98 protein-coding genes and 1 pseudogene (1 of these 99 running past the window's edge) are annotated in these 115343 nt (G+C 71.7%); 40 read left to right on the top strand and 59 right to left on the bottom strand.

Annotation, left to right across the window (positions count from 1 at the left end; all coding sequences use genetic code 11):
* Positions 1–274: 274 nt before the first annotated feature.
* Positions 275–1141 (bottom strand): 3-methyl-2-oxobutanoate hydroxymethyltransferase, encoded by an 867-nt coding sequence (gene panB, locus AB0D49_RS15365; protein WP_362756957.1) that lies wholly within the window; start codon positions 1139–1141, stop codon positions 275–277.
* Positions 1142–1333: 192 nt separating this feature from the next.
* Here panB and AB0D49_RS15370 point away from each other — a divergent pair, with 192 nt between their 5' ends.
* The 3 genes from AB0D49_RS15370 to AB0D49_RS15380 all read left to right on the top strand — a co-directional run bounded on the left by AB0D49_RS15370 (position 1334) and on the right by AB0D49_RS15380 (position 4968).
* On the top strand, positions 1334–2923 hold the full coding sequence (locus AB0D49_RS15370) for an MFS transporter (RefSeq protein WP_362756960.1): 1590 nt from the start codon (positions 1334–1336) through the stop codon (positions 2921–2923).
* A 136-nt stretch (positions 2924–3059) separates the two neighbouring features.
* Entirely contained in the window at positions 3060–3695 is a 636-nt protein-coding gene (locus tag AB0D49_RS15375) for a TetR/AcrR family transcriptional regulator (protein ID WP_362756963.1), read from the top strand.
* A 232-nt stretch (positions 3696–3927) separates the two neighbouring features.
* Complete coding sequence (locus AB0D49_RS15380) at positions 3928–4968, top strand: endonuclease/exonuclease/phosphatase family protein (protein WP_362756966.1); 1041 nt, start codon at positions 3928–3930, stop codon at positions 4966–4968.
* Positions 4969–5078: 110 nt separating this feature from the next.
* On the opposite strand, the gene AB0D49_RS15385 is transcribed toward AB0D49_RS15380, so the two are convergent.
* The 3 genes from AB0D49_RS15385 to AB0D49_RS15395 all read right to left on the bottom strand — a co-directional run bounded on the left by AB0D49_RS15385 (position 5079) and on the right by AB0D49_RS15395 (position 8243).
* A complete protein-coding gene (locus AB0D49_RS15385; RefSeq protein ID WP_362756970.1) occupies positions 5079–6833 on the bottom strand; it encodes an NAD+ synthase in 1755 nt (584 codons plus the stop codon).
* Between the two features lie 101 nt (positions 6834–6934).
* Positions 6935–7567: a DUF305 domain-containing protein gene (locus tag AB0D49_RS15390; RefSeq protein ID WP_362756973.1), complete on the bottom strand. Its 633-nt coding sequence runs from the start codon at positions 7565–7567 to the stop codon at positions 6935–6937.
* A 10-nt stretch (positions 7568–7577) separates the two neighbouring features.
* A complete protein-coding gene (locus tag AB0D49_RS15395) occupies positions 7578–8243 on the bottom strand; it encodes a DUF3105 domain-containing protein (protein WP_362756976.1) in 666 nt (221 codons plus the stop codon).
* 308 nt (positions 8244–8551) lie between these two features.
* Between AB0D49_RS15395 and AB0D49_RS15400 the strand changes: the two genes are divergently transcribed.
* Entirely contained in the window at positions 8552–9913 is a 1362-nt protein-coding gene (locus tag AB0D49_RS15400; RefSeq protein ID WP_362756979.1) for a glutamine synthetase family protein, read from the top strand.
* 256 nt (positions 9914–10169) lie between these two features.
* Here the strand turns inward: AB0D49_RS15400 and AB0D49_RS15405 are convergent, their stop codons facing one another.
* Both AB0D49_RS15405 and AB0D49_RS15410 read right to left on the bottom strand, forming a co-directional pair.
* Entirely contained in the window at positions 10170–10622 is a 453-nt protein-coding gene (locus AB0D49_RS15405; RefSeq protein WP_362756982.1) for a VOC family protein, read from the bottom strand.
* A 37-nt stretch (positions 10623–10659) separates the two neighbouring features.
* Positions 10660–11172: a pyridoxamine 5'-phosphate oxidase family protein gene (locus AB0D49_RS15410; RefSeq protein ID WP_362756985.1), complete on the bottom strand. Its 513-nt coding sequence runs from the start codon at positions 11170–11172 to the stop codon at positions 10660–10662.
* 187 nt (positions 11173–11359) lie between these two features.
* Here AB0D49_RS15410 and AB0D49_RS15415 point away from each other — a divergent pair, with 187 nt between their 5' ends.
* Positions 11360–14353: a bifunctional [glutamine synthetase] adenylyltransferase/[glutamine synthetase]-adenylyl-L-tyrosine phosphorylase gene (locus AB0D49_RS15415; RefSeq protein ID WP_362756988.1), complete on the top strand. Its 2994-nt coding sequence runs from the start codon at positions 11360–11362 to the stop codon at positions 14351–14353.
* A 162-nt stretch (positions 14354–14515) separates the two neighbouring features.
* Here AB0D49_RS15415 and AB0D49_RS15420 read toward each other — a convergent pair whose 3' ends face one another.
* Complete coding sequence (locus AB0D49_RS15420) at positions 14516–15388, bottom strand: phosphatase PAP2 family protein (RefSeq protein WP_362756991.1); 873 nt, start codon at positions 15386–15388, stop codon at positions 14516–14518.
* A gap of 166 nt (positions 15389–15554) precedes the next feature.
* Positions 15555–16589, bottom strand: coding sequence for a LacI family DNA-binding transcriptional regulator (locus AB0D49_RS15425; protein ID WP_362756994.1), 1035 nt, complete (start codon positions 16587–16589; stop codon positions 15555–15557).
* 405 nt (positions 16590–16994) lie between these two features.
* On the opposite strand from AB0D49_RS15425, the gene AB0D49_RS15430 reads away from it, so the two are divergent.
* The 5 genes from AB0D49_RS15430 (at position 16995) to AB0D49_RS15450 (ending at position 23628) form a co-directional block, all read left to right on the top strand.
* Positions 16995–18263, top strand: coding sequence for an extracellular solute-binding protein (locus AB0D49_RS15430; RefSeq protein WP_362756997.1), 1269 nt, complete (start codon positions 16995–16997; stop codon positions 18261–18263).
* Between the two features lie 148 nt (positions 18264–18411).
* Positions 18412–19419 (top strand): sugar ABC transporter permease, encoded by a 1008-nt coding sequence (locus tag AB0D49_RS15435; protein WP_362757001.1) that lies wholly within the window; start codon positions 18412–18414, stop codon positions 19417–19419.
* A gap of 13 nt (positions 19420–19432) precedes the next feature.
* The gene (locus tag AB0D49_RS15440) at positions 19433–20350 is read left to right on the top strand and encodes a sugar ABC transporter permease (protein ID WP_362757004.1); all 918 of its coding nucleotides are present in this window, start codon (positions 19433–19435) and stop codon (positions 20348–20350) included.
* 68 nt (positions 20351–20418) lie between these two features.
* Positions 20419–22083, top strand: coding sequence for a glycoside hydrolase family 13 protein (locus AB0D49_RS15445; protein ID WP_362757007.1), 1665 nt, complete (start codon positions 20419–20421; stop codon positions 22081–22083).
* A 171-nt stretch (positions 22084–22254) separates the two neighbouring features.
* On the top strand, positions 22255–23628 hold the full coding sequence (locus AB0D49_RS15450; RefSeq protein WP_362757010.1) for an alpha-amylase family protein: 1374 nt from the start codon (positions 22255–22257) through the stop codon (positions 23626–23628).
* A 54-nt stretch (positions 23629–23682) separates the two neighbouring features.
* Here AB0D49_RS15450 and AB0D49_RS15455 read toward each other — a convergent pair whose 3' ends face one another.
* From AB0D49_RS15455 to AB0D49_RS15470, 4 genes are all read right to left on the bottom strand, one after another.
* Positions 23683–23886, bottom strand: coding sequence for a DUF397 domain-containing protein (locus tag AB0D49_RS15455; RefSeq protein WP_362757013.1), 204 nt, complete (start codon positions 23884–23886; stop codon positions 23683–23685).
* Positions 23887–23899: 13 nt separating this feature from the next.
* On the bottom strand, positions 23900–24103 hold the full coding sequence (locus AB0D49_RS15460) for a DUF397 domain-containing protein (RefSeq protein ID WP_362757015.1): 204 nt from the start codon (positions 24101–24103) through the stop codon (positions 23900–23902).
* Positions 24104–24277: 174 nt separating this feature from the next.
* A complete protein-coding gene (locus AB0D49_RS15465) occupies positions 24278–24481 on the bottom strand; it encodes a DUF397 domain-containing protein (RefSeq protein WP_362757018.1) in 204 nt (67 codons plus the stop codon).
* A 13-nt stretch (positions 24482–24494) separates the two neighbouring features.
* Positions 24495–25361 (bottom strand): helix-turn-helix transcriptional regulator, encoded by an 867-nt coding sequence (locus tag AB0D49_RS15470; RefSeq protein WP_362757021.1) that lies wholly within the window; start codon positions 25359–25361, stop codon positions 24495–24497.
* Between the two features lie 241 nt (positions 25362–25602).
* Here AB0D49_RS15470 and AB0D49_RS15475 point away from each other — a divergent pair, with 241 nt between their 5' ends.
* Both AB0D49_RS15475 and pulA read left to right on the top strand, forming a co-directional pair.
* Entirely contained in the window at positions 25603–26247 is a 645-nt protein-coding gene (locus tag AB0D49_RS15475) for an ATP-binding protein (protein ID WP_362757023.1), read from the top strand.
* Between the two features lie 271 nt (positions 26248–26518).
* The gene (gene pulA / locus AB0D49_RS15480; protein WP_362757026.1) at positions 26519–31918 is read left to right on the top strand and encodes a pullulanase-type alpha-1,6-glucosidase; all 5400 of its coding nucleotides are present in this window, start codon (positions 26519–26521) and stop codon (positions 31916–31918) included.
* 63 nt (positions 31919–31981) lie between these two features.
* Here the strand turns inward: pulA and AB0D49_RS15485 are convergent, their stop codons facing one another.
* The 7 genes from AB0D49_RS15485 to AB0D49_RS15515 all read right to left on the bottom strand — a co-directional run bounded on the left by AB0D49_RS15485 (position 31982) and on the right by AB0D49_RS15515 (position 37770).
* The gene (locus AB0D49_RS15485) at positions 31982–32203 is read right to left on the bottom strand and encodes a hypothetical protein (RefSeq protein WP_362757029.1); all 222 of its coding nucleotides are present in this window, start codon (positions 32201–32203) and stop codon (positions 31982–31984) included.
* 97 nt (positions 32204–32300) lie between these two features.
* Positions 32301–32522, bottom strand: coding sequence for a hypothetical protein (locus AB0D49_RS15490; RefSeq protein WP_362757032.1), 222 nt, complete (start codon positions 32520–32522; stop codon positions 32301–32303).
* A 124-nt stretch (positions 32523–32646) separates the two neighbouring features.
* A complete protein-coding gene (locus AB0D49_RS15495) occupies positions 32647–32832 on the bottom strand; it encodes a hypothetical protein (protein ID WP_362757035.1) in 186 nt (61 codons plus the stop codon).
* 99 nt (positions 32833–32931) lie between these two features.
* A complete protein-coding gene (locus AB0D49_RS15500; RefSeq protein WP_362757038.1) occupies positions 32932–33621 on the bottom strand; it encodes a TetR/AcrR family transcriptional regulator in 690 nt (229 codons plus the stop codon).
* 85 nt (positions 33622–33706) lie between these two features.
* Positions 33707–34753, bottom strand: a complete 1047-nt coding sequence (locus AB0D49_RS15505) for a PDR/VanB family oxidoreductase (RefSeq protein ID WP_362757041.1) — start codon at positions 34751–34753, stop codon at positions 33707–33709.
* Positions 34753–35667 carry a metal-dependent hydrolase gene (locus tag AB0D49_RS15510; protein ID WP_362757044.1) on the bottom strand — a complete coding sequence of 305 codons (915 nt, stop codon included), beginning with the start codon at positions 35665–35667 and terminating at the stop codon, positions 34753–34755. Before AB0D49_RS15510 ends, AB0D49_RS15505 begins: the two co-directional genes overlap by 1 nt.
* A gap of 171 nt (positions 35668–35838) precedes the next feature.
* Positions 35839–37770 (bottom strand): hypothetical protein, encoded by a 1932-nt coding sequence (locus tag AB0D49_RS15515; RefSeq protein WP_362757047.1) that lies wholly within the window; start codon positions 37768–37770, stop codon positions 35839–35841.
* A gap of 115 nt (positions 37771–37885) precedes the next feature.
* Between AB0D49_RS15515 and AB0D49_RS15520 the strand changes: the two genes are divergently transcribed.
* Positions 37886–38287, top strand: coding sequence for a hypothetical protein (locus AB0D49_RS15520; RefSeq protein ID WP_362757050.1), 402 nt, complete (start codon positions 37886–37888; stop codon positions 38285–38287).
* Positions 38288–38379: 92 nt separating this feature from the next.
* On the opposite strand, the gene AB0D49_RS15525 is transcribed toward AB0D49_RS15520, so the two are convergent.
* The 7 genes from AB0D49_RS15525 to AB0D49_RS15555 all read right to left on the bottom strand — a co-directional run bounded on the left by AB0D49_RS15525 (position 38380) and on the right by AB0D49_RS15555 (position 45963).
* The gene (locus tag AB0D49_RS15525; protein WP_362757053.1) at positions 38380–39927 is read right to left on the bottom strand and encodes a DUF1996 domain-containing protein; all 1548 of its coding nucleotides are present in this window, start codon (positions 39925–39927) and stop codon (positions 38380–38382) included.
* A gap of 171 nt (positions 39928–40098) precedes the next feature.
* Positions 40099–40752 carry a response regulator transcription factor gene (locus AB0D49_RS15530; protein ID WP_362757055.1) on the bottom strand — a complete coding sequence of 218 codons (654 nt, stop codon included), beginning with the start codon at positions 40750–40752 and terminating at the stop codon, positions 40099–40101.
* A complete protein-coding gene (locus tag AB0D49_RS15535; RefSeq protein ID WP_362757058.1) occupies positions 40737–42008 on the bottom strand; it encodes a sensor domain-containing protein in 1272 nt (423 codons plus the stop codon). The genes AB0D49_RS15530 and AB0D49_RS15535 overlap by 16 nt, the downstream gene beginning before the upstream one ends.
* Positions 42009–42204: 196 nt before the next feature.
* On the bottom strand, positions 42205–43215 hold the full coding sequence (locus tag AB0D49_RS15540; protein WP_362757061.1) for an NAD-dependent epimerase/dehydratase family protein: 1011 nt from the start codon (positions 43213–43215) through the stop codon (positions 42205–42207).
* 68 nt (positions 43216–43283) lie between these two features.
* Positions 43284–43886, bottom strand: a complete 603-nt coding sequence (locus AB0D49_RS15545) for a winged helix-turn-helix domain-containing protein (RefSeq protein WP_362757064.1) — start codon at positions 43884–43886, stop codon at positions 43284–43286.
* A 448-nt stretch (positions 43887–44334) separates the two neighbouring features.
* Positions 44335–45366, bottom strand: a complete 1032-nt coding sequence (glnII, locus tag AB0D49_RS15550; RefSeq protein ID WP_362757067.1) for a glutamine synthetase — start codon at positions 45364–45366, stop codon at positions 44335–44337.
* A 129-nt stretch (positions 45367–45495) separates the two neighbouring features.
* Positions 45496–45963, bottom strand: a complete 468-nt coding sequence (locus AB0D49_RS15555; RefSeq protein WP_362757070.1) for a MarR family transcriptional regulator — start codon at positions 45961–45963, stop codon at positions 45496–45498.
* A 168-nt stretch (positions 45964–46131) separates the two neighbouring features.
* On the opposite strand from AB0D49_RS15555, the gene AB0D49_RS15560 reads away from it, so the two are divergent.
* Positions 46132–47019, top strand: a complete 888-nt coding sequence (locus AB0D49_RS15560) for an alpha/beta hydrolase (RefSeq protein WP_362757073.1) — start codon at positions 46132–46134, stop codon at positions 47017–47019.
* Positions 47020–47022: 3 nt separating this feature from the next.
* Here the strand turns inward: AB0D49_RS15560 and AB0D49_RS15565 are convergent, their stop codons facing one another.
* Positions 47023–47739 (bottom strand): hypothetical protein, encoded by a 717-nt coding sequence (locus AB0D49_RS15565; RefSeq protein ID WP_362757076.1) that lies wholly within the window; start codon positions 47737–47739, stop codon positions 47023–47025.
* Positions 47740–47905: 166 nt separating this feature from the next.
* A complete protein-coding gene (locus tag AB0D49_RS15570) occupies positions 47906–48268 on the bottom strand; it encodes an arsenate reductase family protein (RefSeq protein ID WP_362757079.1) in 363 nt (120 codons plus the stop codon).
* Positions 48269–48536: 268 nt separating this feature from the next.
* On the opposite strand from AB0D49_RS15570, the gene AB0D49_RS15575 reads away from it, so the two are divergent.
* Positions 48537–48851, top strand: a complete 315-nt coding sequence (locus tag AB0D49_RS15575) for a hypothetical protein (protein WP_362757082.1) — start codon at positions 48537–48539, stop codon at positions 48849–48851.
* Here the strand turns inward: AB0D49_RS15575 and AB0D49_RS15580 are convergent.
* The 5 genes from AB0D49_RS15580 to glnA form a co-directional block, all read right to left on the bottom strand.
* A complete protein-coding gene (locus AB0D49_RS15580; RefSeq protein WP_362757085.1) occupies positions 48832–49662 on the bottom strand; it encodes an alpha/beta fold hydrolase in 831 nt (276 codons plus the stop codon). The genes AB0D49_RS15575 and AB0D49_RS15580 overlap by 20 nt on opposite strands.
* Positions 49663–49736: 74 nt before the next feature.
* Positions 49737–50321 carry a hypothetical protein gene (locus AB0D49_RS15585; RefSeq protein ID WP_362757732.1) on the bottom strand — a complete coding sequence of 195 codons (585 nt, stop codon included), beginning with the start codon at positions 50319–50321 and terminating at the stop codon, positions 49737–49739.
* Positions 50322–50323: 2 nt separating this feature from the next.
* Positions 50324–51247: a zinc metalloprotease HtpX gene (htpX, locus tag AB0D49_RS15590; RefSeq protein WP_362757088.1), complete on the bottom strand. Its 924-nt coding sequence runs from the start codon at positions 51245–51247 to the stop codon at positions 50324–50326.
* Positions 51248–51403: 156 nt separating this feature from the next.
* A complete protein-coding gene (locus AB0D49_RS15595) occupies positions 51404–51697 on the bottom strand; it encodes a hypothetical protein (protein WP_362757734.1) in 294 nt (97 codons plus the stop codon).
* A 154-nt stretch (positions 51698–51851) separates the two neighbouring features.
* The gene (glnA, locus tag AB0D49_RS15600) at positions 51852–53261 is read right to left on the bottom strand and encodes a type I glutamate--ammonia ligase (protein WP_362757091.1); all 1410 of its coding nucleotides are present in this window, start codon (positions 53259–53261) and stop codon (positions 51852–51854) included.
* Between the two features lie 210 nt (positions 53262–53471).
* On the opposite strand from glnA, the gene AB0D49_RS15605 reads away from it, so the two are divergent.
* The 3 genes from AB0D49_RS15605 to AB0D49_RS15615 all read left to right on the top strand — a co-directional run bounded on the left by AB0D49_RS15605 (position 53472) and on the right by AB0D49_RS15615 (position 56412).
* Entirely contained in the window at positions 53472–53942 is a 471-nt protein-coding gene (locus AB0D49_RS15605) for an RDD family protein (RefSeq protein WP_362757093.1), read from the top strand.
* A 590-nt stretch (positions 53943–54532) separates the two neighbouring features.
* The gene (locus AB0D49_RS15610; protein WP_362757096.1) at positions 54533–55708 is read left to right on the top strand and encodes an acyl-CoA dehydrogenase family protein; all 1176 of its coding nucleotides are present in this window, start codon (positions 54533–54535) and stop codon (positions 55706–55708) included.
* Between the two features lie 122 nt (positions 55709–55830).
* The gene (locus AB0D49_RS15615) at positions 55831–56412 is read left to right on the top strand and encodes a flavin reductase family protein (RefSeq protein WP_362757099.1); all 582 of its coding nucleotides are present in this window, start codon (positions 55831–55833) and stop codon (positions 56410–56412) included.
* Positions 56413–56437: 25 nt separating this feature from the next.
* Here AB0D49_RS15615 and AB0D49_RS15620 read toward each other — a convergent pair whose 3' ends face one another.
* The 4 genes from AB0D49_RS15620 to lipB form a co-directional block, all read right to left on the bottom strand.
* Entirely contained in the window at positions 56438–57142 is a 705-nt protein-coding gene (locus AB0D49_RS15620; protein ID WP_362757102.1) for a DUF4191 domain-containing protein, read from the bottom strand.
* A gap of 81 nt (positions 57143–57223) precedes the next feature.
* Positions 57224–57424, bottom strand: coding sequence for a hypothetical protein (locus AB0D49_RS15625; protein ID WP_362757105.1), 201 nt, complete (start codon positions 57422–57424; stop codon positions 57224–57226).
* A gap of 322 nt (positions 57425–57746) precedes the next feature.
* The gene (gene lipA, locus AB0D49_RS15630; RefSeq protein WP_362757108.1) at positions 57747–58712 is read right to left on the bottom strand and encodes a lipoyl synthase; all 966 of its coding nucleotides are present in this window, start codon (positions 58710–58712) and stop codon (positions 57747–57749) included.
* A 217-nt stretch (positions 58713–58929) separates the two neighbouring features.
* Positions 58930–59730, bottom strand: coding sequence for a lipoyl(octanoyl) transferase LipB (gene lipB / locus AB0D49_RS15635; RefSeq protein WP_362757111.1), 801 nt, complete (start codon positions 59728–59730; stop codon positions 58930–58932).
* A 258-nt stretch (positions 59731–59988) separates the two neighbouring features.
* On the opposite strand from lipB, the gene AB0D49_RS15640 reads away from it, so the two are divergent.
* Positions 59989–61518 carry a regulator gene (locus tag AB0D49_RS15640; protein ID WP_362757114.1) on the top strand — a complete coding sequence of 510 codons (1530 nt, stop codon included), beginning with the start codon at positions 59989–59991 and terminating at the stop codon, positions 61516–61518.
* A 439-nt stretch (positions 61519–61957) separates the two neighbouring features.
* Here the strand turns inward: AB0D49_RS15640 and AB0D49_RS15645 are convergent, their stop codons facing one another.
* Both AB0D49_RS15645 and AB0D49_RS15650 read right to left on the bottom strand, forming a co-directional pair.
* On the bottom strand, positions 61958–63319 hold the full coding sequence (locus tag AB0D49_RS15645) for an NAD(P)/FAD-dependent oxidoreductase (protein WP_362757117.1): 1362 nt from the start codon (positions 63317–63319) through the stop codon (positions 61958–61960).
* A 213-nt stretch (positions 63320–63532) separates the two neighbouring features.
* Positions 63533–64456: a TIGR01777 family oxidoreductase gene (locus AB0D49_RS15650; RefSeq protein WP_362757120.1), complete on the bottom strand. Its 924-nt coding sequence runs from the start codon at positions 64454–64456 to the stop codon at positions 63533–63535.
* Between the two features lie 71 nt (positions 64457–64527).
* Here AB0D49_RS15650 and AB0D49_RS15655 point away from each other — a divergent pair, with 71 nt between their 5' ends.
* On the top strand, positions 64528–65016 hold the full coding sequence (locus tag AB0D49_RS15655) for a GNAT family N-acetyltransferase (RefSeq protein ID WP_362757123.1): 489 nt from the start codon (positions 64528–64530) through the stop codon (positions 65014–65016).
* 20 nt (positions 65017–65036) lie between these two features.
* Here AB0D49_RS15655 and AB0D49_RS15660 read toward each other — a convergent pair whose 3' ends face one another.
* On the bottom strand, positions 65037–66221 hold the full coding sequence (locus AB0D49_RS15660) for a MarP family serine protease (protein ID WP_362757126.1): 1185 nt from the start codon (positions 66219–66221) through the stop codon (positions 65037–65039).
* A gap of 409 nt (positions 66222–66630) precedes the next feature.
* Here AB0D49_RS15660 and AB0D49_RS15665 point away from each other — a divergent pair.
* Positions 66631–67362 (top strand): annotated as a pseudogene (locus tag AB0D49_RS15665) (peptidoglycan recognition protein); the annotation flags it as partial.
* 256 nt (positions 67363–67618) lie between these two features.
* Here AB0D49_RS15665 and AB0D49_RS15670 read toward each other — a convergent pair.
* From AB0D49_RS15670 to AB0D49_RS15700, 7 genes are all read right to left on the bottom strand, one after another.
* Positions 67619–68137, bottom strand: a complete 519-nt coding sequence (locus tag AB0D49_RS15670) for a DUF4240 domain-containing protein (RefSeq protein WP_362757736.1) — start codon at positions 68135–68137, stop codon at positions 67619–67621.
* A gap of 103 nt (positions 68138–68240) precedes the next feature.
* Positions 68241–69221, bottom strand: coding sequence for a WYL domain-containing protein (locus tag AB0D49_RS15675; protein ID WP_362757130.1), 981 nt, complete (start codon positions 69219–69221; stop codon positions 68241–68243).
* A 121-nt stretch (positions 69222–69342) separates the two neighbouring features.
* Positions 69343–72048, bottom strand: coding sequence for a pyruvate dehydrogenase (acetyl-transferring), homodimeric type (aceE, locus tag AB0D49_RS15680; protein ID WP_362757133.1), 2706 nt, complete (start codon positions 72046–72048; stop codon positions 69343–69345).
* Between the two features lie 332 nt (positions 72049–72380).
* Positions 72381–73013, bottom strand: coding sequence for a GntR family transcriptional regulator (locus tag AB0D49_RS15685; protein ID WP_362757136.1), 633 nt, complete (start codon positions 73011–73013; stop codon positions 72381–72383).
* A 340-nt stretch (positions 73014–73353) separates the two neighbouring features.
* Positions 73354–75234 (bottom strand): 2-oxoglutarate dehydrogenase, E2 component, dihydrolipoamide succinyltransferase, encoded by a 1881-nt coding sequence (gene sucB / locus AB0D49_RS15690; RefSeq protein WP_362757139.1) that lies wholly within the window; start codon positions 75232–75234, stop codon positions 73354–73356.
* Positions 75235–75292: 58 nt separating this feature from the next.
* Entirely contained in the window at positions 75293–76681 is a 1389-nt protein-coding gene (gene lpdA / locus AB0D49_RS15695; RefSeq protein ID WP_362757142.1) for a dihydrolipoyl dehydrogenase, read from the bottom strand.
* 300 nt (positions 76682–76981) lie between these two features.
* Positions 76982–78544, bottom strand: a complete 1563-nt coding sequence (locus AB0D49_RS15700) for a leucyl aminopeptidase (protein WP_362757145.1) — start codon at positions 78542–78544, stop codon at positions 76982–76984.
* A 462-nt stretch (positions 78545–79006) separates the two neighbouring features.
* Between AB0D49_RS15700 and AB0D49_RS15705 the strand changes: the two genes are divergently transcribed.
* The 4 genes from AB0D49_RS15705 to AB0D49_RS15720 all read left to right on the top strand — a co-directional run bounded on the left by AB0D49_RS15705 (position 79007) and on the right by AB0D49_RS15720 (position 84896).
* The gene (locus AB0D49_RS15705; RefSeq protein WP_362757148.1) at positions 79007–81040 is read left to right on the top strand and encodes a hypothetical protein; all 2034 of its coding nucleotides are present in this window, start codon (positions 79007–79009) and stop codon (positions 81038–81040) included.
* Positions 81041–81211: 171 nt separating this feature from the next.
* On the top strand, positions 81212–82732 hold the full coding sequence (gene pelF / locus AB0D49_RS15710; RefSeq protein ID WP_362757151.1) for a GT4 family glycosyltransferase PelF: 1521 nt from the start codon (positions 81212–81214) through the stop codon (positions 82730–82732).
* Complete coding sequence (locus AB0D49_RS15715; RefSeq protein ID WP_362757154.1) at positions 82729–84249, top strand: hypothetical protein; 1521 nt, start codon at positions 82729–82731, stop codon at positions 84247–84249. Before pelF ends, AB0D49_RS15715 begins: the two co-directional genes overlap by 4 nt.
* A complete protein-coding gene (locus AB0D49_RS15720; RefSeq protein WP_362757157.1) occupies positions 84246–84896 on the top strand; it encodes a spherulation-specific family 4 protein in 651 nt (216 codons plus the stop codon). Before AB0D49_RS15715 ends, AB0D49_RS15720 begins: the two co-directional genes overlap by 4 nt.
* A gap of 12 nt (positions 84897–84908) precedes the next feature.
* On the opposite strand, the gene AB0D49_RS15725 is transcribed toward AB0D49_RS15720, so the two are convergent.
* On the bottom strand, positions 84909–85694 hold the full coding sequence (locus AB0D49_RS15725; protein WP_362757160.1) for an adenosylcobinamide-GDP ribazoletransferase: 786 nt from the start codon (positions 85692–85694) through the stop codon (positions 84909–84911).
* A 135-nt stretch (positions 85695–85829) separates the two neighbouring features.
* Here AB0D49_RS15725 and AB0D49_RS15730 point away from each other — a divergent pair, with 135 nt between their 5' ends.
* A complete protein-coding gene (locus tag AB0D49_RS15730; RefSeq protein WP_362757163.1) occupies positions 85830–86594 on the top strand; it encodes a hypothetical protein in 765 nt (254 codons plus the stop codon).
* Here the strand turns inward: AB0D49_RS15730 and AB0D49_RS15735 are convergent.
* Both AB0D49_RS15735 and cobT read right to left on the bottom strand, forming a co-directional pair.
* Positions 86534–87244 carry a hypothetical protein gene (locus tag AB0D49_RS15735; RefSeq protein WP_362757166.1) on the bottom strand — a complete coding sequence of 237 codons (711 nt, stop codon included), beginning with the start codon at positions 87242–87244 and terminating at the stop codon, positions 86534–86536. The genes AB0D49_RS15730 and AB0D49_RS15735 overlap by 61 nt on opposite strands.
* Positions 87245–87304: 60 nt before the next feature.
* On the bottom strand, positions 87305–88435 hold the full coding sequence (cobT, locus tag AB0D49_RS15740; protein WP_362757170.1) for a nicotinate-nucleotide--dimethylbenzimidazole phosphoribosyltransferase: 1131 nt from the start codon (positions 88433–88435) through the stop codon (positions 87305–87307).
* 161 nt (positions 88436–88596) lie between these two features.
* Here cobT and AB0D49_RS15745 point away from each other — a divergent pair, with 161 nt between their 5' ends.
* Positions 88597–89688 carry a class I SAM-dependent methyltransferase gene (locus AB0D49_RS15745; RefSeq protein ID WP_362757173.1) on the top strand — a complete coding sequence of 364 codons (1092 nt, stop codon included), beginning with the start codon at positions 88597–88599 and terminating at the stop codon, positions 89686–89688.
* A gap of 360 nt (positions 89689–90048) precedes the next feature.
* Here the strand turns inward: AB0D49_RS15745 and AB0D49_RS15750 are convergent, their stop codons facing one another.
* Positions 90049–91263, bottom strand: a complete 1215-nt coding sequence (locus AB0D49_RS15750) for a bifunctional adenosylcobinamide kinase/adenosylcobinamide-phosphate guanylyltransferase (RefSeq protein ID WP_362757177.1) — start codon at positions 91261–91263, stop codon at positions 90049–90051.
* A 197-nt stretch (positions 91264–91460) separates the two neighbouring features.
* Between AB0D49_RS15750 and AB0D49_RS15755 the strand changes: the two genes are divergently transcribed.
* Positions 91461–91676, top strand: coding sequence for a hypothetical protein (locus AB0D49_RS15755; protein ID WP_362757180.1), 216 nt, complete (start codon positions 91461–91463; stop codon positions 91674–91676).
* A 69-nt stretch (positions 91677–91745) separates the two neighbouring features.
* Here AB0D49_RS15755 and AB0D49_RS15760 read toward each other — a convergent pair whose 3' ends face one another.
* From AB0D49_RS15760 to AB0D49_RS15770, 3 genes are all read right to left on the bottom strand, one after another.
* Entirely contained in the window at positions 91746–92849 is a 1104-nt protein-coding gene (locus AB0D49_RS15760; protein ID WP_362757183.1) for a trypsin-like peptidase domain-containing protein, read from the bottom strand.
* A 780-nt stretch (positions 92850–93629) separates the two neighbouring features.
* Positions 93630–94331: a methyltransferase domain-containing protein gene (locus AB0D49_RS15765; RefSeq protein WP_362757186.1), complete on the bottom strand. Its 702-nt coding sequence runs from the start codon at positions 94329–94331 to the stop codon at positions 93630–93632.
* A gap of 83 nt (positions 94332–94414) precedes the next feature.
* Positions 94415–95044 (bottom strand): DUF3043 domain-containing protein, encoded by a 630-nt coding sequence (locus AB0D49_RS15770; protein WP_362757189.1) that lies wholly within the window; start codon positions 95042–95044, stop codon positions 94415–94417.
* Positions 95045–95308: 264 nt separating this feature from the next.
* Here AB0D49_RS15770 and AB0D49_RS15775 point away from each other — a divergent pair, with 264 nt between their 5' ends.
* From AB0D49_RS15775 to AB0D49_RS15800, 6 genes are all read left to right on the top strand, one after another.
* Positions 95309–96112, top strand: a complete 804-nt coding sequence (locus tag AB0D49_RS15775) for a PspA/IM30 family protein (protein ID WP_362757191.1) — start codon at positions 95309–95311, stop codon at positions 96110–96112.
* 27 nt (positions 96113–96139) lie between these two features.
* The gene (locus AB0D49_RS15780; RefSeq protein ID WP_362757194.1) at positions 96140–96418 is read left to right on the top strand and encodes a hypothetical protein; all 279 of its coding nucleotides are present in this window, start codon (positions 96140–96142) and stop codon (positions 96416–96418) included.
* A gap of 393 nt (positions 96419–96811) precedes the next feature.
* Positions 96812–98035 (top strand): histidine kinase, encoded by a 1224-nt coding sequence (locus AB0D49_RS15785; protein ID WP_362757197.1) that lies wholly within the window; start codon positions 96812–96814, stop codon positions 98033–98035.
* 58 nt (positions 98036–98093) lie between these two features.
* On the top strand, positions 98094–98777 hold the full coding sequence (locus AB0D49_RS15790) for a response regulator transcription factor (RefSeq protein ID WP_362757199.1): 684 nt from the start codon (positions 98094–98096) through the stop codon (positions 98775–98777).
* Positions 98778–98934: 157 nt separating this feature from the next.
* Positions 98935–102078: an efflux RND transporter permease subunit gene (locus AB0D49_RS15795; protein WP_362757202.1), complete on the top strand. Its 3144-nt coding sequence runs from the start codon at positions 98935–98937 to the stop codon at positions 102076–102078.
* A 236-nt stretch (positions 102079–102314) separates the two neighbouring features.
* Positions 102315–103382 carry a glycoside hydrolase family 19 protein gene (locus AB0D49_RS15800; protein WP_362757738.1) on the top strand — a complete coding sequence of 356 codons (1068 nt, stop codon included), beginning with the start codon at positions 102315–102317 and terminating at the stop codon, positions 103380–103382.
* 67 nt (positions 103383–103449) lie between these two features.
* Here the strand turns inward: AB0D49_RS15800 and nadA are convergent, their stop codons facing one another.
* A complete protein-coding gene (gene nadA, locus AB0D49_RS15805) occupies positions 103450–104634 on the bottom strand; it encodes a quinolinate synthase NadA (protein WP_362757205.1) in 1185 nt (394 codons plus the stop codon).
* 329 nt (positions 104635–104963) lie between these two features.
* Here nadA and AB0D49_RS15810 point away from each other — a divergent pair, with 329 nt between their 5' ends.
* Entirely contained in the window at positions 104964–105320 is a 357-nt protein-coding gene (locus AB0D49_RS15810; protein ID WP_362757208.1) for an iron-sulfur cluster assembly accessory protein, read from the top strand.
* A 79-nt stretch (positions 105321–105399) separates the two neighbouring features.
* Here the strand turns inward: AB0D49_RS15810 and AB0D49_RS15815 are convergent, their stop codons facing one another.
* Both AB0D49_RS15815 and AB0D49_RS15820 read right to left on the bottom strand, forming a co-directional pair.
* On the bottom strand, positions 105400–107052 hold the full coding sequence (locus AB0D49_RS15815) for a hypothetical protein (protein ID WP_362757211.1): 1653 nt from the start codon (positions 107050–107052) through the stop codon (positions 105400–105402).
* A gap of 178 nt (positions 107053–107230) precedes the next feature.
* Positions 107231–107440, bottom strand: coding sequence for a hypothetical protein (locus tag AB0D49_RS15820; RefSeq protein WP_362757214.1), 210 nt, complete (start codon positions 107438–107440; stop codon positions 107231–107233).
* Between the two features lie 133 nt (positions 107441–107573).
* On the opposite strand from AB0D49_RS15820, the gene AB0D49_RS15825 reads away from it, so the two are divergent.
* A complete protein-coding gene (locus AB0D49_RS15825; RefSeq protein WP_362757217.1) occupies positions 107574–108548 on the top strand; it encodes a carbohydrate kinase family protein in 975 nt (324 codons plus the stop codon).
* Between the two features lie 93 nt (positions 108549–108641).
* On the opposite strand, the gene AB0D49_RS15830 is transcribed toward AB0D49_RS15825, so the two are convergent.
* Positions 108642–110018 (bottom strand): aminotransferase class V-fold PLP-dependent enzyme, encoded by a 1377-nt coding sequence (locus tag AB0D49_RS15830; RefSeq protein ID WP_362757220.1) that lies wholly within the window; start codon positions 110016–110018, stop codon positions 108642–108644.
* Between the two features lie 288 nt (positions 110019–110306).
* Between AB0D49_RS15830 and coxB the strand changes: the two genes are divergently transcribed.
* From coxB to AB0D49_RS15850, 4 genes are all read left to right on the top strand, one after another.
* Positions 110307–111299 (top strand): cytochrome c oxidase subunit II, encoded by a 993-nt coding sequence (gene coxB, locus AB0D49_RS15835; RefSeq protein ID WP_362757223.1) that lies wholly within the window; start codon positions 110307–110309, stop codon positions 111297–111299.
* Positions 111296–113038: a cytochrome c oxidase subunit I gene (gene ctaD, locus AB0D49_RS15840; RefSeq protein WP_362757226.1), complete on the top strand. Its 1743-nt coding sequence runs from the start codon at positions 111296–111298 to the stop codon at positions 113036–113038. The genes coxB and ctaD overlap by 4 nt, the downstream gene beginning before the upstream one ends.
* Complete coding sequence (locus AB0D49_RS15845; RefSeq protein ID WP_362757229.1) at positions 113035–113433, top strand: cytochrome c oxidase subunit 4; 399 nt, start codon at positions 113035–113037, stop codon at positions 113431–113433. The genes ctaD and AB0D49_RS15845 overlap by 4 nt, the downstream gene beginning before the upstream one ends.
* 186 nt (positions 113434–113619) lie before the next feature.
* Positions 113620–114996 carry an Ig-like domain-containing protein gene (locus AB0D49_RS15850; protein WP_362757232.1) on the top strand — a complete coding sequence of 459 codons (1377 nt, stop codon included), beginning with the start codon at positions 113620–113622 and terminating at the stop codon, positions 114994–114996.
* Positions 114997–115103: 107 nt separating this feature from the next.
* Here the strand turns inward: AB0D49_RS15850 and AB0D49_RS15855 are convergent, their stop codons facing one another.
* Positions 115104–115343: the 3' portion of a hypothetical protein gene (locus tag AB0D49_RS15855; protein ID WP_362757235.1), read on the bottom strand. Its footprint extends 162 nt past the window's final position; 240 of the gene's 402 nt are visible here — the last part of the coding sequence; the start codon falls outside the window, past its right edge; it ends in the stop codon at positions 115104–115106.

Raw genomic sequence — 115343 nt, forward strand, 5'->3', positions numbered from 1 at the left:
GTGGGCGGGGTGTGCCGGATGAGAGGAGGGTCTACGGGACGACAGGGGGCCGGGCGCTACTCCTTGACCCAGCGCCCCTGAAAAGCACGTCGGCGCCGATGCCCTTCTTTTAGGGGTGCGGGGAACTGCGCGACCAGCCACGATGCACCCGCACTCACCCACACACCTCTGCCCCCCCCAAAAAAAAGAGGCGGACGGCCCGCCGACGGGGGATGATCGGCGGGCCGTCCGTGGGGGTGGTGCGGAAAATGGTCAGTTGGAGCGCGGGCCGGGCTCAGTGAACCGAGTGCTCCCCGGAGGGGAACGTCCCGCCGACGACATCCTCCGCGAACGCCCTCGCCGCACCCCCGACGACATCCCGGAGGGCCGCGTACTGCTTGACGAACTTCGGGACCCGGCCGCCCGTCAGTCCCAGCATGTCCGTCCACACCAGTACCTGCGCGTCCGTGTCCGGCCCCGCGCCGATCCCGACCGTGGGGATCTGGAGCGTCCGTGTCACCTCCGCGGCCAGCTCCGCCGGAACCAGCTCCAGCACCACCGCGAACGCGCCCGCGTCCTGCACGGCCTTGGCGTCCCGCAGCAGTTGGGCCGCCGCCTCCTCGCCGCGCCCCTGCACCCGGTAGCCCATGGCGTTCACGGACTGCGGGGTGAGGCCGATGTGGGCCATCACCGGGATCCCGGACTCCACCAGCAGCTCGATCTGCCGGTGCGAGCGCTCACCGCCCTCCAGCTTGACCGCGCCGACCCCGGCCTCCTTGACCAGCCGGGTAGCCGAGCGCAGCGCCTGCACCGGACCCTCCTGGTAGGAGCCGAAGGGCAGGTCGCCCACGATCAGGGCGCGTCCGGTGCCGCGCACCACGGCGGCGGACAGCATGGTCATCTCGTCGAGGGTGACGGGCACCGTCGTCTCGTAGCCGAGGTGGCAGTTGCCCGCCGAGTCGCCGACGAGGAGCACCGGGATGCCCGCCTCGTCGAAGACGGACGCGGTCATCGCGTCGTAGGCGGTCAGCATGGGCCACTTCTCGCCGCGCTCCTTGGCGAGCGCGATGTCACGGACGGTGATGCGCCGGGTGCTCTTGCCTCCGTACAGCGCTTTGCTGCCGTCGGAGGAGGCGGCACGGGCAGCCGAGAGCTGCGTCATGTCAACGGCTCCTTCAAGTCATCTCCAGGCGCCCTTACGGCGTCCCGGGATATCCCCTCCATGGTGGCACCTCGACCCCGGGAGGACCAGGGGACCCTCGTCACGTCCCGCCCCGGAGCCCGACGTAAGAACCCGGTAAAAGATTTACGATACGGCACGGTCTCGTATCGTAAAGCGCCTACGCTCGCCCCCATGACTACTCCCGCGCTCCCCGCCTCGCGCGTCCCGGCCGAGGTGCACCGGCGCCGCTGGGCGATTCTGGCCGTGCTCATGCTGAGCCTGCTGATCGTGGTGCTGGACAACTCGATCCTCAATGTCGCCGTCAAGACCATCTCGACGCCCGCCCCGACCGGACTCGGTGCCACCCAGAGCGAACTGGAGTGGGCGATCAACGCCTACACCCTGGTCTTCGCGGGACTGCTGTTCTCCGCCGGGCTGCTCGGCGACCGGCTGGGCCGTAAGAAGGTGCTGCTGGGCGGGCTCGCGGTGTTCGGCATAGGTTCGGCGCTGGCCGCCACCGCCGGTTCGCCGGGCGAACTGATCGGCTTCCGCGCGCTGATGGGACTCGGCGCCGCCTTCGTGATGCCGGCCACCCTCGCCGTGCTGATGAACGTCTTCGAGCGGGACGAGCAGCCCAAGGCCATCGGCATCTGGGCGGGCGGGGTCGGTCTGGCCATCGCCATCGGCCCGATCACCGGCGGAGTGCTCCTGGACCACTTCTGGTGGGGCTCGGTCTTCCTGGTGAACGTCCCGATCGTGATCCTCGCCGTCGTCCTGATGCTCTGGCTGGTCCCCGACTCCCGCGACCCGAAGCCGGGCCGCGTCGACCCCATCGGCGTCGGCCTGTCCGTCGTCGGCCTGGTCCTGCTGGTCTACGGCATCATCCGGGGCGGCGAACTCGCCGACTTCACCGATCCCACCGTGCTCGCCACCGTCGGCGCCGGACTCGCCGTCCTCGTCCTCTTCGTACTGTTCGAGAAGCGCAGCGACCATCCGTCCATCGACATCGGCTACTTCAGGAACAAGGTGTTCTCGGCCGCCATCGCGGTCATCGCGCTGGTCTTCTTCGCGCTGATGGGCGTGACCTTCTTCTCGGTCTTCTACACCCAGAGCGTGCGCGGCTACTCCCCGCTGGAGACCGGACTGCTGCTGCTCCCGCTCGCCGTCGCCCAACTGCTCTTCGCCCCGCGCGCCCGGCTGGTCGTGGACCGGATCGGCATCCGCGCCACCACCACCGGCGCCATGCTGCTGATCGCCGCGATGCTCGGCGCGTTCGCCACCCTGGACGCCGACACGCCGATCTGGGTCCTGGAGGTCGTCTTCTTCCTCATGGGCACCGGCATGGCGCACATCATGACCCCGATCAGCGTCGTCATCATGCAGGCCCTGCCCCGCGAGAAGGCGGGCTCCGCCTCCGCGCTCAGCAACACCTTCCGCCAGGTCGGCGGCGCGCTCGGGATCGCCGTGCTCGGCTCGGTGCTGTCCACCGCCTACCGCAGCAGCATCGAGGACTCCCTCACCGCCCTCCCGGCCGGACTGCGGCACACCGCCGGGGAGTCCATCGAGGCCACGCTCGCCGTCGCCGCCCGGCTCGGCCCCCGGGGCGACGCCCTGATCACCCCCGCCAACGACGCCTTCCTGCACGCCATGCACCTCACCGCGCTGTGCGGCGCGGGCGTGGCCCTGGTCGGTGCCCTGGTGGTGGCCCTGTGCCTGCCGGGCCGCGGCACGCCCGCCCGGCAGCAGGACAAGGAGACGGAGCTGGTGGCGGCCGGAGAGTGAGGAAACGGAGGACGGGACACCACCGGGGGACGCGGCATAGGACAATCACCGCGGACCCACGGGACGCGCGGCACCGCACCGCACCTCATCGACATCGACGCGGACGCGGCCCGGAGAACCCGGAGAACGGAGTGATGTGAGCAGCCTCGCAGGCGACCGGCCGACCCCCGGCGGCGGCGCTCCCAAGGGACGCCCCCGCAGCGAGGCCGTGGAACGCGCCATCCTGGAGGGCGCCATGAAACTCCTGGAGGACGGCGTCCCGCTCGCCGAACTGTCCATCGAGCGGATCGCCCGCACCGCGGGCGTCGGCAAGGCGGCCATCTACCGCCGCTGGAGCGGCAAGGAGGAGCTGTTCGTCGACGTGGTGCGGGCCGCCGAGCCCGCCGAGCCCCCGCTGCCCGGCACCTCCATGCGCGACGACCTCGTGGCGCTGCTGGAGGCGCTGCGCCGCCGCGGACTGGCCAACCGCAGCTCGGCGATCCTGCACAACGTCCACGCCCAGATGAAGACCAGCCCGCGGCTGTGGGAGGAGTACCACAGCGCGGTCGTGGCACCCCGGCGCGACCTCACCCACGAGGTGCTGCGCCGGGGCCAGCGCGACGGCGAACTCCGCCGCGATGTCGATCTGGACCTCCTCGGCGATCTGATCATGGGCCCCATGCTGGTGCGCGCGGTGATGCACCCCGACGGGGAACTGCCCGAACGGCTCGCCGAGGAGATAGTGGACACACTTCTGGCCGGATTGCGGCCGTCCGCCCCGGCGACGGACTGACCGCGCCCCTCCGTACCGGCCCCCGGAACACCGACGTTTCGGGCATCGCCATGTGAGCGTTTCGTCACAGAGCACATGATTCGGGCGGAGCGCCGGAACGCGGGACCGACGCTTGTGCGTCATCGTGCCCATACGGCCGTCGCGGGACGGCGGGCTCAGGGCCGATCATCGCCTAGTGTCTTTCAGGACACGGGGAGATGACGGTGTGCACGGCAGGTAGCGAGGCGACAGTATGGCGCAGCAGGCGTATGTGACGGAGACGGCGGACGGTGACGGCTCGGGCCCCGAGCAGCGCAGAACTCGGCTCCAGCGTCTGTTCGACGGCTGGCGCGACGGCCGCAAGGTGTGGCGGCGGGGCATCGTCCTCGCCGTGTTCGCGGTGCTGATCGCCCTGGTGATGGCGGTGCACGCGCGGATCCCCAACCGGGTCGGCAACCTCGGCAGTCTGATCGAGACGTTCCTGCCCTGGCTGGGCGTCGGCGTACCCGTGCTGCTGGTGCTCGCCCTCGTCCGCCGCTCGGCCACGGCGCTGATCGCCGTACTGGTCCCGGCGGTCGTCTGGTTGAACCTCTTCGGCGGGCTGCTCACCGACAAGTCCGCCACCGGCGGCGATCTGACGCTCGTCACCCACAACGTCAACGCCCAGAACCCGGACGCGTTCAGCACCGCCCGGGACGTGGCCGCCTCCGGTGCCGACGTGGTCGCCCTGGAGGAGCTGACCACGGACGCCGTCCCCGTCTACGAGAACGCGCTCGGCGAGACGTACGAGTACCACTCGGTGCAGGGCACGGTCGGGCTGTGGAGCAAGTACCCGCTGTCCGGCGCCCGGCCGGTGGACATAGGGCTGGGCTGGACCCGCGCCATGCGGGCCACGGTCGCCGCGCCGGGCGGGCAACTCGCCGTCTACGTCGCCCATCTGCCGTCCGTCCGGGTCAAGCTGGAGGCCGGGTTCACCGCCCGTCAGCGCGACACCAGCGCCGACGCCCTGGGCGAGGCCATCTCCGCCGAGAAGATCCAGCGGGTCGTGCTGCTCGGCGACCTCAACGGCACCATGAACGACCGGGCGCTGAACGCCGTCACCGCGCAGTTGCGGTCCACGCAGGGCGCGGTGGGGGACGGGTTCGGGTTCAGCTGGCCGGCCGCGTTCCCGATGGCCCGGATCGACCAGATCCTGGTCAGGGACGTCGAACCGATCAGCTCCTGGACCCTCCCACAGACCAGCAGCGACCACCTCCCGGTAGCCGCGCGGGTGGACCTGTCCACCGGGTCGTGACCCGGGGGACTGGTCCGTAGGGGCGCTGGGGGTACCCCCCGGGGGGAGGAACTGCGCGAAAAGCGACCACCGGCCCGCACCCGGAAACGGCGGCGGCACCCCCGGTCCCCCTACGCCGTCTCCCGCCACCCGTTCGTGATCGGAAGCCGCCGGTCCTTCCCGAACCCCTTGGGCGAGATCTTCGTCCCCGGCGGATACTGCCGCCGCTTGTACTCCGCCGTATCCACCATCCGCAGCGTCTTCGTCACCAGCCCCGCCTCATACCCCGCCCCCACGATCACATCGGCCCCGGCGTCCCGGTCCACATACAGCTCGAGGATCCCGTCCAGCACGGAGTAGTCCGGCAGGGAATCCGTGTCCACCTGCCCCGGCCGAAGCTCCGCGCTCGGCGGCTTCGAGATCGAGTTCTCCGGAATCGGCGGCGTCTGCCCCCGCTCCACCGCCGCCCGGTTGCGCCACTCCGCGAGCCGGAAGACCGCCGTCTTGTACAGGTCCTTGATCGGCCCGTACGCCCCCACCGAGTCCCCGTACAGCGTCGAGTACCCCACCGCCAGCTCCGACTTGTTCCCCGGCGCCAGCACGAGGTGCCCCTCCTGGTTGGAGATCGCCATCAGCGTGGTCCCGCGCAGCCGCGACTGGAGGTTCTCCTCGGCCAGCCCGGTCAGCCCCAGCGCGGACATGTACGCATCGAACATCGGCTCGATCGACACCGTACGGAAGTTCAGCCCCGTCCGCCGCGCCAGCTCCGCCGCGTCCCCCTTGGAGTGGTCGGAGGAGTACATCGACGGCATGGACACCCCGTACACCTGCTCCGCCCCCACCGCGTCGCACGCGATCGCCGCGACCAGCGCCGAGTCGATCCCGCCGGACAGCCCGATCAGCACCGACCGGAAGCCGTTCTTCGCGACATACGCGCGCAGCCCCACGACCAGCGCCGAGTACACCTCCTCGGCGTCGTCCAGCCGCTCCGCGTACCCCCCGGTGTGGACCGGCTCGTACGCCGGGACCGGGTCCTCGGAGAGCACCACCCGCTCGATCCGCAGCCCGTCGTCCACCACGCCCTCGGGCGCGTCGGCGCGCGCCGCGGGCAGGTCCAGGTCCAGCAACATGCACGCCTCGGCGAACTGCGGGGCCCGCGCGATCACCTCGCCGCCCGCGTCGACCACGATCGAGTCGCCGTCGTAGACCAGCTCGTCCTGCCCGCCCATCATCGCCACGTACGCGGTGACACAGCCCGCCTCCTGGGCGCGCTTGCGGACCAGCTCAAGGCGGGTGTCGTCCTTGTCCACCTCATAGGGGGAGGCGTTGATCGAGACGAGCAGGCCCGCGCCCGCCGAGCGCGCCGCGGGCACCCGTCCGCCGTCCTGCCAGAGGTCCTCGCAGATCGCGAGGGCCACGTCCACGCCGTGCACCCGCAGCACCGGCATGGTGTCGCCCGGCACGAAGTAGCGGAACTCGTCGAAGACGCCGTAGTTCGGCAGGTGGTGCTTGGCGAAGGCGAGGACCACCTCACCGCCGTACAGCACCGCCGCCGCGTCCTGCGGGGCACCGGCGGGCTGGCCGTACTTCGGCTGGGCGGTCTCCGAGCGGTCGAGGTAGCCGACCACCACCGGCAGCCCGCCCAGATCCTCGGCGGCGAGCCGCGCCGCCAGCTCCCGCAGCGCCGCGCGCGACGCCTCGACGAAGGAGGAGCGCAGCGCCAGGTCCTCCACGGGATACCCGGTCAGCGACATCTCCGGGAACGCCACGAGATGCGCTCCCTGCCCGGCCGCGTGCCGGGTCCACTCCAGGATGCGGTCGGTGTTCCCGGCGAGGTCGCCGACCCGGGCGTCGATCTGGTTCATCGCGAGGCGTAGTTGAGGCACGGACCTCAGTGTAATCGTCAAAGCGACGCGATGGGGGGTGCGCAGGGTGTGTGCCACCCCACGCCACCCCGAAGCGCCCCCACTGAAGCCGCCCGGAGTGTTTAGGACAGGTCGGCCTCCGCGCCCCGCTCCCGCAGCATGTCCGCCATCAGGTCGATCTCCGACTGCTGCCCCTGGACCATGCCCTGCGCCAGCCGCTTCTCCGCGCCCACCACACACCGCGACACACAGCCCTCGGCCATGTGGATACCGCCCTGGTGGTGCTCGGTCATCAGCTGGAGATAGAAGATCTCGGCCTGGACGCCGTTCAGCCGCCCGAGCTTCGCCATCTGCTCGTTCGTGGCCATGCCCGGCATCAGCGAGCCCTCGCCCGCACTCGGCATGGACCCCATGTCCATCCAGGTCATCGGCGGGTCGGCGGACACCTTCGGCAGCCCCCACAGATCCAGCCAGCCCAGCATCATGCCCCGCTGGTTGGCCTGGGTCTGCGCGATGTCGTAGGCGAGCCGCCGTACATCCTCGTCGTCGGTGCGGTCGCGCACGATGTACGACATCTCCACCGCCTGCTGGTGGTGGACCGCCATGTCCCGGGCGAACCCGGCGTCCGCCGAGTCCGCGGCCGGCGACTCGACGCCCGGGTTGTCGTCCCCGGCGACCGCGTAGGTGATCGCCCCGGCCGCGACCAGCGCCGCGGTGACCGTCCCGGCGATCCAGCCCGCCTGTGCCCGCTTCATCACCGCCGCCTCACTGGGGCAGCCCGCCGGTGCAGGCGGCGCCCGGCTCCGGCGTCTGCTCGCCCTGCACGAACTTCTCCAGGAACGCGGCCAGCTTCGGGTCGTCCGCCCCGGTCACCGTCCGCTGGTACCCCCAGGCGCTCAGCATGATCGGCGCGGCCTGCTCCTCGGCCGGGCTCATCAGCGTGTACGGCGTGGCCTTGACCTTCGCCGCCAGCGCCGCCACGTCCGCCTTGGGCGCCTTGCTGGTGTACGTCACCCAGACCGCCCCGTGCTCCAGCGAGTGCACGGCGTTGACCTTGGGGATCTCCTTCTCGTAGACGTCCCCGTTGCAGTTCATCCAGACCTGGTTGTGGTCACCGCCGACCGGCGGCTCCATCGGGTAGTCCACGTCCCCGGAGACATGGTTCTGGGTGAGCTTGGTGTCCCACTTCTGGACGCCGTCCGCGTCGGCGACGAACGCCCCGGCGTTCTTGGCGTCGCTCGCCGTGTCCGCGGAGTCGTCGGACTGCGACCGCACCAGCACCACACCGCCCACCACCAGCGCGGCCACGACCACCACACTCGCGGTGACGGTCAGGACGCGGGTGCGCCGCTCGCGGGCGCGCTCCGCCCGGCGCAGCTCCTCTATCCGGGCCTTGCGCGCCGCGCTGTCTCTGTTCTTGGCCGAGCCCATGGGGGGTGCCCTTCTGGGAGGTGGTGCGGGAAAGAACGACGGTCGGGTCAACTGATCGTAGTGGGATTCCCGGGACGGCCGTACCGCACCCGCCCGGCGGACCATTACGGATGCCGGGGCGAGGAGGCAAGATGGGCGGCAGAGCGCGGTACGCGCCGTCTTCATGGCGTTCAGACCCGGGTCGGCGGGGCGATCGAGGTCCGCAACGCGCTGGAAACGGTGTTGTGGTGTGATGCTCAGGTGCCCGACCACCTGTTCCGGTCCGCCCGGGGCGGATGGCCTGACCAGCAAGGATGGGGAAGCGGAAGATGGACAAGCAGCAGGAGTTCGTGCTCCGTACGTTGGAGGAGCGCGACATCCGGTTCGTGCGCCTGTGGTTCACCGACGTTCTGGGCTTCCTCAAGTCCGTGGCCGTGGCCCCCGCCGAGCTAGAACAGGCGTTCGATGAAGGGATCGGGTTCGACGGCTCCGCCATCGAGGGCTTCGCCCGGGTCTACGAGTCCGACATGATCGCCAAGCCGGACCCCGCCACCTTCCAGGTGCTGCCCTGGCGCGCCGAGACCCCCGGCACGGCCCGGATGTTCTGCGACATCCTGATGCCCGACGGCTCCCCGTCCTTCGCCGACCCGCGCTATGTCCTCAAGCGCGCCCTGGCCCGCGCCTCCGACCTCGGCTTCACCTTCTACACCCACCCCGAGATCGAGTTCTTCCTGCTCAAGCACAAGCCGGTCGACGGCTCGGTGCCCACCCCCGCCGACAACTCCGGCTACTTCGACCACACCCCCACCAATGTCGGCATGGACTTCCGCCGCCAGGCGATCACCATGCTGGAGTCCATGGGCATCTCGGTCGAGTTCTCCCACCACGAGGGCGCCCCCGGCCAGCAGGAGATCGATCTGCGCTACGCCGACGCGCTGTCCACCGCGGACAACGTGATGACGTTCCGGCTGGTGATGAAGCAGGTCGCGCTGGAGCAGAACCTCCAGGCCACGTTCATGCCGAAGCCGTTCTCCGAGCACCCCGGCTCGGGTATGCACACCCATCTCTCGCTCTTCGAGGGCGACCGCAACGCGTTCTACGAGTCCGGCGCCGAGTACCAGCTCTCCAAGGTCGGCCGCTCCTTCATCGCCGGGCTGCTGCGGCACGCCGGGGAGATCTCCGCGGTCACCAACCAGTGGGTCAACTCCTACAAGCGGATCTGGGGCGGCTCCGAGCGGACCGCGGGCGCGGGGGGCGAGGCCCCGTCGTACATCTGCTGGGGGCACAACAACCGCTCCGCGCTGGTGCGGGTCCCCATGTACAAGCCGGGCAAGACCGGGTCGGCGCGGGTCGAGGTGCGCTCGCTCGACACCGGCGCGAATCCGTATCTCGCGTACGCCGTGCTGCTCGCCGCCGGTCTGAAGGGGATCGAGGAGGGGTACGAGCTGCCGCCGGGGGCGGAGGACGATGTGTGGGCGCTGTCCGACGCGGAGCGGCGGGCGATGGGGATCGAGCCGTTGCCGCAGAATCTCGGCGAGGCGTTGTCGCTGATGGAGCGGAGCGATCTGGTTGCCGAGACGTTGGGGGAGCATGTGTTCGACTTCTTCCTGCGGAACAAGCGGCAGGAGTGGTTCGAGTACCGGTCCGAAGTGACGGCGTTTGAGCTCCGCAAGAATCTGCCGGTTCTGTGACGCCGGGTTGTTCGGGTGAGGGCGTTTCTGGCGCCTGAGGGGGTGGGGCGCGGGGTGGTCTGGCGGGTTGCTCGCCGTCGTGGCTGGTCGCGCAGTTCCCCGCGCCCCTAAAAGACAAGGCCCTCGCCGCTCCTGTGCCTCAGAACGGCGAGGTCCCCCCGCGCCTCGGAAAGACAGGGCCCTCGCCGCTCCCGTGCCTCAGAACGACGAGGTCCCCCGAGCCCCGGAGGACAAGAGCTCTCGACCCCTACGCCTCCTATCCCTCCCTCTCCGCTGCCTGGACCGTGAGGAGGGTGTGCAGGGGTTCCGCGGCGCGGCGGCGGTACTCCTGGATGGACCAGGCGTTGCCGTCCGGGTCCTTGAAGTACATGAACGTGGCGCCGTCGTCAGGGGCGTACGTCACCGGCTCGGAGACCTCCAGGCCCCGGGCGACCAGTTCCGCGTGGGCCGCCTTGATGTCGGCCACGCAGAGCTGGAGACCCTGGTACGAGCCCGGCGCGGGCGCGGTCTGGCCCTCCGCGAACTCCCAGATCGCCTCGCCCAGGGCGATCGAACAGCCCGAGCCCGGCGGGGTCAGCTGGACGATCCTCATGCCCGGCATGACCTCCTGGTCGATGTCGACATGGAAGCCGACCTTGTCGCGGTAGAAGTCCCGCGCCCGGTCGATGTCGCTCACGGGCAGGGGGATCACTTCCAGGGTGTATTCCACAGCCGTTTCCTCCGGGTCGTGGCCGTCGATGGACGGATCAGTCGAACCGCCAGCGGGTCTGGCTGAACGGCTCCCCCTTACCGAAGCCGAAAACCGTGCCCGGCGCCACCGAGAAGACGAACGCGTGTCCCGGCCCGTGGTGGAAGCACCCGTCGGCCACCTCGAAGTGCCAGAAGCTGCCGTACTTGGCCTCCCAGGCCGCCGCCAGCTCACGCAGCCAGTCCTCGTCGGTGACCCGGACCGCCTCGCCCTCGTACACCAGGTCGTAGCCCTGGTCCCAGGTGTTCGCGCCCGTGGTGAGGACGACATGCGGGTTCTTCGCGAGATTGCGGGCCTTGCGCTCCTCGGGGCCGGTGCAGAAGTGCAGGGCGCCGCCGGACCAGACCGCCGGGAGCGGGGTCACATGCGGGCGCCCGTCGGGCCGTACCGTCGAGATCCAGAACAGCTCGGCCGCCGCCAGCCGCTGTTCCGCCTCCGCCCAGGGCACGGCGGTGGCCGTCGGGTCGCTGTAGCGGCCGTCCAGCCTGGTCTCGGGCGTGCGGTCGGTCATGGCTGCCTCCGGGGTCGGGGTCGGTGTCGGGGGCGCGGTCTCTTCCGGGACGGGACCCCCGTCCCCGTCCCGGAGGAGACCTGTCCCCCTCCCTCAGGCAGACCCCGGAGCGTGCCGGAACTCATCGGCGCTTCCCGTACCCGCTCCGGTTAGGCTCAGAGGACGTTGATCCGGACGGGAGGGCACGATGACGCCGGGGCGCAGAAGCAGTACCTTCACTCGGCTGCTGCGGCACGGCTTCACCGACCCCTCCGCCGCGGAGCGGCTGCTCGACGGCCCGGAGCTGGCGGCGGTCCGCGACGACCCGGTGCTGCTGGAGGCGCTCGGCGCCACCGCCGACCCCGATCTCGCCCTGCACGGACTGGTCCGGCTGCTGGAGGCGCAGACCGAGCCCGCCGGGCGCCGGGAACTGCTGGACACCCTGATCGCCGCCAAACCGCTGCGCGACCGGCTGCTCGGGGTGCTGGGCGCGTCCGAGGCGCTCGCCGACCATCTCGCCCGGCACCCCGGCGACTGGCAGGAACTGGTCACCTACGAACCCCGGGACCTGCACCCGGGCGTCGCCGAGTTCGAGCGCGGGCTCGCCGAGGCCACCGACCCGGTGTCACTGCGGGTCGCCTACCGGCGCTGTCTGCTCTCCCTCGCCGCCCGGGACGTGTGCGGCACGACCGATCTGGCGCAGACCGCCGCCGAACTCGCCGACCTGGCCACCGCCACCCTGCGCGCCGCGCTCGCGCTGGCCCGCGCCGCCGCCCCCGAGGACGCGGCGCTGTGCCGGCTCGCGGTGATCGCCATGGGCAAGTGCGGCGGCCATGAGCTGAACTACGTCTCCGACGTCGATGTCATCTTCGTCGGCGAGGCCGCCGGGACCGCCGACGAGGGCAAGGCGCTGCGGGCCGCCACCAAGCTCGCCTCGCACATGATGCGGATCTGCTCCGAGACCACCGTCGAGGGTTCGATCTGGCCGGTGGACGCCAATCTCCGCCCCGAGGGCCGTAACGGACCCCTGGTGCGCACCCTCAGCAGCCATCTCGTCTACTACCAGCGGTGGGCCAAGACCTGGGAGTTCCAGGCACTGCTGAAGGCCCGCCCGGTGGCCGGGGACATCGAGCTGGGCGCGGACTACGTGGAGGCGCTCCAGCCGCTGGTGTGGCAGGCCGCCGAGCGGGAGAACTTCGTCACCGACGTGCAGAAGATGCGCCGCCGGGTGGTGGAGAACATCCCCGCCGACGAGATCGACCGCGAGCTGAAGCTCGGGCCCGGCGGTCTGCGGGACGTCGAGTTCGCCGTCCAGCTGCTGCAACTGGTGCACGGCCGCTCCGACACCACCCTGCGCTCCGGTACCACCCTCGACGCCCTCCAGGCGCTGGCCGCCGGCGGCTATGTCGGCCGGGCGGACGCCGTCCAGCTCGACGAGTCGTACCGCTTTCTGCGCTCCATGGAGCACCGCATCCAGCTGTACCGGCTGCGCCGCACCCATCTCGTCCCGGTCGAGGAGGCCGACCAGCGCCGTCTGGGCCGCTCGCTGGGGCTGCGCACCGACCCGGTCGCCGCGCTGAACCGGGAGTGGAAGCGGCACACGGCCGTCGTCCGGCGGCTGCACGAGAAGCTGTTCTACCGCCCGCTGCTCGACGCGGTCGCCCAACTCGGCCCCGGCGAGGCCCGGCTCAGCACCGCGGCGGCCCGCGAACGCCTGGTCGCCCTCGGCTACGCCGACCCCGCCGCCGCCCTGCGCCATCTGGAGGCGCTCGCCTCCGGCGTCACCCGCAAGGCCGCCATCCAGCGCACCCTGCTGCCGGTGCTGCTCGGCTGGTTCGCCGACTCCGCCGACCCGGACGCGGGCCTGCTCAACTTCCGCAAGGTCTCCGACGCCCTTGGCAAGACCCCCTGGTATCTGCGGCTGCTGCGCGACGAGGGCGCCGCCGCCGAGAACCTGGCCCGGGTCCTGTCCGCCGGGCGCCTCGCCCCCGACCTGCTGATGCGCGCCCCGGAGGCGGTCGCCCTGCTCGGTGACGGCGCCGGACTCGCCCCACGCCCCCGCGCCCATCTGGAACAGGAGATCATCGCCGCCGTCAGCCGCGCCGACAACGCCGAACACGCGGTCGCGGTCGCCCGAGGCGTCCGCCGCCGCGAACTGTTCCGTACGGCCGCCGCCGACATCGTCGGCTCCTACGGCACCGAGGCCCGGCCCGCCGAGGCCGACCAGGGCGCCCTGGTGGACCGGGTCGGCGCCGCCGTCTCCGACCTCACCGCCGCCACCCTGGCGGGCACCTTGCGCGCGGTCGTCCGCCAGCACTGGGGCGCCGAACTCCCCACCCGCTTCGCCGTCATCGGCATGGGCCGCTTCGGCGGACACGAACTGGGCTACGGCTCGGACGCCGATGTCGTCTTCGTCCATGAGCCCCGCGACGGGGTCGGCGAGGAGGAGGCGGCCAGGGCCGCCAACAAGGTCGTCGCCGAGATGCGCCGCCTGCTCCAGATCCCCAGCACCGACCCGCCCCTGCTGATCGACGCCGACCTGCGCCCGGAGGGCAAGTCCGGCCCCCTGGTCCGCACCCTGAAGTCCTACGAGGCGTACTACCGCCGCTGGTCGCTGGTGTGGGAGTCACAGGCGCTGCTGCGCGCCGAACAGGTCGCCGGGGACCCGGACCTGGGCGCCCGCTTCCTCGCCCTGATCGACCCCCTGCGCTACCCGAAGGCGGGCCTCACCGAGGACGCCGTCCGCGAGATACGGCGTCTGAAGGCCCGTATGGAGTCGGAGCGGATGCCGCGCGGCGTCGACCCCAAGCTGCACACCAAGCTGGGCCCCGGCGGTCTCTCGGACGTCGAATGGACCGTCCAGCTCCTCCAGATGCGGCACGGCGCGCATGAGCGGTCCCTGCGCACCACCCGCACTCGCGAGGCTCTCGCCGCCGCCCGCGAGGCCGCCCTGATCAGCCCCGAGGACGCCATGACCCTCGACGAGTCCTGGGTCCTGGCCACCCGCGTCCGCAACGCGGTGATGCTGGTCCGCGGCCGGGCGGGCGATACCTTCCCGACGGACACCCGGGAACTGGCCGCCGTGGGCCGCTACCTCGGCTACACCTCCGGCCACGCGGGCGACATGCTGGACGCCTACCGCCGCACCACAAGAAAAGCCCGCACAGTAATGGAATCAATCTTCTACGGAACGGAACCCTAAGAAACCCGCCGGGGGACTGTCCCCCCCCAGGGGCGCGGGGAACCGCGCACAGCACACAAACAAAGGGCCCCTAGAAATCACGGGGAGCGGGAGAACCCAGGGGCGCGGGGAACTGCGCGACCAGCCACAACCCACCCGCACCCAACAACGCAACGCAGGCCACTACACCTGCTTAGGAAGCAGAACCTTCCCCTCAGGCACCACCTGAGGCAACCGATAAGGAAGCGCCCCGTACCACACCCGAGCCACCCCGAACCCGAACACCAGACACGCCACACCCCCCACCGCATCAAGCCAGAAGTGATTGGCCGTGGCGACGATCACCACAAGAGTCAACACCGGGTACACAAGCCCCAGCACCCGAACCCACGGCACGGAAGCCAACGCGAAGATCGTCAGCCCACACCACACCGACCACCCGATATGCATGGACGGCATCGCGGCGTACTGGTTCGACATGTTCTTCAGATCACCGGACGCCATCGACCCCCAGGTCTGATGCACCAGCACGGTGTCGATGAAGTCCACGCCGTTCATCAGCCGCGGCGGCGCGAGCGGATACAGGTAGTAACCGACCAGCGCCACACCCGTCGTGGCGAACAGCACCGTCCGGGTCGCCGCGTACCGCCCGGGATGCCACCGGTACAGCCACACCAGCACACCCAGCGTGACCACGAAGTGCAGCGTGGCGTAGTAGTAGTTCATCCCGACGATCAGCCAAGTCACCGAGTTCACGGCGTGGTTGACGGACTGCTCGACCGCGATCCCGAGCTGCTGCTCGGCCCGCCAGATCCAGTCCGCGTTCCGCAGCGCCTGCGCCTTCTGCTCCGGCACGGCGTTACGGATCAGTGAGTACGTCCAGTAACTCACCGCGATCAGCAGAATCTCGAACCACAACCGGGGCCGCCGTGGGGCACGCAACCGCCGCACAACCCCCCGCAGCCGCTCCCGGAACCCGCGGGGCGAGTCGTGCGCAACGGGGTGCGGAGAGACCTCTGTCCGGTCTTCCCTCGTCGTCACGGTCGTTTCACCCATGGGCACAGAGTCTGCCAGAAAAGACATCCTCGTCCGATCATCCCCTGGTCGGGTTCGGGCCGCATCCCCTCCGTCCCTGGGACGAGATTCCCCCTGATCAGCCTGTCCGGGTCGGCCCCAGGACGGTCCCTGACCAGCCCCTGATCCGGCGCTGACCAGCCCCTGGTCAGCCCCTCGCCCGCTCCCCGGGCGCCGAGGCCGTCGACCCCCGCACCACCAGCTCCGGCATGAACACGAACTCGCTGTGCGGCGCGGGCGTCCCGCCGATCTCCTCCAGCAGCGTGCGCACCGCGGCCTGGCCCATCGCCGGGACGGGCTTGCGGATGGTGGTGAGCGGCGGATCGGTGAACGCGATCAGCGGTGAGTCGTCGAACCCGACCACGGAGACATCGTCCGGCACCTCCAGGCCCTTCTGCCGCGCGGCCCGGATCGCGCCCAGCGCCATCATGTCGCTGGCGCACACCACGGCCGTGCAGTCCCGCTCGATCAGCGCGCTGGCCGCGGCCTGTCCGCCCTCCAGCGTGTACAGCGAGTGCTGGATCAGCTCGGCCTCGACGGTCCCCGTGGCGAGCCCCAACTGCTCGCTCATCGCCCGGACGAACCCCTCGATCTTCCGCTGCACCGGCACGAACCGCTTCGGCCCGAGCGCCAGCCCGATCCGGGTGTGGCCCAGCGACACCAGGTGGGTGACCGCCAGGGTCATCGCCGCCCGGTCGTCGGGGGAGATGAAGGGCGCCTGCACCCGCGGCGAGAAGCCGTCGACCAGTACATAGGGGACGCCCTGCGCGCGAAGCTGCTCGTAGCGCTGCATGTCGGCGGTGGTGTCGGCGTGCAGTCCGGAGACATAGATGATGCCGGACACCCCGCGGTCGACCAGCATCTCGGTCAGCTCGTCCTCGGTGGAGCCGCCGGGGGTCTGGGTGGCGAGCACCGGGGTGTAGCCCTGCCGGGTCAGCGCCTGGCCGATCACCTGGGCCAGCGCCGGGAAGATCGGGTTCTCCAGCTCCGGGGTGATCAGGCCCACCAGTCCGGCGCTGCGCTGCCGCAGCCGTACGGGGCGTTCGTAGCCCAGTACGTCGAGGGCGGCGAGCACGGACTGGCGGGTGGTGGCGGCGACGCCCGGCTTCCCGTTGAGGACCCGGCTGACGGTCGCCTCGCTCACCCCCGCCTGCGCTGCGATGTCGGCAAGCCGTGTGGTCACGCCTGAGGACTGTACCGGCCGTATCCCGCCTTGCGCACCAATCGGACGCCGGGCGCGGGCGGTTGCGCGTCCTGGGGCGGGTTGCTGCGGCATGGCGTCCCCTTGAGGTCGTGAGCGGTCGCTGCATGAAAGGTTCGGCAACAGCTTGCAGAGTCTTGCACAACACCGTACGCCCCTGACCAGCAACGGCAAGAGTGGGTCTCGTGAGGGGCAACGGGAGGTCACACCTGGATAACTTCCGAACCGTCTTGCACTTTTTTTCTGCAAGGTCTTTCGCAACGCTTACATCGCTGTTACGTTCACGACGCCCGACGGCGGCAGCAACGACGCGGTCGGCAAGTCGACAGGAGCGGTGGACGGGACCGCCCCTGGAGCCACTCGGGCTTTCACCCTCAAGGAGAACTCATGCGGCGTGGCATAGCGGCCACCGCGCTGGCGGCCTCCCTCGCCCTCGCGGCGACGGCCTGCGGCGGAAGCGACAGCGGCGACTCGGCGGACGGCCCGGTCACCATCACCTGGTGGGACACCTCCAACGCCACCAACGAGGCGCCGACGTACCAGGAGCTGGTCAAGGAGTTCGAGGCCGCCCACAAGGACATCAAGGTCAAGTACGTCAACGTCCCCTTCGACCAGGCGCAGAACAAGTTCGACACCGCCGCCGGTTCCAAGGGCGCCCCCGACGTGCTGCGCTCCGAGGTCGGCTGGACCCCCGCCTTCGCCAAGAAGGGCTTCTTCCTCCCGCTCGACGGCACCGAGGCCCTCGCCGACCAGGCGAAGTTCCAGCCCAGCCTGATCGAGCAGGCCACCTACGAGGACAAGGTCTACGGCGTCCCCTTCACCACGGACACCCTCGCCTTCGTCTACAACAAGGAACTCTTCGCGAAGGCCGGCGTCGAGGCGCCGAAGACCTGGGCCGAGCTGAAGACGGCCGCCGCCACCATCAAGGACAAGACCGGCGTCGACGGCTACTGGGGCTCCACCGCCGCGTACTACGCCCAGTCCTTCCTGTACGGCGAGGGCGCCGACACCGTCGACGCGACCGCCAAGAAGATCACCGTCACCTCGCCCGCCGCCAAGAAGGGCTATGAGACCTGGCAGGGCCTGTTCGACGGCAAGGGCCTGCACAAGGCCGACACCACCGCCGAGGCGTACGGCGCCATCCAGGACGCCTTCGTCAACGGCAAGGTCGCCTCGATCATCCAGGGCCCCTGGGAGATCACCAACTTCTACAAGGGCTCCGCGTTCGCCGACAAGAACAACCTCGGCATCGCCACCGTCCCGGCCGGTTCCAGCGGCAAGGCGGGCGCCCCGACCGGCGGCCACAACCTCTCCGTCTACGCCGGCTCCAGCGCGGACAAGCAGCAGGCGGCCCTGAAGTTCGTCAACTTCATGACCTCCGCCAAGGCGCAGGAGACCATCGCGCTGAAGAACTCCACGCTGCCGACCCGCGACGACGCCTACACCGCCGAGGTCAAGGCAGACCCCGGGATCGCCGGGTACCAGGGCGTCCTGCCCGCCGCCCAGCCGCGCCCGGCGCTGCCCGAGTACAGCTCGCTGTGGGGCCCGCTGGACGATGAGCTGCTGGCCGTCGCCGGGGGCAAGAAGTCCCTGGACGAGGGGCTCGACAGCGCCGAGACCGCCATCACCAAGCTGGTGCCCGACTTCAGCAAGTGAGCCCGGGTGGCCGCCGGACTCCCCAGTACCGGGGGAGGGGTCCGGCGGCCACCGGTCCGCGCGCCGCACTCCCGGCCCCGCCGCCCGGGGCCACTCCCGGCTCCGCCGCCCGGGGCCACCCCTTCGAGCCTCCAGAAGGTGCCGAACCATGACCGTCGCCATCGACCGAGCCACCGGCAAGCGGCTCGGTGACCGCGAGCCCCGCCGGCCAGGACCGGGCGGGCGCCTGAAGCGCAGCTGGCAGAAGTACTGGTACGCCTACGCGATGATCGCCCCGGTGGTCGTCGTACTGGGCACCATCGTGCTGTATCCGCTGGCCTACGGCTTCTATCTCACCCTCACCGACGCCAACAGCCTCAACACGGCCCGCACCATCGGTGTCAACGAGATCGCGGCGACCTACCAGTTCATCGGCCTGGACAACTACGCCGACATCCTCTGGGGCCCGACCGCCTACGACCGCTTCTGGTCGCACTTCGTCTGGACCATCTTCTGGACCGCCGCCTGTGTCTTCCTGCACTACACGATCGGTCTCGGCCTCGCCCTGCTGCTGAACCAGAAGCTGCGCGGACGGACCGTGTACCGGCTGCTGCTGGTGCTGCCATGGGCCGTGCCCACCTTCGTCACCGTCTTCGGCTGGCGGTTCATGCTGGCCGACGCCGGGATCATCAACATGGCCCTGGACGGCCTCGGCCTGCCCAGTCCGGCCTGGCTGGAGGACACCTTCTGGCAGCGGTTCGCCGCGATCATGGTGAACACCTGGTGCGGGGTCCCGTTCATGATGGTCTCGCTGCTCGGCGGCCTCCAGTCCATCGACACCACCCTGTACGAGGCGGCCGAGATGGACGGCGCCAACGCCTGGCAGCGGTTCCGCTACGTCACCGTCCCCGGACTGCGCTCGGTCAGCTCCACCGTCGTCCTGCTCGGGGTGATCTGGACGTTCAACCAGTTCGCGGTGATCTTCCTGCTGTTCGGCAACACCGCGCCCGACGCGCAGATCCTGGTCACCTGGGCCTATCAGCTCGGCTTCGGACAGCAGCCGCGCGACTTCGCGCAGTCCGCCGCCTACGGCATCCTCCTGCTGGCCATCCTGATCGTCTTCACCTCCTTCTACCGCCGCTGGCTGAACCGCAATGACCAGCAGCTCGCGATCTGAGGCAGGAGCCCCCATGAGTACGACCACCGCCCCGCAGCCCGCCGGAACGGACCCGTCCCCCGCCGCGTCCCCCGCCCCGGCGCCCCGCGCCACCCGCGGACGCGGCGCGTCCGGCCGCCTCGGGAACCTCGCCTCGCACGGCGTCCTCACCGTCGCCAGCCTGATCGCGGTGTTCCCGGTCGCCTGGCTGGTGTTCCTCTCCCTCGGCCCGGACAAGGACGACTATCTCCGCCCCGGCGGCATCTGGGCCAAGATGACCCTCGCCAACTACGGCCATGTCCTGACCGAGACCAACTTCTTCGACTGGCTGAAGAGTTCGCTGATCGTCTCGCTGGGCACCACGGTCATCGGCGTACTGATCGCCGCGACCACGGGCTACGCGGTGTCACGGATGCGCTTCCCCGGGTACAAGAAGTTCATGTGGGTACTGCTGGTGACCCAGATGTTCCCGGTCGCCGTCCTCATGGTCCCGATGTACCAGCTGCTCAGCGAACTCCAGCTCATCGACACCTACTTCGGCCTGATCCTGGTGTACTGCTCGACCGCCGTGCCGTACTGCGCCTGGCTGATGAAGGGCTACTTCGACACCATCCCCTTCGAGATCGACGAGGCGGGCCGGGTGGACGGCCTCTCCCCGTTCGGCACGTTCCTGCGGCTGATCCTGCCGCTGGCCCGGCCGGGCCTGGCCGTCGCCGCGTTCTACAGCTTCATCACCGCGTTCGGCGAGGTCGCCTTCGCCACCACGTTCCTGCTGGACGACGAGAAGTACACCTTCGCGGTGGGGCTCCAGAGCTTCGTCAGCGAGCACGACGCCCAGCGGAACCTGATGGCGGCGACCGCGGTCCTGATCGCGATCCCGGTCTCCGCGTTCTTCTACCTGGTACAGAAGAACCTGGTCACCGGGCTGACCGCCGGTGGGACCAAGGGATGAGGCAGTGCCCCCCCACATCCGCACACCCCTACGCCCGTTCCCCTGAACCCACGTCACACAAGGACGCCATGACCCAGCACCTCCCCGCGCCGCACACCGCCCTCGCCACCGCCGCCCGGCACCGCGACTGGTGGCGGGACGCGGTGATCTACCAGGTCTACCCGCGCAGCTTCGCCGACAGCAACGGCGACGGCATGGGCGACCTGGACGGCGTACGGTCCCGACTGCCGTATCTGCGCGATCTCGGCGTGGACGCGGTGTGGCTCAGCCCCTTCTACGCCTCCCCGCAGGCCGACGCCGGCTACGACGTGGCCGACTACCGGGCCGTCGACCCGATGTTCGGCACCCTGCTGGACGCCGACGCGCTGATCCGCGAGGCGCATGGACTCGGGCTGCGGATCATCGTGGACCTGGTCCCCAACCACTCCTCCGACCAGCATGAGTGGTTCAAGCGGGCGCTCGCCGACGGCCCCGGCTCGCCGCTGCGCGAGCGCTACCACTTCCGCCCCGGCAAGGGCGAGAACGGTGAGCTGCCGCCCAACGACTGGGAGTCCATCTTCGGCGGCCCGGCCTGGACCCGGGTCGCGGACGGCGAGTGGTATCTGCACCTCTTCGCCCCCGAGCAGCCCGACTTCAACTGGGAGCACCCGGCGGTCGGCGACGAGTTCCGCTCGATCCTGCGGTTCTGGCTGGACATGGGCGTCGACGGCTTCCGGATCGATGTGGCCCACGGCCTGGTGAAGGCGGACGGGCTGCCCGACCTGGGCGCGCACGACCAGCTGAAGCTGCTGGGCAACGACGCCATGCCGTTCTTCGACCAGGACGGTGTGCACGCCATCTACCGCGAGTGGCGGCTCGTACTGGACGAGTACGCGGGCGAGCGGATCTTCGTCGCCGAGGCGTGGACGCCGACCGTCGAGCGCACCGCGCACTACGTCCGCCCCGACGAGCTGCACCAGGCGTTCAACTTCCAGTACCTCAGCACCGCCTGGGACGCCGGGGAGCTGCGGACCGTCGTGGACCGCACCCTGGAAGCCATGCGCCCGGTCGGCGCCCCCGCCACCTGGGTGCTCTCCAACCACGATGTCACCCGGCACGCCACCCGGTTCGCCAACCCGCCCGGCCTCGGCACCCAGATCCGCAGCGCGGGCGACCGCGAGCTGGGCCTCAGACGCGCCCGCGCCGCGAGCCTGCTGATGCTGGCGCTGCCCGGCTCCGCCTATGTCTACCAGGGCGAGGAACTCGGCCTGCCGGACGTGGTGGACCTGCCCGACGAGGTGCGCCAGGACCCGGCGTACTTCCGGGGCGAGGGCCAGGACGGCTTCCGCGACGGCTGCCGGGTGCCGATCCCCTGGACCCGCACCGGCCCGGCGTACGGCTTCGGCGCCGGGAGCAGCTGGCTGCCGCAGCCGGAGGGCTGGGGCGAGCTGAGCGTCGAGGCGCAGAGCGGGGTGGCGGGCTCGACCCTGGAGCTGTACCGCGCGGCGCTGGCGATCCGCCGCTCCGAGCGGGACCTCGGCGCGGGCGACACGGTGGAGTGGCTGCGGGCGCCCGAAGGCGTACTGGCGTTCCGGCGCGGCGGCTTCGTCTGCGTCGCCAACACCACCGCCGAGTCGGTGACCGTACCGGCGTACGGGCCGCTGCTGCTCACCAGCGGTGAGGTGGGCGAGGCGGACGGCGAGACCAAGGTCCCAGGCGACACCACGGTGTGGTTCGGAGCACCGGCCGCATAACGCGGCACCCGGCAGAGAACTTCTTCGCTCAACTTCCGTCGGCCCGCTGCCCTTTTGGACAGCGGGCCTCTACCATCTGGCCACTGCAAGCATTTTTGACGACTTGCAGAAAACACCTTCAACGTGGCACACCCGCCCAGCTCACCCCTTCAACGGTGAAGGAACCCCCACATGGCCAGCAGAATCGTTTCCGGCGCGCTCGCGCTGGCGGCGGCCGGAGCCTTCCTCGCGCCCGGCACCGCCCAGGCGTCCCCGCCCGGCACCAAGGACGTCACCGCCGTCCTGTTCGAGTGGAACTTCGCCTCGGTCGCCCGCGAGTGCACCAGCCGCCTGGGCCCGGCCGGTTACGGCTACGTCCAGGTCTCCCCGCCCGCCGAGCACATCCAGGGCGGCCAGTGGTGGACCTCGTACCAGCCGGTCAGCTACAAGATCGCCGGACGCCTGGGCGACCGCACCGCCTTCCAGAACATGGTGAACACCTGTCACGCGGCCGGGGTCAAGGTCGTCGTGGACAGCGTGATCAACCACATGTCGGCGGGCGGCGGCACCGGCACCGGCGGCTCGTCGTACAGCAAGTACACCTACCCAGGGCTGTACTCCTCCTACGACTTCGACAACTGCACGGGCCAGATCTCCAACTACCAGGACCGCTGGAACGTCCAGCACTGCGAACTGGTGGGCCTGGCCGACCTGGACACCGGGGAGGAGTACGTCCGGGGCGCCATCGCCCGCTACCTCAACGACCTGCTCTCCCTCGGCGTGGACGGCTTCCGCATCGACGCGGCCAAGCACATACCGGCCGCCGACCTGGCGAACATCAAGTCCCGGCTGACCAACCCGTCCGCCTACTGGAAGCAGGAGGTCATCTACGGCGCGGGGGAGGCCGTCCAGCCCACCGAGTACACGGGCAACGGGGACGTCCAGGAGTTCCGCTACGCCTACGACCTCAAACGGGTCTTCAACAACGAGAACCTCGCCTATCTGAAGAACTACGGCGAGGGCTGGGGCTATATGAGCAGCGGCGTCTCGGGGGTCTTCGTGGACAACCACGACACCGAGCGCAACGGCTCCACGCTCAGCTACAAGGACAACGCGAACTACACCCTGGCGAATGTCTTCATGCTGGCCTGGCCTTACGGGGCGCCCGACATCAACTCCGGTTACGAGTTCACCGACCATGACGCCGGACCGCCGAACGGGGGCCAGGTGAACGCCTGCTGGGTCAGTGGCTGGAAGTGCCAGCACGCCTGGCCCGAGATAGAGCGCATGGTCGCGTTCCGCAACGCCACGCGGGGTCAGGCGGTGACGAACTGGTGGGACAACGGGGCGGACGCGATCGCCTTTGGCCGGGGCAGTAAGGGTTTCGTGGCCATCAACCACGAGTCCGGCGCGCTCACCCGCACCTACCAGACCTCGCTGCCGGCCGGTACGTACTGCAATGTGCAGAGCGGTTCTGCGGTGACGGTGAACGGCTCGGGGCAGGTGACGGCGACGCTCGGCTCGAACACGGCGCTGGCGATCTACGCGGGCAAGAGTGGTTGCTGACCCGCGTGAGGTGGGGCCCTTGGAGTTCGCGGAACGCCGAGGGCCCCGGTACGGCTAGACGAGGCCGCGCTTGACGCCGTCGAGGAAGGCGGCCCACGTGGCGACCGGGAAGACGAAGGCGCCGTGGGCGGGGGCCTTGCTGTCACGGACGGCGGTGGCCGGGCCGGTCAGGGGGAGGGTCTCCACGCACTGGGCGTTCCCTCCGTCGCTGTGGCTGCTTTTCTTCCAGCCATCGGCCGGGAGGTCTGTGCGAAACATTAGGGTCCTCGCTTCAGTCCGGGTGGTCGGCTTTCAGGTTCTCAACGAACACGTCGAAGGCGCTGGCCGACATGGGGACATGCCCCCGGGTGATGTCCTTGGAGTCGCGGAAGGCGGTGATTCCCGGGACAGCGGCAACCTCTACGCAGTTGTTGCCGCCACTGGAGTAGGTGCTCTTTATGAACACGGCGGTGCTGAGGTTGCTCTGGGTCATCATGCGTAGGGTCCTTTGATCGCGTCGGTGACCAACTATGCGAAACGTCCCAGTCCGCATCGTCCCCCGAGCGGCGGAGGTTGTCAGCGATGCCTGTTCGGCCAGACGCGAGAACGACAAAGGGAGCCCCGGAGGGCTCCCTTTCAGTTGCTCTGGTGCTGTGGCTGAATATTTCGCCTACACGAGGTCATTCTTGATGCCTTGTATGAACATCTCCCAGGCGGCTGACGGGAAGGTGAACGCGCCGAGCGCCCGAGCCTTGGAGTCGCCGACGGCGATCAGGCCGTTCCGGGTGGGCTGGGTCTCCAGGCACTGGTCGTGGGTGTCACCGCTGTAGCTCGACTTGCTCCACAGGCTGACAGGAAGGTCGTGGCGCATCATCAGTCATGCCTCACTACTTGGTGTCATGGTCTTGCGCAATCCTGGAGACCAGCTCCATGGACTGTCGTGACGATAGGGCGGAAGCCCGGATGCGGTCAAAGGACCTCCGGTAAGCCTCTACGGGGCTTGCTTCCTCCAAGTAGAGCGCGCCTTCAAGGTATTCAAGACCTACTACATCCAGCTCCATGGGATCGGGATAGCTGTAGATCGTGAATGGCCCTTCGAAACCGGCGTAGGTGCCCTGCGAGTAGGGGACGATCTGCACACCCACTCCCGGCCGGGTGGCTGCCTCAACGAGGTGTCGCAGCTGGTTGGACATGATCTGAGGACTGCCGACCTCACGGTGGAGTACGGCTTCATCGAGTACGCAGAGGTACTGAGGCGCGTCGGGGCGGTCGAAGATGGCCTGCCGCTCCATACGGAAGTTGACGCTGGTCTCGATCTCCAGGTCGGGAGTGTGGCGGCCGGAGCCGCGGATGACCGCCTCGGCGTACTCCCGTGTCTGAAGGAGCCCCGGTATCACCATGGTGTGGAACGCGTAGATCCGTACCGCGTCGGCCTCAAGGGTGAGGCGCTGCTGAAAGTCGGGGCTGAGTACGCCGCTGTACTGCTGCCACCAGCTCTTCTTCCGACTTTCCCGCGCCAGGGTGAGCAACGCCGAGACCACTCGTTCGTCTGCCACTGAATAGAGCTTGCACAGCTCCTTGATCTCCAGCGGCCGGATGCCCTGACGCCCGTTCTCTATGCGGGAGATCTTCGTCTTGTCGCCGTCGATCGCCGCCCCGGCGTCGTTCATGCCGACCTTGGCGGCCTCACGGAGCCGCCGCAGTTCAGAACCGAGCTTGCGTCGCCGCACTGTCGGGCGCGGATGCGCTGCCACCTTCACTCCTCCACGACTGGTGATGTACCTGGACAGTGTGCCGGACACCACGGCCTCCAACACCACTTCTCCGGCAGGTCGTTGACCCACCTCTCAGGAATCTGCAACATTGCGATTCTTCTTGTTGCGAAAGTACCCGATGGTCGTGCACTCTGTTGCCGGAGGACCTGGTGCTAGGTCCAACTCGGTTGTTTGGCACAGGTGTTCGCGTTCCTGGATGCCTGGTCGTCAAGGAGGTCGGATGCACGCAGAAACGGTCGAGATGCCCCCCAGCGCCCGCTGGCCCTTCACCTCCCTCACCCCCCAAGTCGTCCCCGGCGTCCGGCGTGACGTCCGCCGGAGGATCACCGGTTGGGGCTACGTCGCCGACGACACCGCCCTGGTCGTCACGGAGTTGCTCGCCAACGTGGTCCGCCACGCGAACGGCCGTTGCGTGCTCACCGTCGGTGTCGAGGACGGCGAGATCCTGGTGGCCTGCGCCGACACCTGCCCGCGTAGGCCCCGGCTTCGGGAGCCGGACTGGGAGAGCGGCACGGGTCGCGGTATGCGGCTCATCGCCGGGGCGTCCCTCGCCTGGGGCTGTGAGCCGCTCGCGGGCGGAAAGCGGGTGTGGGTGCGGCTGAGCGCGATTCCGCTACCGCGCCTCCGGGTCACCGCCCGCGAGGACATGGCCCGTGCCTTACGTGGCGAGGAGCCCGCGCGTGTCATCGACCGCTGCTGGTTCGGATGCGGCCGTGCGGATGTTCCCGGTGTGCTCACCGGCGTGGCGTCCTCCGACTTCGGCGACGCCCAGATGTTCGCCTGCGCCAGGTGCGTCGGACGGCTTTCGCGGTGGATTCACGAAGACGTGCTGAGGGGCGACGAGGAGGGCTTGAGCGCGAGGTAGCGCGGACCGTCGCATCCCCGCACCACCACCCTCCGGCTGTGCCGGAAGCCCCGCACGGCGTCCCGTGCACGCCCCTCGGTCGCCGCCCATTGCTGAAATTTCTTTCCCCTTCTTGCAGACCTCTTGCAGCAACGCTTTCTTCGGCGATACGGTCACCGGACCCCGGCAGGGGGGAGCCCCCCCGCCCCCCTTGCCGCGGTCCCAGGGTTCGGACCCGGTGAGCCGTAGTCGCTGAGCCGTAGTCGCAAGGAAGCGCAAGGAGTTCACGCCCGTGATACCGAGAGGCCAGGCGCCCCACCGGCGCCGCCGTAGCCACCAGGCCGGACGGATCGCGGCGCTCGCCGCCACCGCGCTCGCCGCCACCCTCGTCCAGCCGCTCGCGGCCCGCGCCGACGGCCCGCCCGCGCCGCCGTCGGACAAGAAGCTCGCCGCCGAGCCCACCCGCCACGACCTCACCCGCGAGCAGTTCTACTTCGTGCTCCCGGACCGGTTCGCCAACGGCGACCGGGGCAACGACCGGGGCGGACTCACCGGTTCGCGGCTGGCCACCGGCTACGACCCCACGGACAAGGGCTTCTACCAGGGCGGCGACCTCAAGGGCCTCACCCGGAAGCTGGACTACATCAAGGGCCTCGGCACCACCGCCCTCTGGCTGGCGCCGATCTTCAAGAACCAGCCCGTGCAGGGCGTCGGCGCCGACGCCTCCGCCGGCTACCACGGCTACTGGATCACCGACTTCACCCAGGTCGACCCGCACTTCGGGACCAACGAGGACCTGGAGACCCTCATCGACAAGGCCCACGACAAGGGCATGAAGGTCTTCTTCGACGTCATCACCAACCACACCGCCGACGTCGTCGACTACCAGGAGAAGAGCTACAGCTACCTCTCCAAGGGCGCCTTCCCGTACCTCACCAAGGACGGCGAGCCCTTCGACGACGCCGACTACGCCGACGGCCGCAAGAAGTTCCCGGCGGTCGACACCGACTCCTTCCCGAGGACCCCGGTCGTCCCCGCCGCCAAGCGGGACGTCAAGGTCCCCGGCTGGCTCAACGACCCGACCATGTACCACAACCGGGGCGACTCCACCTGGTCCGGCGAGAACGCCACCTACGGTGACTTCGTCGGCCTTGACGACCTGTGGACCGAGCGTCCCGAGGTCGTCGCGGGCATGGAGAAGATCTACCAGCGGTGGGTCAGGGACTTCGACATCGACGGCTTCCGGATCGACACCGTGAAGCACGTCAACATGGAGTTCTGGAGCCAGTGGGCCACCTCCCTGGACGCCTACGCGGCCAAGCGGGGCCGGGACGACTTCTTCATGTTCGGCGAGGTGTACTCCGCCGACACCTCCGTCACCGCGCCCTATGTCACCGAGGGCAAGCTGGACTCGACCCTCGACTTCCCCTTCCAGGACGCGGCCCGCGCCTACGCCTCCCAGACCGGCAGCGCCCAGAAGCTGGCCTCGGTCTTCGGCGACGACCACAAGTACACGACCGGCACCGCCAACGCGTACGAGTCCGTCACCTTCCTCGGCAACCACGACATGGGCCGCATCGGGACCTTCCTCCGGCAGGACGACCCCACCGCCACCGACGCCGAACTCCTGAAGAAGGCGCGGCTCGCCAACGAGCTGATGTTCCTCAACCGCGGCAACCCGGTCATCTACTACGGCGACGAACAGGGCTTCACCGGCAACGGCGGCGACAAGGACGCCCGCCAGACGCTGTTCGCCTCCCAGGTCCAGGACTACCTGGACGACGACATCCTCGGCACCGACCGCACCCACGCCACCGACGCCTACGACACCAAGGCCCCGCTGTACCGGCAGATCAGCGAACTCGCCGCGCTCCGCAAGGCCCACCCGGCGCTCGCCGACGGCATCCAGACCGAGCGCTTCGCCGCCGACGGACCGGGCGTCTACGCCGTCTCCCGCACGGACGCCAAGAGCGGTACCGAGTATGTCGTCGGCTTCAACAACGCCGACCGGCCGCAGACGGTGACCTTCCCGGTCGGCTCCCGCGCCACCGCCTACCGAGGGCTCTACGGCACCACCGACACCGCGACCTCCACCACCGACGGCAAGCTCACCGTCACCGTCCCGGCCGGTGCGTCCGTCGTGCTCCGGGCCACCGCCCGGCCCGCCGCCCCCGCCACCGCGCCCACCCTCACCCTGAAGGCCCCGGCGCCCGGCGCCACCGGCACCGTCGAGGTCACCGCCGATGTCTCCGGCGGCGGCCTCAACCGGGTCGTGTTCGCCGCCCAGACCGGGAACGGCCGCTGGCAGACCCTCGGCACCGCCGACCACGCCCCCTACAAGGTCACCCACCCCCTCGCCAAGGACGTACGCCCCGGCACCGCCCTGCGCTACAAGGCCGTCGCCGTCGACGCGGCCGGGCGCACCGCGAGCGCCACCGCCGCCTCCGTCACCGGCACCCCGCCCGTGGCCGAGCCCCCCACCGCCACCTCCCGCGACTACGCGATCGTCCACTACAACCGCCCCGACGGGAACTACCAGGACTGGGGCGTGTACGCCTGGGGCGACCTCGCCGACGGCGAAGCCACCACCTGGCCCGACAGCCATCCCTTCACCGGCCGTGACGCGTACGGCACCTTCGCCTACATCAAGCTCAAGCCCGGTGCGAGCAACGTCGGTTTCCTGGTCATCGACAAGGACGGCAACAAGGACGTCTCCGCCGACCGCTCCATCGACGTGACCCGGCACGGGGAGATCTGGATCGAGCAGGGCAAGCCCGAGGTCGTCACCGAACGGCCCGCCTACCCGGCCCCCGACAAGACCAAGGCCGTCCTCCACTACAACCGGGCCGACGGCACCTACGACGGCTGGGGCCTGCACGTCTGGAACGGCGCCGCCCAGCCCACCGACTGGTCCAAGCCCCTGATGCCGGTCCGCACCGACCCGTACGGGGCGGTGTACGAGGTGCCGCTCGCCGAGGGCGCCACCAGCCTCAGCTACATCCTCCACAAGGGCGACGAGAAGGACCTGCCCACCGACCAGTCGCTCGACCTGAAGACCGACGGACACGAGGTGTGGCTGCTGAACGGACAGGAGAAGAAGCTGCTTCCGCAGCCCGCCGGGTCCGCCGCCGCGCTCGACCTGACCACGTCCAAGGCGATCTGGATCGACCGGGACACGGTCGTCTGGAACGCCTCGCAGACGGCCGCCGCCACCCGCCTCCTCACCTCCCGCACCGGCTCCATCAAGGCCGACAAGGGCGTCCTGACCGGCACCGACATCCGCGTCCTCAGGCTGTCCAAGGGCGCCCTGACCGACGCCCAGAAGGCGAAGTTCCCGCACCTCAAGGACGCCACCGCCTGGACCGTCGACCCCCGCGACCGCGACCGGGTCCGCGAGGCCCCGCGCGGCCAGGTCGTCGCCGCCCAGAGCGCGGCCAACGGAGCGGTGCTCGCCGCGACCGGCGTCCAGACCGCCGGAGTGCTGGACGACCTGTACGACGCCACCAGGGCCGACCTCGGCCCGGTCTTCCGCGACGGCCGCCCCACCCTCGCCGTCTGGGCCCCCACCGCCCAGTCCGTCGCCCTCGAACTGGACGGCCGACAGCACCCGATGCGCCGCGACGACCGCACCGGCGTATGGTCCGTCACCGGCTCCCCGTCCTGGAAGAACAAGCCCTATCGGTATGTCGTCCAGGTGTGGGCGCCCACCGTCCGCGAGATCGTCACCAACAAGGTCACCGACCCCTACTCGGTCGCCCTGACCGCCGACTCCGAGCGCAGCCTCGTCGTGGACCTCGCTGACCGCTCCCTGAAGCCGCGCGGCTGGAGCACCCTGCGCAAACCACCGGCGGTCCCCCTCCGGGACGCCCAGATCCAGGAACTCCACATCCGTGACTTCTCGGTCGCGGACCGCACCGCCGACGACCCCGGCACCTACCGCGCCTTCACCGACAAGAGCAGCGACGGCTCGAAGCATCTGCGGAAGCTCGCCGAGGCCGGGACGTCGTACGTCCACCTCCTGCCCGCCTTCGACATCGCCACCATCCCCGAGCGCCGCGCCGACCAGGCCACCGTGGGCTGCGACCTCGCCGCCCTGCCCGCCGACTCCGAGCGCCAGCAGCAGTGCGTCGCCGAGATCGCCGCGAAGGACGCCTACAACTGGGGGTACGACCCGTACCACTACACCGTCCCCGAGGGCTCCTACGCCACCGACCCGGACGGCACCGCCCGCACGGTCGAGTTCCGCGAGATGGTGAAGGCGCTCAACGAGGACGGCCTCGGGGTCGTCATGGACGTGGTCTACAACCACACCGCCGCCTCCGGCCAGGCCAAGACCTCCGTCCTGGACCGGATCGTCCCCGGCTACTACCAGCGGCTGCTGGCCGACGGCTCGGTGGCGAACAGCACCTGCTGCGCCAACACCGCGCCCGAGAACGCCATGATGGGCAAGCTGGTCGTGGACTCGGTGGTCACCTGGGCCAGGGAGTACAAGGTCGACGGCTTCCGCTTCGACCTCATGGGCCACCACCCCAAGGCCAACATGCTCGCCGTCCGCAAGGCCCTCGACGCCCTGACCCTCGCGAAGGACGGCGTCGACGGCAAGAAGATCATCCTGTACGGCGAGGGCTGGAACTTCGGCGAGATCGCCGACGACGTCCGCTTCGAGCAGGCGACCCAGAAGAACATGGCGGGCACCGGCATCGCCACCTTCTCCGACCGCGCCCGCGACGCCGTACGCGGCGGCGGCCCCTTCGACGACGACCCCGGCGTCCAGGGCTTCGCCTCCGGCCTCTACACCGAGCCCAACGGCTCGGCGGCCAACGGCACCCCGGCCGAACAGAAGGCCCGCCTGCTGCACTACCAGGACCTCATCAAGGTCGGCCTGTCCGGCAACCTCGCCGGCTACCGCTTCACCGACACCGCGGGCAAGGACGTCAAGGGCTCCGAGGTCGACTACAACGGCGCACCCGCCGGATACGCGGCGGCCCCCGGCGACGCCCTCGCCTACGCCGACGCCCATGACAACGAGACCCTGTTCGACGCGCTCGCCTTCAAACTGCCCTCCGGTACGAGCGCCGCCGACCGGGCCCGGATGCAGGTCCTCGCCATGGCGACGGCCGCCCTCTCCCAGGGCCCGGCCCTCTCCCAGGCGGGCACCGACCTGCTCCGCTCCAAGTCCCTGGACCGCAACTCCTACGACAGCGGCGACTGGTTCAACGCCCTCCACTGGAACTGCGCCGACGGCAACGGCTTCGGCCGGGGTCTGCCGCCCGCCGCCGACAACCGCTCCAAGTGGCCCTACGCCACCCCGCTGCTGTCCACGGTCCGGGTCGGCTGCGCCGAGATCACCGGCGCCTCCGCCGCGTACCGGGACCTGCTGAGGATCCGGACCACGGAACGGGACTTCTCGCTGGCCACGGCCGCCGCCGTGCAGGACCGGCTGTCCTTCCCGCTCTCCGGCACGGACGAGACCCCCGGTGTGATCACCATGCGCCTCGGTGACCTGGTGGTCGTCTTCAACGCCACCCCCGCCGAGCAGACCCAGCGGATCGCGTCCCTCGCGGGCCGTGACCAGCGGCTCCACCCGGTCCAGGCGGGCGGCGCCGACCCGGTGGTCAAGCGCGCCTCCTACGACCGCGCCACCGGCACCTTCACCGTGCCCGGCCGCTCGGTGGCGGTCTTCACCCGCTGACCGGCCCCAGGACCAGGCCCGCCGCCCCCACGGCCCAGGGGGCGGCGGGCCTGTCACGGCTTGTCAGCCGTTGTAGAAGTTGCCCTGGAACTCATAGGGCTGTCCGTCGCCGGACGACTCCCAGACATCACCGGTGTCGTGGTTGACGGCCCGGTAGCTGCCGTCGCCGTACTTGCCGAACGCCGTGTTCCCGTCCCACCACCGCTCGACCGGGTCGGACCCGCCCGCCATCTGGTCCAGCGCCTGGTCCGACAGTTCGTAGGGGGCGACCGTGGTGCTCGTCATCGAGACTTTCTCCCGTCCTTCGGCCCCCGATCGGGGGCGTCTGTCTGAGCCAACGTGGCCGGAATGCGACCGGGTTCGACCGGCCCGGTCCGGCGTCCTACCGGCGGGTCAGCACATTGCCCCGGGACTCCCAGGGCTGTCCGTCGCCGGCCGACTCCCACGCCTCCCCGGTGTCGTAGTCCACGGCCTGGTGGACGCCGTTGTCGTGCTTGATGTGGACGGTGTTCCCCTCCCACCACTGCTCCGCTCCGCCCGCCATCTGGTCCAGCGCCTGGTCCGTCAGCTCGTACCCGGCGTGCGTGTCCTTGGTCGTCGTCATCGAGACGTCTCCTGTCTCTCGGCCCCCGGACGGGGGCGTCTGTCTGAGCCAACGTGGCCGGAACGGGACCGGGTTCGATGGACCCGGTCCCGGCGACCTTTCAGCCGGTCGCGAGGGCGTCCGGCTACTGCCAGGTCTGTCCGCCGTCGCTGGACTGGTAGATCCCGCCGGCCGGTACGCCGTAGTCCCGTGGGATCTCGCCATAGGTCCGCGGGACCTCGACGTAGATGAGACCGTCGGGGTCCAGGTACTCCTCTTCCGATCCGCCCGCCACCTGGTCCAGCGCCCGGTCCGTCAGCTCGATCGCCATTGAAGGCTCCTTCTGTCCACGGCCCCCGATCGGGGGCGTCTGACTGAGCCAACGGGGCGCCGGAGCCGCCAGGTTCGATACGGCTGCGACCAGCGGGTCCTAGGAGGCCAGTGCGAGCAGCCGGGTCACCAGGTCGGTGAACGGGCTGTCGGCCGGCTCGCCCGTCAGGGACCGGCGCAGCACCGCGGCCGTCTCCTCGTCGTAGGCCGCGCTCACCGCCGCCAGCGCGGCGAAGTCATGGACGAGCTGGACCTCCAGCTCCGCGCGCGGAATACGGCGGCCGTCCAGCCAGAGCAGGGCGGTGGATTCGGCCAGCGAGATCCAGGAGCGGACCACCAGTTCCAGCCGCGCGGGCGCCTCGCCGACCTCGAGATGCGCCATGATCTGCTCGTAGGCCGCCTGCCGTACGGAGTCGATGAGCGCGTTGGTGGTCGAGGAGCCGACCGCGGGGCCGCCGCGCATCAGGGCGGAGAAACCGGGTCCGTGGTCGTCCACGAAGTCGAAGTAGCGGCGCATCACCCGCAGCAGCCGGGCCCCCAGCGGACCCTCGTGCGGCTCCACGAACCGGCCCGCGAGGTCGTCCGACGCCCGCTGCAACGCGGCCTCGTACAGACTGAGTTTGCCGGGGAAGTAGTGGTAGACCAGCGGCCGGGAGATACCGGCCGCGGTCGCTATCTCGTCGATCGAGACCTCGTCGGGCGAGCGCCGGCTGAACAGTTCGAGCGCGACACCGATCAACTGCTGCCGCCGCTCCTCGACACCCATACGACGGCGCACCCCGGTAGACATACGAACACCTTACCGATCGGTTCCGGCCGTGAACGGCCCGGTCCGACCAAGACCGGTGACTCCGGGGCCCGCCCCCCGCGCCGGCTCAGAGATCCAGCACCAGCCGCTCCCCGCGCGCCCGGGACACACAGATCAGCATGGAGTCGCCGCGCTCGGCGTCGCCGAGCAGTTCGTCACGGTGGTCCACCTCGCCCTCCAGCACCCGCTGCCGGCAGGTCCCGCAGAATCCCTGCTCGCAGGAGTACAGGGTGTCCGGCAGCGCGGCCCGGATCGCGGTCAGCGCCGACGTCCCGTCCGGCACCTGCACCGTCCGCCCGCTGCGCCGCAACTCCACCTCGAAGGCGGCGCCCTCCCCGGCCGACGCGCGCGGCGCGAACCGCTCCACCCGCACCCCGGGCAGCCGCTCCGCGACCGCCGCCATCAGCTCCTCGGGCCCGCAGCAGTACACCTCGGTGCCCGGCGCGACCCCGGCCGCCAGCGCGTCCAGGTCCGCCCGCCCCGCCTCGTCCCCGGCGGCCACCGTCACCCGGTCCGCGCCCAGCGCCAGCGCCTCCGCCAGGAACGGCATCGACGCCCGCGACCGCCCGCAGTACAGCAGCCGCCACTCGGTGCCCGCGGGCAGCGCCCGTACCATCGGCAGCAGCGGCGTGATCCCGATGCCGCCCGCGACGAACAGATAGGCGGGCGCCCCGGACACCAGCGGGAACCGGTTGCGCGGCCCGCGCACCTCCAGCTCCGCCCCCACCACCAACTCCTCGTGCACCTCCCGCGAACCGCCCCGCCCGTCCGCCACCAGCCGCGCCGCGACCGTGTACGACGTAGGGTCCCCGGGGTCCCCGCACAGCGAGTACTGCCGCACCAGACCGGACGGCAGCACCAGGTCCACATGCGCCCCCGGCGCCCAGTCCGGCAGCCCCCGCCCTTCGAGCCGCAGCCGTACGACCCCTTCCGCCACCGTCTCGCGCGCGGTCAGCCGCACCCGCAGCGCCCGGCTGCGGGGCCGCCCCGAGGTCGGCTCGGCCAGCGCGGGCAGCGGCCACAGCGGCGAGACACGGATACGCCGCCGCAGCGCCCGCCGGACCAGCACCGCGGCGCCCGCGACCACCACCACCACCGTCCGCAGCCCCGGCATCACTTGGCCTCTTCCTGCGCCGCCGCGGCGGCCAGCGCGGCGGGGGAGGACTCCAGATACGCCACGGCCTGCGCGGTCGACCCCTCCTGGGAGGGGTGGTAGGCGCGGTTCAGATAGCGGGGGATGGAACGGACCATGGCGCCCGTCGACGGCAGCAGCCCGCGCCGCCCGCGCGTGTGGAAGTCCCGGAAGCTCGCCTTCCCGTCGATCAGCGTCGGGTCGTTCTCCATGAAGAACCGCGTCCCCCGCTGCCACAGGAACACCAGCGCCGAGAACGCCAGCGCCCAGGTCCGCACCCGGCGCCGGTAACCCCCGTCGACATGCAGGAACAGCTCGAACGCCACCGACCGGTGCTCGACCTCCTCGGCGCCGTGCCAGCGCAGCAGATCCAGCATCACCGGGTCCGCGCCCCGCCGGTCCAGCTCCTCGGCGTTGAGCACCCAGTCCCCGAGGAACGCCGTGTAGTGCTCGATCGCCGCGATCAGCGCCACCCGCTCCATCAGCCACCAGCGCCGCGACCGCCCCGGCGGCAGCGTCCGGTCCCCGAGCAGCTTCTCGAAGAACCAGTCGACCTGCGCGGTGTACGGCGTCGGATCGAGCCCGAGTTCCCGCAGATGCGGCAGCACCTCGTCGTGCGCCCGGGAGTGCATCGCCTCCTGCCCGATGAACCCGATGACATCCGCGCGCAGCCGCTCGTCCCGGATGTAGGGCAGCACCTGCCGGTAGACATGCACGAACCAGCGCTCACCGGCCGGCAGCAGCAGATGCAGCACATTGATGGTGTGCGAGGCGAAGGGGTCACCGGGCACCCAGTGCAGCGGGGTGCCCTCCCAGGAGAACGACACGTTCCGCGCCGTGAGGGCGATCCGCTCGGACTCGATCGGCTCGGGCCGCCGGACCTTCTTGTTAGACATGGCGTCAATGTACTGATGGGTAAGGGGTGGGGGAAGCCCTCGCGCACGGACGAAATCAGCGTGTCTGACGGCCTGGTGGCCCGGAGGCCCGTTGTCCTGGTGGTCAGGTGGTCAGGTGGTCAGGTGGCCCGGCGGCCCGGCGGCCAGGTGACCCGGTGGCCGAAACCGTCGCTACCGCAGCGCCTCGACCGTCCGTCCGTCCGTCAGCGTCCCCTTCAGCCCCGCCCGCACACCGTTCTTGGTCCGCACGGCCAGCAGATTGCCCTCCGCCGACGCCTTCACCCCGCCGGTCGTCTCGATCGCCGCCGTGTCCCGGCCGCCCGCCGCCAGCAGGTACCAGGACCCCGCCGCGGACTTCCACAGCACCCCGGCCAGCACCTGCGGCTCCCGCGCCCCGCACTCCGGGACGTCCTCGCCCTTCGCCGCGACCGCCCCGTACGTCCCGCCCGGCGTGTGGAACTGCGCCAGCACCCGCTCACCGCCGCCCCGCCAGGTCTCCGCCCGGGTGCACACCCAGGACGCCGTACCGCCGTCCTCGGGCAGCGTCTGCTCCGCGAAGCTCCACGCGTTCACCGAGCGCACCCCCTGCCCCTGCACCGCCGCCAGCGAACAGGCGTACGGCGCCCAGGTGCGCAGCGCCTCCGCGCCCGAGGCGTCGTGCGCCGCGCCGGGCCGCCCGGTGGTGAGCCGGGCCGGGACCAGCTCACCGAGGTCGGAGGCGAGCCGGGTGGAGTCGTCGGTGGTGAGCTGGAGCACGTTCCACGAGGTGCAGTCGCCGGACCGGGTCGCCGGGCTGGCCATCGGCGAGGTGACCCCGTCCGCCACCGTCAGGTCCATCGCGCCGGAGCCGGGCTTCACCAGATCACGCTCGGCGGCCTCCCTCACCCAGGGCGCGGTCAGATAGCGGACGTTGCCGTCGGCCCGGTTCAGCACCACGGCCGTCGCCTCGGCCGCCGTCGCCCCGTCCAGCCGCGCCAGATCCAGCGCGGCGCCCGCCTGTCCGTCCTTGGGCTCGGCATAGCGGGTCAGCCGCAGACCGTCGTGCAGGAGCACCACCCGCGCGTTGTCGACCAGCCCCGCGAACAGCAGTTGCGGGGGTCCGGCCGGGCCGCCGGTCGGGGTGCCCGGGGTGGCCGACACCTGGACCGACTGACCGGGCCGGGCCCACACCGCGAGGGCGCGGCGCAGCAGCTCGGTGTCACCGGTGAGTTCCCCGCGGGCCGGCCACACCGTGAAGTCGGTACGGGCCGAGGACTTCCACACCGCGGGGGAGATCTTCACCAGCCGGGACGGGTCCAGCGCCGCCTGGGCGGACGCGTTCTGCGCGTAGGGAGGCGCGGCGGCGCCGTCCGGCCCCCAGCCGTCACCGGGCATCCCCAGCAGCGCCCCGCACACCACGGCCGCCACCGTCGCCGCCACGGCCGCCTTGCCATGCTGGCGGCGGCGCATCAGATCGGTCGGCCGGGCCTGGAGCGAGCAGGGGTCGAACTCCGGGGAGTCCAGCAGCGCGTACCGCGCGGCCACGGTGTCCGCCTCGGCGAGCGCCGCGTCCACCTCCGCCTCCGCGATCCCCGCCCGGCTCAGCGCCTCCCGTACGTCCGGGTCCGTGAGCCGCTCCAGGCCGCGCAGCGCGTACACGGCCCGCGCCGGGGCGGACAGCGCCGACAGCTGCTGGTCCAGGGCGAGTTCATCGGCCCCGCCGGAGCGCGGGAACAGCCGCAGCCCCCACACCTGCGGCAGCACCGGCGGCAGCTGCGACCGCTTCGGCCACGCCTTGCGGCGCAGCGGCAGCCCCGCCTCCAGCGCCGTGCGCAGCACCCGCAGCCGGACATACGCGTAGCCCGGGTCGCCGTCGCGGTCACCGGTGGACTGGGCGGGGATCACCGGGGCGGCGGTCCGGCCGCGCGGCAGGGTCCGCTGCACCAGCGCGTGCGCGCTGAGCACCCGGCGGCCCCGGCTCGGCGCGGGCGGCAGCACCAGATAGGCCAGCCGCACCAGCCGCGGATAGTGCTCGACGAGGGCGGCCTCCGCCTGCTCGACATCGACGACGGGACCACCGGAGGCGGCGGACGCGGGGCGGGGGGCGACATCCTGTGACTGCACGTCCGGCAGAACGAGCGGGACGGCGGTTGGTCACCGCGCCCCGATTGAGCGCCGGGCGCCCGGCGTCCGTATCGGAGTACGGCACAGGTGTCTGCGCGGCCCACCGGAGGAACAGATGACGTTGACCCGATCGATGCCCGCCCTGGGCGCCGCCGTCGCGGCGGTGGCCCTGCTCGCCGGGTGCGGCGGCGGTACGGGGGAGGCGGCCGTGCCCGAGACGGCGACCGGGAGCCTGGAGCACCTGGCGGCCGAGGTGCGCTGCGAGCCCGACCTCCAGACCGACGCCGACGAGATCCGCCAGGCGCTGTGCGAGAACCCCGACGGAAAGTTCGTCCTGGCCACCTTCGCCACCGACCGGGGCCAGCGCGAATGGATCAACGGGGCCAAGGACTACGGCGGTCATTATCTGGTCGGCCGCAAATGGGTGGCGGTCGGCGAGACGGAGACGATGACGGCACTGCGCGGCACCTTGGGCGGGGACCTGGAGGAGGGAATGGATCACTCGGCGGGCCATTGATCGCGGCCGGTGCGGAACACCATCGGGAAAGCGGAACCGGCGGCGGGAATCATGGAATTCCCGCCGCCGGTCCTGTTTCCAGCCCGGTACCGCTACTGGCAGCGCCTGCCCTGGTTGATGCAGTTGACCATCTTCTTCATCGTCTTGTTGGAGAAGAAGTTGATGAAATCATTGTGGTCGGTGATCGGTTTGTGCAGCTGCTCGGGGAACGAGTCCACCGCGAACGGATTCTGCACCACCCCGTTCTCGACGACCGGCGTCGGCACCTCGTAGACCAGTCGCACCTGGAGCTGCGGGATCGCCTGGAAGCCGTTCGCGCAGCGGCCGTCCGCCCCGACGAACGCCACATGCGTGCGGTGGTTGGCGCTGTCGATGTTCTGTCCGTCCCAGCAGGACTGGAAGTTGGACAGCCGCACCACGTCGCTGCCCTCGGGGCACAGCGGGTACTTGTCGGTCAGCTGCCGGTCCTCGAAGCCGGTGCAGGTCCACGCCGTGTTGGCGTTGGCCAGCCCGTTGACGAACGCCTTGGCGTCACCGGTGATGATCCGCAGCGCCTTCGGCATCGCGACCACGGGCCCGGTGCGGTTCCCGACGAACTTCAGCTGGGCCTGCTTGGGCTCCAGGATCTGACCGACGTTGCCCTCGGTGCCGCCCCCGGCGTCGTTCTGGTCGAAGTCCTGCGTCCCGTCCTGGAGCCGCAGCACCGGCCAGAAGTAGGAGGAGCGGTCGCTCTGGTTCTGGCAGGTCGTCTCGGCGTTCGCCAGGTCGTCGTCGCTGGCGAAGGCGTCGTTGTTCTGGTTGCCGACATAGTCGTGCAGATGGTGGGCGCCGTTGGTGACACCCGGGGCCACGATCACATTGTCCGTGTTGTGGTTGTCGTTGGAGTTGGTGCCGCACTTGGTGGTGAAGCTGCCCTTGGAGCCGCTCCGGCCGTTCGAGGCGAGCCCGTTGGGCAGGTTGCGGGAGCCCGGCTGGACGGTGGTGATGTCCTGGAAGTCGGCGGCAACCGGGCCGTTGCCGCCCTGACCGCCGTTGCCCTGCTCCTGACCGCCGTCCTGACCGCCGTCCCCGTTGTCGCCACCGTCCCCGTTGTCGCCCCCGTTGTCGCCGTCGCCCCCGTTGTCGCCGTTGCCGCCCCCGTCGCCCTGACCGTCGTTGGTCTGGGGCTGTTCGGCGGGGGTGCCGGTGCAGCCCGCCAGGTTGTCCAGGTCGTCGGAGGCGCTGCCGCCGGCCCGGTTGATCTCCAGTTTGATCCGGTCGATCAGCACCTTGCGGCGGTCCTTCAGCGGCTGGAGGATCGTGTTCTGGACATAACCGGCGTCCTGGGCCTGCGCGTCACGGGTGCTCGCCAGCCGCTGGTACGCCTCGGTGATCTGCTGGTCCATCGAGGCCAGCTCGCCGTCGACCTCCCCCCGCGCCTGGTCCGGCACCTCGGACAACTGCTGGCCCACGTCCGGACAGTCGATGGTCGCCACCTGCGCGGCGGCCGACCTCGTCCGGTTCTGCCAGCCGTTGTCCTCGTGCGCCGAGGCATAGAAGTTCGCCCAGATCAGCCCGCCCCCACCGAGCGCTAGGGCCGCCGATGCGGCTATGGCCTTGGTGGCCAGCGGCGTGCGGCGTTTTCGTGTGTTGCGTCCCATGGAACTCCTCTGACTTCCTTGCGGGGCAGCATCGAGGCGCCCGACAGGAGTGAAGCGGCGCCCATCCATACGGATGGCGCCTCAGAGGTGTTCACCCGTCCCGGAAATCGGTGCGAGACACAGAACACACCGGTACGGTCCGGTGAGGATTTCGGGGCTGATCAGCATGGATCAGCGGCCCTGGTCCAAATACGCGAGAACGGCGAGGACGCGCCGGTTGTCGTCGTCCGACACCTCAAGACCCAATTTGGCGAAGATATTGGAGGTGTGTTTCGCGATCGCCCGTTCCGTCACCACCAGCCGCTCCGCGATCGCCGCGTTGGACCGGCCCTGCGCCATCAGCTCCAGCACCTCCCGCTCCCGTGGGGTGAGCCGGGACAGCGGCTGGTCGTCCACCGCCCGCCGGCTCAGCAACTGCTGGATGACCTGCGGATCCATCGCCGTACCGCCCTTCGCCACCTGGCGTACCGCGTCCACGAACTGGGCCGCGTCGAACACCCGGTCCTTGAGCAGATAGCCCACCCCGCCCCGGCCGTCGGCCAGCAGCTCCCGGGCGTAGAGCTGCTCGACATGCTGGGAGAGGACCAGCACCGGCAGCCCCGGCCGTGCCTCCCGGGCGGCCAGCGCGCACTGGAGCCCCTCGTCGGTGTGGGTGGGCGGCAGCCGGACGTCCACCACCGCCACATCGGGCGCCAGCTCGGCCAGCGCCCGGGTCAGCTCGGGGCCGCTCTCCACGGCCGCCGCGATCTCGAAGCCATGGGCCTCAAGCAGCCGGACCAGTCCGTCGCGCAGCAGGAACAGGTCTTCGGCTAGGACGACACGCACGGAATCTCCATGGTCACCATGGTGGGACCGCCCGCGGGTGAGCTGACGGCCAGTACGCCGTCGAATGTACCGAGCCGCCGCTCCACCCCGGCCAGCCCGGAGCCTGCGCCGATCACCGCGCCGCCCCCGCCGTTGTCGGTGACCGTGATCCGCAGATGGCCCGCCTGGTGGTGGACGTCCACCCAGATCCGGTCGCCCCCGCCGTGCTTGACCGCGTTGGTGAGCACCTCGCTGACCGCGAAGTACGCCGCCGACTCCACCGGCGCGTCCACCCGCCCCGGCAGCTCCACCGTCACCTCCGTCACCACCGGCAGCCGCAGCGCCAGCGCCCGGACCGCGTCCCCGAGCCCGCGTTCGGCCAGCACCGGCGGATGGATGCCGCGGACCAGGTCGCGCAGTTCGGCCAGGGCGTCCGCGGAGGACCGGCGGGCGTGCGCGAGCACCTCCCTGGCCTTCGCCGGGTCGGTCTCGATCAGCGCCTCGACCGTGCCGAGGTCCATGCCCATCGCCACCAGCCGGGCCTGCGCCCCGTCGTGCAGATCCCGTTCGATCCGGCGCAGCTCCGCCGCCGAGGTGTCCACCGCGTCCCGCCGGGTCTCGGTGAGCACCCGCACCCGCTCGGCCAGCTCCCCCGCGCCGGGCGCCAGCAGCGCCCGTGCGAGCCGGAAGTGGCCGCGCACCAGCAGCGGGCTTGCGTACCGGGCGACCACCAGCAGCACCGCGCCGAGTCCGGCCGCCGCGAGCGCCGACAGCTGTCCGCTCACCGGCACGAACCCGAACCAGTACGGCTCCGGCACGACCCGCCACAGCCCCGCGGCCAGCGCGAACCCCTCCAGCGCGTAGAAGACCAGGGCGAACGCCAGCAGACCGAGGACGAACCCGGCCGTCAGGTCCACCGGCAGCCACCGCAGATCCCGCCAGGTCGCCCGGTCCCCGAGCATCCCGAAGGTACGGGCCCAGGGATTGGCCCCGGCGGGCAGCGGCCGGTACGCCGGGGGGATCCGCACCCCGCCCCACCGCACCGCCAGCAGCCGCCGTACGTCCGCGAACGCCCGCACCCCGCTCAGCACCCACGGCGTGGTGACGATCCCCACCCCGACCGGGATCAGCGCGAGGGACACCACCGACAGCACCAGACAGAGGATCGCCCCGGGCAGCGCGATCAGCGCGAGCGCCAGCCCCCGCACCGCCGCCGTCAGCGTCTCCCGCACCGCCGTCGCCGTCCGCCCGCCGCCCCCGCCGTCCTCTGTGTCCATGCCGCACAGTCTGGCCGAGCGGGGGTCAGGGGACACGGGGGCGGAGCACCGGCCTGGGGGTGGTGCTGCCTACACCCCCGGGGATGCACGCCCGGGATGCACGGCCGGGATACACGCCCGGGATGCACACCGCCCGGGAAACACCCCCGCCGGAATGCACCGCCCGGACTACCCCCCCCGGGAGGAGAACCCGGGGTCAGACCCCCGTACCCCCCGCGAGCACCTTCGCCTCCGCCTCCGGGTCCAGGCCCACCGCGGGGCGGTCCGGGCGCTGCGGGGCCGTCCCGCCGATCGACCGCAGCCACGCCCAGGTGTCCGCCACCGTCTCCTCGACGGGACGGCACGCCAGCCCCGCCGCCACCGCCCGGGACACATCGCCGCCGTGCAGCGCCCCGTGCAGCTCGGAGTCCGGCGGCACCCACACCGGTAGCTGGGTCCAGGGCTCGATCCCGGCGTCCAGCACCACCCGCGGCTCGGTCCAGCGCAGTTCGGCGTCCGACCCGGTGATCGCCACGCACGCCTCCAGCAGTTCGCCCATGGTGGCGTGCCCCGACGGCGACATCAGGTTGTACGGTCCGCCGAGCCCGGCCGCCACCGCGTCCAGCGTCCACCCGGCGAGATCCCGGACGTCGATCAGCTGGATCGGCAGCTCCCGGGGACCCGGCGCCAGCACCGGCCCGCCGCGCGCGATCCGGCCCAGCCACCACGGCAGCCGCCCGATGTTCTCGTACGGCCCGAGGATCAGCCCCGACCGCACCAGCAGCGCGTCCGCCGCCCCGAACCCCGCGACCGCGGCCAGCTCACCGCCCCGCTTGTCCCGGGCGTAGTCGGTCTGCCCGGCGTCCGCCGAGGCGCCCACCACCAGCGGGGCGTCCTCGGTGTACCCCGGCGGGGGCGCCCAGTCGTACACCGAGCAGCTCGACACATACGCGTACCGTCCGGCGCGGCCCCGCAGCAGCCGGGCCGTGTCCCGGACGGCCCGGGGCGCCGCCGCCCAGGTGTCCACGACGGCGTCCCAGGTGCCGGGGGCGTCGGTGAGGGCGGCCAGTCCGTCCGGGGCGGTGCGGTCGCCGTGCAGCGACCGCACCCCGGCGGGGGGCGCGTGCCGACCGCGGTGGAAGACCGTCACCTCCCAGCCCCGGCCGAGCGCCGCCTCCACCACGGCCCGTCCCGCGAACTCCGTCCCGCCCAGCACCAGAAGTCTCATGGCGCCGACTCTGCCGCCCCGGACGGCGGAAGGGAACGGGACTTAGCCAGCGGCAGAGCCCGCGAGCGTCAGCGGGTGACCGGCGGGGTGTACTTGTAGCCGACCCGCCGGACCGTCTGGATCGCCTTGCGGTGCTCGGCGCCCAGCTTGCGGCGCAGCCGGGCGACATGGACGTCGACCGTCCGGCCGTCGCCGACATGGCCGTACCCCCACACCGTGGTGACCAGCTGGTCGCGGGTGTGCACCCGGTGCGGATGGGTCACCAGATGGGCCAGCAGCTCGAACTCCAGGTAGGTGAGGTCGAGTTCGGCCCCGGCGACCAGCGCGGTGCGCCGGACCGGGTCGATCCGGATCAGCGGCTCGGGACCGGTCGCCACGGGCGCCGGATCGGGCGCCGGGGCGGGGGTGTCCGGCACGGCGACCGGCAGGAACGGCGGCTGCTGGTCCGCCGGGACGAGCAGCAGGTAGCCGACCATCGGCGGCTGGCCCGGCAGCGCGGGCAGGGCGTGCGCCGGGGCGGGCAGCCAGGTGGCGCCGGGCGGCAGCAGATCCGCCGGGTCGAGCACCTCGTCCCGGTCGACGGCGCGCAGCCGGTGCCGGGCGGTGCCGGAGTGGGCGGGGGAGGCCAGGGGGCGAGGCAGCGGGCGGGGCAGTGGAGCGGGGTTCGCCATGAGAGGTCAGCTCTTTCGCGCGAGGGGTCCGTCAGGGACGTACATCGGGTCGCGCAGGCCGGGGGCCGGGAAGTACGGCGTCAGCGGGCCGGCGCGGTGGACGCGCGGCAACACACCCGGTCGAAATCGTCGTGCTGACGGGACGGCCAGAACGGCTCCAGGTCGTCACGACCTGGTGCGCTGGGGTTCTGGATGCCGACCATGGCCCCATTGAAGCAGATGCCCCCGCTCACGAGGACCCTCCTCTCACGGCTCGGACAGGGACGCGTCCGAAAAGCAGACGGTCGGCGAGGGGAGTTTGCCGCCCCTTGGACCGGGGTTTGGCGAAACGTTTCGTACTCCCGTTCCTTCCGTGCGGCCGGGAGCTGTCCGGAAAACGGCGAGGGGCGCCCACCGTCGTGGTGGACGCCCCTCGCGGGCGGACCGTGCCGCCTCTCACCGCTCCGCCTCAGACCTGTCCGGCCTTCTCCAGCGCCGTGCAGCAGGTGTCGACCAGCAGCCGGGTCACCACGTACGGGTCGACGTTGGCGTTGGGACGGCGGTCCTCGATATAGCCCTTGCCGTCCTTCTCCACCTGCCACGGGATGCGCACGGAGGCACCGCGGTCGGAGACGCCGTAGGAGAACTCGTCCCACGGGGCGGTCTCGTGCAGGCCGGTGAGCCGGTCGTCGATGCCGGCGCCGTAGTTCTTGACGTGGTCCAGCGGCTTGGAGCCCTCGCCGAGCGCCTCGCAGGCGGTGATGATCGCCTCGTAGCCCTCGCGCATGGCCTTGGTCGAGAAGTTGGTGTGGGCGCCCGCGCCGTTCCAGTCGCCCTTGACCGGCTTGGGGTCGAGGGTGGCGGAGACCTTGAAGTCCTCGGCGGTGCGGTAGAGCAGCCAGCGGGCCACCCACAGCTGGTCGGAGACCTCCAGCGGGGCGAGCGGGCCGACCTGGAACTCCCACTGGCCCGGCATGACCTCGGCGTTGATGCCGGACAGCCCGAGACCGGCCTTCAGACAGTTCTCCAGGTGGGCCTCCACCACATCGCGGCCGAAGATCTCATCGGCGCCGACACCGCAGTAGTAGCCGCCCTGCGGGGCCGGGAAGCCGCCCTCGGGGAAGCCCAGCGGACGGGCCCCGTCGAAGAAGGTGTACTCCTGCTCGATGCCGAAGATCGGCTCCTGCGCGGCGAAGGTGGCGGACACCTCGGCCAGCGCGGCCCGGGTGTTGGAGGAGTGCGGGGTCATGTCCGTGTTCAGGACCTCGCACAGCACCAGGATGTCGTCGCCGCCGCGGATCGGGTCGGGGCAGGTGAAGACCGGCTGGAGCACGCGGTCCGAGGCGTGACCCTTGGCCTGGTTGGTGGACGACCCGTCGAAGCCCCAGATCGGCAGCGCGTCCAGACCGGCGGGCGCACCCGCGACGATCTTCGTCTTGGAACGCAGCTTGGCCGTCGGCTCGGTGCCGTCGATCCAGATGTACTCAGCCTTGAAGGTCACGGGTCTCTTCCTTCGGACGGGTCGGGCGCACTGCGGGTGCGGCGCGCGGCGCGCTGGGGCGCCGCGGGTGCTGTCCGGAAGACTGTCAAGGGGCGATTTCCCAGCCATTGCCCGAATGTGAACCCCGTGTTACCCGGGTGGTTGCCCGCTGTCCGGTTCCGCCGCGGCCTCCTGTACGCCGGTCAGGAAGCCGCGGATCGCCGCCAGCTCCCGTTCGTCGTACCCCTCCAGCAGTGCCAGGGTCCGTGCGATCAGCGGTCCGAAGAACGCCCGGCCCAGCTCCACGGCCCGCTCGTCGATCCGCACGACCACCTGGCGCCGGTCGTGCGTGCCGCGCTCGCGGCGGACGTGGCCGGCCCGCTCCAGCCGGTCCACCAGGGCGGTGGTCCCGGCGGAGTTCAGCCCGAGCGCGGCGCCCAGCTTCCCCGCGGTCAGCTCCTCGTCCGCACGCACCGCGTCCATCAGCGCGATCAGCGCCCGGACGTCGGTCGGATGCATACCGTTCCGGCCGGCGAACCGGGCGCTGTGCAGGCCCAGCTCCACGGTCACCGCGCGCAGCAGATGGACGATCTCCATCCCGGCCGGTTCGGATCCCATCGAGTCCCCCTATCATCTCGTTCTATCTCGCTGACCGAGATTATCGCTGACCGAGATTATCGCTGACCGAGGTTATCGCTGACCGAGATTATCGCTGAGCGAGAATATCGATGACTGAGAATATCGCTGACTGAGACGACTCGGACGACGGCATCGTAGGGGGCTGTGATGGGAAGCGGCGACGGCAGGGCGGGGAGCGGATACGACCGGGATCGCTTCCAGCGCGCCTACGACACGGTCCTGGCCAAGTGGCCCGCCGACCGTGAGTCCACGGCGGTCGGTACGGACTTCGGGACGGTGTACGTCCACTCCTGCGGCCCCCGCGACGCCCCGCCGCTGCTTCTGCTGCCGGGCGGCGGCGCGACCTCGCCGTCCTGGTACGCGCAGGTCGCCGACCTGGCCCGGAGCCGCCGGGTGCACGCCGTCGACCTGATCGGCGACCCCGGCCGCAGCGAGCCGTCCGCCGACCGTCCGGTCCGTACCGTCGCCGACCTGACGGCCTGGGTGGACGCGACCCTCGACGGCCTCGGTGTCACCGGTCCCGTAGCGCTCGGCGGTCATTCCTACGGTGGCTGGATCGCGCTGCACCACGCGCTGCGCGCACCCGCCCGCGCCGAACGGCTGTTCCTGCTGGACCCGACGCAGTGCTTCGCCGGATTCCGGCCCGCGTATCTGCTGCACGCGCTGCCGATGCTGCTGCGGCCCGCCCCGCACCGCGTCCGGGCCTTCCTGGAGTGGGAGACCGGGGGAGCGGCGCTCGACCCCGACTGGCTCACCCTCCAGGAGGCCGCCGCCGGCTTCCCCTCCGTGAAGCCGGTGACGGGACCCCGCCCGGAGCCCGCCGCGCTGCGCGCCCTGGACGTGCCGGTCCTGCTGCTCCTGGCCGAGAACAGCAGGGCCCATGACACGCGACGCGTGGCGGCCAGGGCGGGGGAGGTGCTGCCGCGGGTGGAGACCGAGGTGGTCAGGGGGGTCTCGCACCATGCGCTGCCGCACGCGGCCCCGCCCGGACTCGGCCGCCGCCTCAGCGATTTCCTCAGCGGTGTCCCCGGGTGAGCCTTACCCCACCTTCTCGATCAGGGCGCGGCGGATCAGGAACTTGCCGGGCTCCCGGACCTGTTCGAAGGCGGCGTTGTTCAGCAGGGCGCAACTGCCGGAGACCGAGGTGACCTCGACGGTCGTGGACTTGTTGTTGTCCAGGTTGGTCACCTTCAGCAGGGTGCCCGCGGGGAACTGGTTGCTGGAGGCGGCCGGGGCGCCGCCCTCCCCGGAGAGGGTCACCGTGGAGCCGTTGCACACCTGCTGGCCGGAGGCGGCGGGCGGGGCCTCGGCCGCCGGAGGCGCGGCACCGTCGGAAGGTGCCGTGTCGACCGGGGGAGCGGCGCTGCCGGGCGGCGCGGGGTCCACGGGGGCGGCGGGGTCCGCGGGCGGGGCGGCCTCGGAGCCCTCGGAGCCCTGGGAGCCCTGGGCGCCCTGATCTGATTCCCCGACCACGCACCCGGCCGCCGCCTGCTGCCGCTTGATCTCCTCGATGACCGCCAGCCGGTTGGCGATCCTGGCCTCGGACTGCGCGTCCGGATTGGCCCGCTGTTCCGCGATGAACCGCTCGTTGTTGCCGAGCGCGGTCGCCTTCCCCTGACAGACCGCCGAGTCGGCGGCGCTCTGGGCGGCGTTGGAGGTGGCCGCCATGGCGAAGGCCCCGCCTCCGGCCACCGCCGCCGCGCTCACCAGCAGCGCGATCTTCTTCTTGGTGCTGAGCGTTCGCCTGCGCGACATTCGCGCCTCCTGGGAGGTCGGGGAGCGTACGCCGCTATGTACGCGACCCCGGACGCCGTTGCTCAGCGGCCCCCCGACTCTCTCGAAGTAACGTACGTCACAGCGGAGTCGGGCTCATCGGGGCCCTGAGGGAGCCCTGGGCGGCCCTTGGGGCCCTGGAGGGGGCTCAGTGCCGGGACAGCGCGTCCCGCACCGCCTCCTCGCTGCGGGCGACCACGGCCGTGCCGTCGTCGGCGGTGATGATCGGCCGCTGGATCAGCTTCGGGTGCGCGGCCAGCGCCGCGATCCAGCGCTCGCGCCCCGCCGCGTCCCGGGCCCACTCCCGCACGCCCAGCTCCTTCGCCACCGTCTCCTGGGTGCGGGTGATGTCCCAGGGCTCAAGTCCGAGACGGTCGAGCACGTCCCTGATCTCGTCCACGCCCGGCACGTCCTCCAGATACCGGCGGACCGTGTACGCGGCCCCCTCGGCATCGAGCAACTGCACGGCGCTGCGGCACTTGGAACAGGCGGGATTGATCCAGATCTCCATGGGACAACGGTACGTGGGCTACGCGAGCTACGCGGGCTACGCGGGCGACACGGACACGGCTGGTGTTCGATTTTCCGGACTCCCGAGTGTGACCCCTGCGACCCCTGGGACGCCCCCTCAACTACCCACTCCATCAGCCCCTTTACCCCACTGAACGGGCTCGCTGAATGTCAGTGGCGGGCGGTAGACTTGACGTAATGTTCGAGGGGATCGCCGGGTGTCCGAAGAGGCGGCCGGAGGGTCCCCGCACCGCGACAGGAGGATGCCCGTGCCCGCTGCCGCACTGAAGCCGAAGCCGTTGCCGACCCAGTCCACCGTGACCCGTCCCGTGCTGCTGGAGCTGCCGTGCGAGCCGGTGCTCAAGCGCCCGCTGCCGGCCGGGCGGCCCCGCCAGTGGTACATCACGCACAACCGCCGGCTGAAGGCGATGCGCCTGGCCATCGCCCTGCTCGACACCGGTGTCTACCTGCCCGACCAGGCCCGCAACGAGACGATCAGGAGCACGGCGGAACTGATCGGCGTCCACCCGCCGTCCGACACGACCTGCCACATGGTCCGGGCGTTCATGCGCTACAACCGCTGACCGCCCGCCCCACCACCGGGCACCCCACCCCTCCGGGGTGCCCGGCGTCAGCCGCCGTCGCCCGCCCCGTCCAGCAGCCCGGCCACCAGGTTGCGGCGGGCGGCGGCGTGGTCGCGCAGCCAGGCGGCGAGGGAGTGGTCGCGTCCGGGAGTTCGAGGCGGGTGAAGCGGGCGCGGGTGGTCAGGGCGTCCTGCACCGCGTCCGTCACGGCCGCCGGGATGACCGCGTCCGTACCGGGTACGGCGAGGACCGCGCGGCCGGTGTAGGCGCGCAGCGCGTCCAGCGCGGGGGAGTCGCGCCAGCTGCCGGGGGTGCGGATCAGCCGGGTGAACGGACCGTCGCTCTGCCCGAACGGCAACTCCCAGGCCCCGGCGGCGTAGATGCCGGGCGCGCACAGGGCGAGGGCCGCGATCCGGTCGCCGTAGTGCGCGGCGAGGTCGGCCACCGTCTGCCCGCTCATGCTGAACCCGACCAGGACCAGCGGCGCCGCCCGCTCCACCTGGGCGTCGATCACGGCCACCGCCTGCTCGAACCTCCGCCGCAGACTCAGCTCCCGCAGCCGACCCGAACTGTCCCCGTGCCCCGAGAAGTCGAACGCCAGCGCGTCACAGCCCCGCCCGGCGAACTCCCCGAGCAGAGGCCGCAACCGCTCCTTGCTCCCGTTGCCCGCGCCGTGCAGGAGGACGGCGGTGGGCGGCGCGGCGGCGCTGCCGGGGACCGCCGCCGACTGCCGGGTGACGGCGAGCCGCTCCCCGGCGCGTCCGGGAGTGCCGGGGAGGGCGTGGAAGAAGTCACGGGCGAGTCCGGTCATGGGGCCATTGACTCATGAGGCGGCGGGCGTCGCTCGGTCCCCCGTGGGCTTCCTCACCGCCCCCGATCCCGTCCTCAGAGCCCAGGTGCGCCCCACAGGGGAAACCAGCGGCCCAGGTCCTGTTCGACCCGGAGGTCGTCGGCGAGGACGCCCTTCATCTGGAGTTCCAGCGCGCTGTCACGCCGCTGTCCGCCGGGCAGCGGGGCGAAGGGATAGAAGGTGCCTCTCTTGTAGAGGTAGACCAGGGCGAGGGGGCGGCCGTCGGAGCCGCGCTCGAACCCGGCGAGCGAGCACAGCAGCTGGGGCCCGAAACCGTTGACCTCCATGGAGGTGTTCACCGCGTGCAGATCGTTCACCAGCTGCGGCAGGTCGTCCGGGGTGCGGCGGGAGACCAGCCACGAGTACCCGAAGTCGTCCCGCAGCAGCTCCACCGGGGACCCGGCCCGGTCGGCGTCCGCGTCCAGCAGCGCCTGCACCTCCCGGTGGGTCTGTTCGAACGCCTCGCCCTCCACGGTCGCGAAGCACACCGCGCCCCGCCCGGTCGGGGTGAACCCGGCGGCGGCCTCCAGGGTGACCGCCGCGGAGGGCAGGGCGAACAACTGGTCCAGATCGGGCTGGACCGGCTTGGTACGGCCCAGCAGGATGTCCAGCAGCCCCATGCTCACCTCGCGTTCCCGGGCAGCGCGGGCTCGCCCAGCTCGGCGGAGATCTGCGCCAACTGCTCCAGCCGCTTCTCCAGGCTCGGGTGCGTGGAGAACAGCCGGGCCAGACTGGGCTGGTCCTTGGCACCCAGCGCCGGCGTGAAGTAGAAGGCGTTGAACGCCTGGACCGTCCGCAGATCCTTGGTCGGGATACGGGCCAGATCGCCGTCCACCTTGGTGAGCGCGGCGGCCAGCGCGGAGGGCCGCCCGGTGAGCAGCGCCGCCGCCCGGTCCGCGGCCAGCTCCCGGTACCGGGACAGGGCCCGGATCAGCAGGAAGCTGAGCGCGTACACCGCCAGGGAGACGGCCATCACGGCCGCGAGGATCATCGCGGTGTTCTGGTCCCGGCGTCCGCCGAAGACCTGGGAGTAGAAGGCGAACCGGATCATCAGCCCGGCGATCACCCCGAGGAACGAGGCGATGGTGATCACCGCCACGTCCTTGTGCGCCACATGGGACAGCTCGTGCGCGAGGACGCCCTCCAGCTCGGCCTTGTCCAGGCGCCGCAGCAGCCCGCTGGTGACACACACCACCGCGTTGTCGGCGTTACGGCCGGTCGCGAAGGCGTTCGGCATGTCCAGCGAGGAGACGGCCACCGTCGGCTTCGGCATGTCGGCCATCGCACAGAGCCGGTCCACCACCGCATGCAACTCGGGATACTCCTCGCGCTCCACCACCCGGCCCCGCATCGCGAACAGCGCGATCCGGTCCGAGTACCAGAACTGCGCCAGCATCAGCCCGGCCACCACGACGACGACCAGGACCCACGACTTCAGCAGCACGATCAACGCGGCGACGAACGCCACGTACAGCAGTCCGAGCAGGAACAGCGTGACCGTCATCCGGACGGTCAGCCGCCGGTCACTGCGGAAGCGACTCTGCATTCTGCATCACCCCGCACTCCACCGAGGTCAGGCACTCGCCCCACCCTCCCAGTGTGCACCTGGCTGCCCCATACAACGGTCCCGATCACCCCAGGGACCTGCAAAGCCCGCGTTCACCCGAGATCAATAAGCCCGGCGTGAGCCCCCTCAGAACGCTCAGAACGGCGCCCGGAACCCGAAGTAGCCCAGCAGCAGGATCACGGTCACCAGCCCCCCGATCACCACGGCCACCGACCCCCACGGCGACCGCCGCACCGGCAGCCGCAGCCTCCTGCGCCGCCGCCCGCGCGGCTCCCCCCGGAACGGCACCGGTCCCGGCGGATTCTCCTTCCACCGCGCGGCCAGCATCCGGGCACGCGCCGACGGCTCCTTGTGCGCGGCCCCGGCCGCCCACCGGAAGTCGAACTCCTCCGGCTCCCGCTCCTGCCCGTCCCGCTCCGACTCGGCCATCTCCCGGTCCACCCCCGTGTCCGTATCCCACTCCAGGGCCGGTCGCGGCCCTGGAATAGAACATACGCCCGTGCCCCACCGCCGGGTACGACGATGGGGCACGGGCGTATCGGACCGTGATCAGCGGGCGGTCACTGCGGGGCCGCCCGGCCGGTCACACGTCGAAGTACAGCTCGAACTCGTGCGGGTGCGGGCGCAGCTGGAGCGGAGCGATCTCGTTGGCGCGCTTGAAGTCGATCCACGTCTCGATCAGGTCGGACGTGAAGACATCGCCCGCGAGCAGGAACTCGTGGTCGCGCTCCAGGGAGTCCAGTACCGCCGGGAGGGAGGTCGGGACCTGGGCCACGTTCGCGTGCTCCTCGGGAGCCAGCTCGTAGAGGTCCTTGTCGATCGGCTCGGCCGGCTCGATCTTGTTCTTGATGCCGTCCAGGCCCGCCAGGAGCAGCGCCGAGAAGGCGAGGTACGGGTTGCCGGAGGAGTCCGGGGCGCGGAACTCGACGCGCTTGGCCTTCGGGTTCGACCCGGTGATCGGGATACGCATCGCGGCCGAGCGGTTGCGCTGCGAGTACACCAGGTTGATCGGCGCCTCGAAGCCCGGCACCAGCCGGTGGTACGAGTTCACCGTCGGGTTGGTGAAGGCCAGCAGCGACGGGGCGTGCTTGAGGATGCCGCCGATGTAGTAGCGGGCCATGTCCGACAGGCCCGCGTACCCGGCCTCGTCGTAGAACAGCGGGTCGCCGTTCGACCACAGCGACTGGTGGACGTGCATGCCCGAGCCGTTGTCGCCGAAGATCGGCTTCGGCATGAAGGTCGCGGTCTTGCCGTTGCGCCAGGCCACGTTCTTCACGATGTACTTGAAGAGCTGGAGGTCGTCGGCCGCGGCCAGCAGGGTGTTGAACTTGTAGTTGATCTCCGCCTGACCGGCGGTGCCCACCTCGTGGTGCTGGCGCTCGACCTTGAGGCCGGCCCGGTCCAGCTCCAGGGAGATCTCGGCGCGCAGGTCGGCGAAGTGGTCGACCGGCGGGACCGGGAAGTAGCCGCCCTTGTAGCGGACCTTGTAGCCGCGGTTGTCCTCCAGCGCACCGGTGTTCCAGGCGCCCGCCTCGGAGTCGATGTGGTAGAAGGACTCGTTCGCCGAGGTGGCGAAGCGCACCGAGTCGAAGACGTAGAACTCGGCCTCGGGACCGAAGTACGCGGTGTCCGCGATCCCGGTCGACGCCAGGTACGCCTCCGCCTTCTTCGCCACGTTCCGCGGGTCACGGCTGTACTGCTCGCCGGTGATCGGGTCGTGGATGAAGAAGTTGATGTTGAGGGTCTTGTCCTTGCGGAACGGGTCCACCCGGGCCGTGGACAGGTCCGCGCGCAGCGCCATGTCCGACTCGTGGATGGCCTGGAAGCCCCGGATGGACGAGCCGTCGAACGCCAGCTCCTCGTCCGCGTCGAACGCCTCGACGGGAACGGTGAAGTGCTGCATGACGCCCGGCAGGTCGCAGAACCGGACGTCGACGAACTTGACGTCCTCGTCCGCGATGAACTTCTTGGCCTCGTCGGCGTTCTGGAACATCCAGCTCCTCCTACTCCCGACCGTCCCGCCGGGGTGGTTGCTCGTTCGTGCGGCCAGTGCGGTGGCACACGCTGGCCTCGACCCTAGGGAGGGGTGATTTCTCGGGCGTGACCCAATTGTTTCGCTGAAGTTAACCGGGCTCGGTTCCCCCATCGGTCCCGACACACCCCGGCGTACCCGTCCGATATGGGCGCCGAGTACCGTGGTCGGGTGGACAAGAGGCAAGCAATCGGATCATGGCTCTCCGGCCCGCGCGCTGCCATGGAGGACGCCGGGGCCGACTTCGGCTACCGCGGCGAGCAGCTCGGGCTCCCCGAGGAGGGCTCGGGTTCCCTGGCCCGTCCGGGGCGCCGCCTGGGCGCGCTGCTGGTGGACTGGGCCCTGTGCTTCTTGATCGCATACAGTCTCGTCACGGACGGCTACGACCAGCCCGCGACCAGTAACTGGACGCTGCTGATCTTCTTCGGCCTCGGTGTCCTCACCGTCGGAACCCTCGGCTTCACCCCCGGCAAGCGCCTTTTCGGCCTCCGGGTGGTCTCCCTCGCCACCGGTACCGTCCACCCCGGCCGTGCCGTGCTGCGCACGGCCCTGCTCTGCCTCGCCGTCCCCGCCCTGGTCTGGGACCGCGACGGCCGCGGCCTCCACGACCGCCTGGCCCAGACGGCGGAAGTCCGCATCTGACCGGCCCCGGCCCGACGTCACCAGCGCCGCCTGCTTGAGCCCGCCGGGCCCGTGACGATGGCCTGCGCTCCCGCCTGATGCCGGTCGGTGCCGCGCGTTGACGCGACCCCCGCCTGACGCCGGGGCCCGGCTCCCGCCTCCGGGCACGGGTCGGTGCCTCACTGTGGCGCGCCGCCTGCTGGAGACCGGCGGGTCCTACGGTGATGTGCCGCTGCCTGACGCGGGCGCCCTCCCGTCGTGGCGCGTCCCTGCCTGACGCGGGCGCCCTCCCGTCGTGGCGCGTCCCTGCCTGACGCGGGCGCCCTCCCCGTCGTGGCGCGTCCCTGCCTGACGTGGACGCCTCCCCGTCGTGGCGCTCCCGCCTCATGCCGGTCAGCCTCCGCGGACTGGCGTACCCCGGCCCGTGACGCCGGATGACCCGTCCGCCGAGCCCGCCCGCACACGGGGTCGCCGCCGTACCGCGCGGCGCCGGTGACCTGGCCCCCGTTGACGCCGGTCGGGTGACCGGTCGGCCGGTCATGGGGCGCGTCCCCGGTCGGCCCCGCCGCGCCCGCGACACTGCCCCCATCCGGCGTGGAGGTGGAGGACAGGTGTCGTACGACGGTCCGACGACGATCGTGCACAAGGCGGCCCAGGTCGCCGAGACCGCGGCGCGCTGCGCGGACGAGGCGGAGCGGGCCCGGCGGTTGTCGCCGGAGGTGGTGGACGCCGTACGGGAGGCCGGTTTCGCCCGGCATTTCGTGCCGGCCGCCTATGGCGGTGAGACCGGGTCCTTCACCGAGCTGACCCGGGCCGTCGCCGTCGTCGGCGCGGGATGTACGTCGGCCGGGTGGGCGGCCTCGCTCGCCGCGTACGCCGGGCGGTACGCCGCCTATCTGCCCGAGAAGGGGCAGACCGAGATCTGGGCGGACGGGCCGGACGCCCTGCTGGCCGCCGCGCTGATGCCGGCCGGCACGGTGCGGCGGGTCTCCGGCGGCTGGCGGCTGAGCGGCGAGTGGAAGTACATCAGCGGGGTGCACTGCGCGGACTGGGCGCTGGCCTGCGCCCCCGTCCCGGCCGACGGACCGGACGCCGCCGCCGGGTCCGGGGGACGGCCCCCGGTCCGGTACTTCGCCGTACCGCGCGCCGACTACACCGTGGCCGACAGCTGGAACCCGGTCGGTATGCGCGGCACCGGCAGTGACACCCTCGTCCTCGACGACGTCTTCGTGCCCGAGCACCGCACGCTCGCCCGTGCCGATGTGCACGAGGGACGGGCGCCCGCGTCCGACGCGCGCTGTCATCTCGTCCCGATGTACGCGGTGAACGCGCTCCCGTTCGCCGGGCCGCTGGTCGGGGCCGCGCGCGGGGCGCTGCGGGCGTGGACCGCGCGGACCGGGACCCGGGTGGACCGGCGCGGCCATGCCGTCGCGGAGCAGAGCGCCACCCAGGTCGTGCTGGCCCGCTCGGCAGCCGAGACCGACGCCGCCGAGCTGCTGCTGCACCGCACCGCCGCGGTCGCCGACGGCACCCTGACCCCGCCCGCCGCCGAGGCGGCCGTCCGTGGCCCCCGGGACCTGGCCCTCGCGGTGGAGCTGCTGGTCGGCGCGGTCGACCGGGTGTTCCGGGCGAGCGGCACCTCGGGGCAGGACCTCGCCGACCCCGTCCAGCGCTTCTGGCGGGACCTGAACAGCGCGGCCTCACATGTGGCGCTCTCCATGGAGACCACCGGCGCCGCCTACGGTGCCTGGGCACTGGCGGACGGGGCGGCGGAGCCCGTGCGGTGACCGGGTCCGGTTGCTGGCCGCTCCGCGCGGCTGCATAGTCGACCTGATGCCGGTGACGCTCTAGGGCGTCCCGCGGTCACGGACAGTGAGTCACCGGCGAGGCCGACAGGTGGTGCGCCGTCATGACGGACCAGCAGGACCGACCGAGTCAGCAGGACCGACAGGACCGACAGGACCGACCGAGCCAGCAGAGTCAGCAGCAGAGACAGCAGGACATCGTCATAGCCAGGCCCCCAGGGGCCTCCGACGCATTCCGGGCCGCGATGGCCCGCTTCCCGTCGGGTGTCGTGGTGGTCACCACCCGCTGTCCCGACGGCTCCCCACGAGGATTCACCGCCAGCTCCTTCTGCTCGGTGTCGCTGACACCGCCCATGATCCTGGTCTGTCTGGCGAACTCCGCCGACTCGGCGGCCTCCTTCGCCAGCTGCGACCACTTCGCGGTGAGCGTGCTCTCTCCCGTGCACCGGGGACTCGCGGTGCGGTTCGCCACCAAGGGCGCCGACAAGTTCGAGGGCGGCGGGCTGCGGCTCAGTCCGCGCGGACTGCCCACGGTGGAGCGGGCCCTGTCCGAGCTGGACTGTGTCCTGCACGCACGACACCCGGCCGGGGACCACATGGTCCTGATCGGCCGGGTGACGGAGGTGCGGTTGGGCGAGGGTTCGCCGATGGTCTACTACGACCGGTCGTTCCGGACGCTGGCATAGCCGCCCACGGGCGGCGAAGACCGCCTCAGCGGGTGCGGGGCGTACCGCCCTTGGGGAGCTTCATGCCCTTCGGCATCGGACCCTTGGGCAGCGGCATATTGCTCATCAGGTCGCCCATCGCGCGCAGCCGGTCGTTGGTGGCGGTCACCTGCGGGCCGGTCAGCACCCGGGGCAGCTTCAGCATGGTGGTGCGCAGCTTCTTCAGCTCCACCGCGCCCTCGCCGTTGCCCACGATCAGATCGTGCACCGGTACGTCGGCCACGACCCGGTTCATCTTCTTCTTCTCGGCGGCCAGCAGGCTCTTGACCCGGTTCGGGTTGCCCTCGGCGACCAGCACGATGCCGGCCTTGCCGACCGCCCGGTGCACCACGTCCTGGCTGCGGTTCATCGCCACCGCGGGGGTCGTGGACCAGCCCCGGCCGATGTTGTCGAGCACCGCCGCCGCCGCGCCCGGCTGGCCCTCCATCTGCCCGAAGGCCGCCCGCTCGGCCCGGCGCCCGAACACGATCGCCGTCGCGAGGAAGGCGAGCAGAAAGCCCAGGATGCCGAGATAGATGGGGTGACCGATCAAGAAACCGATCGCGAGGAAGACACCGAAGGTGACGATTCCGACAGCCGCGAGTACAAGACCGATCTTCTTGTCGGCCCTGCGGGTCATCTTGTAGGTCAGGGCGATCTGCTTCAGTCGCCCGGGGTTCGCGGCGTCCGCCGCGGTTTCCTTCCTCGCCATGCCACGAAGTCTACGTGGCTCCCGGGCCGCCTTCGACGGCGGTGCGGTCACGGGGCGGTCGCCCCGCGCGGCGGGGAGGGGTCAGGAGTGGGCGGTGAAGGTCTGGTCGAGGACGCGCTGCGCCTCGACCCGGTCCTTGGCGCGGCGCCGGTCCTCCAGGACGGAGGTCCAGGCATTGCGCCGGGCGGTGCGCTGGCCGCCGCTCATGAGTAGCGACTCGACGGCCCGCAGGGCGGTGGTGAAGGACGGAATCGCCGTGGCGCGGACGGGCGCGGCCTGCATGGTGGTGGTCCCCCTAGAAGGTTCCGGAACGGGAGGGTGTCAGCCGCACCCACCGCGCTCACTGCGTGGTGACTACAGCTGACTACAGCATCACTGCTCGGTGTTACCAGGACGTGACCGACCGGTCAAACACCGATGAAACCTTGATACGGGCCCCCCGAACGCTGACGCGGCCCTGACGTCCGCCCCCATCTGGGCGGACGGCCAGGGCCGCGTCGTACGGCGTTCTACCACCGGGTAGCCGCTTGTGCGCGAATTCACACGGTTCCGGCTCCGGCCGGTCGCCGCAACTCGTCGCGCCGGACCTCCGGGTGAGAGCCCGTCAGACGGCCTGTGCGGCGATGTACGTGCCGCGCTTCTCGACGGCCATCCGGTACAGCCGCCCGGCCCGGTAGGAGGAGCGGACCAGCGGGCCGGACATGACACCGGAGAAGCCGATCTCCTCGGCCTCCTGCTTCAGCTCCACGAACTCCTGCGGCTTGACCCAGCGCTCCACCGGGTGGTGGCGCACCGACGGACGCAGGTACTGGGTGATGGTGACCAGCTCGCAGCCCGCCTCGTGCAGCTGGCGCAGCGCGTCACTCACCTCCTCGCGGGTCTCGCCCATGCCGAGGATCAGATTGGACTTGGTCACCAGACCGAAGTCCCGGGCGGCCGTGATCACCTGGAGGGAGCGGTCGTAGCGGAAGCCGGGGCGGATGCGCTTGAAGATCCGCGGGACGGTCTCCACGTTGTGCGCGAAGACCTCCGGGCGGGACGAGAAGACCTCGGCGAGCTGCTCCGGTACGGCGTTGAAGTCGGGGGCGAGCAGTTCGACCTTGGTACGTCCGGCCTCGCGGTCGGCGGTCTGGGCGTGGATCTGGCGCACGGTCTCCGCGTACAGCCAGGCGCCGCCGTCCGCGAGGTCGTCGCGGGCGACGCCGGTGATGGTGGCGTAGTTCAGGTCCATCGTGACGACGGACTCGCCGACCCGGCGGGGCTCGTCCCGGTCCAGGGCCTCGGGCTTGCCGGTGTCGATCTGGCAGAAGTCGCAGCGCCGGGTGCACTGGTCGCCGCCGATGAGGAAGGTCGCCTCGCGGTCCTCCCAGCACTCGTAGATGTTGGGGCAGCCGGCTTCCTGGCAGACCGTGTGCAGACCCTCGCTCTTCACCAGGGCCTGCATCTTCGTGTACTCGGGGCCCATTTTCGCCCGGGTCTTGATCCACTCGGGCTTGCGCTCGATGGGGGTCTGGGCGTTGCGGACCTCCAGGCGCAGCATCTTGCGTCCGTCGGGTGAGACTGCGGACACGACCGGCTCCCTAGTCAATCGGTGGTACGGCGGTGATTCGGTGGTGCGGGACGGATCGGCGGGGTGTGCCGACCGCCCCGGCGGTACGGACACCGGTGCGGTGGTACGGCGGTGTTTCCATGCCGCCGCGCCGGATCTGTGGTACGGCGACTTTTCAGGGTACGCCCGTGGCCGTCCGGCCCCGTCCGCCCCTCGGGCAACGCCGGACCCTGGGGCGTTATGCCGCCGGGGTCCGTTCGATCTCGCGCGGTTTCGGCTCCGCGTGCTCCAGGACGTCCCGCAGATGGCGCTCGACCACCGGGGCGGCCTCCTCGACCGTCACGTCCCGGCCCAGCTCGCTCGCCAGCGACGCCACCCCGGCGTCCCGGATGCCGCACGGGATGATCCGGTCGAACCACTGGTTGTCGGGGTTCACGTTCAGGGCGAAGCCGTGCATGGTCACGCCCTTGGCGACCCGGATGCCGATGGCCGCGATCTTGCGGTCCTCGCGCCGCTGCCCGGCGTTGGAGGGCGCGTACTCCGGACCGTTCAGCCGGGCGTCGAACTCGTCGTCGGTCAGCCGGGGGTCGAAGTCCAGGGAGAGCCCGCCGAGCGCCGGGCGCCGCTCGACCGGGTCGCCGAGCACCCACACCCCGCTGCGGCCCTCGATCCGGGTGGTCTCCAGACCGAACTCCGCGCAGGTGCGGATCAGCGCCTCCTCCAGCCGCCGTACATGGGCGACCACGTCGACCGGGCGGGGCAGCTTCTGGATCGGGTAGCCGACCAGCTGGCCCGGACCGTGCCAGGTGATCTTGCCGCCGCGGTCCACATCGATGACCGGCGTCCCGTCCAGCGGCCGTTCGCTGTCCGCGGTACGCCGCCCCGCGGTGTACACCGGCGGATGCTCCAGGAGCAGTACGGTGTCGTCGATCTCGTCGGCGAACCGGGCCGCGTGCACCCGGCGCTGCTCGTCCCACGCCTCCTGGTACGCGACGGCGTCCGGGCCGAACCCCATCCGGACGAACCGCAATCCACTCACGGCAAGCGCCTCCCTCAGGCGATCCACGGGCCGTCCCCATGACAGGCACGTCCTGCGCTCACGCCACTGTACGTCCGCCCCCGTCCGCCCTCTGGGCGTCAGCTCTTGAGGCAATCCTCACACGATCGGATGAAAGCACGCGGAAGTGTGCGACCGGCTGGCTACGCTCCGCTACATTCGCGCCGTTCATGAGGCCATAAGGGCTGCTCACAGGCAATCCGGGCCCTTCGGCCCGGAAGGCAGGAGATCGCACCGCAGATGACGGATCGACCCGCGCAGCGCACCCCCAACCGTCAGCTCGCCGCGCTCATCGCAGAAGCGGGGTTCTCCAACGCAGGTCTCGCCCGTCGAGTGGACCAGCTCGGTCTCGAACACGGCCTGGACCTCAGATACGACAAGACGTCCGTCACCCGCTGGCTGCGCGGTCAGCAGCCCCGCGGCACCACGCCCGCGCTGATCGCCGAGGTCTTCACCCGCCGCCTCGGCCGTCGGCTCACCGCCCAGGACCTCGGCCTGGACGCCTGTGCGCCGGTCTACGCCGGGCTGGAGTTCGCGGGCAGCCCTGACGAGGCGGTCGACATCGTCGGCGGGCTGTGGCGCAAGGACTCCGGCAGCCATGCCGAGCTGCGCAAGATCGCGTTCACGGCGGCGGGGCTGGTCGTGCCCAGCCGGGACTGGCTGATCGGCAAGCCGGACGACCGGGTCGCCCGCGCGGATCAGCCGCCGGCGAGGGTCCCGGTACAGGCCCGTCCCGGGAGCGCCGGTGGTCTTGGCGCCCCTGGTGGCCTCGGTGGCTCTGGTGGCCCTGGTGGCACCGGGGGTCCTGGTAGCCCTGGGGCTCTCGGGGTGCCCAAGCAGCGGCCCCAGGCCGACCGCGGTCCCCGCCACAAGGTCACCGGCGGTGACATCGCCGCGCTCCGCTCGGTCGCCGATCTGTTCCGCGCGCTGGACAACATGTACGGCGGCGGTCATGCCCGGCAGGCCCTGGTCCGCTATCTGGAACACGAGTGCGAGCCGATGCTGCGCGGCACATACGGCGAGCAGACCGGGCGCCGGCTGTTCAGCGCCGCCGCCGATCTCACCCGGCTCGCGGGCTGGACGTCGTACGACATCGCCGCGCACGGGCTCGCCCAGCGGTACTTCGTCCAGGCGCTGCGGCTCGCGCAGGCGGCGGGGGACCGGGGGTACGGGTCGTACGTGCTGGTCACCATGAGCCGGCAGGCGGTGTATCTCGGGCATGGGCGGGAGGCCGTGCAGTTGGCGCGGGTCGCTCAGCAGGGGGTCGGCGGGGTGGCGCCGCCGGTGGTGCAGGCGCTGCTGCACGCGGCGGAGGCACGGGGGCACGGGGTGCTCGGCGAGGTACGGGCCTGTACGGCGTCGCTGGTGCGGGCCGAGCGGGCGCTGGAGGCGGCGCGGGCGGGGGACGAGGTGCCGCAGTGGGCGCGGTTCTTCGACGAGGGGCAGCTCGCGGACGAGCTGGGGCACTCGCACCGGGATCTTCAGCAGTTCCGGGCGGCGGCGCAGCACGCGGAGCGGGCGTTGCAGTTGCGGGGGCCCGGGTTCGCGCGGAGCCGGTTGTTCTGCCGGGTGGTGCTGGCCACCGCGCGGCTGGGGCTGGGGGAGTTGGACCAGGCGTGTCAGTTGGCGGCGGAGGCGGCGGGGCAGGCGGCGGAGATGCGGTCGGTTCGGGCGCTGGAGTATGTGAAGGACTTCGAGCGGCGGTTGGAGCCGTATAAGGATGCCGCGCCGGTTCGGGGGTATCGGGAGCGGGTGGCTTCTTTGGGGTAGGGGGTTGGGGGTGGGGTTGTGGTGTGGCTGACGGCCGGTGGGGCTTGATCGCGCAGTTCCTCCCCCAGAGGGGGTACCCCCAGCGCCCCTGGGGGGTGGTGGGTGGTGCGGTTGTCGTAGGGCTGGCGGTTGTGGGTGGCTGGTCGCGCAGTTCCCCGCGCCCCTAGGGGGTGTGCCTGGTCGGTGTTGGGGAGGGCTCCCAACCCAGGGGCGCGGGGAACTGCGCGACCAGCCCCCACCGGCCGGTAGTTCTATGACGACCGCATCACCCACCCCCTCAGGGGCGCGGGGAACTGCGCGGATGAGCCCCACCGGCCGGTAGTTCTATGACGACCGGACCACCCACTCCCTCAGGGGCGCTGGGGGTACCCCCTCTGGGGGAGGAACTGCGCGGTCAACCACCACCGGCCGTCAGCCGTATGACGACCCCCGGTGTCTCTTACGCGGCGCGCGCCGTGGGGGTCGGGTTCGCCGCGTGGAGGGGGCCGCACAGGTCGGAGACGATCGCCGCCGCCGCTCGGCGGCCCGAGTGCAGCGCGCCCTGGACCGTGCTCGTGTCGCGGTGGTCGCCGCAGACGTACAGGCCCGCCATCACCCGGACCGGGCGGCGCAGATCGTGGGGGGCGCGCATCGCCGGGACGGCCTCCGCGGTGTGGTGCACCGCCAGGGTCTCCCAGCGCCGGGTCGAGACTCCGTACAGGCGGGAGAGGTGTGACCGTACCGAGGTGTCCAGATCGGGCGGTGGGGCGCCCAGGACCGTCGAGGACACCAGTGCCCGGCCCTGCGGTGCCCGGGTCGGGTCCACCGTGCTGACCACCGCCGTGTGCGCCACCGGGCCGCCCCGGTCGGCGTCCAGCAGCAGCGCGGTCCCGGTGCGGGGCGGGTCGTCGGTGGTGTGGTGCACCACCGTCACCGGGTGGAAGTCCGGCACCCGCAGCCCCGGCAGCAGCTCCGCGGCGCTGCGCGCGTCCGTCGCCAGCAGTACCGCCCGGCACCGGAACTCGCCGTGTTCCGCCGTGGTGACGGAGGTCGTGGAGACGGCGGTGGCCCGTACCCCGGTGTGCAGGGTGCCCGGGGGGAGGGTCCGGGCCAGGAGTTCCGGCAGGGCCTCCGCGCCCCCCTCCGGGAGACAGAGCCGCCCCGCCGCGAAGGCCCGCAGCGCCAGATCCGCGCACCGGCTTGACGTGGTCAGCTCCGGGTCGCACAGCAGCGCGGCCAGCAGCGGACGCAGAAAGCCGTCGATGGTGCGGGCGGGCAGCCCACGGGCGGCGAGGGCCTGTCCGGCGGGCGCCTCGGGCCGGGCCAGCACCCGCTCCACGGGCGTCGAGGCCAGCCGGGCGAGCGCGGTGCGCAGCCGGGCGTGGTCGATGGCGGTGCCCAGCGGACGGGGCGCGGCCGACTGGGACCAGGACAGCTGAGGGGGACGCGGAAGCGGCGGGGCGCTCGCCAGGGCGCGTACCGCGTGAAGTGCGCCCCTCGCGCTCCCTACGCTCGCCGGAGTGCCCGTCCGGTGCAGCCGTCCGTCGCTGTGCAGCAGCACGCCCGGGGCGAACGGCCGGAGCACCAGACCGTCCAGGCCCGGCGTGCGGCGCAGCTCCGGGAACGCGGTGGACAGGAGCTGGCCGATGCGGTCCAGCCGGAACCCGTCGACCTTCTCGGTCACCATGCGGCCACCGACCCATGGGGCGGCCTCCAGTACGGCGGTCGTCACTCCTGCGCTGGTGAGTCGGTGCGCGGCCGAGAGCCCGGCGACCCCGGCTCCCACCACGACGACATCCGCCTGATACGCGGGCTGAAGCACGTGCCCCTCCCTGAGGTCGCTCGGCCGGTGGAGACCTCATGCCCCCCATGGCCGCCGGGAATACCCGAGTTCAGGTCGAGGTTAGGCAGCGGCTGACGTTCGGTCAGTCGCGCACGCACAGGGTCACGGTCGCACGAAGGTGGCATACGGCAGACCGTGCGGTCGGTACGGCGCACGGCCCCCGCGGGCGCCGCACCGCCCGCTCCCCGCGCGCTACAACGCGGCCCGCAGCGCGTCCTCGATGCCCGGGAACGCGAACACGAACCCCGACTCCAGCAGCCGCTTCGGCACCACCCGCTGGCTGCCCAGGACGTCACCGGACATCTCGCCGAGCACCGCCCGCAGCACGGGCGCGGGCACGGCGCACAGGGTCGGACGGCGCAGCACCCGGCCCATCGCCGCGGTGATCTCACGGTTCGTCAGCGGCTCGGGGGCGGTGAGGTTGAAGGGGCCGGACAGGTCCGCGCGGTCCAGGAGGTGCCGGATCGCCGCCACCTCGTCGTGCAGGGCGATGTACGACCAGTACTGGCGGCCGTCCCCGAGCCGCCCGCCCAGGCCCGCCTTGAACAGCGGGAACAGCCGGGCCCACGCCCCGCCGTCCCGGGCCACCACCAGACCCGTGCGGACGAACACCGTCCGGATCCCGGCCCGTGCCGCCGGGGCCGCCGCGCCCTCCCAGGCCACGCACAGCTCCGGCAGGAACCCCGTCCCGGCGGGCGCGCTCTCGTCCACCGCACGGTCGCCGGTCGGACCGTAGTAGCCCATCGCGCTGCCGTTGACGAACACCCGGGGCGGGGTGTCCAGCGCCGCCACCGCCTCGGCCAGCGCCCTCGTGCCCTCGACCCGGCCCGCGCGCAGCCGCTCCTTGTACGCCGGGGTCCAGCGCCGGTCGCCCACCCCGGCACCGGCCAGGTTCACCACCGCCGTACAGCCCTCAAGGCCCGCCGCGTCGACCCGGCCCGCCTCGGGGTCCCAGCGGACCTCGTCCGCGCCGCGCGGCTCGCGCCGCACCAGCCGTACCACCAGGTGGCCGTCGGCGGTCAGCGAGCGGGTCAGCGCGCCACCGATCAGACCGGACGCACCGGCCACCGCGACCCGCTGACGTTCCCCGCGCTCCGTGCGTTCCGTGCGCTCCATGCGTGCATTCTCCTCACGGCGGTGGGAAAACCGCGGGTCCGGTGGGGCGTACGAGTCGTACAGTGACCCGCATGCCCGCACCGCTCATACGCCATGCCACGCCGGACGACGAACCCGCGCTCGTCCGGCTCGACCGGGACAGCTGGTCCCCGCTGCACGCGGTGAGCCCGCGTCCCGAGGCCGACCAGCCCTTCTTCGGCAAGCGCAGCGGACCCCTCGACCACTTCGTCGCCGAGATCGACGGACGGGTCGTCGGCTATGTCCGGCTCGGCTTCCCGACCGAGCTGGCCTCCAACACCCATGTCCGGCAGATCCGCGGTCTCGCCGTCGCCGAGGAGGCCAGGGGACACGGCGTCGGGCGGGCGCTGGTGCGGGCCGCCGTGGCGGAGGCGCGCGAGCGGGGCGCCCGCCGGATCACCCTGCGCGTCCTCGGCCACAACACCACCGCCCGCGCGCTCTACGCGTCCGAGGGGTTCGTGGTGGAGGGCGTCCAGCCCGAGGAGTTCCACCTCGACGGGGCGTACGTCGACGATGTGCTGATGGGACGTCCGCTGCCCTAGCGCACCTCGCCGACCCCGTCCTACGTCGTCACCAGCGGGCCCGTGTCCACCGGGGTCGTCGCGTCCGCCGCGCGCTCGGCGTCCGGTGAGACCTCCGCCGCCGTCAGCACATAGCCGGTCTGCGGGTCGGAGGTGGAGCGGGCGAAGACCACGCCGTACACCCGGCCGTCGGTGGTCAGCAGCGGGCCGCCGGAGTTGCCCGGCCGGACCGTGGAGCGGATCGAGTAGATCTCCCGGGTCACCGACGCGTCGCTGTAGATGTTCTGCCCGCGCGCGTCCACCCGGTTCGCCACCGTCGCCGCCTGGAGGTCAAGACCGCCGTCCTGCGGATATCCGGCGACCACCGCCGCGTCCCCGCGCCCCGCGCTGTCGTCGAAGGACAGCACCGGCGCGGTCAGCCCCGGCACGTACAGCACCGCCACGTCCTTGTCCGGGTCGAACAGCACCACCCGCGCCTCGTACGCCCGCCCGACCCCGCCGACCCGGACCGTCGGGGCGTCGATCCCGGCCACCACATGGGCGTTGGTCATCACCCGCTCCCGCGCGTACACGAACCCGCTGCCCTCGCGGCCCTGGTCGCCGACGACGCCCTCCACCTTCACCGAGCTGCGCTGGGCCGCCCGGGTGGCCGCCGCCGTGACACTGTCGCCGGACGGCTCGGCCACCTCGGCCGTCGACTCGTTCTCGAAGGGGTTGAAGACCTGCGGGAAACCCGCCTCGGCCAGCGCCGACGTGGCCCCCGAGAACCAGGACGGGGTGGTGTCCGGCATCACGTCCTGGACCGTGCCCAGCAGCCGGGAGTCCCGGATCGCCGTGGTCAGCAGCGGCGACGACGAGGCCGCCAGCACACTCGCCGCGACCCAGGCGACGATCAGCACCGCCGCCGAGTTGGCGACCGCGCCGCCCACCCCGTCGGCCACCCGCAGCGGGCCCCGGTCCAGTTCGTGCCGGACCCGCAGGGCCAGCCGGCCGGCCAGCTCATGGCCCGCCACGGCGGGCACCAGCACCGTACACACCGCGGTCACCGTGGCCGCCGTCGTGCCCGGCGAGACCAGGTCCATCACCCACGGGAGAATCCAGACGCCGATCGCCGCGCCGCCCACGAAACCGGCCAGCGAGACACAGCCCGCCACCAGCCCTCTGCGGTACCCCGAGCCCGCGTACACCACGATCACCACAAGCAGCAGAATGTCGAGCAGGTCCACGGATGCCGCCCTTCTCTCGGCCGTGCGCACCCATTCCATACGCGCGACGCGGGCTCAGTGATCAGCGCCGCCCGGAATCGTCCGGACACCGTCTGTACCGCGGGAAACGCCGCGGACCGGGACGATGGTTCCACCAGGTGGCACAGCACACATCGCGGACCGTCCGGCGGGCACCGAGAGTGGGATCATGCGTGCCCCCTCCTGGCGCAACGCCGTACCCGGCGTCGTGCGGCGCTCCCGTGACCTGTCACGCCGTGCCCGGGACGCCGTACGGCGCTCGCGCGACGACCTACGGCGCGCCCGGCTCGCCGTGCGCCGGTACCGCGACCGGCGCCCGCCCTTCCCCCGCCCGCCCCGCCTCCCGCGCCCCCACTGGCTCCCGTCCGCCCCGCTGCCCCGCGCCGCCGTCCTGACCCTGGCCTGTCTGCCCGGGATCGCCGCCGCCACGGTGCTCGGACTCTGCGCGGCGGGCGTCGACCGGCACACCGCCACCGAGGCCGTGCGCAAGCTCGCCGCCCGGCCCGCCGCACACGGCGCCCCCCGGCCGTCGATCCTGCCCCGCTCCGCCTGGCTGGCGGCGGCCGAAGCCCCCGGACGGCCCACACCGCGCTACGACGACAAGGTCGTCGCCGTCTTCGTGCACCACACCGACTCGCCCAACGGCTACGACTGCGCCGACACCCCGGGCATCATCCGCTCGCTGTCCGCCGGACAGACCGGCGCCCGCGACTGGGACGACATCGGCTACAACTTCCTCGTCGACCGCTGCGGCGTCATCTACGAGGGCCGCGCGGGCGGCATCACCCGGCCCGTCACCGGCGCCCACACCCAGGGCTTCAACCACCGCACCGCCGGGATCGCCGCGATCGGCACCTTCACCACGGGCGCCGAGGTCCCCCAGGTGATGACCGACGCCATCGCCGCGCTGACCGGCTGGAAACTGGGGCTCGCCGACGCCGACCCGCGCGGCCAGGTCAGACTGACCTCCAGCAACAGCCTCAGCCGGTACGCCGAAGGCAGCACCGCGCTGTTCCCGGCGGTCGCGGGCCACGACGACGGCTATATGACCACCTGCCCCGGCGCCGCGCTGACCGCCCGGCTGCCGGAGATCCGGGAACGCGCGGCCCGGCTCCAGGGCCGCACCCCCACCCCGGGCCTCCGGCTCGACCAGCCGACGACGGAGGAGTCGGGACCGGGGGCCGAGCGGGGAGCGGTCGCTGTGCCCAGCGCCCCGGTGTCCGCCACGCCCTCGTCCCCGTACCCGTCCCCGACGCCGCCCCAGGGCGCCGCCCTCCTGCGCCCCGCGCCGGGAACCGCTTCGCCCGACGCCCGGGGAACGACGGACCCGGGAACCCCGCCCGTCCACCCCGGCCTGCTGCTCCGCCCCGTCGCCCCGACTACTCCTTGAACCGGTCCCACAGCCGTGGATACCGCTCCGCGAGCACCCGCTCGTTCTCGAAGTCCAGCGGGGCGCCCTCCGGCTCGGCGGGCGCCGGGGCGATCCCGAGGTCCGGCGCGACCGTGCCGGTGAGCTGCTCGTACGCCTCGTCCGCCGCGTACCCCAGCTCCTCCCCGTCGCCGTCGATCTCCTCGTCGAAGTCGTCCAGCAGATCGGCGAGCGCGTCCGGGTCGTGCAGGGCGCCCTCGTACACCTCGCGGCCCTGGCCGATCAGCCAGCAGCGGAAGAAGTCGAAGGCGTCGTCGCTGACCCCGTCCAGCAGCACCCAGGCGGCGCCCCACAGATCCCAGCGGTACGCGCGGTTGTAGCGGGCCTCGAAGTGACGGGCGAAGTCCAGCACCATGTCCGGGTCCAGCTGGAGCAGCCGGTCGACCAGCAGATCGGCCTGCTCCTCGGGGTCGCCCTCGGCGTCCTCCCGGGTGGCGTCGACCAGCTCCCAGAACTCCGTCTCGTCCATCACGCCACCAGCATCGGGCCTGCGCCGGGCCGCCGCACGCGGAGTACGGCGGATCGTCGTCCCCGCGGCCCCGCCGCGGCCCCGGCTCCGCCCCTCTGCCCGGTCACCCGGCGCCCGCCCGGTACAGCGCCGCCTGCCGTCTGGCGTCCTTGGCGAACCGTTTGCGCAGGGTCGCCGGGGCCAGCACCTCCGCCTCCGGGCCAAGCGCCGTCAGCTGGGTGTGGGCGACCTCCTCGGACTCGACCCGCAGCGTGACCGTGGCCCAGCCCCGGGCGTCCGGCTCCGCCGCCCGCAGCGCCTCCCGCGCGGACACCGGGTCCACGGCGTGCGGCAGCCTGCGCAGCCCGTCCCGCGACAGCCGGACGACGACCTCCGCGCGCAGCAGCGAACGGGCGAACCGCAGCGCCTGCTCCGCCCAGAAACCCGGCAGATCGAACCCCTCGTCCCGGCTGAACCGCTTCTCCCCGGGCTCCACCGCCGAGAACCGGTCGATCCGGTACGTCCGGAAGTCCCCGCCGTCCACGACCCGCGCGCACAGGTACCAGACCCCGGCCTTCAGCACCAGCCCGTACGGCTCCAGCAGCCGCTCCACCTCGCCGTCCCCGCGCCGGTAGCGGGCGGTGACCGGCCGGTCGTCCCAGACCGCGTCGGCGACCGCGGGCAGCAGCGCGGGCGTCGGGGGCTCGCTGAACCAGTTCGGCGCGTCCAGATGGAAGCGCTGCGCCGCCGTACGCGAGGCGTCCCGCAGGGACGGCAGCAGCGCCGCCGACACCTTCAGCCGGGCCGCCGACGCCGCGTCCTCCAGCCCCATCTCACGCAGCGCGCCCGGCACGCCCGACAGGAACAGCGCCTCGGCCTCGCCGCGGGCCAGCCCCGTCAGCCGGGTGCGGTAGCCGCCGATCAGCCGGTAGCCGCCGGTGCGGCCGCGGTCCGCGTAGACCGGGACGCCCGCCTCCGACAGCGCCTGCGCGTCCCGGGTCACGGTCCGCTCCGACACCTCCAGCTCCCGCGCCAGCTCGGCGGCGGTCATCGACGGGCGGGACTGGAGCAGCAGAACCATCTTGATGAGCCGGGCAGCACGCATGTCCCCCATGATGCCGGGCGGGTCGGACAGCGACGGCGGCGGCGAGAACAAAGGAAGAAAGGGGAAAGGGAAGAAGGGGCGCGCCGACCGGCGTGCCCCTTCTTCCCCGTACCTCGGCTGGTTACAGCCCGTACCGCTCCCGCGCTTCCTTCACCGCCGTCGCCGGGACCTCGCCACGGCGGGCCAGCTGGGCCAGCGCGGCCACCACGATCGACTCGGCGTCCACCCCGAAGTGGCGGCGGGCCGCGTCCCGGGTGTCGGACAGACCGAAGCCGTCGGCGCCCAGCGAGGTGTAGTCCTGCTCGACCCACTGCGCGATCTGGTCGGGCACCTGGCGCATGTAGTCGGACACCGCCAGCACCGGGCCCTCGGCGCCCTGGAGCGCCTGGCGTACGTACGGCACCCGCTCCTCGCCGCGCAGCAGCGCCGCGTCGGCCTCCAGCGCGTCCCGGCGCAGCTCGGTCCAGGAGGTCGCCGACCACACGTCCGCGGCCACGCCCCACTCCTCGGCGAGCAGCTTCTGCGCCGTCAGCGCCCAGTGGATCGCCGTACCGGAGCCGAGCAGCTGGATGCGGGGGCCGCTGACGGCCGCCACGTTCAGCCCCGCCGACTCCGCCGTGTTGAAGCGGTACAGGCCCTTGACGATGCCCTCGTCGATACCGAGCCCGGCGGGCTTCGCGGGCTGCGGCAGCGGCTCGTTGTAGACCGTCAGGTAGTAGAAGACGTCCTGGTCCTCGCCGGGCGCCGCCTCGCCGTACATCCGGCGCAGACCGTCCCGGACGATCACCGCGATCTCGTAGGCGAACGCGGGGTCGTAGGAGAGCGCCGCCGGGTTGGTGGAGGCGATCAGCGGGGAGTGGCCGTCGGCGTGCTGGAGGCCCTCGCCGGTCAGCGTCGTACGGCCCGCGGTGGCGCCGACCAGGAAGCCGCGGCCGAGCTGGTCGCCGAGCTGCCACATCTGGTCGGCCGTGCGCTGCCAGCCGAACATCGAGTAGAAGATGTAGAACGGGATCATCGGCTCGCCGTGCGTGGCGTACGCGCTGGACGCGGCGATGAAGTCGGCCATCGAACCGGCCTCGGTGATCCCCTCGTTGAGGATCTGCCCGTTCGTGGCCTCCTTGTAGTACATCAGCTGGTCACGGTCGACCGGCTCGTACGTCTGGCCCTTGGGGGAGTAGATCCCGAGCGACGGGAACAGCGACTCCATGCCGAAGGTGCGGGCCTCGTCGGGCACGATCGGCACCCAGCGCTTCCCGGTCTCCTTGTCCCGCACCAGGTCCTTCACCAGCCGGACGAAGGCCATGGTGGTCGCCACGTTCTGGGTGCCCGAGCCCTTGTCGAAGGAGGCGAACGCCTTCTCGGCGGGGGCGGGCAGCGGGGCCAGCGGATGCGTACGGCGAGCCGGGGCCGGGCCGCCGAGGGCCGCGCGGCGCTCCTGGAGGTAGCGCACCTCGGGGGAGTCGGCGCCCGGGTGGCCGTAGGGCACCTGGCCGTCGGCGAAGGCGGAGTCCGGGATCGGCAGCTCCAGCAGGTCCCGCATCGCCTTGAACTCGTCCACCGACAGCTTCTTCATCTGGTGGTTGGCGTTCTTCGACGCGAAGCCGGAGCCCAGGGTGTGGCCCTTGACGGTCTGCGCCAGGATCACCGTCGGCGCGCCCTTGAACTCCACCGCCGCCTTGTAGGCCGCGTACACCTTGCGGGCCTCGTGGCCGCCGCGGGAGAGGTGGAAGCACTCCAGGATCTTGTCGTCGCTCAGCAGCTTCGCCAGCTCCACGAGCGCCGGGTCCTTGCCGAAGAAGTCCTGCCGGATGTAGGCCGCGTCCCGCGTCTGGTACGTCTGCACCTGGGCGTCCGGCACCTCACGCAGCCGGCGGACCAGCGCGCCCGTGGTGTCGAGCGCGAACAGCTCGTCCCAGGCGGTGCCCCACAGCGTCTTGATCACATTCCAGCCGGCGCCGCGGAACTGGGCCTCCAGCTCCTGCACGATCTTGAAGTTGGCGCGGACCGGGCCGTCGAGGCGCTGGAGGTTGCAGTTGATGACGAAGGTGAGGTTGTCCAGCTCCTCACGGGCCGCCAGCGCGAGCGCCGCCGTGGACTCCGGCTCGTCCATCTCGCCGTCGCCGAGGAACGCCCATACGTGCGACGCCGAGACGTCCTTGATGGCGCGGTTCGTGAGATAGCGGTTGAAGCGTGCCTGGTAGATCGCGGAGAGCGGGCCGAGGCCCATGCTCACCGTGGGGAACTCCCACAGCCAGGGCAGCCGCCGCGGGTGCGGGTAGGACGGCAGACCGCTGCCGCCCGACTCCTGGCGGAAGTGGTCGAGGTGCTGCTCGGAGAGCCGGCCGTCGAGGAAGGCGCGGGCGTAGATCCCGGGGGAGGCGTGGCCCTGGATGTAGAGCTGGTCGCCGGAGCCGTCGCCCTCCTTCCCGTGGAAGAAGTGATTGAAGCCGGTCTCGTAGAGCCAGGCCGCGGAGGCGAAGGTGGCGATGTGGCCGCCGACGCCGTACTTGCTGCCCCGGCTCACCATCGCCGCCGCGTTCCAGCGGTTCCAGGCGGTGATCCGGGCCTCCAGCGCCTCGTCACCGGGCACGTTCGGCTCGGTGGGCGTGGGGATGGTGTTGACGTAGTCCGTTTCGAGGAGCTTCGGCAGTGCGATGCCGGCGCCCTCCGCGCGCTCCAGGGTGCGGCGCATCAGGTAGGCCGCACGGTGCGGGCCGGCAGCCTTGGCGACGGCGTCCAGCGAAGCCTGCCACTCGGCGGTCTCCTCCGGGTCCCGGTCGGGGAGCTGGTCGAGCGCGCTCGGCTGGATGGCGTAGGGGTCGGTCATGTCGCCGCCTTCCTCAGTCGAAGGGGGTTCCCTCATCGGTAAGGGTTCGGGGGTGCCCTTGGTCTTTGGCAGGACAGGGCGTGAGGCTCTGGTGGAAGCCCAGCGTGACTCTAACTCCCTGATCGATGATCGATCAAAGGGTTCAGGGGCAAAACTTCTTGATTACGAGAAAGTGGGCACGGGGTGTCATTCGAACGGGCACGCGGTGCCGTGTTTTCGATTGTTTTTCGAGGAGTTTCCGCAGGTGGGGGAGGTCTGAGCGAACGGGCGCTCACTCGATCGGGGGGGGAGGGGGCGGTCCCTGAGGGTCACTCCGGGTTGGTGCGCGGAGGTCATTCCGGGCTGGTGCGCGGGGCGCAGCCCAGCACATGCGCCTTCACGATCTCCGCGATCCGCGGGTCCCGGCGCCGGAACGCGTCCACCAGCTCCTCGTGCTCCTCCGCGTACGACTGCTGGACCGTGCCCAGCCAGCGGATGGACAGCGCCGTGAAGACCTCGATGCCGAGCCCCTCCCAGGTGTGCAGCAGCACCGAGTTCCCGGCGGCCCGGACCAGCTCGCGGTGGAAGCCGACGGTGTGCCGCACCTGGGCGGTGCCGTCCGAGTGGCTGTCCGCCTCGTACAGGGCGGTGACATGCGGTTCCAGGGCGGAGCAGTCACCGGCCAGCCGGTCGGCGGCCAGCTCAGCGGCGATGGCCTCGAGACCGGCCCGGACGGGGTAGCTCTCCTCCAGGTCGGCGGCGGTCAGGTTGCGCACCCGTACGCCCTTGTTCGGCGCGGACTCGATCAGGCGCAGGGACTCCAGCTCGCGCAGTGCCTCGCGCACCGGGGTCTGGCTGACCTCCAGCTCCGTGGCGATCCGCCGCTCCACGATCCGCTCGCCCGGCTGCCAGCGTCCGCTGATGATCCCCTCGAGGATGTGCTCGCGGATCTGTTCGCGCAGCGAGTGGATGACGGGCGCGGTCATGAGAGCTCCTTAACGTTTGACGTTTAGACAATACGGCGGGAGCGCTCCGCTGGGGTGGCGAGGAGGGGTGCTTTCGTGCAGGTGAGATCAGGGTTACACGGGGTTTTTGCGCCTTGGGGGGTGGGGGGTTTCTCATGGGGTGGCGGGTGCGGGTGGGGTTGTGGCTGGTCGCGCAGTTCCCCGCGCCCCCGAAGGTCCGTGGTACCTCGGGGCCCTGGAAGGCTTGCGTGGTTCCTCGCGGCGCCCAAAGACTCGCGCAGTTCCCCGCGCCCCCAAGAAAAGGGCGATGCCCCCGCCCGGGGATTACGGGTGAGGGCATCGCTCATGTTGGCGGTGTTGCTTACAGGCCGAGTTCGACCTCGAACTCGCCGGCCTCCAGGATCGCCTTGACGGCGGTCAGGTAGCGGGCCGCGTCGGCGCCGTCGACCAGGCGGTGGTCGTAGGACAGGGTCAGGTACGTCATGTCGCGGACGCCGATGACCGTGCCCTCCTCCGTCTCGATGACCGCCGGGCGCTTGACCGTGGCGCCGATCCCGAGGATCGCGACCTGGCCGGGCGGCACGATGATCGTGTCGAACAGCGCGCCGCGCGAGCCCGTGTTGGAGATCGTGAAGGTCCCGCCGGCCAGCTCGTCCGGCGTGATCTTGTTGCCCCGCACCTTGGCCGCGAGGTCCGCCGTGGCCTTGGCGATACCGGCGATGTTCAAGTCACCGGCGTACTTGATGACCGGGGTCATCAGGCCCTTCTCGGAGTCCACCGCGATACCCACGTGCTCGGTGTCGAAGTAGGTGATCGTGCCCTCGTCGACGTTGATCCGGGCGTTGATGACCGGGTGGGCCTTCAGCGCCTGGGCCGCCGCCTTCACGAAGAACGGCATCGGGGAGAGCTTGACGCCCTCACGCGCCGCGAAGGAGTCCTTCGCCTGCGCCCGCAGCCGCATCAGCCGGGTGACATCGACCTCGACCACCGAGGACAGCTGCGCCTGCTCGTGCAGCGCCCTGACCATGTTGTCGCCGATGAGCTTGCGGATGCGAGGCATCTTCACGGTCTGGCCACGCAGCGGCGAGACCTCCAGTACCGGCGCGCTCTTGCGGGCGGCCGGGGCGGGCGCGGCGGCGGACGGAGCCGGGGCAGCGGCGGCGGCCTTCGCCGCCTCTGCCGCGGCCAGCACGTCCTGCTTGCGGATACGGCCGCCGACACCGGTGCCCCTGACGGCGCCCAGGTCGACCCCGTTCTCGGCGGCGAGCTTGCGCACCAGCGGGGTGACATAGGCGCCCTCGTCGGTCGCACCGGCGGCGGGCGCCGGGGCGGGAGCCGGGGTCACGGGCGCGACCGGCGCGGGGGCCGGGGCGGCGGGCGCGACCGGCGCCGGAGCCTGGGCCACCGGAGCCGGGGCCACCGGGGCGGCGGGCTGGACCGGAGCCGGAGCCGGGGGTGCCGGAGCCGGGGCGGGCGGGGCGGCGGGGGCCTCGGCGACCGGCGCCGGGGCCGGGACAGCCGGGGCGGCGGGGGCCTCGGCGACCGGCGCCGGGGCCGGGACAGCCGGGGCGGGGGCTGCGGCCGGGGCCGCGCCCGCCTCGCCGATGACCGCCAGCTTGGCGCCGACCTCGGCCGTCTCGTCCTCGGCGACCACGATCTCCAGCAGCGTGCCCGAGGTGGGCGCCGGGATCTCGGTGTCGACCTTGTCCGTCGAGACCTCAAGGAGGGGCTCGTCGGCCGTGACGGTGTCGCCGACGGCCTTCAGCCAGCGGGTGACCGTGCCCTCGGTGACGGACTCGCCGAGCGCGGGCAGCACCACATCGGTACCGGAGGCGGCACCGGCGGGGGCCACCGGAGCGGCGGGCGCGGCCGGGGCCGCGGGAGCCGGGGCGGCAGGGGCCTCGGCGACCGGCGCCGGGGCGGGCGGGGCGGGCGGTGCGGCGGGGGCCTCGGCGACCGGCGCCGGTTCGGCCACCGGCGCGGGGGCCGGGGCCGGGGCGCCCGAGCCGTCGTCGATCAGGGCCAGCTCGGCGCCGACCTCGACCGTCTCGTCCTCGGCCACCTTGATGGAGGCGAGGACACCGGAGGCGGGCGAGGGGATCTCGGTGTCGACCTTGTCGGTGGACACTTCGAGCAGCGGCTCGTCGGCCTCGACGCGCTCGCCCTCGGCCTTCAGCCAGCGGGTGACAGTGCCCTCGGTGACGCTCTCACCGAGCGCCGGAAGGGTTACGGAAACCGCCATGGTTTCGGTTGCTCCTAACGAAATTGCGGAAGTCTGTGTCGTCGCGCCCGAGGGCTGATCAGTCGTGTGCGTGCAGCGGCTTGCCGGCCAGTGCCAGGTGGGCCTCGCCGAGCGCCTCGTTCTGCGTCGGGTGGGCGTGGATGAGCTGGGCCACCTCGGCGGGCAGCGCCTCCCAGTTGTAGATCAGCTGGGCCTCGCCGACCTGCTCGCCCATACGGTCGCCGACCATGTGCACACCGACCACCGCACCGTCCTTGACCTGGACGAGCTTGATCTCGCCCGCGGTCTTCAGGATCTTGCTCTTGCCGTTGCCCGCCAGGTTGTACTTCAGCGCGACGACCTTGTCCGCGCCGTAGATCTCCTTGGCCTTGGCCTCGGTGATCCCGACGGAGGCTACCTCCGGGTGGCAGTACGTCACCCGAGGCACACCGTCGTAGTCGATCGGGACGACCTTCAGACCGGCGAGCCGCTCCGCGACCAGGATGCCCTCCGCGAAGCCGACGTGCGCGAGCTGGAGCGTGGGCACCAGGTCGCCGACGGCGGAGATGGTCGGGACGTTCGTCCGCATGTACTCGTCCGCGAGGACATAGCCGCGGTCCATGGCGACCCCGGCCTCCTCGTAGCCCAGGCCCTGGGAGACCGGGCCGCGGCCGACGGCGACGAGCAGCACCTCGGCCTCGAACTCCTTGCCGTCGGCCAGGGTCACCTTGACGCCGTCGGCGGTGTACTCGGCCTTCGAGAAGAAGGTGCCGAGGTTGAACTTGATGCCCCGCTTGCGGAACGCGCGCTCCAGCAGCTTCGAGGAGTTCTCGTCCTCGACGGGGACCAGGTGCTTGAGGCCCTCGATCACCGTGACATCGGTGCCGAAGGACTTCCAGGCGGAGGCGAACTCGACGCCGATGACCCCGCCGCCGAGCACGATCGCGGACTTCGGGACCCGGTCCAGGACCAGCGCGTGGTCCGAGGAGATGATCCGGTTGCCGTCGATCTCCAGACCGGGCAGCGACTTCGGCACGGAGCCGGTGGCGAGCAGCACATGGCGGCCCTGGACGCGCTGTCCGTTCACATCGACGGAGGTCGGCGAGGACAGCCGGCCCGCGCCCTCGATGTACGTCACCTTGCGGGACGCGATCAGCCCCTGGAGGCCCTTGTACAGGCCCGAGACGACATCGTCCTTGTACTTGTGGACACCGGCTACGTCGATGCCCTCGAAGCTGGTCTTGACGCCGAACTGCTCGCTCTCCCGAGCCTGGTCGGCGATCTCGCCCGCGTGCAGCAGGGCCTTGGTGGGGATGCAACCCCGGTGCAGGCAGGTACCGCCGACCTTGTCCTTCTCGATCAGGGCGACGTCCAGGCCCAGCTGAGCCCCGCGCAGGGCCGCGGCGTACCCACCGCTGCCACCGCCGAGGATCACTAGGTCGAAAACGGTGCTGGCGTCGTTCGCCACGTCACGTCCTCCATGCATGTGCGCCACGCCGGTCTCCGGTGACCGGTCGGCGGCTGGTGTCCGGCCGCTTTTTGCCTTCGGCCCTGGGATGGGGCCCTGTCCTGCCGCCGCCCATCTTCGCACTTGTCCCGCCCGGACGAGACGCGGGGCGATGGTGTGAGTCACCACACCATCGCCCCGCCGTCCAGGTGACCTACCAGGGGCGCTGGGGGTACCCCCTCTGGGGGAGGAACTGCGCGACCAGCCGACCACGGTCCGCACTCGCCATAGAACGGGACGAACCGAGCTATTAGGCGAATATCAGCCCAGATCACCCGAAGCCGTCAGCTCCGCCAGCCGAACCAGCGTCCGCACCGACGACCCCGTGCCCCCCTTCGGCGTGTACCCGAACGGCCCGGACTCATTGAACGCCGGCCCCGCGATGTCGAGGTGCGCCCACGTGATCCCCTCACCCACGAACTCCCGCAGGAACAGCCCGGCCACCAGCCCACCCCCCATCCGCTCACCCATGTTCGCGATGTCGGCCGTGGGCGAGTCCATCCCCTTGCGCAGATGCTCCGGCAGCGGCATCGGCCAGGACTCCTCGCCGACCTCCTCCGCCGCCTCCACGATCGCGGAGCGGAACGCGTCGTCGTTGGCCATCACACCGAACGTCCGGTTGCCCAGCGCCAGCACCATCGCGCCGGTCAGCGTCGCCACGTCCACGATCGCGTCCGGCTTCTCCTGGGAGGCCGCCCACAGCGCGTCGGCCAGCACCAGCCGGCCCTCGGCGTCGGTGTTGAGCACCTCCACCGTCTTGCCGCTGTACATCCGCAGCACGTCACCGGGGCGGGTCGCCGAGCCGGACGGCATGTTCTCGGCCAGCGCCAGCCAGCCGGTGACATTCACCTTCAGCCCGAGCCGCGCGGCGGCGACCACCGCGGCGAACACCGCCGCCGCCCCGCTCATGTCGCACTTCATCGTCTCGTTGTGACCGGCCGGCTTCAGCGAGATGCCGCCCGAGTCGTAGGTGATGCCCTTGCCGACGAACGCCAGGTGCTTGCCCGCCTTGGGGTGCGTGTACGACAGCTTGACCAGCCGGGGAGCCGCCGCCGACCCGGCGCCGACGCCCAGGATGCCGCCGTAGCCGCCCTTGGCGAGCGCCTTCTCGTCGAGCACCTGCACCTTGATGCCGTGCTCCTTGCCCGCGGCGGAGGCGACCGCGGCGAACGCCTCGGGGTCGAGGTCGTTCGGCGGGGTGTTGATCAGGTCACGGGCGCGGTTCAGCTCCTCGGAGACCGCCGCGGCCCGCTCCACGGCGGCCTTGTACGCCTTGTCGCGGGGCTTGCCGCCGAGCAGGGCCACCTCGGCGAGCGGCGCCTTGCCGTTCTTGGCCTTGCCGTCCTTGCCGTCCTTGCTGTCCTTGCCGTTCTTGGCGCCCTGGCCGTTCTCCTTGTAGGCGTCGAAGGCGTACGCCCCGAGCAGGGCGCCCTCGGCGACCGCCCCGGCGTCGGCGGCGTCCGCCAGCGGCAGCGCGAAGCCCGCCTTCCTGGACCCGGCGAGCGCCCGCGCGGCGGCACCGGCGGCGCGGCGCAGCGCCTCCCCGCTGTATCCGGCGTCCTTGGCGGGCTCGGCGCCCAGGCCGACGGCGAGCACCAGCGGCGCCTTGAAGCCGGCGGGCGCGGGCAGCTTGGTCACCTCGCCCTCGGCACCCGAGGCGCCGAGGGTCTCCAGGACTCCGGCGAGCCGGCCGTCGTACGCCTGGTCGACGGCCTCGGCGCCGGCCGCGACGACGGGGCCCTTCGCGCCCTGGGCGACGCCGATGACGATCGCGTCGCTCCGCAGGGCGGGCGCCCCGGAGGTGCTGAGAGTGAGAGCAGTCACGGTGGTGAAATCTCGCTTCCGGTGTGAAGTTTCCGCGGCCGAACGGTGTGGGCCGGCCGGGCCCGGGGCAGCCGGTGCGGGCTGCGGCCGAAACCGGCTTGAGGGTGCGGTCTCGACCGGGTGTCCGCACCAGCTCGGCACATATCCGGGACGAGCCTACGCGCGTCGCTGCGTTCGCTCATTACTGCGGGTGTTCACCCGCCGGTGGCGCCGTGGCCAATTCGCGATCCCATGGTGCGGTGATCCGGGTCACACTCCTGCCGTTCCGGCGGGTCCGGAGCCCGCCGGTTTGCATGATTTTCACTGGTCCTCCATCTCTTGAGCAGATGGGGGATCTTGTTCGGGGGATTGTGTACTCGGGGCCCCCGAGGGTCCGGGTGCGGTCTCCGTACGGCGGGCCCGGCAGGGGGACTTGGCACGGGGGACCGGCACGGGGGTTTTCTTGGGGGAGGGGCAGACCTGATGGCGCGCAGCGCGCACGGATGGAGAATCACGGCCGCCGTCGTGGCGGTCACCGCACTGACCACGCTGGGGGTGACGGCGCCGGTCGCGGCGGCCGACCCGCAGCCGCGGATCGATCTCAAGGTGCTGGTGGTGGACAACGGCGACAGCCCGGTCCAGGCCATCACCGATCAACTGGAGAACACGGGCATTCCGTACACCACGGTGGATCTCGGGGATCCGAACCGGCCGGTGGTGGACGCCGCGTTCCTCAGCGACACGGTGGGCGGGGTCCCGCGCGCCAAGTACCAGGGCGTGGTGGCGCCGAACGAGGCCCCCTTCGGCGCCGGTTCCGCGGAGCAGACCGCCCTGGAGACCTACGAGCGGACGTACGGCATCCCGCAGGTCGACGCCTACACCTGGGCGCACCCGGGCGTGGGCCTCGACTACACCGACCAGGGCGGTTTCGCGGGCACCCTCGACGGGGTGGCGGCGAGCGTCACCACCGCCGGGAAGGCCGGCCCGTTCGGCTATCTCGACGGCCCCCTCGCCTTCGAGGACAACGCGCCCGCGGTGAGCGAGAGCTACGGCTTCGCGGCCCGCCCGCGCACCGGCTACACCAGCTATGTCGACATCCCCGTGCCCGGCTCCGCCGACCGCGCCAGCCTGCTCGGCGAGTACGCCCACGACGGACGGCGCGAACTGGTCGTCACCTTCGCCTACAACGAGCACCAGCGGCAGTTCCGGCTGCTCGCCCGGGGCATCGTCGAGTGGCTCACCCAGGGCGTCCACCTCGGCCAGGAGCGCAACTACTTCGCCGTGCACGTGGACGACGTGTTCGCCTCCGACGGCCGCTGGGACACCGTACGCAACTGCACGCCCGGCGACTTCGACTGCGTCGGCGGCGACGGCGAGGGCACCGAACCGATCCGGATGACCGCCGCCGACGCGGTGTACGCCGCCCAGTGGCAGCAGAACCAGGGCTTCACCCTGGACCTGGTCTTCAACGCGGGCTCCGGCGAGGAGTGGAAGGCCGAGAACGGCGGCACCGACGCCCTCACCGACCGGCTGCTCGCCGACAAGAACCAGTACCGCTGGATCAACCACACCTACACCCACCCCTTCCTCGGCTGCGTCCAGGACACCTCGACCGTGCCCTGGAGCTGCGCCAAGAACGCCGACGGCAGCACGCGGTACGTGAGCCGCGCGGACATCGCCGCCGAGATCCGCGACAACCACAACTGGGCCCTCGCCAAGGGCCTCCCGGTCACCCGCGCGGAACTCGTCACCGGTGAGCACTCCGGACTGCGCACCACCCCGCAGCAGCCCGACGACAACCCGAACCTCGCGGGCGCCCTGGCCGACACGGGGATCACCTGGCTCGCCTCGGACAACTCCCGCGAGCCCGCCCAGCGCGCCGTCGGCAACGCCCTGACCGTGCCCCGCCACCCGATGAACGTGTACTACAACACGGGCACCAAGGCGGAGATGGCCGACGAGTACAACTGGATCTACACCTCCACCGCGGACGGCGGCAGCGGCGTCTGCGCGACCAACCCGGCCTCCACCTGCCTGCCCGAGCCCCTGGACGTGCCCACCGGGTACGACGACTACATCGTCCCCCAGGAGGCCCGGATCGCCCTCTCCCACATCATCGCCAACGACCCGCGCCCGCACTACGTCCACCAGTCCAACCTGGCCGAGGACCGCATCCTCTACCCGGTGCTGGACACGGTCCTGGACGACTACCGCGCCCTGTTCGCCGACAACACGCCCGTGCAGAACCTCTCCCAGAGCGCCATCGGGACCGAGTTCCAGCGCCGCGCCGCCTGGCGCACCGCCGTCGACAACGGCAGCGTCACGGCGTACCGGGTCGGGAACAAGGTCACGGTGACCGCTCCCGGCGGCGTCAAGATCCCGGTGACCGCCCCCGAGGGCACCCAGCAGCAACTCCTGCTCGGCACCAGCCCGTTCGGCACCGCCTACGCGGGCACCCGCTCGGCCTGGACCCAGCCGGGTCTGCTCCAGTCGGCCCTGACCTTGAACCTGCCGTGAGGCAGGACGCCGCCCTGTAGTCGACCCAGTCGACCCAGTCGACCCAGCCAGCTCAGCCAGCTCAGCCAACGCGGGGAACTGCGCGACCAGCCCACCACCGGCCACCCCCGGGAACGGGCGGCAGTTCCCCGCGCCTCGACCGCCCACACCGCAGGGGGGACCCGCGCAGTCATGCGCAACGGCCAGCACGTCACGATGCTCACAGAAGGCACGTATCCGCATGTCCACGGCGGCGTCAGCACCTGGTGCGACCAGCTCGTCCAGGGGATGCCCGAGGTGGATTTCCACATCGTCTCGATGACCGGCACCGGCCGCGAACCGGTCACCTGGGAGCTGCCGCCCAATGTGTACCGGCACACCTCGGTGCCGACCTGGGGCCCGCGCCCCGGCCGGGGACGCGCCCCGCGCGGCCGGGCCCGGCGCCGGTTCATCGACTCCTACGAGCGCTTCCTGCTGTCGTTCCTCGACCCGGACGCGCACTGCGACTTCGGCGAGTCGTTCGCCGCGCTCGCCGAGCTGGCCCGCGCCGGACAGCTGTCCGCCGCCCTGCGCACCGAGTCCGCGCTGCGCTCGCTGATGTGGATCTGGACGATGCCGCATCTGCCGACCGCCGCCGCCCGCCCCACCGTGCACGACGCGCTGACCGCCACCGATCTGCTGGAGCACGCCCTGCGCCCGCTCGGCGTGCGGATACCCGAGGACTCCGTCGCGCATGCGGTGAGCAGCGGGCTGGCCACCCTGCCCGCCCTGGCCGCCCGCGAGCTGGACGGCGTCCCCTTCCTCCTCACCGAGCACGGCATCTATCTGCGCGAGCGCTATCTCGGCTACCGCCGCGAGGGCCAGCGCTGGCCCGTGAAGTCCTTCATGCTCGGCTTCTACCGCGCGCTGAACTCACACGGCTACCGCAACGCCGACCTGATAACGCCCTGCAACCAGTACAACCGGCGCTGGGAGGAGCGCGGCGGCGCCGACCCCGCGAAGATCCGCACGGTCTACAACGGCGTCGACCCGGCCGCCTTCCCGCACGCCGGACCCGAACCCGACGTCCCCACCCTCACCTGGTGCGGCCGGGTCGACCCCATCAAGGACCTGGAGACCCTGATCCGGGCCTACGCCGACGTCCGGGCCGGCCTCCCCGCCGCCCGGCTGCGCCTGTTCGGCCCGGTCCCGGCGGGCGGCGAGGCGTACAAGACCCGGCTGGAGAAGCTCGCCGCCGAACTCGGTGTCGCCGACGGGATCACCTTCGAGGGCCGGATCACCGAGGTCTGGAAGGCGTACGCGGCCGGTCATGTGGTGATGCTCTCCTCGGTCTCCGAGGGCTTCCCGTTCTCCATCATCGAGGCCATGAGCTGCGGCCGGACCACCGTCTCCACCGATGTCGGCGGCGTGCGCGAGGCCGTCGGCGACACCGGGCTCGTCGTCCCGCCGCGCGAGCCCGAGAAGCTCGCCGCCGCCGCGCTCGCCCTGCTCCAGGACGACGAACGGCGGCTGCGGCTCGGCGAGGCGGCCCGCCGCCGGGTCATCGAACGCTTCACCCTGCGCCGCTCGGTCGACGCCTTCCGCACCATCTACCAGGAACTCGCGGGCGGCCCCCAGACCTACGAGCCCGCCGTCGAGACCGTCGCCGACTGGACCCTCGAACTGCGCAGCCCCTGGTACGCGGGCGCGGGCGCGAACGGACCCGGCTGGTGAGCGGCTCCGTCTGGCTGCCGCCCGGCGCCCGCCCCGACTCGCTGCCCGCCATCCCCCGCCAGCCCACCCCCAGCTGGGCCGAGCCCGACCCGATCGACGCGCTCGCCGACCGGCTCGACGCGTTCATAGCCGCCGCCGTCCACCCCGACGAGATAGCCGCCCTGCTGGAGTCCGACGGCCTCTCCGACGACCAGATACGCGAGCGGTACGGCGTCAAGAACTCCTTCGCCCTCGCCGAGGAGCTGTACGAACGCGTCGACCGCCGCCACCCCGAACCCGAGGGCCCCGCCCCCGACCCCTGGCAGGCCGGGCTCCTCGCCTGTCTGCTGCGCGGAGTGATCTTCGCCCTCCCCGGCTTCGGCTATGTCCTGGGCGCCCCGCTGCTCGGCGGCGCCTCCGGGCCCGGCCCCGGCGGGCTGCCGTCCGGCACGGTCCCGCTGCTGGCCGCCGCCCTCACCGGCTGGACCTGGAACCAGGGCCTCGCCCACCGCGCCTACTCCTGGCTCGGCCTCGGCGACCGCACCGCCGCCCGGCACGCCCTGCTGACCGGCGCCCCGCTCGGCGCGCTGCTCGGCACCGTCGCCGCCGTCGCCGCGTCCGGCGCCACCGGCTCCGCCTCGCTCGCCTTCGCCGTCGGCCAGTCCTGCTACCTCGCCGCCGCCACCGCCCTGCTGGTCCTCGGCCGGGAGCGGGCCCTGCTCGCCGCCCTCGCCCCGCTGCCCGTGGGCGCCGCCGCCACCCTCCTCACCGACCTGCCGACCACCGCCCGGGTCGCCCTGCTGCTGGGCTCCCTGCTGGCCACCGCCGTCCTCGCCGCCCTGGAACTCGCCCCCGCCGTCCGTGAGAAGAGCCGGGGCACCTGGACGGCGGGCCTGACCGCCCTGCTCCCGTTCGCCACCCAGGCCCCCGCGACCGCCGCCGCCCCACGGGGCGCCGGCCCCCGCCTCACCGCCTCCCTGCCGTACGCCCTGTTCGGCCTCGGCAGCGGAGTCCTGGTGCTGTACGCGGCCGTCGGGGACGTCCTCGCGGGCGAGGAGCAGAGCGCGGTCGCCGCGCCCGCCGCCGTCGCCCTCACCCTCAGCATGGGCCCCGCCGAATGGCTGCTGCACCGCTTCCGCAGCGGCAGCCTGGCGGGCCTGCGCTCCACCGGCACGGCCCGCGCCTTCTGGCGCTCCACCGCCTTCGTCCTGGTCCGCTGTCTGGGCAGCTACCTGGCCGTGCTGCTCGCCCTCGCCGCGCTCACCGCCGCCCTGTGGCCCGGCTCCCCGTTCCCCGGCCCCGACCGGCTCACCGGGCTGCTGCTGCTCGGCGTGGTCCTGTGGACCGGCCTGCTGCTCCAGTCCTTCGGGGCGGTGGCCGGGGCCGCGGCGATCTGCTGCGCCGCCGCCCTCGCCCAGTCCCTCACCCTGTTCACCGACGCAGGCGACCAGTCCCACCTGTGGGTGCACGGCACGGCCGCCGCCGCCCAGGCCGCCCTGGTCTGCGTCCTCCTCGGAAGAGCCACCGCCCACCGATGAGCACCCTCCTGGTCCCGTACTACGAGCATCCCGCCGTCCGGCCCGCCGAGTGGGCCGCCCTGCTCGCCGCCGCGCCGCACCTCTACGCCGTCGTCCTCAACCCCGACAGCGGGCCCGGCGCCCGCCCCGACCCGGCCTTCGCCGACACCGCCGCCCGGCTGCGCGCGGCCGGGGTCCGGGTCCTCGGCTACACCGACACCGACTACGGCCGCCGCCCGGCCGCCGAGGTCGCCGCCGACCTCGCCCACCACCGCTCCTGGTACGAGGTCGACGGCGCCTTCTTCGACCAGGTCCCCACCTCGCCCGACGACTTCCCGCACTACCAGCGGCTGGCCACCGCCGCCTGGGGCACCGGCTGCGCCACCCTCGTCCTCAACCCCGGCACCCCGCCGCACCCCTGCTACGCCCGGATCGCCGATGTCCTGGTCACCTTCGAGGGCCCCTGGGAGACCTACGACAGCCAGCCCTGGCGCCCCGGCCCGCTGGTCCAGGGCACCCACGACTGCCACCTCGTCTACGGCGTCCCCCGCAACGTCGACCTGGCCGCCACCGCCCACCGCCGGGGCGCCGCCCTGCACTGCGCGGTCCCCGGCACCGGCAGCCACCCCTGGGGGACCCTCCCGCACGCCCTGCGCGCCCCCCGCTGACCGGACCGGGGCTCAGCCCAGCACCGCCACCACCAGCGCGGTCGTCGCCGCGGTCTCCGCCAGCGCCCCGAACACATCCCCCGTCACCCCGCCGAACCGCCGCACACAGTGCCGCAGCAGCAGATCGGCGGCGACCAGCGCGACCGTCACCGCGAGCACCGCCCGCAGCGCGCCGCCCGCTCCGAACAGCGCCCCGCACGCCCCGGCGGCGACCACGACCGCCGCCGCCACGGCCAGCGCCCGGGGCAGCGGCACCGCACCGGCCACCGCCGCGCCCAGCCCCTCGGGCCGGGCCGCCGGGACGCCGGTGCGGGCGGCCAGGGTCAGGGCGAGCCGGGCGGCCGTCCCGGCGACGACGACCGCCAGCGCGCCCCGGGCCCAGGAGCCGTCGTAGAGCCGGGCCAGCGCGGCGACCTGGGCGAGCAGCGTGAAGAGCAGGGTGATCACCCCGAACGGGCCGATGTCGGACCGCTTCATGATCCGCAGCGCGTCCTCGGCGGGCCTGGCGCTGCCCAGTCCGTCGGCGGTGTCCGCCAGCCCGTCCAGATGCAGTCCCCGGGTGAGCACGGCGGGTACGGCGGTGGCGGCGACGGCGGCCACCAGCGGGCCCGCGCCCAGCAGCAGGAACAGCGCCCCGAACGCGGCGGCGCAGCCGCCGACGACCAGCCCGGCCAGCGGCGCCCAGAGCATCCCGGCGCGGGCCGCGCCCCGGTCCCAGCGGGTCACCCGGACCGGCAGCACGGTGAGCGTGCCGAACGCGAAGCGGAGACCGGGGGCACCGGCGGGGTTCTCGGACATTCCGGCAGCGTACGGGAGGGGCCGGGCGGGTCTGGGCGGGTCAGGGCGGCACGGGGAGGGGAGACGGGGGCGACGCGAAGGGAACTCCGGCGCTCACATGCCGTCATTCGGTCGATATGGGGACAGAATCGATGTATGGGGACATGGTGGGAGCGGAACATCATCGAGCCGGGCAAGCTCCCGCTGCTGCTCGCCCTGACCGCGTTCGTCGTCACCTTCCTGGTCACCCGGCTGATCACCCGGCTCATCCGGGCCGGACGCGGGCCGTTCGGCAACGTCAGGGCGGGCGGGCTGCACATCCACCATGTGGTGCCCGGCATCGTCCTCACCCTCATCGGCGGGTTCTGCGCGGTGGCGGGCGGACAGCGCGGCTTCGGATCGGCCCTGGCGGCGGTGGTGTTCGGCATCGGCGCCGGACTGGTCCTGGACGAGTTCGCGCTGATCCTGCACCTGGACGACGTGTACTGGAGCGAGGAGGGCCGCAAGAGCGTCGAGGTGGTGGTGCTGACCGCCGCACTGGTCGGACTGCTGCTGCTCGGCTACTCGCCGTTCGGCGTCGACGGCCTCAGTGAGCAGGAACTCCAGAGCCGGGGCACGGTCGCCGTCACCATCGCGGTGAACTTCCTCTTCTCCCTCGTCTGCCTCGCCAAGGGCAAGGCACGGCTCGCGATCTTCGGGGTGGTGATCCCCTTCCTCGCCTGGTTCGGCGCGATCCGCCTCGCCCGCCCCACCTCCCCCTGGGCGAAACGGCTGTACGGCCGCCGCCCCCGCGCCCGTGCCAGAGCCAGGCTCCGCGCCTACCACCACGACCGGCGCTGGGCCGGCCCCAGCCGCCGCCTTCAGGACTGGATCGGCGGCACGCCCGACCCCGAACTGGTCCGCGCCCCCGTCCGCCGCTGACGCAGCGCCGAGCCCGCGCACAGCAGCAGGGTCACCGCGATGGCCACCAGGTGCTCCTTGCCCGCCAGGTTGTTCTTGATCAGCACCTCGCCGATCATCGCCACCACCACCAGGGCCACCGTGACGTACGCCCGGTAGCGCCAGGCCACGTACACCGCGAGCCCGACCACCGCCGCCGACGGTCCGGTGTCCACGATCTGCGCGTCCGCCGCGGGCAGCCCGAACGGACCGCCCGGTCCGACCGCGATGCCGATCCGGGCGTACAAGGTGCCCGCGAGGGTGGCCAGATAGGCGATGGCGAGGGTCAGCGGGCGCCCGAGGCAGATCTCCGCGACCCCGAACATCAGCAGGATCTGCGCCAGCGCGCCCCACACGGGAAGATCGAGCGCCGGGACGAAGAGGGACAGCGGGGTGCGCAGCAGGGCCAGCCACAACGGCTCCTCGGCCCGCACCGACCCCACGTCCTCCACGAACCGGAAGCCCCAGGACTGCTGGTGCAGCACATACAGGACGACGGTCAGCGCGACCGCCGTGAGCGTCATGGGGACGGCCCGCCAGCCGTCCCGCCGCAGCCCGTCGCGCACGGTCGTGTACAGCGGCCCCCACTCGGCGCGGGCCCATCGGACGAAAGCTCTGGTGATCCTTTTCATGTCGTGAGCATTGTGCCGAGTGGGGTGGGAGTGGGGCGATATGGGCGGGTCTGTCGGGGGCTACTCGGGGTTTTCGGCGGGCTTGGGCTCGGGGCCGGGCTCGGGCTGCTCGGTGTCCGCCTCCGATTCCGGATGCTCCGGGAGTTCCGGGAGTTCCGGGAGTTCCGCGGCCAGTGCCGCCGCGCCGCGGACCAGCGGCAGGGCCAGCAGACCGCCGGTGCCCTCGCCCACCCGTACGCCCTGGGTCAGCAGCGGCTCCAGCGCCATCCGGTCCAGCGCCTTCGCCTGACCCGGCTCCCCGCTGTCGTGCCCGGCCAGCCACCAGTCCGGCGCGCGGAACGCGATCCGCTGTCCGACCAGCGCGCACGCGGCCGTCACCACCCCGTCCAGGATCACCGGCGTCTTGCGCACCGCGCACTGGAGCAGGAACCCGGTCATCGCGGCGACGTCCGCCCCGCCCACCGCCGCCAGCAGCTTCAGCTGCTCCCCGAGCACCGGCCGGGCCCGGCGCAGCGCGTCCCGGATCGCCGCGCACTTGCGCATCCAGGCCAGGTCGTCGATCGCCAGCCCGCCGCGCCCGGTCACCACCGAGGCGTCCGTGCCGCACAGCGCCGCGATCAGCACCCCGGCCACCGTGGTCCCGCCGACGCTGACATCGCCGAGCACCACCAGATCCGTACCGGAGTCGGCCTCCTCGTCGGCCACCGCGATCCCGGCGCGGAAGGCGGCCTCCGCCTCCTCCGGGGTGAGCGCGTCCTCGATGTCGATCCGCCCGCTGCCGCGCCGCACCCGGTGCCGGGTGATCTCCTCCGGCAGCGTCCCGGGGTCGCAGTCCAGCGCCATGTCCACGACCCGGACGGGCACGTCGGAGCGCCGGGCGAGCACCGACACCGGACGGCCGCCCGCCAGGACCTCCCGGACCAGCTCGGCGGCGCTGCCCGCGGGCCGGGCCGAGACACCTAGCCCGGCGATCCCGTGGTCACCGGCGAACAGCACCACCTTGGGCCGGTCCACCGGCCGCACCGGGACCACGCCCTGCGCCGCGGCCAGCCACTCGCCCAGCTCGTCCAGACGCCCCAGTGAACCGGGCGGCACGGTACGGCTCTCCCGGTGCGCCTCGGCGTCCCGGCGCACCCCGCCGTCCGGGCGCTCGATCAGATCGGTGAAGTCGTCGAGATTCAGCGCGCTCATTCGCCGAACAGTACCGGCCCGGTGGGACCGCACCTCCGCCGCGCCGCCCGGTCCGGACGCCACCCCGTCCGCACGGCGTCATTGCACCCAAGATCCCGATCCCATACGTTCCGTTTTGCAGTGAAATGTCGTACGTCGTTCCGTGCGCCCGGGAGCCGCTGATGTCCCCTTCGCCCGCCCCACCCACCCCGACCACGACCCCGGTCACCGACCGGCGGCGCGCCGCGTACGCCGCCGAACTCGCCCTGGGCACCGACCGGTTCCAGGAGCCCCGGCGCACCGACTGCCCCTGGTGCGGTGCGACCGGACCGCGGCTCCGGCTCACCACGTCCGACCTGGTGCAGCGCAAGCCCGGACGGTTCACGCTGGACGAGTGCGGGAGGTGCGGGCATGTGTTCCAGAACCCCCGGCTCACCCCCGAGGGCCTGTCCTTCTACCACTGGGACGCCGCCGAGGCGGGGCCCGGTGGTCCCGCGCCGCGCGGCCGACGGCGGCTGCGGGCCGCGGCGCGTGCGGTGCCGGGGGCGTTCGAACCGGAGAGCTGGCTCGATGTCGGCACGGGGCACGGCGACTTCCCGGACGTGGCGCGGGAGTTCTTCCCGTACACCGCGTTCGACGGGCTCGACGCCACGCCGCGGGTGGTGCGGGCCCGGGAGGCGGGGCGGATCGAGGAGGCCCACATCGGCCGGCTCACCGCCCCGGCGACGGCCGCGCGGCTGCGGGCCCGGTACGACGTCGTCAGCCTGCTGCACCAGTTGGAGCGCACGCCGGACCCGCGCGCGGAGCTGGCGGGCGCGCTGGGGGCGTTGCGGGCGGGCGGGTATCTGCTGCTGGAGCTGACGGACCCGGGGTGTCTGTACGCGGGGCTGCTGGGGCGGTGGTGGCTGCCGCATACCCAGCCGGGGCATCTGCATCTGCTGCCGGTGGGGAACGTGTGCGCGGAGTTGGAGGCCGGGGGGTGCGAGGTGGTGTCCGTGGACCGGCGGGCGCATGCGCCGGTCGATCTGGGGGCGGCGGCGGAGTTGGTGCGGGGGTGTGTGTTGCCGGAGGGGGATGTGCCGTGGCGGGAGGCGGGGGTACGGCCGGTGTGGGGGCGGGTACGGGGTGCTGCGGGGCCGGTGGTCGGGGCCGCGAGGGTGGCCGACGGTCTGCTGGCACCGCTGCTCCGGCGGACCCGCTTCTCGAACACGTACCGGGTCGTCGCCCGACTGCGGCCCGGCGGGGCCCCTTCGCGCAGTTCCCCGCGCCCCTAAAAGACAGGGCGCTGCCCTCGCCCGGGTGTATTGGTGCCGTAGCTCGCTCCCCTGTGCGCGGTTCCCCGCGCCCCTAAAAGCAGGGCGCTGTCGCCGCTGCACCTGTCACCGCCCCAGCTGCGGGCAGTCGTGCCGCAGGGCGATGGGGGTCCCCCCGCGCGAGCGAAGCCGAGCGTGGGGGAGGGTGGGCGCAGCGGCACCCCGCTCGCGCGGGTGAGCGCCCCCCGGCCCCCCACTCAGCCGCGGAAGACCACCACCTGGCCGCCCCGCAGCACCCCCACTCAGCCGCGCGGCACCGTTACTTGGCCCCACGCCCCCACCTAACCGCTGAGGACCCCACCTGGCCCCGCAGCCCCCCACTCACCCCCGCAGCACCACCACCTGCCCCGCGACCACCAGCAACACCTGTTCGCACTCCGCTGCCAGCGCGGCGTTCGCGCGGCCCAGTTCGTCCCGGAAGCGTCTGCCGGAGGCCGTCGCGGGGACGACGCCCGAGCCCACCTCGTTCGACACCAGCACCACCACCCGCCGCGCCCCCCGCACCCCCGCCGCCAACGCCCGCACCCGCCCCCGCAGCGCCTTCTCCCCGCCGTCCGCCCACACCGCGTCGTCCCACGCCCCGACCGTGTCCATCGCGTCCGTCAGCCACAGCGACACACAGTCGATCAGCAGCGGCGGCCCCTCCTCCGCCAGCAGCGGCAGCACCTCGCAGGTCTCCAGCGTCCGCCACGACCCCGGCCGCCGCTCCCGGTGCGCCGCCACCCGCGCCGCCCACTCACCGTCCCCGCTCCGCCCGCCCCCGGTCGCCACGTACACCACGTCCGGGAAGGACTCCAGCCGCCGTTCCGCCTCCACCGACTTGCCCGAACGCGCCCCGCCCAGCACCAGCGTCCGCCGCGGCACATCGGGCACGTCCTCGTACCCGCCCACCGCCAGCGTCGTCCCGTCCGGCACCGCCCGCGCCCCCGCCGCCGCCAGCCGGCGCGCCAGCTCCGCGCCCGGCGGCACGTCATGGTCCAGATGGACGGCGACGACATCCGTCGTAGGGCCGATCCCGCCCACCGCGCGCAGCCGCGCCAGCGCGTCCGGACGGCCGGTCACATCCGCCAGCACCATGTCGTACGGCTCCGTACCGCCCGGCCCCGGCGCCTCCTCCAGACCGGCGGGCGCCCCGCCCGGCGGCAGATACAGCAGCCGCAGCCCGTCCGGGCCGGTCACCGCGTACCCCGTGCCCGGCGCGTCCATCGCCACCGCCCGCACCCGGTGCCCGGTCAGCAGCGCCAGCTCCCGGCCGTCGGGCACCCGGCCCGGCTGCGGCAGCCCGGCGGGCACCTCCAGCGGCGGCCCGTCGTGCGGATGCGACAGCAGCACCTGCCGTACCCCGCCCAGCGACCGCCCCGCACGTGCCGCCGCGAACGCCACGCCCGGTGTCAGATCCAGCAGCAGCGTCCCGTCCACCAGCAGCGCGGTCGCCGCGCGGGCGGCCGGGCCCAGCGCGGTGGCGCAGGTCGCGCAGGGACAGTCGGGGCGGGGCAGGCCCGCGGGGGCGCCGGTGCCGAGCAGAGTCAGTTCCACGGACCGATTTTCCCCGCTCGCCGCGGACCCCGCCCGCGCACGGGGCACGGGAGTCCGGGCGGTCCGGGGCGGACCCACCCGCTGTGATCGATCACCTGCGGTCCGCGACCGCGCGCCCGGCGGACCGCTTAGGCTCGGGGCGGGACCGGATCAAGGTCCGGCCCGGCTCTGCACGCGCTGACATCAGGGAGGCCCGAATGGCGGCATGGACGTGGCGGTTCGAGAAGGCCGACGGGACGGAGGTCCAGCCCGCGGTGGTGCCCGAGGAGTTCACCACGCAGGGCGACGCCGAGTCCTGGATCGGGGAGTACTGGAAGGAACTGCTCGCGGGCGGCGCCGACCAGGTGCGCCTCTTCGAGGACCTCACGGAGATCTACGGGCCGATGAGCCTGCACGCCGCCGCCGAGGCGTGACCGGGAACCGGGGAAGGGGTCGTCCGCCCCTTCCCCGCCCCTGACTCCGCCCGCGTTTTCCAGCCGTCCTCACTGCTCACCCAGCGTCACGTCCGCCGTCCGCTCGGCCCCGTTCCGGGTGTACGTCACCGTCGTCTTGTCGCCGGGCTTGTCGCCGGCCAGGGCCTCCGACAGGGAGGTGATGGTGGTGATGTCGGTGTCCCCGAGCCGGATGATGATGTCCCCGGCCTCCAGGCCCGCCTTCGCGGCGGCGCCACCGCTCTCCACCGACACCACGGCCACTCCGGCGGCCTGGGCGGCGCTGTCCACGACGGTCCGGCCGACGATGCCGAGGGCGGCCCGCCCGGAGTCGGTGACCCGGCCGTCCTTGATGATCTGGTCGGCGACCGTCTTCACCATGTTCGCCGGGATGGCGAACCCGATGCCGGGCGCCGCGCTGTTGCCGAGGTCGGGGTCGGTCGCGGCCAGCGTGGGAATGCCGATCACCTCACTGTCCAGGTCCACCAGCGCGCCCCCGCTGTTGCCGGGGTTGATCGCCGCCGAGGTCTGGATCATGTTGGGGATGGTGGCGCCCGTACCGCCGCCGGACTGGCTCTCGCTGACGGTCCGGCCGGTCGCCGACACGATGCCCTCGGTCACGCTGGACGACAGTCCGAGCGGTGAGCCCATCGCCAGGACGATGTCCCCGACCTGCACCTTCGAGGAGTCCCCGAACTTCGCCGGGGCCAGGCCGTCCGGCACCGAGTCCAGCTTGACGACCGCGAGATCCTGCTCGGGGTAGGCGAACACCAGCTTGGCCGTCAGCGGCTCCTCGCTGCTGGCGGTCGTCACCTGGAAGGACTCCTCACCGCCGACCACATGGGCGTTGGTGACGATATGGCCCTTGTCGTCGTAGACCACGCCGGAGCCCAGATCGCTGGTGGCCTGGATCTGCACCACCGACGGCAGCACGTTCTTGATGACCGTCAGATAGCCGTTCTGGAGATCGTCGGCGGCCCGTGGCGCGGACGCCTGGGCGGTGTCCGCACCGCCCTGCTCGTCCTTGGCCGCCGACCCGGAGCCGGAGCACCCGGCGGCCAGCGCGAGACAGCAGGACAGGGCGACGACCGGCCCGGCCAGCCGCGGTATGCGCAGCGGCGCTCGGAGCGGTACACGGAATCGGGAAGCGTCCATGCCCCGAGTCTCACGGCGCCCCGCCCCGGCGGCCCGCCGTACTGACCCGTACGGGTCCCGACGCCGGCGCCTTCAGCCCGACCTGTGGGGATCCTGGCGCCAGCGCCCTCAGCCCCGACCCGGAGGGGTCCCACCGCCGTAGTCCTCGTCCCCGACTCCGGACGGGTCCCGATCCCTGCGTCCTCAGCCCCGACCCTGTACGGGTCCCGATGCCGATGCCCTCAGCCCTGACCCGTGGGGTTCCTGGTGGCAGCGCCCTCAGCCCCGACCTGGAGGGGTCCCCCCGCCGTAGTCCTCGGCCCCGACTCCGGGCGGGTCCCGATGTCGGTCTCCTCAGCCTCGACCCGGAGGGGTCCCGATGCCGTAGTCCTCGGCCCCGAACTGGGGTTCCTGGTGGCGGCGTCTTCAGCGCCGACCTGGAGGGGTTCCGCCGCCGTAGTCCTCGGCCCTGACCTGGACGGATCCCGATCGCGGCGTCCTCAGCCCCGACCCCGGACGGGTCCCGATGCCGATGCCCTCAGCCCTGACCCGTGGGGTTCCTGGTGACGGCGTCTTCAGCCCCGACCCGGAGGGGTCCCGATGCCGTAGTCCTCGGCCCCGACTCCGGACGGGTCCCGATCCCGGCGTCCTCAGCCCCGACCCTGTACGGGTCCCGATGCCGATGCCCTCAGCCCTGACCCGTGGGGGGCCTGGTGGTGGCGTCCTCAGCCCCGACCCGGGCGGGTCGGCGATGTCGTCGTCCTCGGCTCCGACCCCGTACGCGTCCCGAAGTCGGCGCCCTCAGCCCCGTACCCCGCACAGATGGAGAAGCGCCGCCACTCCCCGGTAGGGGTCCGTGCGGCCCGCTCGGTCCTCCGCCGCGAGCAGGGTCTCCAGATCGTCCGGCAGCGCGGCGTCGTCCGGCGCGGTGTCCGTGAAGACCCGCACGCCGTACCAGGCGTTCAGCGGGGCGCCGATCCCGGCGAGGGTGTTGGTCAGCGCCGGGAGGCGGTCCGCGCGGACGTCCAGGCCCAGGCGGTTGCGGTACACCGTGCTGTCGAAGGCGGCCAGCGCGCCCGTCCAGTCGCCGGACAGACCCGGCCGCAGCGCCAGCGCGTCACCATTGCGCACCAGCAGCGACAGCAGACCCCCCGGAGCCATCACCCGGGCCAGCCCGGCCAGCAGCGGGTCGGGCTCCTCCACGTACATCAGCACCCCGTGGCACAGCACCACGTCGAAGCTGCCCGGCAGGAAGTGGACGCCGGTGTCCCGGCCGTCGCCCTGCACGATCCGCATCCGCTCGCGGATGCCCTCCGGTTCGGCCGCCAGTGCCGCGCGCGCGGCCTCGATCATCGTGGCGTCCTGCTCGACGCCGGTCACCTGGTGACCGGCCCGCGCCAGCCGCAGCGCCTGGGTGCCCTGGCCCATGCCCACATCGAGCACCCGCAGCCGCTGCCCGACCGGGAACCGCCCGGCTATCTGCTCCTCCAGCTGCCGGGCCACCAGCTCCTGCCGCACGACATCGCGCAGATGACCGAGCCGCCCCAGCCACTTACGGGCCGCACCTCCGGAGAACGACGCAGCGCTCAGGGCCGCTCTCCACGCTTGACCTGCGGCTTGGGCAGCCGGAGCCGACGCATCTGGAGCGAGCGCATCAGCGCGTAGGCCACCGCGCCCCGCTTGTTGTCGTCCGGGAACTTCTCGGCGAGCCGCTTCTTCAGCCGGAAGCCGGTGACGAAGGAGTCCAGCACGATCAGCACGATCACCACCAGCCACAACAGCAGCGCGATGGTCTGGAGCTGGCCCACCCGGACCATGGACAGCACCAGGATCACCACGGCCATCGGCAGGAAGTACTCCGCCACGTTGAACCGCGAGTCGATGTAGTCGCGGGCGAAGCGCCGCACCGGACCCTTGTCGCGCGCCGGGAGATAGCGCTCGTCGCCGCCCGCCAGCGCCTTGCGCTGCTTCTCCAGGGCGGCCCGGCGCTCCTCACGGCTGCGCCGGGACGCCTCCTTGCGCGTCGTCGGCGTATTCGCCACGCTGCGGCGCTGGGTACGGGCCTCACTGCGCTTGGGCGTGGGCCTGCCCTTCGGGGCCTGCGGGTCACGGGTCTGCGGGGAGTCGGTCAGCTGCGCCTGCTCGGCTGCGGCGGCCTTCTCGTCTTTGGCACGGCTACGGAACACAAAACCCAAGGGTACGGGGTGCCCAGGCATGGACCCCAGCCCCGGGGGGAACGATCCCGCAACACCGGACGTCTGTACGGGGACAGAGGGGACGATTGCGTACCGGTCCGACCGCCGGGGCAAGGGGTCCGAGGGGACCACCTACTCCCTAGGCGGGATCGGACGGCCGCTTACTCGTCCTTGGGGAGGAGCGCATCCGACCCGGAACAGTGCGTCAATGGATGCAGGGCCCGTACTGTGGGTTCTGTCGCAGAGCTGGAGCTGGAGTCCGTCAGAAGGGGGCGCGCGAAGCCCATGAGCGGTGTCATGAAGCGTATGGGGATGATCTTCCGCGCGAAGGCGAACAAGGCCCTTGACCGGGCCGAGGACCCGCGCGAGACCCTCGATTACTCGTACCAGAAGCAGCTGGAGCTGCTCCAGAAGGTCCGCCGCGGGGTCGCGGACGTGGCCACCTCGCGCAAGCGGCTGGAGTTGCAGCTCAACCAGCTCCAGAACCAGTCCGGCAAGCTGGAGGACCAGGGCCGCAAGGCGCTGGCGCTCGGCCGTGAGGACCTCGCCCGTGAGGCGCTGTCCCGCCGTGCCGCCCTCCAGCAGCAGGTCACCGACCTGGAGACACAGCACGCCACGCTCCAGGGCGAGGAGGAGAAGCTCACCCTGGCGGCCCAGCGCCTCCAGGCCAAGGTGGACGCCTTCCGGACGAAGAAGGAGACCATCAAGGCCACCTACACCGCCGCCCAGGCGCAGACCCGGATCGGCGAGGCGTTCTCCGGCATCTCCGAGGAGATGGGCGACGTCGGGCTGGCCATCCAGCGGGCCGAGGACAAGACCGCGCAGCTCCAGGCGCGGGCCGGCGCGATCGACGAGCTGCTCGCCTCCGGCGCCCTGGACGACCCCTCCGGCATGGCCAAGGACGACATCCAGGCCGAGCTGGACCGGCTCTCCGGTGGTACGGATGTAGAGCTGGAGCTCCAGCGGATGAAGGCGGAGCTGGCGGGCGGATCGTCGTCCGGTCAGCAGGCCATCGAGGGCGGCCCCGGCCAGTCCCAGCCGCAGTCCCAGCAGCAGCCGCAGGACACCCCGAGGTTCGACAAGCAGTAGACCCGGGCCCACGCCGAGGAGGGCGACATGATCGTACGGATCATGGGGGAGGGGCAGGTGAGGCTGGCCGAGAGCCACCTCGCCGACCTGGACAAGCTCGACGACGAACTCCTGGAGGAGATGGAGTCCGGCGACGGACCGGGCTTCCGCCGCACCCTCCACGCCCTGCTCCAGGAGGTCCGCACCCTGGGCACGCCCCTCCCCGACGACGCCCTCGAACCCTCCGACCTCATCCTCCCGTCGCCGGAAGCGACGCTGGAGGAGGTCAGAGACCTCCTGAGCGACGAGGGTCTGATCCCCGGCTGACCTCGCCCCGGCCGTCAGGACCGACCCGACCAAGCACGCCATCGGGCTCGCCTCACGGCTCTGGGCTTGCCCCACGGTTCAGGGCTCACCTCACGGCTCCGGGCTCGCCTCACGGCTCCGGGCTCGCCCGACGCCCTCGGGCTCGCCTCACGGCTCCGGGCTCGCCCGACGCCTCCAGCCCCGCCCCACGGCTCTGGCTCGCCCACGCCTCCGGGCTCGCCCCACGAACTCCGGGTCGGCCCGCGCTCCGGGCTCACCCCATGGCTTCAGGGCCCACCCCAGCCGCGCCCTCCGGGCCACCCCAGCTCCGGCCCGCCCCCCGGCGCCTCCTCCCCGGCGCCTCCCCCCCCGCCCGATAGGAACCCGCCCCGTGCCCGGTTACCGTAAATCTCCGTGAGCACACTCGACCGCGCCCGGCGTCACACCCGCGCACACCCGCTGGCGCTGGACGCGGTGCTGGCGGCGGCGGTGCTGGTGTGCATGGTCGCCGGGTCCTTCACCGACTCGCACGGGGAGCACGGCGTCAGCTGGGGCATCCGCACCCCCGACGCCCTGGGCCTGGTGCTGATGACCCTCGGCGCCACGGCGCTGATCTTCCGGCGCCGCGCCCCGCTCGCCGTCCTCACCGCCACCAGCGCCCTCACCATCGTGGAGAACGTCTCCAGCGCCTCCCGCGCCCCCGTCGCGATGGCCGCCGTCGTCGCCCTCTACACCGTCGCCGCCCGCACCGACCGGCACACCACCTGGCGGGTCGCCCTGCTCACCACCGCCGCGCTCGCCGGGTCCGCGATGCTCGCCGGGCCGCTGCCCTGGTACGCCCAGGAGAACCTGGGGATCATCGCCTGGACCGGTATCGGCGCCACCGCCGGGGACGCCGTACGCAGCCGCCGCGCCTTCGTCCAGGCCATCCAGGACCGGGCCGAGAAGGCCGAACGCACCCGGGAGGAGGAGGCCCGCCGCCGGGTCGCCGAGGAACGGCTGCGCATCGCCCGCGATCTGCACGATGTCGTCGCCCACCACATCGCCCTGGTCAATGTGCAGGCCGGGGTCGCCGCCCATGTCATGGACAAGCGCCCCGACCAGGCCAAGGAGGCGCTCGCCCATGTCCGCGAGGCCAGCCGCTCCGCGCTGAACGAACTGCGCGCCACGGTCGGTCTGCTCCGCCAGTCCGACGACCCCGAGGCCCCCACCGAACCGGCCCCCGGCCTCGCCGTGCTCGACGAGCTGGTCGCCACCTTCCACCACGCCGGGCTGCGGATCGAGGTGGCCCGCGCCGACCAGGGCGTCACCCTCCCCGCCGCCGTCGACCTGGCCGCCTACCGGGTCATCCAGGAAGCCCTCACCAACGTCCAGAAACACGCCGGTGTCGAGGCGAAGGCCGAGGTCAGCGTGGTCCGGGTGGGGCCCGACATCGAGATCACCGTGCTGGACGACGGCGGCGGCGACACCTCCGCCCCGCCGCCCGGCGGCGGACACGGCCTGCTCGGGATGCGGGAGCGGGTCACCGCCGTACGCGGCACCCTGACCACCGGACCCCGCTACGGCGGCGGCTTCCGCGTCCATGCGATCCTGCCGGTCAGGACCACGAAGCCCGTGCCCACCGGGGAGCCCAGATGACCGCACGCGCCACCGCAAGCGCCACCGCGCGCCCCCGAATACCCGCCGGAGCGCCCGTATGACCATCCGGGTGCTCCTCGCCGACGACCAGGCCCTGTTGCGCAGCGCGTTCCGGGTGCTGGTGGACTCCGAGCCCGACATGGAGGTGGTCGGGGAGGCGTCCGACGGGGCCGAGGCGGTGCGGCTGGCCCGGCAGGAGCGGGTGGACGTGGTCCTCATGGACATCCGGATGCCCGGCACCGACGGCCTCGCCGCCACCCGCATGATCAGCGCGGACCCGGCCCTCGCCCATGTCCGGATCGTCATCCTCACCACCTTCGAGGTCGACGACTACGTGGTGCAGTCGCTGCGCGCCGGGGCCTCCGGGTTCCTCGGCAAGGGCTCCGAGCCCGAGGAACTGCTCAGCGCCATACGGCTCGCCGCCGACGGTGAGGCGCTGCTCTCGCCCGCCGCCACCAAGGGCCTGATCGCCCGCTTCCTCGCCCAGGGCGACGACTCCGCCGCCGAGCACGACCCGGCCCGCGCCGAGCGGCTCGAGGCGCTCACCGGCCGGGAGCGCGAGGTGCTGGTGCAGGTCGCCGGGGGCCACTCCAACGACGAGATCGCCGAGCGGCTCTCGGTCAGTCCGCTCACCGTGAAGACCCATGTCAACCGGGCCATGGCCAAGCTCGGCGCCCGCGACCGGGCCCAGCTCGTCGTCATCGCGTACGAGTCGGGCCTGGTCCGCCCAAGGGTGGACTGACCCCGGCCCGGCCCTACTGCACCCGCAGTATGCGCGGCATAAGGATCTGGACCTGGGGGCGACGGATCGGGCCTCGTCCATGGCTCAGGGTGTTGAGGTGGGGGCGGTCGTCCACGCCCACCGCTTCGCCCCGGCCACGGAAGAGAGACGCTGACCCATGTCCTGGCTGTCCAGATTCAGCCTCGCGCAACGGGCCCTGATAGGGCTGATGTCCATCATCGCGCTCGCCTTCGGGGCGATCGCGATCCCGCAGCTCAAGCAGCAGCTGCTGCCCACCATCGAACTGCCCATGGTGTCGGTGATCGCGCCGTACCAGGGCGCGTCCCCGGACGTGGTCGAGAAGCAGGTCGTCGAGCCGATCGAGAACAGCCTCGAAGCGGTCGACGCCATCTCCGGCGTCACCTCCACCGCCAGCGAGGGCAACGCCGTGATCATGGCGTCCTTCGACTACGGCCCCGACACCCAGCAGCTGGTCGCCGATGTCCAGCAGGCCGTCAACCGGGCCCGCGCCCTGCTCCCGGCCGAGGTGGACCCGCAGGTCGTCGCCGGCTCGACGGACGACATACCCACCGTGGTCCTCGCCGTGACCTCGGACGAGGACCAGCAGGCGCTGGCGGACCGGCTCGACCGGACCGTCGTCCCGACCCTGGAGGGCATCGACGGCGTCGGCCAGGTCAGTGTCGACGGAGTGCGTGACCTCCAGGTCACCGTCACCCCCGACCCCGCCGCGCTCACCCGCGCCGGGCTGACCAGCCAGTCCCTCGCCCAGGCGCTCCAGGCGGGCGGGGTCACCACCCCGGCCGGGTCCTTCGACGAGGACGGCGCCAACCGCACGGTCCAGGTCGGCGGCGGCTTCACCTCGCTGCAGCAGATCGAGGACCTGAGGGTCACCGGCGAGCCCGGCACCGACCCGGTCCGGCTCGGGGACGTCGCCGAGGTGGCCGAGCGGCAGGCCGTCGCCGACTCGCTGACCCGCACCGGCGGCAGGCCCAGCCTCGCCGTCGCCGTCACCATGGACCACGACGGCAGCGCGGTCGCCATCTCCGACGCGGTCGAGGACAAGCTCGGGCAGATGCGCGAGGACCTCGGCTCCGGCGCCACCGTCACGGTGGTCTCCGACCAGGGCCCGGCGGTCTCCAAGTCCATCAAGGGCCTGACCACCGAGGGCGCCCTCGGTCTGGTCTTCGCGGTCCTGGTCATCCTGGTCTTCCTGGCGTCGATCCGCTCGACGCTGGTCACCGCGGTGAGCATTCCGCTGTCCGTGGTCCTCGCGCTGATCGTGCTGTGGACCCGCGACCTCTCCCTGAACATGCTGACGCTGGGCGCGCTCACCATCGCCATCGGCCGGGTCGTGGACGACTCGATCGTGGTCCTGGAGAACATCAAGCGCCATCTCGGCTACGGCGAGGAGCGCGAGCCCGCCATCCTCAACGCGGTCCGCGAGGTGGCCGGCGCGGTCACCTCCTCCACCCTCACCACGGTCGCCGTGTTCCTGCCGATCGGGCTGGTCGGCGGCATGGTCGGTGAGCTGTTCGGCTCGTTCAGCCTCACCGTCACCGCCGCCCTGCTGGCCTCGCTGCTGGTCTCGCTGACCGTCGTACCGGTGCTGTCGTACTGGTTCCTGCGGGCGCCCAAGGGCACCCCGGAGGATGCCGGCGAGGCGCGCAGGCTGGCCGAGGAGAAGGAGGCCAAGAGCCGGCTCCAGCGGCTGTATGTGCCGGTCCTCCAGTTCGCCACCCGGCGGCGGCTGACCAGTGTGGCCATCGCCGTGGTCGTGCTGCTCGGCACCTTCGGGATGGCGCCGCTGCTGAAGACCAACTTCTTCGAGCCGGGCGACCAGGAGGTGCTGAGCATCAAGCAGGAGCTGGCGCCCGGCACCAGCCTCGCCGCCACCGACGCCCAGGCCAAGAAGGTCGAGGAGGTCCTCGGCCGCACCGAGGGCGTCAAGGACTACCAGGTCACCATCGGCTCGTCCGGCTTCATGGCGGCCTTCGGCGGCGGCACCGACACCAACCAGGCCAGCTACTCGGTGATGCTGGAGGAGTCCGCCTCCTACGACGACGTCGAACAGCGCATCGACGGCGAGCTGAAGAAGCTCGACGGGATCGGTACGACGACTATCGCGGCCGGTGACGGCTTCGGCAGCCAGGATCTCAGCGTGGTCGTCAAGGCGGCCGACGCGGACGCCCTGCGCACCGCCTCCGAGCAGGTCCGCAAGGCGGTGGCGGAGCTGGACGACGTCACCGACGTCACCAGCGACCTGGCGCAGAGCGTGCCGCGGATCTCGGTGACCGCCAACGAGCGGGCGGCACAGGCCGGGTTCACCGACCAGACGCTGGGCGCGGTCGTCGGCGAGGCGGTGCGCGGCACCACCGCGGCGCAGGCCACGCTGGACGACACCGAGCGGGACATCGTCATCAAGGCGGCGCGGCCCGCGACCACGCTGGCCGAGCTGAAGGCGCTGCCCCTCGGCCCGGTGAAGCTCGGTGACATCGCCACCGTGGAACTGGTCGACGGCCCGGTCTCCATGACCCGGATCGACGGCCAGCGCTCGGCGACCGTCACCGCCAAGCCGACCATCGACAACACGGGCGCGGTCGGCACCGACCTCCAGAAGGCGATCGACAAGCTGAAGCTCCCGGCGGGCGCCACCGCCGAGATCGGCGGCGTCACCGCCGACCAGGACGATGCCAACGCGGACCTGATCCTGGCGATGCTCGCGGCCATCGCGATCGTCTTCATCCTGCTGGTGGCGACCTTCCGGTCGCTGGCCCAGCCGCTGATCCTGCTGGTGTCGATCCCGTTCGCGGCGACCGGCGCGATCGGGCTGCTGCTCCTCACCGGCACCCCGATGGGCGTCCCGGCGATGATCGGGATGCTGATGCTGATCGGCATCGTGGTCACCAACGCGATCGTGCTGATCGACCTGATCAACCAGTACCGCAGACAGGGGTACGGCGTGGTCGAGGCCGTGATCGAGGGCGGCCGGCACCGGCTGCGCCCGATCCTGATGACGGCCCTGGCCACCATCTTCGCGCTGCTGCCGATGGCGCTGGGCATCACCGGCGAGGGCGGCTTCATCGCCCAGCCGCTGGCGGTGGTGGTGATCGGCGGTCTGATCACCTCGACCCTGCTGACCCTGCTGCTGGTCCCGACCCTCTACGCGATGCTGGAGCTGCGCAAGGAGCGCCGGGCGAAGAAGCGGGCGGCCAAGCGGGCGCGGAAGGCGGGCTCCGGCGACGGCGGCCCGGTCTCCGGCTCCTCCGGCGCCGACAAGTCCCCGGAACCCGCGGGAGTCTGACGGCCCGTCCTGACGGCCCCCCGCCCGGCGTCCACAACGCCGGGCGGGGGGCCACAGCTTTCTCTTGGTCTAGTCCAGAACCTTGACGCGCTATTAGCTCAAGCCTTAAAAGAAGCAGTGAGCGGAGCAGTGCTCCGGTAACGCTCCCCCGCTATCCCCCACTTGAGCAGAGGCGGTTCGGCATGGGCCCGAAGTTGCGTTGGAGACGTACGGCGTCGGCGGTGGCCGGCACCCTGATGGTCGCCCTTCTGAGCGTGCTGCCCGCGCAGCCCGCCGCCGCGGCCACCGGCCAGATCAGCGGCCTGGCCGGCAAATGCGTGGACGTGGCCGCGGCCGGTACCGCCAACGGCACCGCCGTCCAGCTCTACGACTGCAACGGCACCACCGCCCAGCAGTGGAACGTCGGCTCCGACGGCACCGTCCGGGCGCTCGGCAAGTGTCTGGACGTCTCGGGCGGCTCCACCGCCGACGGCGCCCAGATCCAGCTCTGGGACTGCAACGGCTCCGGCGCCCAGCAGTGGGCCGTCTCCGCCGCCCGGGACATCGTCAACCCGCAGGCGAACAAGTGCCTGGACGTGACCGGCGCCAACAGCGCCAACGGCACCCGGCTCCAGCTGTGGACCTGCAACGGCACCGCCGCCCAGAAGTGGACCGCCCCGGCGGCCGGCGGACCGGGCACCCCGAGCGGATTCGTGGTCACCGAGGCCCAGTTCAATCAGATGTTCCCGGGCCGCAATCCCTTCTACACCTACAGCGGACTGGTCGCCGCGCTCGGCGCCTACCCGGCGTTCGCCACCACCGGCAGCGACACCGTGAAGCGCCAGGAGGCCGCAGCCTTCCTCGCCAACGTCAACCATGAGACCGGCGGTCTGGTCCACATCGTGGAGCAGAACACCGCCAACTACCCGAACTACTGCGACTGGAGCCAGCCCTACGGCTGCCCGGCGGGCCAGGCCGCCTACTACGGCCGCGGCCCGATCCAGCTCAGCTGGAACTTCAACTACCGGGCCGCCGGACTCGCCCTCGGCCTGGACCTGCTGAACAACCCGTGGCTGGTCCAGAACGACGCGTCCGTCGCCTGGCGCACCGGCCTGTGGTACTGGAACACCCAGACCGGTCCCGGCACGATGACCGGCCACAACGCCATGGTCAACGGCGCGGGCTTCGGCCAGACCATCCGCTCCATCAACGGCTCGCTGGAATGCGACGGCCGCAACCCGGCCCAGGTGCAGAGCCGGGTCGACGCCTACAACCGCTTCACCGGCATCCTCGGGGTGACCCCGGGCGCCAACCTCTACTGCTGACCCTTCACCGGCAAGGACCGGCCAGGGGCGCCCCCGGTGAGGGCACCCCTGGCCGTCCCTCTCCCGGCTACGGCAGCACGAGCATCCGCTCCAGCGCCAGCTTGGCGAACGCCTCGGTCTCCGGGTCGACCTCGATCCGGTTGACCAGCGTGCCCTCGGCGAGCGACTCCAGTGTCCACACCAGATGCGGCAGATCGATCCGGTTCATGGTCGAGCAGAAGCAGACCGTACGGTCCAGGAAGGTGATCTCCTTGCCCTCCGGCGCGAACCGGTTCGCCAGCCGCCGCACCAGGTTCAGCTCGGTGCCGATGGCCCACTTCGACCCGGCCGGGGCCGCCTCCAGCGCCTTGATGATGTACTCCGTCGAACCGACGTAGTCCGCGGCGGCCACCACCTCGTGCCGGCACTCGGGGTGCACCAGCACATTCACCCCGGGAATCCGCGCCCGGACGTCATTGACCGAGTCAAGACTGAACCGCCCGTGCACCGAGCAGTGCCCGCGCCACAGGATCATCTTCGCGGCGCGCAGCTCGTCGGCGGTCAGCCCGCCGTTCGGCTTGTGCGGGTTGTAGACCACACAGTCGTCCAGGGACATCCCCATGTCCCGGACCGCGGTGTTGCGCCCGAGGTGCTGGTCGGGCAGGAACAGCACCTTCTCGCCCTGTTCGAAGGCCCAGTCCAGGGCGCGCCGGGCGTTGGAGGAGGTGCAGATCGTGCCGCCGTGCCTGCCCGTGAACGCCTTGATGTCGGCGGACGAGTTCATGTACGACACCGGCACGACCTGCCCGGCTATCCCGGCCTCGGTCAGCACGTCCCAGCACTCGGCGACCTGCTCGGCGCTCGCCATGTCGGCCATCGAGCACCCGGCGGCCAGGTCGGGCAGGACGACCTTCTGCTCGGCGGAGGTCAGGATGTCGGCCGACTCGGCCATGAAGTGCACACCGCAGAAGACGATGTACTCCGCCTCCGGGCGGGCGGCGGCGTCCCGGGCCAGCTTGAAGGAGTCGCCGGTGACATCGGCGAACTGGATGACCTCGTCGCGCTGGTAGTGGTGACCGAGCACGAACACCTTGTCGCCCAGCTTCTCCTTGGCCGCGCGGGCGCGCTCGACCAGGTCGGGGTCGGACGGCGAGGGCAGGTCGCCGGGACACTCGACACCGCGCTCGCTCCGCGGGTCGGCCTCCCGGCCGAGGAGCAGCAGGGCGAGCGGGGTCGGCTGTACATCGAGGTCCTGAGGCTGGGCGGTGGTCACGACACGCACCCTTTCTGTTCTGCGCGCAAAGGGTCTGCGCACCCTTCTCGTCTATTTGACGCTATCTATCATAACCGCTTCATGTCAGTTTGACGACGTGCATAACGTCGATGTGACGTGAATCCCGGAGGCCACCGGAAGGCCACCGGAAGGGCGCAGGAAGAGCCGGGGCCGGTCATTCACCGTCCCCGGCGGCATGTGCGAGCATGAAAAGGGAACGGCCCCCACGGCGGGCGCGCGAGAACACGGGCGTCGGCCGGAATAGATCCGCCGGCCCCGCCGGTTGAACCGTCGGCAAGCAGTCTCCGTACAACCCGGGAGAGATGTAGATGTCCGTATCGGACGAGACCACCACCGTCACCGACGGCATCGTGCTGACCGAAGCCGCGGCGGCCAAGGTCAAGGCCCTGCTCGACCAGGAAGGCCGTGACGACCTCGCGCTGCGCGTCGCCGTCCAGCCCGGTGGCTGCTCCGGCCTGCGCTACCAGCTCTTCTTCGACGAGCGCTCCCTCGACGGGGACGTGGTCAAGGACTTCGGCGGCGTCAAGGTCGTCACCGACCGCATGAGCGCCCCCTACCTCGGCGGTGCCACCATCGACTTCGTCGACACCATCGAGAAGCAGGGCTTCACCATCGACAACCCGAACGCCACGGGTTCCTGCGCCTGCGGCGACTCGTTCAACTAAGTCGCCCGTCAGCACGTCGAAGGCGGCGGCCACCAGCTAGGTGACCGCCGCCTTCGGCGTACGTAGGGCCCGACAGCCCCTAGCGCGGCAGCCGCGCCCCCGGCTTCTCCAGCGCCACCGCCGCTCCGTCCGAGCCGACGACCTTCCGGGCGCCCAGCGGCTCGTCCAGCGCCACGGTCTGGTGCTTGACCTCGGCGATCAGAATGCAGATCTTGTCCGGCCAGGGCGTCTCGGTCACCGTCACCCGCACCTCACCGCCGCTCTCGTCCACCGAGACGGCGTAGTCCGCGCACACCCCGCCGGTGAACCGCACGGTCAGCTCCCGCCCCTCGGCCGTGTACCCCTCGACCCGCACATCCCGGGTCGGTGTCCCGCCGGGCGGCGACTCGGGCGAGGGCGCCGCCGACGCACCCGCCAGATACGCCGGGTCGACCGCCGGATGCGTCACCGTGAAGGACTCCGCCGCCCCCGCCGCCCGCACCTCGAACAGCCACGACGGCACCAGCGCCGGCTGCCCCGCCACGGTGTGCGACGCCAGCCCGAACACCGCCGACTCGACTGCGACCGCCTCCGCCACCGGCTTCCCCGGCAGGGCGGTGGCGGGCGCGCAGACCGCGTCCGGCGGCACCGTCCCGTCCAGCGGCACGGGCTCGGCACAGCCCCCGATCCCCACCTCGCCGCCGCCCGCCGTGGTGTTCAGCAGCCGCAGCGCCTCCCGCGCGCTCACCACGGGGTACGACGCTCCCTTCACCGGCGCGCCCAGGTGCCCGTTCCCGCCCACCAGCTCGCCCTGCGCCCCCACCATGAGCTGGGTGTTCCAGCCGTAGGTGGGCAGCCCGCCGACCACGGGTACGGCGTTCACCGTCCGCTGGGCACCGGTCACCTGACCGGCGTCCACCTTGGCGTCGTCCTGACCGACCGCCTTCAGCACCGGCGCGGCCACCTCCCGGGCCTCGGCCTCGCCGACCGGATCGACACTCGCCCCGGTCGGCGGCTTCGCGCAGGTGGTGGCGCTCTGGCAGGCGTCCGGTCCGGGGGCGTACCCGGTGAAGGTCCAGGCGCCCGGCGCCTCCCGGCCCACCGACAGGCTCGGCCCCTGGCCGTCCTGCCCGCCGATCCGCCAGGCGGCTCCTTCGGCGACCGGTTTCCCCTCGATCCCGAGCGCCTCGGCGAGCCGTGTCACGTCCGCCGCGGTGATGTCCCCCGACGGATGGTGGACGGACGCCGCGTCCGGCCCCTTCGGCAGCGTTCCGTCGACCCGGTACAGGGCCCCGTTCGGGTCCGGCTCACCCGGCGCGACACCGCTGTTCCCGCCGTAGCCGTCCAGGGCGAGCGGTGGGGGAGTGGGCCCGCCGGGACCGTCCCCGGCCGGTGCCCCGGCGTCGGTGTCCCGCGCCCCGTCCCCGGCGGAGGTGGCGAGATACAGCCCCCCGCCGCCCACCAGCAGCACCGCCGCGGCGACGGAGGTGATCAGCGCGAGGGACCGGTGCCGGGTGGGGCGGGACGGCGGGAGGGACGCGGTACGCGGAGCCGCCGCGGTCACTTCGGGCGCCTCGGGGTCACCGGGGCCGTCAGTGGCGTCGTCGGTGGTGTCGGCGGTGTCGGCTGTTTCGTCACGGGGAGGCGCTTCCGGGGTCTCCTGGCCCTCGGAGCCGCCTTCAGGGTCTTCAGGACCCCCAGGGGCGTCATGGCCCTCGGGGTCGGGGTGGTCGGATCGCTCCTCGGTGCTCACCGCATCGCTCCTTCGGCCGTACAGCTGTCCCGGACGACCCGGCCCCGGCGATCGAGGGCCGCTCGGACGGTCGTATGCCAGCTCCCCCGGACGGGGGACGCCGATGGGACGCGGTGGGGGAGCGCACGGTTCCCGGCGGGCGCCCCGACGCCCGCCGGAGAGTCCGCTTCCCGGTGCCTCAGTCGCCGTACTCGGACATGGCGTCCAGGAGCCGTGCCGAACCCGGCGGCACGGTGACCCCGTGGATCAGCGACGGCGGCACCGGGCTCACCGCGCCGCGCACGGGCACCGGATAGTGCGGGACCATCCGGGCGCAGTCCCCGCGCAGCGACGCGAGGCCGCCTTCGAGGTCGGCCGGGGCGGTGGAGGGGGCCTTGAGGTTCGTCATAACGGCACCGTAGGCACGCTGGAGCCCGCGAAGAAAGATCTACTATCGGGTAGTTTCGCCTGCTTCAGCGGTGCCGGGCCGACCCGGTAGCGTTGACTGTCTCTTACCGCCTCCACCCAGGAGCGTCCACGCCGTGCGCATCGCAGTCACCGGCTCCATCGCCAATGACCACCTCATGACCTTCCCCGGCCGCTTCGCCGACCAGTTGGTCGCGGACCAGCTGCACACGGTCTCGCTCTCCTTCCTGGTCGACAAGCTCGATGTCCGCCGGGGCGGGGTAGGCGCCAACATCGCCTTCGGCATGGGGCAACTGGGCACCCGGCCCGTCCTGGTCGGTGCCGCGGGCGCCGACTTCGGCGAGTACCGCGCCTGGCTCGACCGGCACGGGGTCGACACCGACTCGGTCCGGATCTCCGAGACCCTGCACACCGCCCGGTTCGTCTGCACCACCGACGCCGACCACAACCAGATCGGCTCCTTCTACACCGGCGCCATGAGCGAGGCCCGGCTGATCGAGCTGAAGACCGTGGCCGACCGGATCGGCGGTCTCGACCTGGTGCTGATCGGCGCCGACGACCCGGAGGCGATGCTCCGCCACACCGAGGAGTGCAAGACCCGCGGTATCCCGTTCGCCGCCGACTTCTCCCAGCAGATCGCCCGGATGAACGGGGAGGAGATCCGGATACTGCTGGAGGGCGCCGCGTACCTGTTCTCCAACGAGTACGAGAAGGGCCTCATCGAGGCCAAGACCGGCTGGAACGACGGGGAGATCCTCGACCGGGTCGGCCACCGGGTCACCACGCTCGGCGCGCGCGGGGTACGGATCGAGCGGGTCGGTCAGGACCCGATCGAGGTCGGCTGCGCCGAGGAGGAGCGCAAGGCCGACCCCACGGGCGTCGGCGACGCCTTCCGCGCCGGGTTCCTGTCCGGGCTGGCCTGGGGGGTCTCGCTGGAGCGGGCGGCGCAGGTCGGCTGCATGGTCGCGACGCTGGTCATCGAGACGGTGGGGACGCAGGAGTACCAGTTGCGTCGGGGGCACTTCATGGACCGGTTCACCAAGGCGTACGGGCATGAGGCTGCGGAGGAGGTTCGGGGGCATCTGGGGTGAGATGCCGGGTGCGGGTGAGTGGGGGGCATTTCGCGCAGTTCCTCCCCCAGAGGGGGTACCCCCAGCGCCCCTAAAAGCCTAAAGACCAGGGCGTCACGTGGTCCGGCGGATGACGTAAGCCGTTCCCTTATCCGCCGCCTCCTCCCCCACGTACTCCTGTCCCCGCATCGCGCACCACGCCGGGATGTCCAGGCGGGCGGCCTCGTCGTCCGCCAGTACCCGGACCGTGGCGCCCACCGGGACCCGGTCGATCACCTTCGCCAGCTCGATCACCGGCAGCGGGCACAGCTTGCCGAGGGCGTCCACCACCAGCGCGTCGCCCCGCACCGCGGTGGCCGGCTCCGCGGCGCCGAGCCGCGCCCGCACCCCGGCCACCGCCACCGGCAGCACCTCGAGGAACCGCTCCACCTCCGCCTCCGCCGTCCCGAGCGGCAGCGACACCCGCACATTGCCCTCGCTCAGCACCCCCATCGCCTTCAGTACATGGCTGGGCGTCAGGGTGCTGCTGGTGCAGGACGAACCGGACGACACCGAGAAACCGGCCCGGTCCAGCTCGTGCAGCAGCGCCTCCCCGTCGACATAGAGACAGGAGAAGGTGACGATCCCGGGCAGCCGCCGCTCCGGATCGCCGACCACCTCCACATCCGGCACCACCCCGGCCACCCGCGCCCGTACCCGTTCCGTCAGCTCCCGCAGCCGTGCCGCCTCCCCGGCCGCCTCCGCCCGGACCGCCCGCAGCGAGGCCGCCGCCGCCACGATCGCCGGAAGGTTCTCGAACCCCGGCGCCCGCCCCGACTCCCGCTCGTCGGACGGCCCTTGCGCCGCGAACCGCACCCCCTTGCGCACCACGAGCAGCCCCACCCCCGCCGGACCGCCCCACTTGTGCGCACTGGCCGTCAGCAGCGACCAGTCCCCGTCCACCGGCCCCCACCCCAGCGACTGCGCCGCGTCCACCAGCAGCGGCACCCCGGCCGCCCGGCACCGCTCCGCCACCTCCGCGACCGGCTGCACGGTCCCCACCTCATGGTTGGCCGACTGGAGACAGGCCAGCGCGGTGTCCGCGCGCAGCGCCCCGGCGTACGCCCCGGCCGCCACCGCACCCGTACGGTCCACCGCGACCTGGCTGACCTCACCGCCGTCCGCCTCGAACGCCTCGGCCGAATGGAGTACGGACGAATGCTCGACCGCCGACACGATCAGGTGACGGCCAACTCGCCGACGCCCGGCCAGCGCCCCCGCGATCCCGGTATGCACGGCCCGGGTCCCGGACGACGTGAACACCACCTCGTCCGCCCGGCACCCCACCGCCTCCGCGGCCACCTCCCGGGCCGCGTCCAACAACATCCGCGCCCGCCGCCCTTCCCTGTACAACCGCGAAGAATCGGCCCACCCCTCATCCAGCGAGGCAACCAACGCCTCCCGGGCGACAGGATGAAGAGGGGCCCCGGAAGCAGCATCGAAGTACGTCATACGCCCACGCTAAAACGCCGGGTCACCCAGACGCCCATAAGGGGCGCGGGGCTGTATCGATGTGCGGCTCCGCCGCGTGGGCGCGACCAGCCCCCACGGTGCCGCACCCGCCAAACCAGCGAACCGCCCACTCCACTAGGCCCCCCTCCTCGCGAACCCCCGGAGGGGGTCGGCTAGGGTTTGGTCCGCATAAACATCCAAACCCCTGCCCGACGCAGGGCGGCGACCGACCAGCGAGAAGGCAGGCCGCAGCCAACCGCGCGGGCGAGACTCTCGGGAAGGCGCTACGTGAGTCCCAACGGCTCCGACCTCCCCCACGGCCTGAAGGGCGTGGGCGGTACCCCCAAGCCGCGGCGCCCCGTGCGGCGCGCGCTGCTCCAGGCACTGACCGCGGGCCTGGTCCTGGCGACCGCCACCGGTTGCACATGGGAGGACTTCCCCCGCCTCGGTATGCCCACCCCGACCACGGAAGAGGCCCCCCGTATCCTCTCCCTGTGGCAGGGTTCCTGGGCTGCCGCGCTCGCCGTCGGCGTGCTGGTGTGGGGCCTCATCATCTGGAGCGCCATCTTCCACCGGCGCAGCCGCACCAAGATCGAGGTCCCTCCGCAGACCCGGTACAACGTGCCGATCGAGGCCCTCTACACGGTCGTACCGATCATCATCGTGTCGGTGCTCTTCTACTTCACGGCCCGCGACGAGACCAAGTTGCTGAGCCTGGAGAAGGAACCCGACGTCACGGTGAACGTGGTGGGCTTCCAGTGGAGCTGGTGCTTCAACTACATCGAGAACGTCGAGGGTTCCACCGGCGACGCCAAGACGGCGAAGGAACTCGACGCGATCCCCACCCGCTACAAGGAGGCGTTCCCCGACAACGCGGGCGGCGTCTACAACTGTGGCACCCCCGGTGAGCGCAACCCGCAGACCAACAACCCGGGCCCGACGCTGGTGCTGCCGGAGGGCAAGACGGTCCGCTTCGTGCTGACCTCGCGGGACGTCATCCACTCCTTCTGGGTCGTGCCGTTCCTGATGAAGCAGGACGTCATCCCGGGCCACACCAACGCCTTCCAGGTGACCCCCAACCAGCAGGGAACCTTCCTGGGCAAGTGCGCCGAGCTGTGCGGCGTCGACCACTCCCGGATGCTGTTCAACGTGAAGGTCGTCTCCGAAGAGCGCTACGAGCAGTACCTGAAGGAGCTGGCCGAGCAGGGACAGACCGGTTACGTGCCCGCCGGCATCGAGCAGACGCAGGCCGAGAAGGACCGGGAGACGAACCAGCTGTGAGCATCATCAACGAACCACAGGGCGGAACGGCGGCGGCGCCGGTCTCGCACTACGCGGACGAATTGCCGGTGCGCCGCAAACAGCCGGGCAACGTCGTGGTGAAGTGGCTGACGACCACCGACCACAAGACCATCGGCACGCTCTACCTGGTCACGTCCTTCGCGTTCTTCTGCATCGGCGGCGTGATGGCGCTCTTCATGCGCGCCGAGCTGGCCCGTCCGGGTCTGCAGATCATGTCGAACGAACAGTTCAACCAGGCGTTCACGATGCACGGCACGATCATGCTGCTGATGTTCGCGACGCCGCTGTTCGCCGGATTCGCCAACTGGATCATGCCGCTCCAGATCGGTGCCCCCGATGTGGCGTTCCCGCGGCTGAACATGTTCGCCTACTGGCTCTACCTGTTCGGCTCGCTGATCGCGGTGGGCGGCTTCCTCACCCCGAACGGCGCCGCGAGCTTCGGCTGGTTCGCGTACTCCCCGCTGTCCGACGCCGTGCGTTCGCCCGGTCTCGGCTCCGACATGTGGATCATGGGTCTGGCCTTCTCCGGCTTCGGCACCATCCTCGGCTCGGTCAACTTCATCACCACCATCATCTGCATGCGCGCCCCCGGCATGACGATGTTCCGGATGCCGATCTTCACCTGGAACGTGCTGCTGACCGGTGTGCTGGTCCTGCTCGCCTTCCCGGTCCTGGCCGCCGCCCTGTTCGCCCTGGAGGCGGACCGCAAGTTCGGTGCCCATATCTTCGACGCCGCCAATGGCGGGGCCTTGCTATGGCAACACCTCTTCTGGTTCTTCGGCCATCCAGAGGTGTACATCATCGCCTTGCCGTTCTTCGGCATCATCAGTGAGGTCATCCCGGTCTTCGCCCGCAAGCCGATGTTCGGCTACCAGGGCCTGATCGCCGCCACCATCGCGATCGCCGGTCTGTCCGTCACCGTGTGGGCCCACCACATGTATGTGACCGGCGGTGTGCTACTGCCGTTCTTCTCCTTCATGACGTTCCTCATCGCCGTACCGACCGGTGTGAAGTTCTTCAACTGGATCGGCACGATGTGGAAGGGGTCCTTGTCCTTCGAGACCCCGATGCTCTGGGCCACCGGCTTCCTGATCACCTTCACCTTCGGTGGTCTGACCGGTGTCATCCTGGCCTCGCCCCCGATGGACTTCCACGTCTCCGACTCGTACTTCGTGGTGGCCCACTTCCACTACGTCGTCTTCGGCACCGTCGTCTTCGCCATGTTCTCCGGCTTCCACTTCTGGTGGCCCAAGTGGACCGGCAAGATGCTGGACGAACGGCTCGGCAAGATCACCTTCTGGACCCTTTTCGTCGGCTTCCACGGCACCTTCCTGGTCCAGCACTGGCTGGGCGCCGAGGGTATGCCGCGCCGCTACGCCGACTATCTGGCGGCCGACGGCTTCACCGCGCTGAACATGGTCTCGACCATCAGCTCGTTCATCCTGGGCGCGTCGATACTGCCGTTCTTCTACAACGTCTGGAAGACGGCCCGCTACGGCAAGCCCGTCGAGGTCGACGACCCCTGGGGCTACGGCCGCTCCCTGGAGTGGGCGACGTCCTGCCCGCCGCCCCGGCACAACTTCCTCACCCTGCCCCGGATTCGCAGTGAATCCCCGGCGTTCGACCTGCACCACCCGGAGATCGCCGCGCTCGACCAGCTCGACCACGGCGGTCACAAGGCCAGCGCCATCGAGGGCGGCAAGGAGGCCGGCAAGTGAAGATCCAGGGCAAGATGTTCATGTGGCTGAGCGTCTTCGTCCTCGCCATGGCGGTCGTCTATGGCGTGTGGTCGAAGGAGCCGGCCGGCACCACGGCCCTCTTCCTGGCCTTCGGCCTGTGCATCATGATCGGCTTCTACCTGGGCTTCACCGCCCGGCGGGTCGACGCGGGTGCCCAGGACAACGAGGAGGCCGATGTCGCGGACGACGCCGGTGAGCTGGGCTTCTTCTCCCCGCACAGCTGGCAGCCGCTCGCGCTGGGCATCGGTGGCGCGCTCGCCTTCCTCGGTGTGGCGGTCGGCTGGTGGCTGCTGTACTTCTCGGTCCCGATCATCCTGATCGGCATCTGGGGCTGGGTCTTCGAGTACTACCGCGGCGAGAACCAGACGCAGTAGAAACGCCCCTCCACAGGGCCCTCCACGGGGCCCTCCACAGGGCCCTCCATGGGGGTCCGTCCCCCGAACGGCGCAGAGCCCGGACACTCCGTCAGGAGGGTCCGGGCTCCGTCATATGCGCGGGGTCCGTCCCCCGCACGGGTCACTGAACGCGCCGGACCGCGCGAGGCTTCCTAGCGTGAAGCCATGAGCACCTCTCCGCACACCCGTACCGTCGTCAGCTGCACGCTGCTGGTGATGGCCCTCGGCGTGACCGTCACCGCCTGCGGCAGCGACGGCAACCCGCTCGCGGCCACGCCGTACGACGCTGCGGACCACATCTCCTTCCAGGGCGCCACCACCAGCGCCACCGGCGCCGAGAAGTCCGCCAGCGCGGCCCCGGCCGCACACCAGCAGCAGCCCGGCGAGAAGGCCAAGCCGGGCGAGAAGGGCGACAAGGCCAAGCCCGGCGCGAAGCCCAAGGCCCAGCTCGCCGACCCGGCCAAGCCGCTGGACGTCACCGCCGAGGGCGACAGCCGGATCACCGACGTCACCGCCGTGGACGGCGCGGGGCGCTATCTCGCGGGCGAACTCGCGGCGGACGGCCGCCGCTGGCACAGCACCTCCCCGCTGGCCGCCGACGCCCACTACACCGTCCGGGTGAGCACCGAGAACGAGGACGGCAAGCCCGGCCGCCGCACCCACACCTTCGACACCGGCAAACCCCGCAGCAAGAAGCGCATGGACGTGACCTTCGGCCCGGACTCCGGCGACTACGGCGTGGGCCAGCCCGTCGTCGCCGAGCTGAGCGAACCGGTCGTGGACAAGGCCCAGCGAGCCATCGTGGAACGCGGGCTGAAAGTCACGTCCAAACCGGCCGTCGAGGGCGCCTGGCACTGGGTGAACGACAACGAGGTGCACTTCCGCCCGAAGGAGTTCTGGCCCTCCAACGCCACCATCAACGTCCGCAGCAACCTCGACGGCATCAAGATCAACGACCGGCTGTGGGGTGGCAAGGCCGACCCGCTGAAGCTCACCACCCGGGACAAGCTGGTCGCCGTCGCCGACGCCGGCGCGCACTGGATGACCGTCTACCGCAACGACGAAGAGATCATGTCCATCCCGGTCACCACCGGTAAACCGGGCTACGAGACCCGCAACGGCGTCAAGGTGGTGCTGGGTCAGGAGTACTTCGTCCGGATGCGCGGCTCCAGCGTCGGGATCTCCGCCAGCTCCTCGGAGGGCTACAACCTGCCGGTCTACTGGGCCACCCGGGTGACCTGGAGCGGCGAGTACGTGCACGCCGCGCCCTGGTCCATCAGCGATCACGGGGTCCGCAACGTCAGCCATGGCTGCGTCGGGATGAGCACCGGCAACGCCGCCTGGTTCTTCGAGAACTTCGGCGAGGGCGATGTCGTCGAGGTCATCAACTCATGGGGCGACGGGATGGAGCCCTTCGGCAACGGCTACGGCGACTGGAACCTCGACTGGAAGGACTGGCGCACCGGAAGCGCCATCCTGGGCGGCACCCCAGACGGCCCCAAGCCAGAAGACGCCCTCCGCCTCAGACCGGAACAGGCCTAGCCCATCGACTGACAGAAGGGGCGTCGCCGGGCGGTTGGGGGCGCGGGGAACTGCGCGACCAGCCACGCACAACCCGCACCCGCCCGACCACGAGACGCCCCCTCCGCTCAGGCGCTCTGCAACTTCCGCCCACGAAGAAGAGAAGCCAGCGCCGAGGCAAACTCAACCGGCTCCACCGGCAAGGTGACCGCCGCGTCCGCCCGGGACCACGTCGCCAGCCAGGCGTCCTGAGGCCGCCCCATCAGCAACAGCACCGGCGGGCACTCGAAGATCTCGTCCTTGAGCTGCCGGCACAGCCCCATGCCCCCCATGGGCACGGCCTCACCGTCCAGCACGACCACATCGAT

Source organism: Streptomyces sp. NPDC048290 (genome assembly GCF_040652095.1).
In the GTDB taxonomy this organism is placed as follows: domain Bacteria; phylum Actinomycetota; class Actinomycetes; order Streptomycetales; family Streptomycetaceae; genus Streptomyces.

What these genes read in the sequence shown, in the direction of transcription:
- AB0D49_RS15505 (WP_362757041.1), bottom strand. Translation starts at nt 34,753, where the DNA reads ATGCCGGGGCTGCGGACGGTGGTGGTGGTGGTCGCGGGCGCCGCGGTG.
- AB0D49_RS15440 (WP_362757004.1), top strand. Translation starts at nt 19,433, where the DNA reads ATGAGTACGACCACCGCCCCGCAGCCCGCCGGAACGGACCCGTCCCCC.
- AB0D49_RS15560 (WP_362757073.1), top strand. Translation starts at nt 46,132, where the DNA reads ATGGGAAGCGGCGACGGCAGGGCGGGGAGCGGATACGACCGGGATCGC.
- AB0D49_RS15520 (WP_362757050.1), top strand. Translation starts at nt 37,886, where the DNA reads ATGACGTTGACCCGATCGATGCCCGCCCTGGGCGCCGCCGTCGCGGCG.
- AB0D49_RS15430 (WP_362756997.1), top strand. Translation starts at nt 16,995, where the DNA reads ATGCGGCGTGGCATAGCGGCCACCGCGCTGGCGGCCTCCCTCGCCCTC.
- AB0D49_RS15795 (WP_362757202.1), top strand. Translation starts at nt 98,935, where the DNA reads ATGTCCTGGCTGTCCAGATTCAGCCTCGCGCAACGGGCCCTGATAGGG.
- AB0D49_RS15655 (WP_362757123.1), top strand. Translation starts at nt 64,528, where the DNA reads ATGCCCGCACCGCTCATACGCCATGCCACGCCGGACGACGAACCCGCG.
- AB0D49_RS15810 (WP_362757208.1), top strand. Translation starts at nt 104,964, where the DNA reads ATGTCCGTATCGGACGAGACCACCACCGTCACCGACGGCATCGTGCTG.
- AB0D49_RS15525 (WP_362757053.1), bottom strand. Translation starts at nt 39,927, where the DNA reads ATGGGACGCAACACACGAAAACGCCGCACGCCGCTGGCCACCAAGGCC.
- AB0D49_RS15830 (WP_362757220.1), bottom strand. Translation starts at nt 110,018, where the DNA reads ATGACGTACTTCGATGCTGCTTCCGGGGCCCCTCTTCATCCTGTCGCC.
- AB0D49_RS15725 (WP_362757160.1), bottom strand. Translation starts at nt 85,694, where the DNA reads ATGTCCGAGAACCCCGCCGGTGCCCCCGGTCTCCGCTTCGCGTTCGGC.
- AB0D49_RS15500 (WP_362757038.1), bottom strand. Translation starts at nt 33,621, where the DNA reads ATGTCTACCGGGGTGCGCCGTCGTATGGGTGTCGAGGAGCGGCGGCAG.
- AB0D49_RS15465 (WP_362757018.1), bottom strand. Translation starts at nt 24,481, where the DNA reads ATGATGCGCCACGACCTTCCTGTCAGCCTGTGGAGCAAGTCGAGCTAC.
- AB0D49_RS15545 (WP_362757064.1), bottom strand. Translation starts at nt 43,886, where the DNA reads ATGGCGAACCCCGCTCCACTGCCCCGCCCGCTGCCTCGCCCCCTGGCC.
- sucB (WP_362757139.1), bottom strand. Translation starts at nt 75,234, where the DNA reads ATGGCGGTTTCCGTAACCCTTCCGGCGCTCGGTGAGAGCGTCACCGAG.
- pelF (WP_362757151.1), top strand. Translation starts at nt 81,212, where the DNA reads ATGCGCAACGGCCAGCACGTCACGATGCTCACAGAAGGCACGTATCCG.
- AB0D49_RS15585 (WP_362757732.1), bottom strand. Translation starts at nt 50,321, where the DNA reads ATGGGGCTGCTGGACATCCTGCTGGGCCGTACCAAGCCGGTCCAGCCC.
- AB0D49_RS15720 (WP_362757157.1), top strand. Translation starts at nt 84,246, where the DNA reads ATGAGCACCCTCCTGGTCCCGTACTACGAGCATCCCGCCGTCCGGCCC.
- aceE (WP_362757133.1), bottom strand. Translation starts at nt 72,048, where the DNA reads ATGACCGACCCCTACGCCATCCAGCCGAGCGCGCTCGACCAGCTCCCC.
- AB0D49_RS15730 (WP_362757163.1), top strand. Translation starts at nt 85,830, where the DNA reads ATGGGGACATGGTGGGAGCGGAACATCATCGAGCCGGGCAAGCTCCCG.
- AB0D49_RS15760 (WP_362757183.1), bottom strand. Translation starts at nt 92,849, where the DNA reads ATGGACGCTTCCCGATTCCGTGTACCGCTCCGAGCGCCGCTGCGCATA.
- AB0D49_RS15485 (WP_362757029.1), bottom strand. Translation starts at nt 32,203, where the DNA reads ATGACGAGCACCACGGTCGCCCCCTACGAACTGTCGGACCAGGCGCTG.
- AB0D49_RS15705 (WP_362757148.1), top strand. Translation starts at nt 79,007, where the DNA reads ATGGCGCGCAGCGCGCACGGATGGAGAATCACGGCCGCCGTCGTGGCG.
- glnA (WP_362757091.1), bottom strand. Translation starts at nt 53,261, where the DNA reads ATGTTCCAGAACGCCGACGAGGCCAAGAAGTTCATCGCGGACGAGGAC.
- AB0D49_RS15800 (WP_362757738.1), top strand. Translation starts at nt 102,315, where the DNA reads ATGGTCGCCCTTCTGAGCGTGCTGCCCGCGCAGCCCGCCGCCGCGGCC.
- AB0D49_RS15415 (WP_362756988.1), top strand. Translation starts at nt 11,360, where the DNA reads ATGACGCCGGGGCGCAGAAGCAGTACCTTCACTCGGCTGCTGCGGCAC.
- AB0D49_RS15410 (WP_362756985.1), bottom strand. Translation starts at nt 11,172, where the DNA reads ATGACCGACCGCACGCCCGAGACCAGGCTGGACGGCCGCTACAGCGAC.
- AB0D49_RS15620 (WP_362757102.1), bottom strand. Translation starts at nt 57,142, where the DNA reads ATGGCGAGGAAGGAAACCGCGGCGGACGCCGCGAACCCCGGGCGACTG.
- AB0D49_RS15745 (WP_362757173.1), top strand. Translation starts at nt 88,597, where the DNA reads ATGTCCCCTTCGCCCGCCCCACCCACCCCGACCACGACCCCGGTCACC.
- AB0D49_RS15370 (WP_362756960.1), top strand. Translation starts at nt 1,334, where the DNA reads ATGACTACTCCCGCGCTCCCCGCCTCGCGCGTCCCGGCCGAGGTGCAC.
- AB0D49_RS15775 (WP_362757191.1), top strand. Translation starts at nt 95,309, where the DNA reads ATGAGCGGTGTCATGAAGCGTATGGGGATGATCTTCCGCGCGAAGGCG.
- AB0D49_RS15495 (WP_362757035.1), bottom strand. Translation starts at nt 32,832, where the DNA reads ATGGCGATCGAGCTGACGGACCGGGCGCTGGACCAGGTGGCGGGCGGA.
- AB0D49_RS15850 (WP_362757232.1), top strand. Translation starts at nt 113,620, where the DNA reads ATGAGCACCTCTCCGCACACCCGTACCGTCGTCAGCTGCACGCTGCTG.
- AB0D49_RS15820 (WP_362757214.1), bottom strand. Translation starts at nt 107,440, where the DNA reads ATGACGAACCTCAAGGCCCCCTCCACCGCCCCGGCCGACCTCGAAGGC.
- AB0D49_RS15640 (WP_362757114.1), top strand. Translation starts at nt 59,989, where the DNA reads ATGACGGATCGACCCGCGCAGCGCACCCCCAACCGTCAGCTCGCCGCG.
- AB0D49_RS15420 (WP_362756991.1), bottom strand. Translation starts at nt 15,388, where the DNA reads ATGGGTGAAACGACCGTGACGACGAGGGAAGACCGGACAGAGGTCTCT.
- AB0D49_RS15615 (WP_362757099.1), top strand. Translation starts at nt 55,831, where the DNA reads ATGACGGACCAGCAGGACCGACCGAGTCAGCAGGACCGACAGGACCGA.
- AB0D49_RS15535 (WP_362757058.1), bottom strand. Translation starts at nt 42,008, where the DNA reads ATGGACACAGAGGACGGCGGGGGCGGCGGGCGGACGGCGACGGCGGTG.
- AB0D49_RS15670 (WP_362757736.1), bottom strand. Translation starts at nt 68,137, where the DNA reads ATGGACGAGACGGAGTTCTGGGAGCTGGTCGACGCCACCCGGGAGGAC.
- htpX (WP_362757088.1), bottom strand. Translation starts at nt 51,247, where the DNA reads ATGCAGAGTCGCTTCCGCAGTGACCGGCGGCTGACCGTCCGGATGACG.
- AB0D49_RS15580 (WP_362757085.1), bottom strand. Translation starts at nt 49,662, where the DNA reads ATGACCGGACTCGCCCGTGACTTCTTCCACGCCCTCCCCGGCACTCCC.
- AB0D49_RS15685 (WP_362757136.1), bottom strand. Translation starts at nt 73,013, where the DNA reads ATGACCGCGCCCGTCATCCACTCGCTGCGCGAACAGATCCGCGAGCAC.
- AB0D49_RS15790 (WP_362757199.1), top strand. Translation starts at nt 98,094, where the DNA reads ATGACCATCCGGGTGCTCCTCGCCGACGACCAGGCCCTGTTGCGCAGC.
- cobT (WP_362757170.1), bottom strand. Translation starts at nt 88,435, where the DNA reads ATGAGCGCGCTGAATCTCGACGACTTCACCGATCTGATCGAGCGCCCG.
- AB0D49_RS15475 (WP_362757023.1), top strand. Translation starts at nt 25,603, where the DNA reads ATGCACGCAGAAACGGTCGAGATGCCCCCCAGCGCCCGCTGGCCCTTC.
- AB0D49_RS15400 (WP_362756979.1), top strand. Translation starts at nt 8,552, where the DNA reads ATGGACAAGCAGCAGGAGTTCGTGCTCCGTACGTTGGAGGAGCGCGAC.
- AB0D49_RS15445 (WP_362757007.1), top strand. Translation starts at nt 20,419, where the DNA reads ATGACCCAGCACCTCCCCGCGCCGCACACCGCCCTCGCCACCGCCGCC.
- AB0D49_RS15565 (WP_362757076.1), bottom strand. Translation starts at nt 47,739, where the DNA reads ATGTCGCGCAGGCGAACGCTCAGCACCAAGAAGAAGATCGCGCTGCTG.
- AB0D49_RS15460 (WP_362757015.1), bottom strand. Translation starts at nt 24,103, where the DNA reads ATGATGACCCAGAGCAACCTCAGCACCGCCGTGTTCATAAAGAGCACC.
- AB0D49_RS15490 (WP_362757032.1), bottom strand. Translation starts at nt 32,522, where the DNA reads ATGACGACGACCAAGGACACGCACGCCGGGTACGAGCTGACGGACCAG.
- AB0D49_RS15390 (WP_362756973.1), bottom strand. Translation starts at nt 7,567, where the DNA reads ATGAAGCGGGCACAGGCGGGCTGGATCGCCGGGACGGTCACCGCGGCG.
- AB0D49_RS15650 (WP_362757120.1), bottom strand. Translation starts at nt 64,456, where the DNA reads ATGGAGCGCACGGAACGCACGGAGCGCGGGGAACGTCAGCGGGTCGCG.
- AB0D49_RS15380 (WP_362756966.1), top strand. Translation starts at nt 3,928, where the DNA reads ATGGCGCAGCAGGCGTATGTGACGGAGACGGCGGACGGTGACGGCTCG.
- AB0D49_RS15755 (WP_362757180.1), top strand. Translation starts at nt 91,461, where the DNA reads ATGGCGGCATGGACGTGGCGGTTCGAGAAGGCCGACGGGACGGAGGTC.
- AB0D49_RS15555 (WP_362757070.1), bottom strand. Translation starts at nt 45,963, where the DNA reads ATGGGATCCGAACCGGCCGGGATGGAGATCGTCCATCTGCTGCGCGCG.
- AB0D49_RS15675 (WP_362757130.1), bottom strand. Translation starts at nt 69,221, where the DNA reads ATGCGTGCTGCCCGGCTCATCAAGATGGTTCTGCTGCTCCAGTCCCGC.
- AB0D49_RS15450 (WP_362757010.1), top strand. Translation starts at nt 22,255, where the DNA reads ATGGCCAGCAGAATCGTTTCCGGCGCGCTCGCGCTGGCGGCGGCCGGA.
- panB (WP_362756957.1), bottom strand. Translation starts at nt 1,141, where the DNA reads ATGACGCAGCTCTCGGCTGCCCGTGCCGCCTCCTCCGACGGCAGCAAA.
- AB0D49_RS15770 (WP_362757189.1), bottom strand. Translation starts at nt 95,044, where the DNA reads ATGCCTGGGCACCCCGTACCCTTGGGTTTTGTGTTCCGTAGCCGTGCC.
- AB0D49_RS15540 (WP_362757061.1), bottom strand. Translation starts at nt 43,215, where the DNA reads ATGAGACTTCTGGTGCTGGGCGGGACGGAGTTCGCGGGACGGGCCGTG.
- AB0D49_RS15625 (WP_362757105.1), bottom strand. Translation starts at nt 57,424, where the DNA reads ATGCAGGCCGCGCCCGTCCGCGCCACGGCGATTCCGTCCTTCACCACC.
- AB0D49_RS15455 (WP_362757013.1), bottom strand. Translation starts at nt 23,886, where the DNA reads ATGTTTCGCACAGACCTCCCGGCCGATGGCTGGAAGAAAAGCAGCCAC.
- AB0D49_RS15435 (WP_362757001.1), top strand. Translation starts at nt 18,412, where the DNA reads ATGACCGTCGCCATCGACCGAGCCACCGGCAAGCGGCTCGGTGACCGC.
- AB0D49_RS15780 (WP_362757194.1), top strand. Translation starts at nt 96,140, where the DNA reads ATGATCGTACGGATCATGGGGGAGGGGCAGGTGAGGCTGGCCGAGAGC.
- AB0D49_RS15570 (WP_362757079.1), bottom strand. Translation starts at nt 48,268, where the DNA reads ATGGAGATCTGGATCAATCCCGCCTGTTCCAAGTGCCGCAGCGCCGTG.
- AB0D49_RS15510 (WP_362757044.1), bottom strand. Translation starts at nt 35,667, where the DNA reads ATGTCTAACAAGAAGGTCCGGCGGCCCGAGCCGATCGAGTCCGAGCGG.
- AB0D49_RS15735 (WP_362757166.1), bottom strand. Translation starts at nt 87,244, where the DNA reads ATGAAAAGGATCACCAGAGCTTTCGTCCGATGGGCCCGCGCCGAGTGG.
- AB0D49_RS15595 (WP_362757734.1), bottom strand. Translation starts at nt 51,697, where the DNA reads ATGGCCGAGTCGGAGCGGGACGGGCAGGAGCGGGAGCCGGAGGAGTTC.
- AB0D49_RS15395 (WP_362756976.1), bottom strand. Translation starts at nt 8,243, where the DNA reads ATGGGCTCGGCCAAGAACAGAGACAGCGCGGCGCGCAAGGCCCGGATA.